This is a genomic window from Pseudomonadaceae bacterium SI-3 (assembly GCA_004010935.1).
In the GTDB taxonomy this organism is placed as follows: domain Bacteria; phylum Pseudomonadota; class Gammaproteobacteria; order Pseudomonadales; family Pseudomonadaceae; genus Stutzerimonas.
In genome coordinates this window covers 1,550,217-1,665,559 of record CP026511.1, presented here as the reverse complement: position 1 = coordinate 1,665,559, position 115,343 = coordinate 1,550,217, and the positions used below count along the sequence as shown (strand labels likewise).

Genomic DNA, 115,343 nt, shown 5'->3' with positions numbered 1-115,343 from the left:
TCAGCATGCCCTTGAGAATCGGACTCTTGCCACCGAAGCGCAGCCGCGCAAAGGCATAGGCGCTGGTGGTCGAAAGCATGAGGATCAGCAGCGAGCTGATCAGCGCGATCTTCATCGAGTTCCACAGCCAGGTCAGCACGGGGAACGGCGGGTTGCTGACTTCGCCATTTTCATGGACGTAAGGGATGCCCAGCGCCAGCGACCAATGCTCCAGCGTTGGGTTGTCGGGCAGCAGACTGCCAGTGGCGAAGTTGCCCTCCCGGAAGGAGATCGACACCACCATCAGCAGTGGGAACACGATCAGCGCGACAAAAGCGAGCAAGCCTGCGTGCGTCAGCCAGAGGCGGTATTTGACGGATTTTGGTTGAACCATGGCCATGTGCGTAATCCTCAGACCTTCACTTTCGAGAGCTTCAGGTTCAGCCAGGCCATGGCGCCGACGACGATGAAGATCAGCGTGGCGATGGCGGCGGCCAGGGCAAAGTTCTGCCCTGAATCCTGGAAGGCGATGCGGTAGGTGTAACTGACCAGCAGATCGGTAGTGCCCGCCGGGGTTGTGGTGCCGAGGATGTCGGGGCCGCCACGGGTCAGCAGCGTGATCAGCACAAAGTTGTTGAAGTTGAAGGCGAAGCTTGCGATCAGCAGCGGCGCCAGCGGTTTGATCAGCAGCGGCAGCGTGATCTTCAACAGGTTGTCGAGTGGCGTCGCGCCGTCCATGGCCGAGGCCTCATAGAGGTCGCGCGGAATCGCCTGCAGCAGCCCCATGCACAGCAACAACATGTAGGGATAACCGAGCCAGGTGTTGACCATCAGGATCATGCTGCGCGCCAGGGTCGGGTCACTGAACCAGTCCGGCCGCACCCCGAACAGGCTGTCGAGCATCAGATTGATCTCACCGAAGCTCTGGTTGAACAGGCCTTTGAACACGAGGATCGAGATGAACGCCGGCACCGCGTACGGAAGAATCAGCATCAGCCGGTAGAACGCCTTGCCGCGAACCATCTCCCACTGCAGCAGACTGGCCAACACCAGGCCGACCGCGAGGGTGAAGACCACCGTCAGCGCAGCGAAGCACACCGTCCAGACGAAGATCTGCAGAAACGGGCCGCGAATCTTCGGATCGGTCAGCACCTTGGCGAAATTGCTCCAGCCGGCATAGACCGTGTAACCCGGCGCGACCTTCTGCCCTTCGGCGTCGACGTAGAAACCGATCTCATCGTTGGCCGTAAGGCGTTCACCGGTCTGGTTGTTGACCAGCGAGCCGTCGTCGCGCAACCGGTACAGCGGCTCCACCGCGGCGACTTCGCGCAGCCCATAAAGGCGCAGCAGCTGACCTTCATGACCGCGCATGACCCACTGTTCCAGTTGCTTGCGCTGGCGGATCACATCACGCAACGGCAAGGCCGCACCCAGGTTTTCGACCTCAGCCTCCCGGCTCATGCCAAGCGGCTCGCCCTCAACCGGCTCACCTGCCAGCGGAGCGGAAACCCAGACGCCCTGCTCGCCACGATCGACCCGCAGGCGCATCTCACCGGCATCGTTCTGGTGCAGGCTGAAGCCGAAGCGTTCGCCTGCAAGGTAGGTCTGATTGAGGTGGTAACGCTGCGCCTGCTCGAAGCTCAGCAGGTTGGTGCCGCTGTAATTGGTGAAGCCGATGCCCACGGTGTAGAGCAGCGGGAAGATCACGAACACCAGCATCCCCGCTACCGCCGGGAATATGTAACGGTGGGCGTAGGCACGGCGATTGATGAACACGAAACTGGCGATTCCGGCGACCACCAGCCCGAGCAGAGCGAACACGGTTTGCCCCTGCGCATAGAGCGCGATGATCAGGTACAGGGCAAAGGCGTTGCACAGCAGCCAAAGGCCCCAACGCATCGCAGCTGGCAGCTTGGGTATCGACAGTTTCGGCACGGCGCGGCCGGGCATTTCGGCAGGAACATTCACGGCGGACATCGGAATCTGGGCCTCAGGGCGCGCAGCCGAAGACGCAGGCGTCTCCAACTGCGGCTGTGGGTTGTCGTTATTTGACGATGCGTTTGGCGGCGTCATCCAGGGCGGCATCCACAGTTTGACGACCGGAAGTGATGTTCGTCAGGGCAGGTTCCATGGCTGACCAGAACACGCCCATCTGCGGAATGTTCGGCATCGGACGGCCCTGCTGAGCACTCTCGAAGGTGGCCTTGATCATCGGATCGTCGGACAACTCGGCCATGAACTCCTTGTTCACCACCGCGCCCAACGGCACGTCGGCGTTCACAGCCTTCAGGCCCTCGACCTCGAGCAAGTAGTTTTCGAGAAACTCGACGGCGAGCGCCTGGTTCGGGCTGGCAGCGTTGAGCGTTGCGGCCATCACGCCGGAGAACGGCTTGCTCGGGCTATCGCCTACTGCCGGGATCGGCGCCACGCCAAAGTCGATGCCGCTCTTCTTGATGTTCGACCAGGCCCAGGGGCCGCTGATGAACATCGCCGTATCGCCTTTATTGAAGGCGGCCTCTGCGGCGCTGTAGTCGGCGCCCTTGGGCATCACGCCCTCGTCGATCAAGCGCTTGAGGACGGCTGCGCCCTGCTTGGCGCCCTCGTTATTGACGCCGGTTTTGCTGACGTCATAGCCCGAGCCGGTATCTTCGAAGGCATAACCGCCGTTGGCGGCCAGCAAGGCCCAGGTGAAATAGGTGTTGTTGTAGTCCCAGAGGATTGCGCGCTTGCCGTCGGCGGCGAGCTCCTTGTTCATCGCCAGGACTTCTTCGAAGGTCTTGGGCGGGGCCGACACCAGGGCCTTGTTGTAGATCAGCGCAGGCGCTTCGACCGCCATCGGATAGCCCCACAGCTTGCCGTTGTAGCTGACGGCGTCCCAGGCGAAGTCCGCGACTTCCTGCTTGGTCTCGGCGCTGGGTGTGACGGGGGTGATCAGACCGCTCTGAGCCCACTCACCGAGGCGATCGTGCGCCCAGATGAAGATGTCCGGGCCATTGCCGGTGGCGGCGGCCTGCTGGAATTTGTCCGTGGCTGCATCGGGGTGTGCCACCTCGACGGGAATGCCGGTTTCTTCGGTGAACTTCTTGCCCACCTCGGCCAGTCCCTTATGGCCTTTGTCGCCATTGATCCAGACAACCAGCTTGCCTTCTTCGATGGCGGCCTGGACAGACAGCGGCAGGCTCAGAGTTGCGGAGAGACCGATCGCGGCCGCTGCAAACAGCTTTTTATTCATGTAGGTATTTCCTCGTGGCTTCTTATTTTTGATCCACAACGTTCTGCGTGCCGTCTGACGGTCTCGCAGTGCATCCATACTCGCCCCGCCAGTGGGCGAAGACATCCTCCCCGAAGGGAGGATGAGGGGCGTAGAAGCAGGGCGTAGTTTTGCATTCGCACTGCACCCGCAGAGCCCTCGAATCGCCCTTTCTCAGCCTGCACGGGCCGACGAAAACAGGCTTGAATACCGCCTCTTCCCCGCCAAACCGGAGCCGGACATGCGCCCTCTGCCGCCCCTTAGTCCATCTATCCTAGCCCTTTGTTTCGGACTGCTCGCACCCGTTATACAAGCGGAACCGCAAGTCCCTATCAGACTGAACGGTCAGCCTCTGCAACCAGCCTGGGAAACGCTAGCCCAGGATCGCTTCGCGGCGGAGCTGGAGCTAACCAAAGGCACCCTCGAACTGGGTACTGGCGAGGCCGAACAGAAGCCGCTCAAGCCGTTTCAACGCCACGCGCTGAGCGCTGGCGATCGCTTCGATTTCGATGTAGTGAAACCGGGGCGCTACCGCCTGCTGGTGCAGACGGGCGATGACGCCAACCTGCGGTTGTTGCCCAGTCGCCAATCGCAGGAGCCAGTCGAGCAGGCCTGCCAACCATGGAATGGCGAAGCCGTACAGGTTCCGGTCGCTGGGGTATTCGAGGATGGCCAGCGATTGCGCGACGCTTACAGCGGCAACACGACCATCGTGAAGGACGGCAAGGTCGAACTGACCCCGGCACCCGGCAGCAACGGCTTACTGCTGATCGAAGCTGCCGAGGCGCACCCGGAACGGGCGCGAGACTGGCGCAACGCGACCGTCTATTTCGCCCTGACCGACCGTTTCGCCAATGGCGACCCGAACAACGACCGCAGCTATGGCCGCGAGCCCGACGGCGCTCAGGAAATCGGCACCTTTCATGGCGGCGATCTCAAAGGGCTGACCAGCAAGCTCGATTACTTGGCCAAGCTGGGCGTGGACGCGCTGTGGATCAGCGCACCCTATGAACAGATCCACGGCTGGGTCGGTGGCGGCGATAAAGGCGACTTTCGCCATTACGCCTACCACGGCTATTACGCATTGGATTACACCCAGCTGGACGCCAACATGGGCACCGAAGCCGACCTGCGCGAGCTGATCAGGGAGGCACATGCCCGCGGCATCCGCGTGTTGTTCGACGTCGTGCTCAACCACGCTGGCTACTCCACCCTGGCGGACATGCAGCAGTTTGGCTTTGGTGGCCTGCGAGACGGGATGGCGCAATACCTGCCCGAACGCTGGACCGCCTGGCAGCCGGAGCCCTACGAGCACCTGCACGCCTACCACAATTTGGTCGATTACGATCACCCGGCCTGGTCTCGCTGGTGGGGCAAGGACTGGGTGCGCGCCGGTATTGCCGACTACCCGGTGCCACCGAGCGTTCTGGTGGACCCGCTCAAAGGGTCGCTGGCGTTCTTGCCTGACTTTCGCACCGAATCAGAAACACCAGTTCGCCTGCCTGAATTTCTTCGTCACAAGCAACCCACCCGCGCCGTCGAACGCGACGGTTACCGCGTGCGCGATTACCTCAACGAGTGGCTGACGACTTGGGTGCGCGAATTCGGCGTCGACGGTTTTCGCGCCGACACTGTCATGCACGTCGAGCCGACCGCGTGGGCGCAGCTGCGCCAGCAGGCGGACCAGGCCCGGCGCGATTGGTCTGAAGCCAATCCAGACGATCCGCTCGCGGGCGAGCCGTTCTGGATGGTGGGCGAAGTCTTTGGCCACGGGCCGGAAATCAGCGATTACCAGAGCAACGGCTTCGATGCGCTGATCAACTTTGCCTTCCAGCAGGAGGTCGCCGGAGCTGCCAGCGATTGCCTGGTCCGGGCCGACAAGAGCTACGGGCATTACGCCAGCCTGCTGGCGGACAATCCCGGCCATAACTTCATGAGCTATGCCTCATCCCATGACACCTCGCTGTTCAGCGCGCAGCACGACCTGGAGCGCCAACGCGGCCTTGCCAGCGCGCTTCTGCTGAGCCCCGGCGCCGTGCAGATCTACTACGGCGACGAGAGCGCCCGCGCTTTCGGCCCCACCGGCTCCGACCCTTACCAGGGCACACGGTCCGATATGAACTGGAGCGAGCACACCAAACCCGAGATCGCTGCGCTAATTGATCACTGGCAACGAATCGGTCAGTTCCGCGCACGGCATCCAGCCATTGGCGCCGGCCGGCACCAACAGCTTTCAGATCAGCCCTATGCGTTCTCGCGGGTACAGGGCATCGACAAGGTCGTCGTGGTGCAGTCGGGGGCTCTGGTCAATCGCTGAGCGGGTTGGTGGCATGGGCAGCGGCATCGCCGACCACCTTGGCGTCGGTCGGCCGCACCACTCGGGCCAGCTCCTGACCGAGACGCACGAAGATCAGGGTTGGCCAGAGCTTGACGCGATACCTGCGCCCAAGTGGGCGTCCCGGACCGTCCTCGACCTTGATGTGGTTGATCTGCGGATACTCGGCCAGTGCCCGCTCGATGTGCGGCTCGGCAGAGCGGCAATGTCCGCACCAGTTGGTGCCGAAGTCGAGCACCGTTACCCCGTCGAGCGAGTCGACCTCGGCGCGCGTGATGGTTTCAGTCTTGTACACATCGGCCATGTTCACCTCCACGTCTGTTCTCCTATCGACCCCGACACGCCGCGACCGATCCATGCAATCTCATCCATAGCGCACCCTGTGCGGAGACCTCGCCATGAACACCTTGAACACGCGCCAGCAAGCGCAGCTGGCTTTCATTGCCAGCAATGCCGAACTGGAAGTCGGGCACCCGGACGATTGTCCGCTACCGCTGGCAACTCTGGCGATCACCGATGGCAGCGAAGACTACGTCAGCCGCGTAATCTCCGGCGGGCTCACAGCGCATGTCTACCGGATCGAGGCGCAGGGCCGGAGCTGGACGCTCAAACGCGCCCGCGAGAGGTGCCTGGTGCAGAACACTGATGGCCAGACGTCTTTTCTCAATGAGGTGCAACGCCGTGCGGACTTGCGCGAGCTCAAGCGCGACCCGATTCTCGACGAGCGGCTGGTCGGCATCGTCGACACCTGTTATGGCAGCTTTCGCCAAGGCGTACTGCTTTCGCCCTGGATTGAGGGCGACCCTATCGCGGTCTGGAACGAGCGACAGCTGACGCAGCTGTTCGAGATGCTGGTGGCGCTGTTGCTCGGCGGGCTGTTCGAATGGGATCTATGTCCCGGCAATACACTGGATGACGGCCACGTGCGGCTGTTCGACTTCGGCTATATGTACCGCTTCGACCCGCTGCGCAAGTTCAACAGCAACGGCACCGAAATGCCTCAATTTCACGCCGCCGAACGCTTCGAGACGCGCCAATACTTCGCACATCTTTTAACACTGGAGCAACGCGAGGAACCGCTCGCGCTGGCCGCGTTTGCGCTGGAGAAACGCATTGCCCTGGACGCATATGGGCGGCTGCACATGGAGCTTGAGACGCGCGGCGCCAGTTCGACAGTACTCGACTGGTTGGCCGGCATCATTGGTGAATGGAAGCACGCGATGCGCGGCGATCTCGAAGCGCTGTACCTGAAGGAAGCCTGGCGTTCGCATTGGCTCGATCTGCACGATGACCTCAGCGGCCAGACCTGCACCGCCTCGACTCTTGCGCGCATTGGCTGGCTGGAGCGCACCACGCGCGAGCGGCATGGCGACCTGCAGCGATTGCTACCCGTCGAGCCACAACGACAGCTGGTAGAGGAGCTGCGGCGGGCACGACAGCTGGCCGAGCGCTGGCAGATCGCCTAGTCAAACTGCGGCCGGCATGGGGTACCGAATAGGGAGCCGGGCCCGAGCGGGCCCGGCAGGCAAGCGTTATAAACGCCCTACGGTTGTTGCGCCTTCGGCACTGGTCACCCGGTTATTGGCACCCGGCTGCCAGCTTTTCACCTGAGTCGGGCTGGCATCGCTGCGCACGATGCATTTCCACTCGACCGCTTGTTGCGCGGGCAGGCTGATGCTGCCCTTCCAGACGGGATAGCTGCTGACGTCCATGAGGCGCACCGCGCTGGCCGGTGCCCAGTTACCAAGCTGAGCCAGGTTACCGACCGCATAGATGCTGTCACCCGGCTGGGCTATGCCGTTCTCGCAGCGGAAATTGACGCTAACCAGGCCGCCATTACCGCCACCGACCCCACCACCGGTCGTCCAGACTTTCAGCTGACCGCTGTCCTCGTTCAGCGCCGGACTGAAGGTGCCGCTGCTGACCAGGGATGGATCGCTCAGGTTCGAGCCCAGGGCGATCACGAGTGTCTGTGTCGTGCCGCGAACGGTTGCCACCAGGCCGGAATAGCCGCCGTGGAATTCAATCGCCGAATCAGCCCGAACTCCCGCAGCACGACGGATCTTGATCAGTTGACGGATCAGCGGGGCATGCCCCCAGTCGTACATGTGCGACCAGTACACAACCGGCGTGCCCGGGCTCGTGAGGATATAGGCGTAGGCCTGGCGTACCAGCTCGTCACGCAGCGCCCAGTGGTGCTGCCCGCCGTTCTGCCCAGGCGAATAACCGGTGTCGTGGTTATCGACGAAGGTTACCGCCACTTCACGCCAGCGCGGATCGGGGTTGCCGTTGAGGCCGTTCTTCCAGTCGGCGATGGTGCCGTTCTGCATACGCTCCTTGAGTGCGAAGTCGAATACCGGGCACTTGGCGCGATCCGACCAATCCTTGATCACCTGCTGCCAGCTGGCCGTGTTGCGCCAGTCCCAGCTCGGGTATTCGCCCGGTGCCTTCCACAGTTCGCCCACGCAGAACGCATTGTCGTGCGCCGCGGTCATCCAGGCGTCCACCCGCTCAGCGGCATACCCGCGCACGAAGTCGAAACGCAAGCCACCGGCGCCGTAATTGCTGCGCAGATTGGCGAACTCGTCGCGGAACATCCCGTATACCTGCGGGTTGGAAGTATTCAGGTCGGCATCGCCACCGACGAAACGGTCGCCATCGTCGCAATCATTGGGGTAGTTGCCGGGATCGGAACAATCGTTGCGCCAGAAGCCCTGGCCAGCCGGCAGGTTGATTTCCTTGTTCGGGTAACCGCGATTCATGTGGTTGGGAACCGCGTCGTAGAGCACCTTCACCTGCGCACCGTTAAGTGCAGCAGCCGCCTGCTTGAGCTGAGCATCGCTGCCGTAGCGGCCATTCTTGTTGAAGTCATGCCAGAAGTAGCCCTCGCCACCGCCGGAGTTGGCACCATCGCTCCAGCTGGAAAAATCGCGCCACGGCACTGGCATCCAGATCGCGCTGAAGCCATCAGCTGCAATGGTTGGCGCCATGTCGCGCAGAGTGTTGTACCAGTTGTTGGGAGACTCCCGGACTACGTTCCAGTGGAACCCTTGAAGGATGATTTCGTCACCACCGTGGTAACGAACCCCGGCCGGGCTCTTGCTGGCGAGATCAGCGGCATGAGCGCTACCCAGTGTCAGCAGCAAGGAGGTGGCCGCCAAGGCCAGACGGGTGGAAAGCAAGGAATATTTCATCGAAGTAGCCCCAGTTTTGTAGTTGTTGTGAGCACCCGACAGCGATTACCGGCAACCCGGAAACCGGATGCAACGGCCAACGCAAACCTCATTGGCCGACCCAGACTGCGCCGGTGATTGCGCTGACCATACCTCCCCCCACGGTTTTTCCCGGGCTTAGTGGCCAGGCGTAATGGGCACTGCTGCGCGTGCTCGTCTCCCTCCTCCCCCGCTACGCCCCACCGCTCCGCCTCAAAAAAGATCGGTCGGGAGGATGTCGCGAATGTCGCCGATCCGCAGGCTTTCGGTCGCCACCAGCCCAATTCGGCGCAGCAACCCGGGCAGTGGCAAACACCGACAGCTGCCGTGGACCAGCCGGCCGCAGCTCGCCGGCCGCACAGACCAACAACAAAAACAAAGGACTTCGCGATGAACCCCCAACGATCCGTACGTCTTCTGCAACCGACCCTGCTTTGCACAGCCCTCATAGCGGCAATGCCCTCGCATGCGGTGGACTTCCACGGCTATTTGCGCTCAGGCGTCGGCACCACCGTTGGCGGTGGCGACCAGGCTTGCTTCCAGGCAGCCGGCGCTCCCGCCAAGTACCGCCTGGGCAACGAGTGCGAGACCTATGCCGAGATCGGTCTCGGCCAGGAGGTCTGGAAGGAAGGCGAACAGAGCTTCTACGTCGACACCATGATCGCCTACAACTCGCGGCAGGCGAATGACTGGGAAGCGACCCGCACCGACACCGATGGCGATGCCAATAACCCCTTTGATGAGAGCGGCGACGTCGCGATCCGCCAGTTCAACGTGGTCGGTCACAACCTGATCGAGAGTCTGCCCGGCGCCGACATCTGGGCTGGCAAGCGCTATTACAAGCGCCACGACGTGCACATCAACGACTACTACTACTGGGACGTATCCGGCCCCGGCGCCGGCATCGAAGACATTGATCTGGGCTTCGGCAAGGCCAGCATCGCCTGGATGCGCAATACCGACGGTGAGTGGACTTATCAGGGTTCGGGCACCGGCACCAACCTGGCCAACGACACCCTGGACTTCCGCATCGGCGAGATCGACGTCAACCCCAACGGCAAGCTGGAGATCGGTTACGACTACGGCAAGGCCAACCTGACCGATTTCCAGGAACGTGACGACGGCTACCAGGACCAGAAAGGTCACCTGGTTACGCTCGAACACACCCAGGCGGGGTGGTTCGGTGGCTACAACAAGCTCGCCGTTCAATACGGCACCGACGGCATCATCGCCACCAGCGGCCGCAACAACACCGGCAACAGCGACGGCGACATGCTGCGCCTGGTCAACCAGGGCGTGGTCGGCATTACCGATGACATCGAGATGATGTACGTCCAGATTTATGAAGACCGCGACTTCAACAATGAGTCCGGCCAGCAATGGCTCTCCTTCGGTGTACGCCCCGTCTACAAGTGGACCGACGTCATGAGCACCGCGCTGGAATTCGGCTATGACCGAATCGACCCGCAGGCCGATGGCGAGCGCAGCCGCGATCTGAAAAAACTCACCCTCGCCCAGCAGTGGTCAGCTGGCCGCAGCTTCTGGGCACGTCCGCAGATTCGCGTGTTTGCCACCTATGCCCAGTGGGACGGCGGCCGCTATCAGGCCGCTAGCGAATCCATCGACGCGGGTGAAGATGACGGTTTGACCTTTGGCGTCCAGGCCGAAGCCTGGTGGTAATCGCCTGAGGGCGGCGAGGCGTAGCGGTCTTCTCCTTCCGTATCGCCCGCTGCTATCGGCAGCACTGCATGTTCCGCTCCCACCGTTTTGGCGGTGTTTTACCCCGACCGTGGCTGGTCGGGGTCTTTTTTCGATTGGCGACTGGAGTTGCCCTTATGAGCTATCTGAGAACTTCCCTGCTTGGCTTCGCCATTACGCTGGCTGCCGGATGCGGTAGCGAACCCCTGCGCCGAGTGGACGCGCTGACCCATACACCCGCGCCGCTGGAACAGCCTGCGAGCACTGCCCGTCAGGCGCTGGCTAAGGCATCGATCTGCTGCGACACGATCGCTGATTTTCCCTTCCAGCCACTTCCCACGAGCTTCAACGGGAACGCGACGCTCGACGCCTCGGCGCCGGCGTATCGCTTTGACAGTGGCAAGAGTTTCTTTCGCGCCTTTGCATTGCCCAAAGACAGCAAGTCCTTCGAGATCCGCCTCTACAGCCAAGCCGGCAAGAGCGTTTTGGCCCCTAGCGTGATGCTGCTCGACAGCCGCTTGCGGCCCACCCGCATTCTGGATGCGGATGACTTCACCTATGCCCCCGCTTCCGGCCTTAAAGGCGACAGCCTGGACGCGCGGCTGCGCATTGATCGCACCTACCTGGACAACCCGGGCAACGAGTACTACCTGGTTTTGTATGCAGACGGCGCCCAGCTAGACGCCCAAACGGCGCTTGAGCACCCGGCCAAAGCCTACGCCAGGGCGCTGGGTAATGAGCCACCGAGCCTGCCCGACCCGGTTGCGCAGCATTCACCTACTGGCGTCGTGAAGATGGTGCTGATCGAGGACAAGGTCGCCGGTCAGCAGGCCAATACCTATGTGCCTTCCTATAGCATCGGCCGCGAAATGGGTAACGATTTACCGTCAGTGCCCGCACCGGCAGTTCTGCCGGAAACCCAGGCGTACTACCGACAGGGCATCGACGCAGCGCTAGCGAGCAAGGATCTGGAGCGCGCGCTGCGCCTGGCCGACGAGGCTGCGCGGGTCGGCGATGCCAGCGCCAAGGCCTATCTGCTGGAACGCATCGAGATCAAATAGACCACACGACACGGCGACCTGCGCTCAACGCCGGTCGCCGCGTAACAGATTGACCTGCGCCTGTAACTGCTGACGGCTGGCTTCGCTCGCGGCGACAGGCGAACTGGCGATCAGGTCCACTCGCGACCAGATCCGTCGGAAGAAGCCCTTGTCTGGATCGCGACTGAAAAAACTACCCCACAGCCCACGCAGCGCCATCGGCACCACGGGCACCGGGTTCGCCTCAAGGATGCGCTCGACACCCGCCTTGAACTCGTTGATCTCGCCGTCGGTGGTGAGTTTGCCTTCGGGAAAGATGCACACCACTTCGCCATTGCTGAGGTAGTGGCTGACGCGCTCGAACGCCTCGGTATAGATCGCCTCGTCTTCATGACGCGCAGCGATGGGCACCGCGCCCGCCGTGCGAAAGATGAAGTTCAATACCGGAATGCGGAAGATCTTGTAGTACATGACAAAGCGTACGGGGCGGCGCACCGCTCCAGCGATCAGCAGCGCATCGACATAGGACACGTGGTTGCAGACCAGCACTGCCGGACCCTCCTCGGGAATCGCGTCCAGTCCCTGATGGCGAACCCGGTACATGGAGTGGCCGAGCAGCCACACCAGAAAGCGCATGCTGAATTCCGGCACGATGCTGAAGATGTAGGCGCTGACCGCCACGTTCATCAACGACACCACGAGAAACAGCTGCGGAATCGACAGCTCCGCGACACTCAACAGCAGGATGGCGACCAGCGCCGACGCGACCATCAACAGCGCATTGAGGATGTTGTTTGCGGCCACCACCCTCGCCCGCTCATGCTCCGGCGTGCGCGCCTGGATCAACGCGTACAGCGGCACGATATAGAAGCCGCCGAACACACCGATGCCAAGCACCGAGGCAAGAACCCACCAGGCCTGACCGATGCTCAGCAACGCCAGCCAGTCGTGAGGCATCGCAGCCTGCGGAAAGCCGCCCGACCACCACCACAGCAGCAAGCCGAACAGCGTCAGACCAAAGGAGCCGAACGGCACCAGCCCGATCTCCACCTTGTGGCCGGATAGCCGCTCGCAGAGCAGCGAGCCGAGAGCGATGCCGACCGAGAAGACCGTCAGGATCAGCGTGACGACAGTTTCGTCGCCATGCAGCAGATCCTTCGAATAGGCCGGGATCTGGGTCAGGTACGTCGCGCCAAGAAACCAGAACCACGAGTTGCCAATCAGCGAGCGCGACACCGAGAGGCGCTGCCCCAGCCCCATCCGCAGGATCGCGCCGGTCTGACGAAACAGATTCCAGTCCATCTCAAGCGACGGCAAGGACGCACCGGTCGCAGGCACTGCTCGACTGGCGAGGTAACCGGCGACCGCCACCAGTACGACGCTGCCAGCGACCAGTTGAGCGTAGCCTTCGCTGGCCATCATCACGCCAGCGGTGATGGTGCCGGCGAGGATGGCCAAAAAGGTGCCCATCTCCACCAGCGCGTTGCCGCCGACCAGTTCGTGGTTCTCAAGCAGCTTCGGCAGCACCGAGTATTTGACCGGCCCGAACAGCGCGGACTGAGTCCCCATGCAGAACAGCACGGTCAGCAGCAACGGCAGGTTGCCCAACAACAAACCGGCCGCACCGCCGAGCATGATGAAAATCTCGCCAGCTTTGATCGCCCGGATCAGCCGCTCCTTGGCGTACTTCTCGCCCAGCTGGCCGCCCAGCGCCGAGAACAGAAAGAACGGCAGGATGAACAGCAGCGCGCACAGATTGATCAGCAAACTAGTGTCGGCGTTCGAGCCGATCTTGTAGAGGATCGCCAGAATCAGCGACTGCTTGAACAGGTTGTCGTTGAAAGCGCCCGATAGTTGCGTCAGAAAGAACGGCAGGAAGCGCCGCTTGCCGAACAAGGTGAATTGCGAGTGAGGCTTGGTCATCGATCCGCTTCCATGGATAAGACGTCGGCTATTTGAGTCTTAAGGGTCCGGTAAAGGCACAGCACTGCCATGCCCGTATCGCGGACTGGGCAGCCCGTCACAGGGGTAACTGCCCGAACGCCCAGCGCAACAGAAAAAAGAACAGCAACCCGCCCGCGATGGTCGCCAGCAGGTTTCGGGTCAAGGCCGCAATCAGGATCGACAGCACACCCGCCAGCAGGTAGGCGTTGTGCCAGTCCAGCGCCCATTCGCCGGCTGGCATCAACATCCCTGGCACTACGATGGCGGTCAGCACCGCGACGGGTACGTAATGCAGCCCCTGCTCCACCAGGCGAGGAAAGCGCAGGTTGGGCCAGGCGAAGAAGCTGTATCGAGTCAGAAAGGTGATCGCCAGCATTCCCAGGATCAGCAACCAGATCTGCATCAGCACGCCTCCGCTTGAAGCTGGCGCTCGGCCCGTCGCTCGAGCCAGACGCCAACGACAATGCCGGCCAGCGCTGCGGCGATCAGGCCGAGCTTGTAGGGCAGCTCCCAAGTCAGCAGCGCGACGCCCGCTGCCACCAGCGCTGATGCCACCTGCGGGCGGGTGCGCATCATGGGTACGGCAATGCCGATAAAGGTGGCAATCATGGCGAAGTCCAGGCCCCAGCTGGCAACGTTGGGCACTGCCTGGCCAAAGGCGATACCGGCAAGCGTCGCCAGCTGCCAGCTCAGGTACATGGTCAGGCCAGCGCCGAGGAAGAACCAGTGTTTGTACGGCGAAGTGTCATCGCGAGCATAACGATGCTGGATGACGGCAAAGGCTTCATCGGTAAGCCAGAACGCCAGCGGCACGCGCCAGCGGCTCGGCAAATGCCGGACGAAAGGCTGCATCGAAGCGCTATAAAGCGCATGCCGCAGGTTGACCACGAAGGTCGTGAGTAAAACCACCGCTGCACCCACGCCACCGGTAATCAAGGTAATGGCGATGAATTGCGCCGAGCCGGCGAACACCAGTGCGGACATACCCATGGCCTGCCAGCTAGACAACCCTGCACCAATAGCCAGCGTTCCGAAAATGATGCCAAAGGGAATGGCGCCGACGATAAGCGGCAGGATATCGCGGCAGCCATGCAAGAACTCTTGCGAGCGGGACATCGGGGCTCCTTAGATATGCACCGCAAACGATGATGAGCTACGCACCGCCGTCTTGGCCGGAGCATAGGGAAAGGTTGAAGACAAGCTGATGAACGCTGACGCAGCGTTCCTGAAGGGGCCCAACATTACCCCAAGTCGAGCCCCGAGGGCGATGGCCGGCACACGGGGTTTTGGTTGCCCAGGCCGAAATCAAAAGGCCGAACAGGGCCTGACCGGCCCATGCGGTTTCAGCGCGTGGCGGGCTCGAGCAAGCGCTTGACTGCCGGCCATTCGCGGTCGGTGATGCTGTACAGCACGGTGTCATCCAGGCGGCCATCGGCGAGTCGCCGGTGATTGCGCAAGAGTCCTTCACGCTGTGCACCCAGCTTTTCGATCGCGCGCTGGGAGCGCATGTTGCTTGCCGCCGTCTTCAGCTGCAGGCGCACCAGGTGCCAGTCTTCGAAAGCATGTTTGAGCAGTAGGTGCTTGATCGAGCCGTTGAGGCCGCTGCCATGCTCGGCCTTGTCGATCCAGGTCCAACCCAGTTCTGCGGCAGGCAATGCCGGGTTGAAGTCGGCGAAGCGGGTCGTACCCACGATGCGCTCGGCCATGCGCAGGGTGAACACTACGGCGCGACCCTGGCGTTGTTCGGTCACGGCCAGGCGATACCAATCGGGGCGCAAGGGCCCGTTCAGGTAGATCAGTTCGTCGCGGTTGTGCTCGGCCAGTTCAACCAAGGCCGGAATGTCGGCTTCTACCAGCGGCTCCAACCGTAGGGCGCCCCGCTGCAAGGTGACCGGACCCGGCGTGAACATCAGTTTTTTCTCCAGACTTGAACGGAGTGAGGCCCTGTTGTGATCGCAGAGGCAGCAGTAAGTGCCCCGGTCATGAATGGGCCAGCGCGACGCGGCCAATCGGTCGTCAGTCTAGTGGCTCGCTTCGGATCAACGGCACCCGGACCGCGCGGAACCTGCAAATCACCAGACCCGGCATGCAGATTGTCTAGCGCAGTGCTTTGCGGCGGATTCAGTCGTGTTTGCCCAGCTCATGCGACCATGGTCGCAGCCGCAACACGCCGCCCCGTTTTACTGCGAAACTTTACCCTTTCAAGTCTTCAACGAGCGGTAGCTTCCGGCCATCGAAACCTGCTTAGCCTGGGCAGCCCCAAGCACCATCCCGGTAGTCACCATTCATTGGCTATCCCTGACTCGCAGCTTCAGTGGTCAGGCTACCTACCGGCGACGGTGAACGCTGCCCGGCCTGGCATGGATCGACCACTCTGTGGAAACGGCCAGGCTGGAGCCCGCTTACTTATGTACATCTGGAGTTCGCATGTCGTTGTCCGGTGGGCTGATTGCGCTGGTCGCCCTCACTTATATGGCCGTGCTGTTTGCCATTGCCTTTTACGGGGATCGCAACCGCAGCCAGTTGTCGCCGCGGGTTCGTGCCTGGGTTTATAGCCTGTCGCTGGCGGTCTACTGCACCAGCTGGACCTTCTTCGGCGCGGTCGGCCAGGCGGCTGAACAACTCTGGGCCTTCTTGCCGATCTACCTTGGTCCGATTCTGCTGATGCTGCTGGCGCCGCAGGTCATCCAGAAGATGATCATGATCAGCAAGCAGGAAAATATCACTTCGATTGCGGACTTCATCGCCGCGCGCTATGGCAAATCGCAACCGCTGGCGGTCGTGGTGACGCTCATCTGCCTGGTCGGCGTGCTGCCCTACATCGCACTTCAGCTTAAGGGCATCGTCCTCGGCGTGAACCTGCTGGTGGGCAATGAGGGCGAGGCCGCGGCCGGCTCCGGCGCGCAGGACACCGCGCTGATCGTATCGATGGTGCTGGCGCTGTTCACCATTCTGTTCGGCACCCGAAACCTGGACGTGACCGAGCACCACCGCGGCATGGTCCTGGCCATCGCTTTCGAGTCGTTGGTCAAGCTGTTTGCCTTCCTCGCGATCGGTGCCTTCGTCACCTTTGGGCTTTTTGATGGTTTTGGCGACCTGTTCAATCGGGCCCACGACGCCCCCGAGCTCTCGGAGTTCTGGCAGGAAACGGTGAACTGGCCAGCCATGATGGTGCAGACCACCGTCGCGCTGATGGCCATCGTTTGCCTGCCACGCCAGTTCCACGTGACGGTGGTGGAAAACATCGAACCGCACGATTTTCGCCTGGCCCGCTGGGTGTTCCCGTTGTACCTGGTACTGGCCGCCGTGTTCGTCATTCCGATCGCCCTGGCTGGCCAGCTGCTGTTACCCAGCGGCGTCAGCCCGGACTCCTTCGTGATCAGCCTGCCACTGGCCGAGTCCCATCCTGCCCTAGCGCTGCTGGCGTTCATTGGCGGGGCGTCGGCCGCGACCGGCATGGTGATCGTGGCCAGCGTGGCGCTGTCGACCATGGTGTCCAACGACATGCTGCTGCCCTGGTTGTTGCGTCGCAAGGAAGCCGAGCAACCTTTCGAAGTGTTCCGCCACTGGATGCTCTCGGTGCGCCGGATCAGCATCGTCGCGATCCTGCTGCTGGCCTATGTCAGCTATCGCCTGCTGGGCTCCAGCGCGAGCCTGGCGACCATCGGCCAGATCGCCTTTGCCGCGCTCACGCAGTTGGCCCCGGCCATGGTCGGCGCGCTGTATTGGAAGCAGGCTAACCGCCGCGGTGTGTTTGCTGGCCTCACCGCAGGCGGACTGATCTGGCTTTACACGCTGATTCTGCCGCTGCTCGGCTGGCCGCTGGAAATGTTTCCTGGCCTGCAGTGGATGTACACAACCGATCTGCCATTCAATACCAGCGCGTTGACGCTTGGCGTCACCCTGTCGCTGGTGGGCAACGCGACGCTGTTCTTCTGGGTGTCAATCCTGTCGCAGACACGTGTCGCCGAACACTGGCAGGCCAGCCGTTTCATCGGACAGGAAATTCACCCCACGGCCAGCAGCCGCCGGCTGCTGGCCGTGCAGGTCGAGGATCTGCTTCTGCTGGCCTCACGTTTCGTCGGCGCCGAGCGCGCCGAACTCAGCTTCCAGCGCTTTGCCCGACGCCACGGCCATGATTACTCACCCCGACAGCAGGCCGACGGTCAATGGATCGCCCATACCGAGCGCTTGCTTGCCGGTGTGCTGGGCGCCTCCTCCACCCGCGCCGTAGTCAAGGCCGCGCTGGAAGGCCGCGACATGCAGGTCGATGACGTGGTGCGCATTGTCGGCGAAGCTTCGGAAGTACTGCAGTTCAACCGCGCACTGCTGCAGGGCGCGATCGAGAACATCACCCAGGGCATCAGCGTGGTCGACCAGTCGCTACGACTGGTGGCCTGGAACCACCGCTACTTGGAAATGTTCGAGTACCCGGACGGGCTGGTCTACATTGGCCGGCCCATTGCCGACATCATCCGCTACAACGCCGAACGTGGCCTCTGCGGACCTGGCGACCCGGACACCCACGTGGCCAAGCGGCTGTACTGGATGCGCCAGGGGCGCGCGCACACCTCGGAGCGCACCTTCCCTAACGGCCGGGTGGTCGAACTGATCGGCAATCCCATGCCCGGCGGCGGCTTCGTCATGAGTTTCAGTGACATCACCGCCTACCGCGACGCCGAACGCGCCCTCAAGGACGCCAACGAAGGCCTCGAACAGCGCGTCAGCGAGCGCACCCATGAATTGTCCAAACTGAACAAGGCGCTGACGGCCGCCAAGAGCGCGGCCGAGGCGGCCAGCCAATCGAAGACGCGTTTCCTTGCTGCGGTCAGCCATGACCTGATGCAGCCGCTGAATGCGGCGCGACTGTTTTCCGCCGCCCTGTCACACCAACACGATGCGCTGCCAGCGGAAGCGCGGGATCTGGTTCGGCATCTGGACAGCTCTTTGCGCTCGGCCGAAGACCTGATCTCCGACCTGCTCGATATCTCGCGCCTGGAAAATGGTCGCATCACCCCCGACCGCAACCCCTTCCCGCTTGCGACCCTGTTCGACACGCTGACCACGGAGTTCACCATGCTCGCCGCCGAGCAAGGCGTCGATTTCAGGGTGCATGGCAGCCGACTGCGGGTCGACAGTGACATCCGCCTGCTGCGCCGGGTGCTGCAGAACTTCCTCACCAATGCCTTCCGCTACGCCAAAGGTCGCGTGGTGCTAGGAGTGCGTCGCCAGGGTACTTCCTTGCGTCTCGAGGTCTGGGACCATGGCCCGGGCATCGCCGAAGACAAGCTGCGAGTGATCTTCGAGGAGTTCAAACGTCTGGACAGCCATCAGACCCGCGCCGAGAAAGGCCTGGGACTGGGTCTGGCGATTGCGGACGGCTTCTGCCAGGTCCTCAACCATCCGCTGGCGGTGCGCTCCTGGCCCGGCAAAGGAAGTGTATTCAGCGTGACGGTACCGATCGCCAGCCAGGTGCTCCGACAGGTCACCAGCAATGGCAATGGCGAAGCGCAGCAAACCGCTCTGACCGGCATCCAGGTGCTGTGCATCGACAACGAAGACAGCATTCTGGTGGGCATGAACAGCCTGTTGTCGCGCTGGGGTTGCCAGGTCTGGACGGCCAGTAACCGGGCCGAATGCGAGGCACTGCTGCGTGAGGACGTGCGCCCACAACTGGTGCTGGTTGACTACCACCTGGATCACGGTGAGACCGGCTCGGAACTGATGGCCTGGCTGCGCACCCGCCTCGGCGAACCGGTGCCCGGAGTGGTAATCAGTGCAGACGGTCGTCCGGAGCTGATCGCGGCGATCCATGCGGCGGGGCTGGACTTTCTCGCCAAACCGGTCAAGCCGGCAGCGTTGCGCGCACTGATGAGCCGCCACGTTCCGCTGCATTGACGTTGCGTTGCGTCAACGCAAACCGCGGCCGCAGCGAGACGGCTAGACTGGACTCATTAGAAGTTGCCGACGGCCTTTGCCCATGACCCTCGAATTATTGTTGAACCTGGCAACCGCTCTCGGCGTGGGCCTACTGATCGGTACAGAACGCAGCTGGAGCGGCGGTGACAGAGACGGCCAGGAGATGGCCGGCATCCGCACCTTCGGCCTTGCCGGGCTGTTCGGCGGCCTGGCTGCGTTGAGCGCCAGTCATTTCGGTACGCCCGCCTGGATCGCGATGTTCATTGTGCTGGCCCTGCTGACGATCGCCGGCTACGTGATCGAGTCCCGCACCAATACCGATCGTGGTATGACCACCGAGATGGCGCTGCTACTGACCTTCCTGCTTGGCAGCCTGGCCGTGGCCGAAAGTCGCTTGCTGGCCGCCGCTGTGGCGGTCGTGGTGGCCTTGCTGTTGAGCCTGAAAGCGCGACTGCACGGTGCGCTGCACAAGCTAAACGAAGCGGAACTGAGCGGCGTGCTAAAGCTGTTGTTCATTTCCGTGGTGCTGCTGCCCGCACTGCCGAACCAGGGGTATGGGCCCTGGCAGGCGTTCAACCCCTATACCACCTGGTGGATGGTGGTGCTGATTGCCGGTATCGGCTTTGCTGCCTATGTCGCCATCCGTCTGCTGGGCACCCGCCACGGATTGATGATCACGGCACTGCTGGGCGGCATCGTTTCCTCCACGGCGATGACCATCACCCTCGCCCGCCTGGACTCGGAGAAAATGCGCCACGCCTTGGCCGCGGGCCTGCTGGCAACCTCGGCGCTGATGTTCCCGCGGGTACTGCTGGAAGTTGGGGTGATCAATAGGACGTTGTTGCCGGCCTTGCTCGCGCCCATGCTGACGGCCGGCCTGATCTACGCCGCCGGCGCCTTGTTCTACTACTTGCGCGCCGGTCAGCAGCCCGACAACGCCGCCGAGCCACCGTTGAAGAACCCGTTCGAACTGGGTCCGGCGCTGCGTTTTGCCGGCCTGCTCGTACTCATCCTGTTCCTTGTCGAAGCCGCGCAAAGGGGACTGGGCGACGCGGGGGTCTATCTGATTGCCCTGCTGTCCGGGCTGACCGATGTGGATGCAATCACCCTGTCGCTGGCCAACAGCGCCCGGACCGATCTGGCTGAACAGGTCGCGGTGCGGGGCATCTTTCTCGCGGCGCTGAGCAACAGTCTGGTCAAAGGGGGCCTGATCGTCTTTATCGGCGGCCGCGCTCTGGCGATGCTGACCCTACCGTTCATGTTCAGCGGCCTGCTCGCCGGGCTGGCGGTGTTGTGGCTGCTGTGACGCTGAATGCGCGCGCTACTCCTCAGCTTCTAGCGGCAGCTCGGCCCCGGCACGCTCGAGCCAATCGGCCGGCAGCCGCTTGCTCGCCCGCGCGCCCAACAGTTTGAGCTGTTCGGCGCGGCTTACCAGATTGCCGCGACCATCGGTGAGTTTGTTACGCGCGCCGAGGTAGGCCTTGTCCAGTTGCTGCAGACGACTGCCGATCTCGTCCAGATCCTGGATGAACGCGGCAAATTTGTCGTACAGCCCCCCTGCACGCTCGGCGATCTCACGAGCATTCTGGCTTTGCCGCTCTTGGCGCCAGAGGCTGTCGATCACCCTTAGCGTCGCTAGCAGGGTGGTCGGGCTGACGATCACAATGTGCTTGCTGTAGGCATCCTGAAACAGCTCGGGGTCGGCTTGTAGCGCCGCTGCGAACGCCGCTTCGATGGGCACGAAAAGCAGGACGAAATCCAGGCTCTGCAGCCCTTCGAGGCGTTGGTAGTCCTTGAGTGACAAGCCCTTCAGGTGATTGCGCAACGACAGGACGTGCTGCTTGAGGGCCAGCGCGCGGCTGCCCTCGTCTTCGGCGCAGATGAGCGCCTGGTAGGCGGTGAGGCTGACCTTGGCGTCCACCACCACTTGCTTGTCGCCGGGCAGCTGGATCAACACGTCAGGCTGGAAGCGCTCGCCATCGGCGCTCTTGAGACTGACCTGTGTGTGGTATTCGCGGCCCTTTTCAAGCCCGGCATGCTCGAGCACCCGCTCGAGGATCAGCTCGCCCCAGTTACCTTGGGTCTTCTGCCCCTGCAGGGCGCGGGTCAGGTTGGTCGCTTCGTCGCCGAGGCGCTGGTTGAGCTGTTGCAGTCGTTCAAGCTCCTTGGCCAGAGAAAAACGCTCGCGCGCCTCGTTCTGGTAGCTCTCCTCGACGCGCTTCTCGAACGACTGGATGCGTTCCTTAAGCGGATCAAGCAGCTGGCCAAGACGCTCGTTACTGGTCTCGGCAAAACGCTGCTCGCGCTCTTCGAAGATCTTGCCTGCCAGCTCGGCAAACTGCGCACGCAGCTCATCGCGGGCGCCCTGGAGATCTTCCAGACGCTGCTCATGGGTTTTCTGCTGTTCGTTCAGCTCGGCTGTGACCGCAGCGTGAGCGGCGCTCAGTGCACGCAGCTCCGCTTGCTGCGCATCGCGCTCGGCCTGCAGATCATCGAGCGCTTCTCGGCTTTCCAACCGTTGGGCCTGCAGCCATTCGGTTTCTCGTCGCAAGACAGCGGCTTCGGACTGAAGCGCTGCGCGGGCTTCATGAAGATCGGCCTGCTCCTGGCGACTGGTTTCCAGTTGCGCGCCGAGGCCTTCCTGCGCCATGACCGCCTGGCTCAGCCGCTCGTCGAGCAACGACAGCTCCGCCTGCTGCAGGGACAAGCGCCGTTGCAGCGACCACGTAACAATGGCGAGCAATAAACAGAGGGCACCGAGGCCGGCTGCTAGATAGAGAGGATCGAGGGGCATGAACGGCTCCGGCTGAACTGCGCGGCAGTATAGCCAGCCAGCCCGTACAGGTCAGGCCGGCCCGTCTGCGACGCCGAATCTAGCGCTTGGCCGGAAGCAGCAAGAGGATCCGCGAGGCTTCGGTCGAACCTTGTGCAGCCGCCTGTTCGAGCCAGTGGCGTGCTTTGGACAGCTCGCGGTGCTGAACCTGACAGTACAGCTGACCAAGCTCGAGCTGAGCCTGACGGTCGCCGGCTCGTGCTGCCTGGCGCAGCAGTTCGAAACCGATGCGACGATCACGCTGGCTGTCGCAGTCGTGGCAGAGCAACCGTCCCAGGCGGCTCTGCGCTTCAACCACACCTTCGAGTGCCGGCTGCTTGAGCATCCGACCGGCGATGCGTTTGACACTCTTGGTCTGTCCTAGACGCTGGCTGTCCAGCAGCCACAACGCCATGCGCATCGGCAGGCGTGGAGAAGATGAAGTGCTCTCGAGCGAGCTCGAGGCGAGTGGACGCGTTCTCATGGTCACCGAATGGTTCGGGGGGACAAGGGCGCGCACTCTACTCCTTTTTTCACAGAGTTAAAGTCTTGCAAAAATCCAAAATACACGATCTGGTTCACACAATTATTTAATCCACAGAAGCTGTGGATAACTCTGTGGGCAAACAGGTTACAAATTCCCCTAGCGCCTATGGTTAGCGGGTTGCAGTTAAACTGGCGGTTTTTTCGCCAATGTAAAAAACCTTTATTTTTCAGTAGGTTATTCCCGATATAAGCTTCCGCTTGATTTGCGACAGATTGTCATAAGCGCTTGACAAGGCTCGACAGCGAATGTGCACAAGTTTGGCGCAACCTTCTCGAAACGCCCGCCTGGGCGCATCCCTCCAGCGTTTCGCGGCATGGCAAGGAACTTTCCGCTCCCAGCTCGGTCTCGACGACTTACGCTTCGTAAGCCGGTCGCAAGCGCGCAGCGACCGGCCTATGCTTACGCATCGATTTTCAGCGGAACGGGTCATGACGAAGCGGCGGACAATCCTTGCCTGGGCGGTTGCCGGCCTGGCTCTGCTCGTTCTGGGGTTTGGGTTTTACGGTGGCTTCCGCTGGCAGCAACTCAAGCGCGACCTCGGAATCGTCACGCTCGACGTGAGCGGAATGCGCCTGACGTTCGGCCATTTTGCCGTGCGGCAAATGGTCCTCGTCCGGCAGCCATCAGCCGACGAACGGCTCGAAGTGGCACTCGACAATCTGCGCCTCGACTTTGCAGACGGTTGGCGACTGCTGCCGCTTCGGTCACTGAGCATCGAGCGCCTCGACGCCCAATGGCAGCCCGCTGCCAGCAAGAACGACGACAACCAGCCCCTCTCTTTACCCTACCCTGAGCAACTGAACGACTGGTCGTCGTGGCTGCCCCGACGAGGACAGATCGCTTCGCTAGATCTGAAAGTGCCCTGCGCAAGCGGAACCTGCCGGGCCCAGGGGCAACTTGGCTGGCAGCTTGGCGAGCAGGAGCTGCTTCCCGCCACCCTCGATCTGCAGCTGGACCACCAGCCGCATCGCCTGGCCTTGGCGCTGCACGCGTACGAACAAGACAGCGACACCCATCTGGACCTCGGTTTGCAGCTGGACGGCCAGCAGCGCTTGAGCATGCAAAACCAACTGATTGCCCAGACCGGTTCGACGCTCTGGCGCGGTACCTTGGCCATGAACGAGTTGCCGGAAGCGCCGTGGCTACTGGCCTGGTTGGATGAATGGCTGGCCTATACGCCGCCGGCGTTACCGACACTACCCGAGCAGATGCGGATCGGCGCCGGCTGGGCGCTGCAACTCGACACGCAAACCCTGGCGAAGGATTGGCAGGCACTGAATGGCGAACTGCGATTATCGGCGAATCTACCGGCGCCCTGGCCCGTGGTCGGGCTTGGCCAGCTACAGGGTCAGCTGGACTTGAGCCTTCTCGCCGATAACGGCCTGTGGATACCAACCGAACTGGTCGGCGATGTCACCCTGCAGCCGGCCGCGGACCTGTTCGCGGCACTGCCGGCACAGCTGCGCCCCAGTGCCGTGAGTCTCAAAATCATACCGACAGAGACTGACGAGGCGACTCAGGCCCTGCCCTTGAGCGTGCATCTGTCTGCCAGCGGCCCCTCGCCTGTGACGCTGGATACGCGTCTCGTACTGGCAACCGCTGCGCCCTACGCGGCGACCTTCGACCAAACCCGGCTCAAGCTGCGCAGCCCGACGATGACAGAGGCGGACTTCAGCTTGCAGGGGCTCGACGCAGACCTGCGGCTGAGCGGGCGGGTTTCGCAGCAGGACGCCACCATTCGCTTCGACAAAAACTCAAGGCTGCGAGTAGATAGCCTGTCAGTCGCGTCAGACCTGACCGTCAGCCAGCTGATGCTGCAGCTGGCGGGGGCCAAGGTGGAGGCTGGTTTTGCCGAGGGTGAGCTTCGACGCCTGGCGATCACCGGCAAGCCCGCTGTAGCGGCCAGTGAAGTAAAGCAGCCGGCCTTGCGTCCACAGGGCTGGCGCTGGAGCGGCACACTCAATGCGGACCTATCGCAGGTCTCCCTCGACGGCCCGCTGGGCAACGATGGCGGCCTCAGCCTGCCAGTGGCGCTGAGCCACACCTGGGCTAACAGCGCGACTCGCCTCAACGTCACCCTGCCTGAGCTGTTCCTGCGCGCCGGCAACCCACTGGCCGCGACTTTCGCCGATTGGCCGCCTTTGCTGGAGCTGAACAACGGACGCCTGCAAGGGCAGGCGCAACTCAACCTACCAGGCAGCGGCCCACTCGCAGCGTCGGCCAAGCTCAGCGCCAACGGGCTCGGCGGCATTTACGATCGCACCGAATTGAGCGGGCTCGACGTAGAGATTTCGGCCGCGTTACGGCGCGATCAGCTGCGGGTGGACGTGACGGAACTGACCCTGCGCGAGGCCAATCCGGGCTTCACGTTCGGCCCCTTGCGCTTCGCCGGTGAATACGCGGGCCCGCTCGACAACCTCGATCAGGGCCGCCTGGCCTGGAGTATCGCCGAGGTGCGGCTGCTGGGCGGACGGCTATGGCTGGAACCGGGCATGGCTGACCTTGGGTCGGGCACGCAGCAGTTGAAAGCGCACCTGCGCGGGCTGCAATTGCCGTTATTGCTCGAAGCCTATCCCGCCGAAGGGCTATCCGGCACAGGCGTGATCGATGGCGAGCTGCAGCTGCAGCGCAGTGAAGCCGGAATCAGTATCGAACAGGGCTCGCTGCAGGCACGCGAGCCTGGCGGCGCGCTGCAATTCCGCTCGCCGAAAATCCAGGCATTGGGCCAAGCCAACCCGACGATGCGCCTGGTCACCGAGGCGCTGGATGACTTCCACTACGATCTGCTCGCCAGCGATGTGCAGTATGCCGCCGACGGCACACTCAACCTGGGCCTCAAGCTGCACGGTCGCAGCCCCGCGCTGGAAGGCGGCCGCCCTATCAATTTTTCAATCAACCTCGAGGAAGACATTCCCGCCCTGCTAACCAGCCTCCAATTGTCTGATCGTGTCAGCGAAACCATTCAACGGCGCGTGCAGGAGCGCCTCAGATGAGGCAATGTAGCGGCGACTTCGATCTGGAGAACACCGTCATGCGGTTGTGCCATCCCATCAGCATTCTGGCGCTGGCCCTGCTGGCCACTGCCTGTACCCCACGCGTTGAGCTGGCCGTGCCCAACGAGCCGATCAACATCAACCTCAACGTCAAGATCGAGCACGAGATCTACATCAAGGTCGACAAGCAACTCGATTCGATCATCAACGAAGACAGCGGTCTGTTCTGAGGAGCCTTATGAAGACCTATCTGAAACTCGGAACCCTGCTTGTGGCGCTGTGCCTTGCGCTGCCGGCTGCCGCCATGTCGCTCAACGAGGCCATGTCCGCGCTCGGCCAGGCCAAGGCCAGCGGTCAGCTCGGCGAGAAACCCGACGGCTACCTCGGCATCGTGCAGAGCGGCGGGCAAGCCGAAGAAATCGCCAGTCAGATCAACCAGGCACGACGCGCCGAGTATTATCGCTTGGCGCAGAAGAACGGCATCGGCGTCGCTGACGTGGAAGCCATTGCCGGTAAGAAGGCCATCGAAAAAACCCCGCCCGGCCAGATCATCCTGCTAAACGGCAGCTGGGTTAAGAAGTAAGTGAAGCCTTCGCGGGGGCACTCGCTCCCCGCTTGATCCTCAAAACCAGGTCGAGACCGTCAGCGAGCCGAACTGGTCATGATTGGCCTGGCCATTGAATTCACGCGTTCGCCAGACCCTGGCAAAGGCCAGCTGCCAGCTATTCCAGGTGAGCGCGATACCGGCCTTGGCATCGCCCACCCACTCGTTCGGGTCCACTGAGTGACTGCTTTTCCAGGTGTTACCCTCAAGCAGCATGTTCTGCGCCATATAGCGCCCTTCGACATCGGCGAAAAGACTCCAGGCGAAGCCGCCGCCCTGATCGAAGAACATGCTGCCGCTCTGTGCCGGCGCCACTGCCGGAATGCTGAAACTGCGCTCTAGTCGCTGCCCGATGCGCAACCCGAACCCCGCAGAGCCGTAGGTGTAGAGATTGCCTAGCGCAAAGCCGGCGCTCGGACCGTACTCGAACTCCAGACCGCCAAGGCGCTGCTGACCCCACCAGCGGTAGTGGTACGCAAGGTTGACGAAGGGTTCGTTGCGCAATTGGTTGTCCCAGCCGCGCGGCTCGTCACTGTTGGTGATTTCGTGGACCCGGCGCTGAATCTTTTTGCCCCCAGCTGCCGGGCCGACGATCCCAACATCCAGATGCAGACCGCTGGTGCCGCGCCAACCTTCATGCTGATCATTCGAGAAAATCGACATGCCAGCAAACAACAGCGCGGCGTAGGGACGGTCGTCCTCGATCAGCTGAGCTCGAGTTATATCGTCCGGCGTGTAAAGCTGATGTCCCAGCCGATAGGCGACGTTATCAACCTGATCGGCACTCCAGCCCGGCATCGCCTCGGCGAAACGCCGCGACCAGTGATCAACGCCAGGCTCGAACGAACGCATCAACTCGAAACCGTTGGTGTAGTGCCCATCGTCAGAAGCAAAAATATCGTTTTCGATTTTCAGCGAGTAGAGGTCCGCCTGGCTCACCAGCGGTGTACAGGAAATGACGACGGCGAGGGACACGCGAGTGCGCAGCTGCGAAATGGCCATAGCCCGACTCCTTGGTTACATTCAGAGAAGTATGTATCGGGATGTTAGAGCCGGGTTCCGGTGCAAACGTTCAGCGTAACTGCGGCGCACAAACATGAGCGCGCCGGCAGGCCTGCCCATCGCTAACAGCCATCAGGTCCCAATGATGCCGCCATCGTCCTTGGTAATAAGCACTGTCGAGGCCCGGGGACGCGTCTTGCCATCGCTGGCCGGGAAGCTCAGCTCGGGGTGCTGCACGTTGATCCACATGGCGCGGTAGTCCGGGCTCCAGGTGATACCCGTGATTTCGCAGCCGCGAGGGCCGACCAGAAAGCGCCGCACCTCGCGGGTGCGCGGGTCAGCACAGAGCAGCTGATTGGTGCCCATGGCCTGCATCGCGGCCTCGTCGTCGCCGTAGTCGGTCTCAATCCACAGCCGGCCAGCGTTATCGAAGGCCAGCCCATCGGGTGAGGAAAAGATATCCCCGTTGATGGTGCCGGTGAGGTTGGCCGGTACTGGCTCACCCTCTGCGCCCTTGGCGCCGGGCTGCTCGCCAGCCAGCAGGAAGACTTCCCACGTGAAGGCGGTCGCGGTGGGGTCGGCGCCCTCTTCACTCCAGCGCAGAATTTGGCCGTGCAGATTCACGGGACGCGGATTGGCCTTGTCGGTGGGCCACTTGATGCCGCGGTTGTCGTTGTTGGTCAGGGTTACATAGACCTCGCGACTGCGCGGGTGCACGGCCACCCACTCCGGCCGGTCCATGGGCGTCGCGCCCACGTGGTCGCCAGCGGCGCGGGCGTTGAGCAACACTTCAGCCTGGTCGGCGAAACCGTTCTCGGCGGTCAGGCCGCTCTGTCCGTGGACCAGCGCCAGCCACTCGCCGCTGCCATCGGCGTTGAACCGCGCCACGTACAAGGTGCCATCGTCCAGTAGTCGCCGGTTGGCCTGATCATCACCCGCTACATAACGGCCGCTTGGAACGAATTTGTAGACGTATTCGCCCTTGGTGTCGTCGCCGGAATAGAAGGCCATGCGGCCGTCGTCACCCAGCGAAAGAACGGAACACTCGCGGCAGTAGCGACCGAACGCGGTGCGCTTGACCGGCTTGCTCGCTGGGTCGAAGGGATCGACCTCGACCACCCAACCGAAACGGTTCGGCTCATGTACATGGCCGCCGTGCGGTTGCGTCGGGTCCGGTGTGGCGTTGAAGCGGGCGTCGGCGGTTTCCCAACCGTAGAGTTTGCTCAAGCCCTTGCCTTCGATGCCATAGCGCTTATGCGACACGCGCTTGGCCATGTCTTCGGCGTCATGGTTGACGAAGTAGTTGTGCCAGTTCTCCTCGCACACCAGATAGGTGCCCCAGGGCGTGAAGCCGCTGGAACAGTTGTTCAGCGTGCCGATGATTTCGCGGCCGCTGGGGTCGGAAGCGGTCTTTAGCGCGTCGTTGCCGGCCAGCGGGCCGCCCACCGCCATCGGCGTCATGCCCGAGATGCGCCGGTTGTAGCGCGACGGCATGACCCGTTGCCATTGGCCCTGTGCATCCTTTTTCACTTCGATGACGCTGACGCCATGAGCTGCCTGCTCTTTGCGCACCTCATCCAGCGGGCGCTTGCCGTCGGTAAACGTCATGCCGTTAGGATGCAGCGGCGGGTTGACGTACTCGTGGTTCATCACCAGCAGGCCGTGGCTGTCCGGATTTTCCGGGAAGGGAAAGAAATGCATGCCGTCATGGTTGTCGCCCGCCTGCTTGAGCTGGGCCTGCCAATCATCAGTGGCGTCCGGATTCCACTCGGGGGCGTCCGCCATGACGGCATCACCCCAGGAAAAGAACGTCCGTGCGCTGTAGCCCGGTGCAACCTGCACGCTATCGAACGCTGGGTCTAGCTGCGTGGGGATGCCCTTGAAGCCGATCAGCGACTCAGACTGCACGGCGCTACGACAGGCGCCCAGACTGCCGCCAAGAAAGCCCAGTGCGGCAAGGCCCATGCCGCCCTTGAGCAGGTTGCGTCGGCTGCGATCGACAAGCTGCTCCAACGAGACGTTGGCGCTCGGGTTGATCGCCTGATCATCGAGCGCGGAAAGGTTGGCGTGAAAGCTTTGGAAATCCTGTTTCATCATTAACTCGTTAAGCAAATGGGTCCGGTCCGCATCACTGGATGCGGTAGTGAAAGGTGTTTTTGACCTCGGGAACGGTCACGGCGCGACCGTCGACGATCCGAGGTTGGTAGCGAAAGCTTTTAGCAGCCGTAAGTGACGGTCGGATAAACAACGGATGGCAGTCTTCCAGCGCTTTCGGGTTCTCGATCCGCCCCTGTGGGTTGACCGAATAACTGACGGTGCAGGTGCCTTCGATGCCCTTGTCCAGCGCACGCGATGGGTAGTCAGGTGCGTCCTTGGCGATGGGCAGGTACTGGCGACTGGCAGCCGCTGCGGCTTCGGCTTGGCGCGCGCGTTCTGCAGCGGCCGCCGCTTCGGCACGTGCCGCCTGTTGGCGCTGTTGTTCCTCACGAGCCAGCTGCTCGCGGCGCTGGGCTTCGCGCTGCTGCCGCTCGACTTCGATGCGTTCCTGCCGTTCGCGCTCCAGCTGCTCTTTGCGCTGCTGCTTGGCTCGTTGCTGCTCTTTGACGCGCGCCTCCTCTGCCTGTCGCTCCTGCTCGGCGCGCTTGTAGGCCAGATCGGCCTGTTCCAGGCGCTGCTGTTCGATCTGCGGATCGACCTGCGGTTCCTCGATGACCGTCTCCACCAGCGGCTCCGGGACGGGTGTCGGCTCGGGCTCAATCACAGCCTCCGCCGCCGGCTTGGGAGTCGGCAGGCTGATCAGTTGGGTCTTGAGCACTTGAGTCTGGCTCGGAGCACTCAGCTCGGGCGTCCAGCCATGCAGCAACAGACCGAACACGCCAGCGTGCAGCGCCAGGGTGACCGCCGCAGCACCGGCATGGCTGCGCCACTGCGGACGCGCTACCGGGAAGCTCGTTGGTAGCGTCATGGTCAGGCTGCTCATGGCGTAGGCTGCCCAGGTGGCGCCTCGGTAATCAGACCGAGGTTCACCACCCCGCCGCGCTGCAGCTCGGCGATCCCGGCCACCACGCGGCCATAGTCCGCAGCATCATCAGCGCGTACGTAGACCTGGGTATCGCCGCGCTCGGCGATGATCGCGGCGACCTTCTCGCGCATTTCCCCGAGGTCGATGGCGCTGTCCGTCTGGTCCTCGGCATTCAGCTCGGTGCCCAGCTGCCAGTAGAAGCCGCCGTCGGCCTTCACCGAGAGGGTCAGAATCTGCCGCTCATTCTCGATGGGCAGCGCCTCAGCAGCGACCTTGGGCAATTCAATCTTCACACCCTGCACCAGCATCGGCGCGGTGACCATGAAGATCACCAGCAGCACCAGCATCACATCGATGTAGGGCACCACATTCATTTCGGCTTTGGGGCCGTGTTTACGCTGCGGTTTGACCAGCATGACGAAGCTCCTTCAGGCGGCAGCGGCGACGCTGGGCGAGCCGGCATGCAGGCGACGATGCAGGCGCGCCTGCAGCTCGTTGGCGAAGCTGTAATAACGCCCGCTCAGGGTCTGGCCGCGGGCGGAAAAGCGGTTGTAGGCCATCACCGCGGGGATAGCCGCAAACAGGCCGATGGCCGTGGCGATCAGCGCTTCCGCAATGCCCGGAGCAACGGTGGAGAGAGTCGCCTGCTGCACCATGGACAGACCAAGGAAGGAATTCATGATCCCCCACACCGTACCGAACAGCCCGATATAAGGGCTGACCGAACCGACCGTGGCGAGGAACTGCAAACCGCCTTCCAAACGCTCTTCCTGCTCGGAAATGGCGACATACAGGCTGCGCTCCACCCCCTCGATCACCGCATCCGGCGCAATGCCCGGCTGGCGCTGCAGCTGGCTGAATTCCTGATATCCAGCGAGAAAGATGCGCTGCAGGGCCGCCTCCCCGGGCAGCGGCTGATCACTGCCCTCGCGATACAACTGGGTCAGTTCCGCGCCGCTACGAAAGCGCTGCAGAAAGGTTTTCAAAAGGCGTTCGCTGCGGCGCAAGGCCGCGCCTCGCTGGATGATGAGGTACCAACTGGCAATCGAGGCCAGCACCAGAATCACCATCACCAGTTGCACCACCAGGCTGGCCTCGCTGACCAGACCCCAGACCGACATATGTTCACTTTGCATCTGTATTTCCTCCGGCCGCCCTGTGGGACGGCACTCGTTTATTACTTTCAGGGAACGTTGCGGGCGTCGCCTGATGCATTCATGCGACCGAGGTCAGTCCAGCCCTAGCGCGTCAGCAACCGCTGCCCACGGCAGGTATTTGTAGTTCTGAGCGCCTTCGGGCATGCGTTTGCGGCCGTCCTGCACCACCAGCATGCCGCGACTCCAAATACCGCCGAGGTTGGCCGAAGTGACCTCCAGCCCATCGGTCTCCGATGCGCCATCGATGCCGCGCTCGGCATTCAAACCAACGCGGAATGCGCCGCGAACGGCGTAAGGCGCGGCGGCATCCAGGACCAGATAGCTGTCGTTACCCTGGCTCGAGATGACCAAATAATCGGCCTTCGCACCTTGGTAGAGCGCCAGCCCCTCGACGTCGTCATGCAACGGGCCGCCGACACCGATCACCTTCTCCAGCTTCGCCGGTGCATCACCACGGGCATCCAGCGTCCAGACCGCCTCGTCTTCCTCGCCGACGAAGAGCCGCTGGGTGCGGTCATCGGCCACGCATCCCTCGGGTTGACTGGCGACCTTGAACTGCCGCACCAGCTCACCACGCGGCGAGCCGCTGGAACCATCCAGGCGGTACTGCAGAAAGGTGCCGTCCTTGTCGTTGGCGATCGCATGGATAGCGCCCTGGCGATCCTTGAACATGCACAGGCCATAGATTTCGGAGATCGGCGTGGCGATCTGGCCGATGTCGCTCAACTGCCCGCTCGTTGGATCGATGGCGAACAGGTGCAGGCTGTTGTGATCCCGATTGCTGGCCACGGCGAGGTCAACCTGCTTGCCGCCGAGAACAAAGCCGGTGCGCACGTCCAGGTTGTTCAACCGCCCGACGGGCAGGTACTGGAGCTGCTTGCCGGTCAGGTCGTACACGCCGAGCCCGCCCTTCTTGTCGGTGCCCAGCACACGGCTTCTGGTCCGGTCGCTGGCGTTGACCCAGATCGCCGGGTCATCGGCAGCATCCCCCAGGTGCGGCACCGGATCGGTCTGGACCTGAGCCGGCAGCATCGGGATGACAGCCGTCACGGTCGGCGACGGTGGCTGCCAGTCCAGACGGGCCGCGTGGGCGCCACGCTCATCGGTCAGCAGCAGCTCGATGCCTCGCTCGGTCAATCGGGCGCTGATCTGCTCAGGCTCGTCGAAGCCTTCGAGCGGCAGTACCGAATGGCTACGCCAGCTGTCGGCGTCTCGCCCATAGAGGTGCAGCGCGCCGGCTTCCGGGTCTAGCGCCAGCAATCCGCCGGGCACCAATGCCATGCCGGCAGTTGCTTCGGCGATACCCCCGAACGGCTGAACCATATCCACCGGATCGCGCACAAGCGGTGCTTCGGCATCCGCCGCGTAACGCCAGAGGCCCACGCCTTCTTCGTTGACGATCAGCTCGCCGGTTTGATCATTCACCTGGCAGTAGCCGCTTTCCGGCGGCAGGCTCAGGCCGCGTACGCGCTGCGGCGTCGCAAGTGGGCGCATGTCGGCGGCGACCAGCCATTGCTCACCGATACCTTCTTCACCGACCAAAAACAGGAAGCTGTTGCGCGCCGCGTCGCGGAACAAGCACAGCCCTTCGATGGCGAAGTCGGTTCGCGGGATGTACAGCGGCTGGCTCCAGCGATGCTCGCGGTCAAGCCCTAGCAACACGGCCTGCTGGCGCTTGCGGTCGAGGGTGGCGATCAGCATGCCCTGCCTGCCTACGCGATAATCCAGGCCTTCAAAGCGGCCTTTGAAATCGCTGATTACCGCGCCCTTGGCGTCGAGTATCTGCAGCCCGCGAGAATCCGGGCGAACAATCAGCTGGGAAGCATCGGGCCATAAGTCCGCATCTGAAATCAGCTGAGCGCTCACGGCTTCCAGCGGTGCGGCATCCACGATGCTCAGGTTCGCCGCCGGCTGCTTGTCGGAGTCGACGCCCGCTCCGGACTGACAGGCCGCAAGCGCAATGCAGAGGCTCAGCAGCATGGGTTTATGCAAAGTCATGTACATGGTTTTTCCAATCAGCAGCCGCTGACCGCCACCATTCCGAAAAGGGGAACAGAGCAGAGGCGGGGCGGCGAATAAGTCGAAGTTGGTCAGAAGTGCGTCAGGGTCAGGCCAAGCTTGTAGGTCGGGCCGTATTCCTCGTACTGGGCGTTGAAGTTGCTGCGCCCGGTGTAGACGAAGTAGGACTCGTCCGTGAGGTTCAACGCCTCGAGCGTCACCTGCAGGTTCGGCGTGATGAAGTAGCCTGCCTTGAAGTCCACGAACAGCTGATCGTCTGCGTAGAGATCGTGGGCTGCGTCATCGATACCGGCCACTTCGGCCAGATACTCGGATTTGTAGTTGGCCGCCAGACGCATGTTGAACACGTCATTCTCCCAACCGACCATGAGGTTGCCGACGCTATCGGAGTGGTTTGGCAGGTCGATGCTGCGACTGCTGCCCTGCCCTTCGATCTCTGCATCGGATTTGCTGAAGGTGGCGTTGGCGCCCAGCAGCACGCCATTCCAAGGTGCCGGTAGCCAGTTCAGCTTCTGCGAATAGGCCAACTCGACACCATAGAGCTTGGCGCTGCTGCCGTTCTCGAAGCTCAGCGCTTCGTCGAATCCAGTCCATTGGCCCGTGCCGGCCAGATCGGTGTTGTAGATGAAGTTGTCGATGTCCTTGTAGAACAGATAGGCCGACACGGCGCCCGCGCGGCCCATGTAGTGCTCGATGCCGAGGTCGTAGTTCATCGACTCCAGTGGCTTGAGGTCCGGGTTGCCAAACTCCGCATCTTCGCCATCGATGACGAAGCCAGGCGCCAGCTGTTCGAACGTCGGGCGCACCACTGTATTGGTCCAGGCCGCCCGAACGAAGGTATCGGGCGTCAGCTCATAGCGCGCATGCAAGCCCGGCAGCCAATGTTCATAACGGTTGTCGCTGGATACGGCTTCGAACTCACCGTCGCGCAGGCCGGTGCCCTTGGCACTGAACTCGGTGCCCTCATAGCGCAGGCCGGCGATGATGCGCCACTTGTCCAAGTCGAGGGTGTTCATGAAATACGCAGCGTTGATGTCTTCGCTCATGTCGAAGTCGCCGATGCGCGACTCCTCTTGATCGTAGTACTCGCTCGCATCGAGGCCGCCAATCAGGCCTTCCAGGCCGCCGGCACTTATGCCCGAACCGAAGCGGTCCAGCGCGTAGTCGACCTTGCCGCTCTGGAAGTCGGCCAGGGTCAGGTCGTCGAAATCGTCGTAGGCCCAGATCTCGGCGTCGTTGGTCTTGTCGCGCCGGCTGAGCTTGCCACCGAACTTGAGCTGGGAGGCGTAGCCCTGGATGTCGTAATCACGGGCCAGATCCAGACGGATGTTTTTCTCTTTGTCGCGCGCATCGGTCTTCTCCCACTCCACCTCGTCCAGCTCGAAGCTCGCAGGATCGTAGAAAGACGGGTCGACGGTCAGGCGCGGTTTGTTCGTGCTGGAGAAACCGACGTCAGCGAAGTCACCCTCGAACGTCGCGCTGGAAATGCCGCCCGGGTTGCGCTCGCGGGCCTCGCTGTAGCCGACCTGACCGCTGAGGGTCCAGAAGCCCATCATCCGCTCGCCACCGAACACGTAGGACTGGATGGTCTGGGTTTCCTCGCGGGACTTCAGCTCACGCCAGCCCTCGGCATCGCCCAGCTCGCCGGCCCGTTGCGCATCTTCGAACTCGACCCCGGCTGCGTTGCGGGTCTCAGTGTCCTTGAAGCGGCTGTATAGCGTGCGCAGGTAATAGCTGCTGAAGTCGTCTGGCTGGTAATCGAAGTTCAGACCAAAGCCGGTGCGCTCGCGGGTGATCTCGTAGTCGCGCTGCTCGAACTCCCGCAGCCGGGCCCCATCGTCTTCGAAATCCCACTTGCCGCCGGTCTCGACGTTGTCCGAGCCAAAGTCGCGATCCTGCCAGCTCAGTGCCGCGGCCACACCGAAGTTGTCGACGCCATCGCCCAGGCTGAAGCGGTTGCTGATGGCACCGGAGAATTTCGGGCTGGTCTCGCCGACGTTCTCGTCGTAGCTGGCTTCGGTACTGAGGCTGTAGAACAGGCCGTCGTGGTCGAACGCGGAGAGGCTCTCCACCTCGATGGTGCCGCCCAGGGAGTTGGCGTCCATGTCCGGCGTGAGGGTCTTGACCACTGAAAGCGACTGCACCAGTTCCGAAGGCAGCACATCCAGTGCCACGGCGCGGCGGCCGCTTTCCGGCGAGGGCACCAGGGTGCCGTTGATAGTGACGCTGTTCAGGTCCGGCGCGATGCCGCGCACGCTGACGAAGCGACCTTCACCCTGATCGCGCTCAACGGACAGGCCGGGGATCCGCTGCAAGGCTTCGGCGGCGCTGTCATCGGGCAACTGGCCGATGCCATCGGCATGGACGACGCTTTTCACGCTGTCGGAGTTGCGCTGGTCCCTCAATGCTTCGTCGATGCTGACGGCCTGACCGATCACCTCGACGTGCTCCATGACAAGCGGCTCCTCGGCCCAGGCCGAACCGGCGCTGATGGCCAGGGCCAGCAGGCTGATGCGGAAACCTGCATGACGGATGCCGCTGCGGTATGTGCTCATGAACAATCCCCCGAACGCTGTTTACCGGGTCCATCCCGGAACTGGAGCGGACGGTAGGGTCGGGATATGGCGGTTCTGTGACAGGGTTTTTTGCTGGTGCGCCAGAGAGGGATTATTGGGGTGGTTTGGGGTATGAGGTGAGCCGATATGACCCGCCTCCGGCTCGGGCGCAACGCTCAACCCGTAGGGTGGGCTTTAGCCCACCACAAGCACATCGCGACTCCGTCACGGTGGGCTGAAGCCCACCCTACGCCGCTACGAGACGCGGGGGCGCGTTGCTTCTTTGCTGGCAGACGAACCATCAGACGCCGCCGAACGCCCCTTTCAGCAGGCCGAATGGAATCGCTACGTAGAGGGGCGAGCGGCATGGATGCCGCGAGAGCCGTGAAGGGCCATGGATGGCCCTTGCGCGGCGACCCACGGAGCAGCGATGGAATGAGGGAAGTCGAGCGCAGCGAACCGGGGACGCCTAGTTCGGATGCAGGGGCAAGACCTTTTGGTTCCTTTTGGGGCGACTGCCAAAAGGGACTCGCCCAGCAGGGCGAAACCAAGCCATCAAGCAACTCCCTAATCCGCTTACACTCAAAAAAGAGCAACATCGAAAAAAACCATTGAGCCAATTCAACCCCCACCCCATTCATCCAACCGTCACATCCATCTGTTTCCGTGCCCTCACGCACTGGCGCGGCTCGCCACGGAGACCTGATGAAATCCCTGCTCAAACTCCACACCCTCACCCTGCTCGGCCTCGCTTTCGTCGCCAATCTTGGTCTGCAGGTCTACCTGGCGACCGGCCAGATCAAAACCTGGGCGGAGATCAACTGGACGGACGTCGCCGGCGAAGGCGGCTCTGCCGTGCTGGCGCTCGCCTGGCTGATCATGCTGCTGCACAGCCGTCCAGCCGGTCGTGTGACACGGCTGCTCGCCCTGGGCCTGGCCTGCGTGTTCTTTTCCTGGTGGATGGACACGCTGGACGAGTTCATCCAGCTGCCGGAGCTGGCCGTCTGGGACAACTGGCTGGAGACCGCGCCAATGCCCATCGGTTTGCTGCTGTTGACGCTGGGCATTTATCACCTCAACCAGGAACAGCGTGCCATCAGCCAGCAGATGAGCAAGCGTGAGAAAGGATTCCGCGAGCACCGCCTGTTCGACAAGCTGACCCCATTGGGCGCCGCGGAATACTTGCGCCAGCAGGTGCAGCTGGCGCTCGGTCACGCCCAGGCGGAACAGCAGCCACTGTCACTGGTGGTCGTGGACCTGGACGATTTCAACACAATCAATCAGCGCTACGGCCAGGCAGAGGGGGATGCGGTTTTGCAGGCCATGGCGCAGCTACTGCTGCTCAATCTGCGCCGTCAGGATCTACTCTGCCGCTTGGCCGGGGATCGCTTCGTGGCGGTGTTGCCAAACACGGGTGAGACCCAGGCCCGAATGATCGCAGATGAACTGCAACAGGCCGTGGCCAGCCTGGCGCACAAAACAACACAGCACGGCGAACGGGTACACCTCCGTGCAAGCACAGGGACCGTGATGGCGTTCGACGAGGATGCTGAACAGCTGCTCAAACGCCTCAATTTGAACCTGGCCAAAACCAAGCAGCAGCTGCCGCGCTGCGCCTGAGGAAACGGCCATGCCCCCTGGTTACGATTGCGACACGCGTTTCATCACCGCTCATCACCAGCCGGCCGTGCTGATCGATCTGGCGCTGTCACGCGGGATCGACAACCACCAGCTACTGCGTGGTAGTGGGCTGTTCTATGAAGACGTCATCAGTGGCCAGGCGCGGATCAGTCCCCTGCAGTTCCTGACCTTAATCGGAAACGCGCAGCGCTTGCTTGAGGCTGACGACAGCAGCTTTCTGTTCGGCCAGCGCCTGTTACCCGGCCACTACGGCGAGGTCAGCCACGCGCTGACCCATGCCTGCACCTTGCAACAGGCGCTGGAACAGCTGCAGCAATTCCGCGTCCTGCTCAGTCCGCTACTGACGCCCCGGCTGTTCCTCGACGAGCGGAGGGCATACCTGTACTGGACCGACAACTGTGGTATCGGTAACCAGCAGCGGTTCCTCACCGAAGCCAGCCTGACCGCCGTGGTGGCGATGAGCAGACGGCTATCCGGCGAGCGCCTCCCTTGGCGCTTCCACCTCGCCTACCCGCAGCCGCGGCATGTCGAGCAGTACTGGGTGCACCTGAGCGAGCAGCTGACCTTCGCCAGTCAGATGACCATGATGAGCCTGCCGCTGGAATATCTGCACAAGCCCTGGCCAGGCGCCTCGGCGACCGCCGGGCAGGTCGCGCAGCAGGCGAGTTGCGCGCAGCTGGAGAGCCTTGGCTGGCCTGGCAGCTTTATCGATCAGCTGTACGACCATCTCTACGCGAACATCCGAGAGCCGCTGAATCTGGAGCGTGTCGCCCAGTCCTTCGAGATGAGTCCCGCCTCGCTCAAGCGCAAACTGCACAAGCATGGCACCGGCTTTCAGGAACAGCTGGATCAGGTACGCAAGCATGTAGCGCTGTACCTGTACCAAATGAAGGGCTACAGCAATGATGAAGTGGCGAGCTACCTGCGCTTCAACGACACCACCAATTTCCGCCGTTCGTTCAAACGCTGGACCGGGCTAGCGCCGAGTAGCCTGCGCCAGCTATTCCAGAGCTGACCCGGTCGGGCGTATCGCCGCGCCGTGCCTGTCGATGGGACTATTGGTCGGCTCGGAGTTGAGACGAGTAACCTTCGCTTGGGTTGGTTGTGCTTCCTTCGCGTTGCGCTGAAGACTCGAGAGGGTCAACGCTCGACGCAGCAACAGCGCGGCGATACCGGCAACGGCGAGAAATGTGATTAGCACCGGTATGGCTTGTTCGTTCATGCGTCTAGCTCACCCTTAGTAAAGCGTCGCGGCAGCGATAGCCTTTTGATACTACCGGCGATAATGGGCGAATACCATCGCTGCATTAAGCGGTCGCAGCCAGGCTTTGCCCGTCCACTCTCCGACGAACGGAGGGACAAATCGACTTCTAGCGAGTCGTAACTGGGTCGCTACGCCTAATAACTCGAGATGGCTGAGAGGGCTGACTTAGATGCATCGGGAATACACCAGGCAATACCATCAACTGCGTACCCACATCGAACGGATGCTAGACAGCGGCGCGGTGATTGCTGAACGAGCGCCACTGACGATCAGACGTGGGAATCAGGTTTATCAGGTGGCATGCGGGATGCTGATCAGCGAGCAGAGCCCACGCTGATCCGGCTAGGGCTCCGCCTGGCAATCCAGGCGCCAAAGCGAACCGTGATGGCTACACCAGCTTGTCGGCGGTCACCCGATGCAGGGCACCGCTACCCTGCTCGAAGGCGCTGATATTCGCCAGCGTAGTCTCGGCGATATTAGTCAGCGCTTCCGCAGTGAAAAATGCCTGATGCCCAGTTATCAACACGTTGGGAAAGGTCGTCAGGCGCATGAACAAATCGTCACTGATGACCTGCTGTGAAAGGTCCTGGAAGAAAAGGTTTTCTTCCTCCTCGTAAACATCCAGCCCCAGCCGACCGATCCTTCCGCTCTTGAGACCCTCGATGACTGCGCGCGTATCGACCACACGGCCTCGGCCGGTGTTGACCAACATTACGCCCGGTTTCATCTGAGCAATCGCGTCGGCATCGATCAGGTGGTTGGTTTCCGGGGTCAGCGGGCAGTGCAGCGAAATGATGTCCGCTTCGCCGAACAGTTTTTCCAGCGGCACATAGCTGACGAATTCCTTCGCATCGGCGCTGGGAAACGGATCGCTAGCCAGCACCCTGCAACCGAAGCCATGCATGATGTCGGCGAAGATAAGGCCGATCTTGCCGGTCCCAATCACGCCCACCGTCTTACCGTACAGGTCGAAACCGAGCAGGCCATCGAGGGAGAAATTTCCTTCACGCACGCGGTTATAGGCGCGATGGGTCATCCTGTTGAGCCCGAGCACCAGTGCCACTGCATGCTCTGCCACCGCGTGGGGCGAATATGCCGGCACTCGCGCCACCGTCATGCCCAGCCGCTCCGCCTCGGCGAGGTCGACGTTATTGAAACCGGCCGACCGCAGGGCGATGAGCTCCGTACCGCTGGAATGCAAGCGCTGCAGCACCTCGCGGTCGAGCTTGTCGTTAACGAAGGCACAGATGCCAGCGAAACCCGCCGCTAGCGGCGCGGTTTCCGCGGTCAGCCGGGCGTCCAGATAGACCAGGTGGTGCTGGTGCGCCTGGTTGGCCTGGTCGAGAAATGTGCGATCGTAGGGCTTGGTACTGAAGACGGCGATGCGCATGAACAGGCCTCCGGAAAGACGGATTGAGGGGGCCACCCAGCCTGTCACTTGATCCATCGAATGACACTGCAAAGGCCATTGACCGACGGGCTCAACGAGGCAGGCGGATACCGTATGACCTCACGCCAGCCCGTCGAACCGGGCGTAAGGGTTGCTGCAGGGCAACCGGTAGCCAAGAAAGCTAACCTTGGGATTGGTCTTGTTCTGCTGCCGCAAAAAATCAGTCGAAACCATGAAATCCGTTAACAAGCGGCGCTCGAAGTTGTCGACCCGAAGATCAGTGTAGGCTGTTCCCACTCCGGTTTGCTGGCGGATCTTGTAGAGCCCCATCAATGCGGCCAGCTTCTCCGAGCCGTAGTGGTCAGCCATCGCATCGACGAATTTGCGCTGATCGTCAGGATCCATCTGGAAGTTTCCCACCAGCCGTTGCAGCAGCTGAGGAATGAAGACCTGGCGGTCCTCGTAGACCCAGGCGCCAGATCCGATTGCCACCAGACCCAGTGTGGCGGCGGACGAAATCAACAACGTACGACGTTTCATGGGCAATCCTTAGCTATAAAGCAGGTCGGCAGCACGGATGGACAAGGCGGCAGCCGTCAGGCTGGGATTCGCCGGCGAGCAGCTCGGGTAAGTAGCAGTACCGACGACAACAAGATTGCGCATCTTGTGATGCACCATATGCCCATCGACGACCGAACCGTCATCCACCTGCCCCATGCGCAACGTGCCCTGCACGTGCGATTCCGTCAGACGCCATTCCCTGAAGTTGATCGACTCAACCGGCAGCGGCGCGAGCAATTTTTCCAGGCTATCGAGGCCGTACTGAACCCCCTTCATGCCGTAGTCGGACTCGCCGCGGTAGTCGATGATCGCCTGCCCTGTCTGCGGGTCGATGACGACCCGGTTCTCGACGTTGGGCAGGTCTTCGCTCACCAGCATCAACGGCAGCGTCTGGTTCCAGCGTCCGATTTCTGGGCGTAGCCCATACGGCCAGCGATTTTCAAAGTAGACCAGGCACGCCGAGTGCTCCTTACGGAAGTCACCGTCGTATAGCGAGTAATTAAGGCCAGTGGTAATCGTGCTGCCATCGAAGTTGCCCAGCCCATCGAGATACACCTCGACGTTGGCCCCCACTTGCTCGTGCAGACCCATACCGGTTTCGCCAAAGTTGATATCCGAACGCAGCAGGATCGCCGGGCTCTGAATGGCATTGGCGCCCAGCACGAACAGATCACCGAATACTTTGAACTCCTGTCCATCGGAGCGGATTGTGACGCCCTTAATGATGTTGCCTTGGTATTCGAGTGTGCGCACTTCGGTCTTCAGGCACACATCTACCTTGGGATGGCTGTACAGCTCGGCCAAGCCATTCTGCGCGGTGAACTTGGCGTTCATCGGGCAGAGATTGCAGGTGGCATTGGCACAGCAGACGCCTCGGGTGCCGGTCGCGACCCGAGCACGCCCGGTCGGCATGATGAAATGATGGTCGGGCATGGCCTCCTTCATCAACATGTCAATGGAGGAGCCTTTATGTGGAGGCTGGGGGAAGGGTTGGCTGCGAGGCAACACTCGGGTCATGTCTGGGTCGCCCGCGATCGACATGATCTGCTCGGCCTGGCAATAGTAGGGTTCGAGCTCGGCATAGCTCAGCGGCCAATCGTTGCCGACACCGTAGCGCGTCCGAATGGCGAAATCGCTGGGATGCAAACGAGGCGTCTGTGAATACCAGCAATTCATTCCACCGCCCAAGGCGATGGTGGTATTCCAGGGCTTTTCGCCGCGGTTGTCGTAGGTGGAGTCCGGCTTGATGGCAGAACTGCTCTGGGTCTGGATCTGCCAATCCCAGGGATGGAAGTCACCCCACTCTAGGATCAATGCGCGCCCGGTGAGGTGTTTCAAGGCTTCGGTCAAAAAGAAGCTCGAACCAAAACCAGACCCGACTACAACCAACTCATAGTGCTCTTCGTTGATGTCCTTTGCGCTTACCCGGTTGATCTCCACGACCGATTCCCTTAGTGCTGCAGCCTCGCCGAAACCAAGCTGTCCAATCGTTTACACGTCAGCAATGTCCTGCTGCGCAGCGCATGTCACGGCTTAAACCCGGCGTATCGCTACGACACGCGCTGAGAAGCCAGTTCTACGTGACCTTTGAAACGAAGCGGAGTTCCAGCCTGCTTAAGCCCATGCGTGCGAAGGGCTAGTCATCCAGCCCTTCCGATAGCCATCGCCTTACCCGGCGACGGTCACGCCAGGAGGTCAGCTGGTGGGTGAACGGGCTCTCCGGCACCAGACGGCATTCCGGATCGGTGAGGTCGCCCAGCTTGAAGCGGCGCAACACACCCAGCGGGTGGCGCTCTGGCCCGTAAAACGCCACCGCGCGGATTTCCATGCAGTGGAACTGCCAGTCACCCACGGGCTGATGGCCTTGAAGCTCGATGCCATTGAGCTCGGCAACTCGCCGCAACATACCCTGAAAGGTCCCGACGTGAATGAAATCACCACTGCTTAACGGCCCCTGGTGGGTGGTCTGGTGGATGGCGAGGTCGGGGGACACGTCATCTTCCATGCTCTGGCGAATGTCGGTGATGTCCACTTCCAAGGGCCCACGTGACGTCACCACCGAGACCACGAGCTGATTGATGAACATCGGCTCGGCACTCATGTTGGAGATGATGCAAAGCGAGCCAAGCCCTTTGCCTGCGCCTCGATTGATAAGCAGGCTCGGCTGACGCTGCCGTCTGAAGTTTCGCAGGAGCAAATGCGCATAGAACATCCACACCAGAAGCGTGCTCAAGGAGATCAGCAACGAAACGAGCTGCTGGTTCTTCATTAACCAATCGATCATGTAGCGTCTCGGTAAGTGATTCCCAGCTGAGACAGTCCAAATACGACTGGGTGCCCCACCCCTGTCGGGAAGCACCGCTCTATGCGCGGCCCGTCCAGCAGCAGACACGAACGAACGTCAGCCGCTGCAGGTCCGAAACATGGAGCCCGCAAACAGTCGAGGGATATCAAATGAAGAGCTTGAGCATCGCTTCATCAGTGTTACTAGCCCTGCTAGCAACCGCCGCATCGGCCAATCAGGAGCCGACCGAGCCTGAGCCGGCCGACACCAACAGCCAGGCCCAGCAGGACCTCAACAACGAGGCAAGCGCACATGGCTACCAGAACCCTACCGGCGAAGACCCGCAACCACGTTTAACCGAGGACACGATCGAAAACGCTCACGGAGACGACGAGCGCGTAGATGACGAAGAGGATTCGCAGAAACGATGATTGGCTGACCATCGCGCTGGCGACGACCTGAGTTGCCGTCTGCGACTGTGGACGGCATCAGCCTTGTTACACCCGGCGTCTGGACTGGCCAGCGTGGCAGGACGCATCGGCGCATGAGCAAAGCGGCGGGATGCTACAGCTTGTATGTGGAGACGCTGTCCGAATGCATGACTACATTCTCCGTGCGCCGCAGCCGGGCGGCCACGGGCAGGTCAGTAAAGCAGACGGCTAGTCGACAGCGCGCCTGAGGGTGAAAGCGCCCCGCAGCTCCGCAAGCTTGAAGCCCCGAGCTTCGTCCTCGGGATAATACTGGTCAATCAGCGCCGCCAGCTCGGGTTTGATCGAACCACCATGACAGGCCAGACACGCCTCGCCAGTGGGAATGGCCTTCATCATTCGAAACTCACCGTCCACCATTTCGGCATGCGACATGTTTTGCAGCGGCTCCCCCTCCGCAGCGCGCTGCTGAAACTGCTCCAGCACAGCGCGCTCCCAGGGATCGGGGGCATTGTCCTGGTTGCGCAGCTTCAGTGCCGTGCGACCCACCCGCCAAGGCGCCTCGCTATGCTCGGCAGTGATCTGCGGCGCCATTTGCTGGCAGGCCTGCACCGCCTGTTGCGGTCCGCCACTTTCCACAGCGGACTTCACCGTGGCCATCAGCTGCTGCTGAAATGGAGGAATGAGTGCCATCCCCTCACTGATCAATGGACCCAGTGGCTCTGCTTGGGCAGACAAGCTCAACGCCAAACAGCTCAAGGGCAACAGATAGCGCATAAAAACTCCTTGGGGGCCTAGCGGCCGAATGCGATGAATGGAATCGAAAATCAACAGGGCCGGCGATCATCGAACCGTCCTGCGACCAGGCAGCTACGGCGCTGCCGCGGATTACCTATGTGCTGCCGCACGGGGCGCGCACGCCAGCGCCGAAAAAACCAATTTATCTAACCGTCCAGCCCACTACGCCAAAGCGCTTCAGCGCCCTCCGCGCCCTCCGCGCCCAGCTGCCCTTTGCTTTAGCGGGTGTTCGGCTTCAGCTCTCAGCCTGCCAACTCGCTGTGCAGACGCGTGCCACGCAGCAGGTTGTCTGCCAACGGACACCGGCGCTCTACCTCGGCGAGGAATTCCTGTTTTTGCTCCAGCGTCATGTCAGCATCGATATCCACCCGAAGACGCACTTCCTCGAAGCCCGGCCGCACGCTGGTGTCCCGCCCGAGCAACCCGGCCGGATCGTAGTCCGCCTCGACTTCGAAGCGCATGCCACGCAGCTCCACCTTGCGCTGGTGGGCGAGGAAACGACCGATCGTTCCGAAGCACCCCGCAAGCGCCGCCAAGACCAGCTCCAAAGGGCTCGGCCCGGTATCAGTACCGAACGCGGCGCGCGGCTGATCAATGAGTACTCGGTGATTGCCGCAAGCCACTTCGATTGCAAAGCCGTTACCCATGCTGCCTTGAACACTGATGGTCTTCACGTGGTTATGTCCCTGAGAAAAGAGCTTTGAGCGCCTGGCGTGCGGCTGATGATGAACCGCGAACCCACCGAACGCGTGCCTGACAACGCTTTTCGTATCCCGCCGATAACGTGCACGAACTATATTATATGTATTTATATTTTGTATAGAAACAAATAGTTCTGCCGCCAGAACTTCTCTGGCAAGCCAATCTGAACAGACTGGGACATCTCGGAAGAAAGGCGCGCGTAGCTCTGGTCCGACTCTAGCACCGGCCACGGAAAAGGATGAGGCGACGCAGGGTGAGGTGGCGGTCGCGGAGCGATGGCTCCACCAGACCAAACCAAATCGCAGAAACGAAGAAGCCCCGTAATCATGAAATTACGGGGCTTCTAGAAGAATGGCGGAGAGATAGGGACTCTAAAATCTCTCCCCTGCAAGCCAGAAACGACGCTATTCCGGGCCTTCCAGCGCCAATAGTAGTAGAATTGAGTAGTAGAACCCACTCTATCACTCAGCCCCGGCGTGGATCATGGCAGACCATATTTTTCAGAAAAAGAAAGAATCGACATGGTACGTGCGCTTGGATATTCCCGAGGGAGTGCGTCCCGCTTTTGGTGGTAGCCGAGTATTTCTACGCTCGTTGAAAACCGCTCGCCGCTCAGAAGCAATGGAACGCCGCCTGCCGTGGCTGGCGAAATGGAAAGCGGAGATACGGGACGCTAAAGAACGGAAAGCCCTGTTAGGGGACGCATGGCGTGAGGAGCTGCACGCACAGTCGGTTGAGCAACAGAAGAATAAAGAACGGCGAATCCTCAACCTGTTCAGCAAGGCTCAAACCAGCGCTACCGGACCTGTAGATTTATCGTGGATCGAAGGATTGCGGGAAGTGGTTGAAGGCTTTATCGAAGCTGGTAGGCCCGACTTGGCTGAAAAGGTTGTCGTAACGTTCCAGCACTATCTTGATGAGCTGCCAAATCTGAACCCCGGCAGCGGTGCCCAGCTAGTCGAAAAGATGGTGGCGTTCTTCGGGGAGATTGAAGCCTCAGTGACAGCAGATGAGTACGAGCTATCTCAGGAAGAGACCGAGGAAGCCATGCGCATCATGGCGGACCACACCGTATACAAGCCCCGCTCCCCCATCACTCAGAAAAGAATCGAAGCCTTCCGCCTATATCAAGAGCGCAAAGGCATCGAGCCAAAGACCATCGACCAGATGTCCCGTCGAGTGGATCAGTTTTCAAAGTATCTGAACGAGACGGGCAAGCCGGTGAGCTTCGACACGGTGTCGGCCTACCTCGATCAGCTAACAGACAAGGCCGGGAACGCTCTCAGCTCAAAAACTAAGAAGCAACACGCATGGTCATGCAGCAGCTTTTGGAAATGGGCTTGTAAGCACGATGTTGATTGGCGGGAACAATACAAAGGCCAGCCCAATCCTTTTGCCGATCACGACTATCCAACGATCAAAGGCGAGGCTGTGAGCTGGGATGCATTCAGTAAGGGGGACGTTGAACACCTGCACGCTCTGGCAGTTGAAAAGAAAGACCAACCTTTAGCTGACCTGATTGCGCTGGGTGCGTACACAGGCGCTCGGCTTGAAGAGATTGGCAGGATTCACCGCGACAACCTTACCTTTAAAGACGGTGTGCCCATCAGCTTCTCGATCACAGAAGCCAAGAGTGCCGCTGGTATCCGAGAGGTACCTATCCATCCTCAGATTGCTGATCTTGTGTCGTCGCTGCTTGAAGCTTCCCCAGATGGCTACCTGTTGCCCGGTGGCAATAATAAATATGGGAATCGCCTGGACTCGCTCAGCAAACGCTTCGGGCGGCTGAAGACAGCAGCAGGGTTCGGAAAAGAGCATGTGTTCCACAGCATCAGGAAGACCGCTATCACTCTCGTGCATCAAGCAGGTGCGGACGTGGCAGTGATGCCGGGATTGTTCGGACACGAGACGGGAATGATTACGTTCGATCTTTACTCAAAGGGTCCGAGTTTGGAACAGAAAGCCAAGGTGATTGGTTTACTGTCCTTCGCCTTCCCCTGAACATCGAACGAAGTAGCCTTTTTCGTGGGGAAAATCGTAGTTAAAAACGACGATAGGCTTTTCAGTCGTGCGGCGACTCAGCTACAGCCAAATAAGGCGATTTAATGCGCTATAGCGCGGGACAATCATAGTTGATAAATATATGCAAGTTTTGTTTGTCAGTATTTAATATTTAGTTTAAAATAGATGCCTTCCTTGAAATTGGTGGGTAAAGCGTGGTGGCGTAAGCTTCCTGCGTCCGACCGCGACTGTTTCTCGTACTAGATCGGCTATCGTGGTGTGGGCACAGCCGATACGTTTCCCCTAACGTCCTGTTAGCCTTTCTGGGCTATGTGAAATGCACGGGGGTAATCATAGGCGCAGCATACGTCCTATGACTTGGCAGAGCGGCTTAGCCGACCGACTCTGGAGAATTTATTCTCACTAACGACGACTCACTTGGATGGCGTAGCAATACGCACTCGGCTCAGGTCTCGGAAGGTTTCAAGCATAAGAATCTTAATTCAGTCTAAGCACTTGTATCTGAGAAGATGCTACCCACTAAACAATGGGGAACGGTGTATGGCTGGGTATTGATTTCTTTTACTTGGTTTCCTTCTCTGATCTACTTGGATGTATAAGCTGATAAAAGTAAATACATAAATTTAATAGCATCTAATACTAAACACTCACCACATACCGACTACCGCTTGTCGGAACAATGGTTGGAGTGAAAATAATTATAATCAGCCAATACGGCTACAAGCCTTATTACATCAGGCTTTCAGCCTTACCACTATGCTCAACAACAACTAAGTGAAACCCTAACTACTTGACATTAACCAGTATAATATGAGATAATTTACATATAGCTAGAGAACTAACTGAACACTTTATTTTTCTACGCAAAACTTTCGCTTTAAACACCCCGACTCCCAATTAAAAATTACCTCATTTATGTTTTGCTGTGCCCGGCATTCAAGTTTTTGAAAAGAGTTTAGAATGCTACAAAGGGCTTTGCAGCACCTCCTTAACAGGAGGTTTTTACCTACTGAGCAGCGTGAAAACGGTGCTCCACAAATACTAACGAGCAACCAGTTCATTTTTCGAATGGGCCGGACTGCTTTCAAGTATAGACATCACTCCTCACTTCTTCTTGCAGTGGTGTCTGAAAGATTCAAGCTGGTCCCTTGAGTCTTTCACCCTTACCTTGAAGCCCAGCATTTAAAACTGTTGGGCTTCTTTATGCGTCAAAGAAACTCCGTCCGTACTCGATCCAAACTAACTGTTAATTATCCTAACCACTGGAGGAAAACCATGTCCGAAGAAAAACAAATCAGCTGCGCGTGGTGCAACGAGCTATTTACACCACATCGCAAAAACCACGTCACTTGCAGCAACAACTGTTGTGTCAAGCGCTACCAACAAAAGCAAGCTATTCGCTCTCTGCTCTTTAAGATCAAAGACCCTACTCAACTGGCAGCGATGGAAGTGTTCGCGGTGGCTCTGATTGATGACTGACGATAATGAAAGACGCACCTAAGTCTACGAAGAAGATCACTACCACATACAACGAGTCACTGCTGGATCGTTTCAGGGAAGTAGCTAACGGACGAAGCCTTACATCGGTCGTCCTGTCGCAGCTACAGGCCTGGATTGTGGAGCAAGAATTGAAGGAGGAGTTCAAAACATTGAAAATAGAACAGTAGTAATTACGCATAACAACACATATGCCTGTAAGCCAGTAACCACAAGCCATCCAGCCTTTTAACAAAGAGTAAATCTAATGAAAGTTAAGCTCAGTGACCAAGCGGCATCAGTGCTTCTCGATCTGTATCAACGTAGTGGAGAGACAGGCAACGTCACTCACTTCCTGAATAAACTGATTTGCAAACAAGAACATCAATTCCCATATCTTGAGGATAATAAAAATGCCAGTAGTACGAACCCGAGTCTGCCAACACTGCAACACTGAATTCAGCACCAGCCAATACGCCGCTAAATTCTGTTCTGTCTCCTGCCGCACTAAAGCACGTAACACCAAAACAGCATCTAAGCGCATTGCCAATCTTCCAGCATGTGATGAATGGCTGTGGGTAAGTCGTGAATGCAAGCGAGCTGGCACAGTAGAGATTCTACAAGATGTTGATCTGATCGAATTGTTTTCGGTGTATCGCCGTCGCTTCAAATGCTACGGTTGGAATGCAGACAAACAAAAATCGAAATTCCATCTTTGCCACATAAACCCTTCCCAAGGTAAAGACACTGTAGGGCTTTTACATCATCAGAATCTTTTCATAGGCGGCAGCCTTGCCAATCAGGTATACGGCGCTACGGAGGTACAGGGTGCTGGCCTGTGCATCAAGCGCAGTAGCTTGAAAACCAAGTGGCTTGTAGATAAGGACGCATCTGACAAGGCCGTACTGACGAAGGTGCAAAAGTATCTAGGCACCAAGCTCGTAGAGTATGCAAAGCAACACCCTATTCGTAAGAGTCAGCGTTTCGGACTAGCGAAGAAGATCAAGACGGAGTTTCCCAAATGCGAGGTTCCGCTACTTGAGCTTGAACGTATGGGTATGACAGCCCTTAGAAAGCTCTACGCCTCACTGCAAGAGCAAGAGCTATTCACCTTGAGTCTGACAGCACGCCGAACGCTTGTCGTGTACCTCGAAGAGCTGGAGCGGTTTGCAGAGCAGTGCCAAGACCCTGCCAAAAGTAGCGATTACAGGTTCACAGCTGACGCTGTTCGGTGCGTATCTCTTTGGTTGATGAGCCAGAAAGATCAAGGTGGTTTTGATGCCATTGGTGGTTTTGTGTACGGCTCTTATTTTTACCCTGTACGCCTGAAGCCTGAACAAGATGGTAGTGATCTTCGAGACTTTGCCGCTTTCACTGCATTCAACGTCCTGCAAGGTGCCAAGCCTGATCGCAAGCTAATCAGCAATACGCTTCGTAAGTATCTGGAGCTGACGACTTTAGACCATCACGATTCAAGAAACGATCACGGTTCTGACTGGCTAACTCACGCATCTTGGATTCAAGAAGACTTAGAAATCTTCACAATGCAAACCGAACTTAACAAACAAGCTCTACATAACGCTGGTCTGGTAGATGCAGAGTTCTTGTACTGGTGGATTGAGAGTAAGAAGGAATCCCTACAGGTAGCCAGCTTCTATGATGATGCTCACTTCACTGAGTGCAGAGGGCTGAACGACTACCCCGACCATTATTATCAGGTCGGAGATGATTATGTTCCTTCTCCTCCTGCAAGCCCCTGGGACGACGAACCGGATTTCGTACCATTTTAAAGTAAAACGCATCACAGCTACAGTAGTAATTGCACGTTACAACACTTCTGCCTCAACACTTAGTGCCACGGGGCTTTCAGCAGTTTAAACGATATACATAACCAGATTTTGCTCTTCCTAACGAAGTGCATTCAATAGGGCACTGTTGCCCATTCAAAAACCAAAGAGGTAATGCAAGATGACTAACACCACAACTCAAAACATCAACTCAAAACACGTACAACGCCCGATGGTATTCGATGCTCAACAGCTTGCAGAGCGCGTAGCGAAAGCGAAGGCTGAATATCTCGAAGGTAAGTATGAGCACGGCGCTTGGCGCTATCAAGCAGCAGTGATCGAAAGCACTCCAACATTGCAGATGTTGTTGGAGCTTACGCTAAAGCTTGAGAAGGAAGGCCGTCCTCTGTTCCCCCACGCATATGAAGCCTCGGCATCGCCGGGATACTATCGTGCTTACTTCTATCGCCCACAAGGAGAGATTGACGCTGACATTGCCGCTCTAACCGTAAAGATCGAAGAAGAGTATCGAGCAGAAATCGAATCTTGGAACGCTTCTCAAGTCGAGCTTCTTGCTTCCCAGCTGTACGAAGCTGAGAAAAAGAAAGCCGCAGATGCTGAGAACAAAAAGGAAGAGAAAGCTAAAGCCAAGGCTCTTGAAGAAGCTCAAACCTACTTTGCCTCTATCACAAAGGAGGGCAAATAGTATGTCGCTCAACAAAGAGGAGCTATACCTTCGTTTACTGAAGAAAAAAGAACGTCCTCCTTCTACTACCCCTATGCCATCAACTAAACCTGATCGTTCAATTGAGTTGCAAGAATCTGCTGTAAAGGAGGCTATCGAAGCCATTCCTGAACGGCCTTCTGAGGTACTTGTAGAAGAGCAAGAAGTAAAGCAGGAGTACAGCGAAGAAACGAAGAGGTTAGGCCGTGAGCTTGGAAACTGGATCAGGGAATGCCGTAGTCGTTAGACATTTACAAACACATAGGAAACAGCAGCCGGGGGGTTTGCCCTCCCCTGCATTTCTATCACTGCCACCTCAGAACGCTGATGTTCTCTGGGGCTTTATCCTATATGGCTAAGCCTGATGGCTTCCCCGCCAGCTTTCTGCAACAACATAACAAGAAGAGGATATAAAAATTGTACAGAACAACAGTCTTGACACTTCAACTCGTGTGTCTGGCCTACATCGCCATTCACTTGCAACCAACAACACCACCAAGCATTCAAGGTCAGACGCTTTTGTACCTTGAGAATCGTATCGGTCATATCGAATCAAAGGTTGATGACAACGCCCGGCAGGTGACTGCACTTAAACAGTTGAGTGCGAGGGGTCATCTATGAGTCATTACTATTGGCTGGTCTTGCAACCGACGCCAGAAACGAGCGAGGCAATACAATCCGTATTCAGCCCTAAGCGCTCAGTCGTGCAACAGCTTCCAGGCGAACGAATCAACGTACTGATACAAAGCGACGTATCACTATCGAGCGTCAGCCTGTGCGAGCTACTGAAGGCTCACGCGTGCCTTTGGGTTAATGAGTCACTGACGATAGGGTCTACGATTGTCGGTGGCCATACCGACCCGAATAGCTTTGCCAGCTTTCTCGATCTGCATGCCGCAACCTATGCGCATGCTTCGTTAACGGGCTTTACTGCCAACAGGTGAGCCATTATTCAGGAATGTGCACCAGAGCTTTTTACCGTCTGGGTTTCTTCCCGGTTCCCAAAGCACCTCCCCAGTAATGTCATCAGGGATGCGGAAAACGAGCTTGGTCGGCATCGTGATAAACGGGTTCACCGACTTGAACCCAATACCGTAGCCTTCAGCCATGATCGTTTCCGAGCTGTCATAGCGAAGCTTCTTTCCGTCTGTTTGCTTTATCACTAGCGCGCCCTCAAAGGGCAACCTACCCTCGGTATCCTCGTTCTTGAACGAGACATCCAATACTACAAACTGGCTTCCCTGCCATCGCTCTGGCTCTAAATATTGACTTCCAGTCCCTACAGACTTCGCGACAGTACAAGTGTTGATAGCTGTGCGAAAGTGACCAAAGCGGCCAGACCGGTATGACGAGCTTGCAAGCCCCCTAAAGGTTGCTGCGTCGGGATCAGGATCAAGGTACACGGCTTTCAGCCCGCAAGTTATGAGGCTCCGGACTTCTTGCTGATAAACATATTCTTTCGATAGATACTTCTTTCTTAAATCTCGATCAAGCGCTTCCTTGTAGTCAACATAGGCACTCCAATACCTCTTTTGCTCGACGTCTAAGGCGTCATGAGTCTCCAACGCTATCCTGTTGAACTCTGAATCTCCCAGTTCCTGCCGGAAATCAGCAAGCAAGCTGTCTCTTCCTAGGATTAAGCGGAAAACACTGTAAATGCCTCCTGAAGTCACCATTCGCTCAATGTCAGCTTTTTCTTCATTAGATACGTTATTAGTCAGCGTTTGCATGCTCGTCTTACATGTTTCGTCTGGAACGTACGGCTCCGATGTTTTGGACTGGGCGCTAGCGACCACCGTGATGAAGAATAAAGACGCAGGACCTAAAAGCAGTGGAAATTTCTTCATGACATTGCCCTTCCTTGGATGAGATTGCAGATAGCCATCATGGTACAGGACAGAATCCCTTGCAAACCGACAAGCGAAGGCAGGCCGTTAGCGTGTACCCAACAGACCATAGGCTGCTGAACACGAATTGCTGAACACAGCCAATCCCGTCTCGCCTGCTATATGTGTATTCAAATAGGTTGTGTTCATTGGCTTTTGCCTCTACACTGCAAACATCTAAGACGTAGATGAACACAGCAAGGGGCAACATCATGGCTACAGTCGGATATGTTCGAGTCAGCACGGTGGACCAGAACACAGAGCGTCAGCTTGATGGTCTTCAGCTCGACAAAGAGTTCAAGGACAAGTGCAGCGGTAAGGACTCCAACCGCCCCGCTCTGCAAGCTCTCATCGAATACGTTCGGGAAGGTGACACGGTAGTTGTCCACGACATCAGCCGCATGGCCCGTAACCTTGAAGATCTCCTCGCCCTGGTGAAGATGTTCAACAATAAAGGCGTAGCGGTTCGATTCAACAAAGAAGGTTTGAGCTTCACAGGTGAGCAGTCACCCATGCAAGACCTGATGCTTTCTATGCTTGGTGCGGTGTACCAGTTTGAAAGGTCGATGATGCTTGAACGCCAGCGGGAAGGCATTCAGGTAGCCAAGGCCGCAGGCAAATACAAAGGTGGCAAGCCAAGGGTAGATGCCGATTCGATCAAGGCAGCACTTGATAGCGGTCTGTCGATCCGTAGGGCAGCAGAGTCACTTGGTGTCGGTATCAGCACTGTGCAGCGGGTCAAAGCAACGATGTAAACCCAAGCTCAGCCACACAAAAGCCCTGCCGTCATGGTGGGGCTTCTTTATGCCTGCCAAACACCCCTCAAACGCAGCCGAAAAGCCCTATAAGAGTGGTCAAACAGCACCATAGAACGACGTTCTCTATGATGTCCGCACTCCCCCACAGGCACGCCAATGAGCAGCCTTACAGCACGCCTAGCAGTAGATATTTCTACCGTTTGGCGGTGATATTTGCCCGGCATTCTGGGGCAGCTTAAAAGGTCTCCAGCCTCGCCATATTCTCAGGAATGGAAGCGCTGCATATTAGGCAAGAGTAGTGCTGTCCTGACGGCGGATTGGTTCGGTGAGTTTTTATAATGCTAGCTAGACATTGCCGCCAAGTACGGCTCCAAATCATCATGATGCAGCAACGTAATATTTAGCTTGCCTGCCGCCTGTTTCGCAGCGGGTGTAAATACTGAATTTGTTATTACGCAAGCGTCGGTACAATCGTAATAACCTTTAGCAGAATACGCTTCCTGTACGCTTTTGTTTCCCACTGCATTTGAGTACAACTTGCACTGTATGGCTAGCCGCCTGTTTCCTCTGGTTGCAATGATATCAGCACCATGGTCACCAGACCCAGGCGTGACTTGTGCGTCCCACCCCAGTTTCGTCATTAACTCGGCCAGATACCTCTCATAATCATGACCAGACATAGAAGAGTCAAAGCACGGCTGCTCTTCGTCCCGCCATTCATCAGCAATGCTGTCTATCCATAGCAGCCATTCGTCGATGATTCCACTCGCGCCACTGAGAAGCTTTGCATACGCCCGAGATGTTTCAAGGTCTGTCTGAAATGATCCCCCATGCTCCATAAACTCGTGAAGTATCACTTGCTTTATGAAGTAGTCTTTCTCTTTATTCCACTTCTTGTTTACTACATAGCCATAGTCATCCTTTTGGACCGCTTGCAACTTCTTTCGGCCTAAGACAGATTGATACTCATAGATCACTTCAAGCCCGCAAAGCACCAATAGTCTCCAAATTATCATCTCTTTCTTTTCGATGTAATCGGGAACAGAATACAAGGCAGGGTCATACCACCTAAATCTAAATTCAGGATACTCCGTATTCGAGCCCAGAATGTTGGCGAATAGAGAAAGCCTACGCAGCGACTTCTTTTGAGACTTGTAGGTGAGAAGAAAGTAAATCCCAGCTACAGCTACTACGACTCCCAAAAAATGATTCGAGTAACTTGCTATTAATCCGGAGAGTGTCAGCAATACTATTAAATAGGAAACTACTCCTGCCTGCTTTTTTAGAGAAGCTAGAAAAAGTATCCCTACACGGTTTAGGATCGTTAACTGCTCACTGCCTAGACTCATCGTTTCATTCCGTTGGTTGCCCCAGGCATTTTAGTATCAAAAAGACATCATGGGATACAGTCGGAAAGCCATCGATGCTACTGAGCGTGTCCCGTAGCGGAAAAATTAACTCTATTGCTCAGAGCCACGTATTCCACGTAAACCCGGTTCTTCTCCCGGCCTAACGCCTCATGCGCAACCTTCAGCCGTGCAAGCTCATCCGCTACCCCCTGGTACAAGTCTGCAAGCTGTTTAAGGTCACGGCGGGCCTTGCTCAACTCCGTTTGCACGATGCAAAGCTCGGCTTCGACTAGTCGGCTGTGCTGCTTCCACATCTGTGCCTCTGAGGGTGAGCCGAGTAGCAACGCCAGCTCTTCTAAATCGTCGTCCCGCATGACTGCCACCTACACTGTATATGCGTACAGTATAAGCGAGACACCCTTACGCTCAATGCAGGCTGTCGGGTGATTTGTTTACACGCAAAGAAAAGGGGCAGATTGCTCCGCCCCTCACGATGTAGCCAGCTAGCCATAAAGCAGGACCGGCTCAACCCACGTCGGCATCTGCCAGATTGGCTTTCTTTTTTCGCTCTGTGCGAGCGGATAACCAAAAGAGCACAAAGGACACGGGTGTTAGCACCGCAATGTTGATTAGGAACATCTTGAAAGAATGGCCAAAAAAATAAGTTAGTAGTAGCGCTACTAAGAGAACATGCGACGAGGCAAAGCAGGCCATACCAAGCCCCGCCTTGAGATCCCTTTCTCCAAGTCCCGCAAAGACCCCAGAAGCAGCCATTTGTGACGCATGGATCAGAAGGTACGGAACGGTAAAAGACATCGAAAACAGCAGAAGCTTGAAGAAATCGTATTTTTCGACCAGCTCTGGCTTGAAATGGAAAATTATGAGGAAGCCGGGTGCAAGAGTTGCAGCAAAGAACAAGCCTGCTAGCAGGTAATGTTGATGCTCAAGGCTCTTAATGTCCTGGATGTAGCTCATCCCTTCACCTCCATGTGAGTAGTAGAAACGAGTAGTAGAACCAGAAAAGAAAAAGCCCCGTAACTCATTGAATTACAGGGCTTTTTTGATAGTGGCGGAGAGATAGTCCGCCTATCCATAGTCCGTCCGATTTCGCCCGAGTCCTGAATCTCTAGATTTTATGGGGCTTCCAGCCTATTATCCGTCCGTGAATGTACGTCCCGTCTCGCTCCTTTCCACAGTTCAGTGGGGGAACAAGTGGGGGAACGCGATTAGGGAGATGGAACACAGCATGGGCAAGCTGAACCCCAAGCAAGTCGAGAACCTGGCCGAACCAGGAACTTATGAAGATGGCGACGGCCTGCGCCTCGTCGTGAAAGCCACCGGGCGAAAGTCGTGGGTATTGCGCTACCAGCTCAACGGCAAGCGCCGAGAAATGGGATTGGGCAGCTTTCCTGATGTGGGATTGAAGGCCGCCCGCCTGGCAGCTGCCGACCAGCGCAAACTGCTGACCACGGGTACGGACCCTATGGCGGCACGGGATGCCGGCCGTGAAGCCTTGCGAGCGAACGAGCGGGCCGCTGCCGCCAAAGCCATTACCTTCAAGAAAGCGGCTTCCGACTACATAGCCGCGCACCGTACTGGATGGAAAAACGCAAAGCACGCCCAGCAGTGGGGAAACACACTCGCGACGTATGCCGAGCCGATCATCGGCCACCTGCCTGTGTCTGAAGTCGCAACTACGCACGTGCTGGAGATCCTGCAACCGATCTGGAACACCAAGACGGAAACGGCCAGCAGGGTGCGAAACCGTATCGAATTGGTCCTTGATGCAGCCAAGGCGCGAGGCCTGCGCGACGGAGAAAACCCGGCACGCTGGCGCGGACACTTAGACAAACTACTGCCGAAACGGGCTAAGGTGCGCGCCGTCGAGCATCACACCGCCCTACCCTGGCCGGAACTTCCGGCCTTCATGGAAGAGCTAGCCAAGCACGAGGCTCTAAGCTATGCCGCCATACGGCTGACGATCCTGACTGCTTGCCGTACATCTGAGGTATTGGGCGCGACTTGGGATGAAGTTGACATGGAATCGCATACTTGGACGATTCCTGCAGCTCGAATGAAGGCAGGCAAAGATCACCGCGTCCCGCTGTCCGGTGCTGCCCAAAAGGTGCTTGAAGGCTTACCTCGCATCGACAACAGTCCCTATCTGTTCCCTGGCGCAAGGCAAGGGCGTCCCCTCTCTAATTTGGCGATGTTGATGGGACTGCGCCGGATGGGACGCGGCAATCTAACTATGCATGGATTCCGCAGCACCTTCCGCGACTGGGCAGCCGAGCGCACCCAGTACCCGCGCGAAGTTTGCGAGATGGCACTTGCACACAAAATTGCAGAAGGAGCTGAAGCAGCCTACTGGCGAGGGGACATCTTTGAGAAGCGCCGAGCCCTGATGGCCGACTGGGCTAAATACGCGACCCAAGCGCCGGCTGCGATCGTTGCGCTTCGGAGAACTGCCCATGACTAAGCCTACTCGAGCTGGCTTAACTCGGGAGCAATCAGTGCCCAGGTGGGCAGATACGACTTCTGATGAGCTCGAAGAGGGGCTTTTAAATGCTCTGGATGGTGAGCGTTACGCAGAGCGATGCCTAATCGAGTACTTCTCTGAGCGAATGGCGGCAGCTCAGCCATACGATCTGAGGGTGCTCGAACGCTACCTAACGGTGGTTTTCGAACAAGCTCTGAAACGTAGTGCGGGAAAAGATGATGCAGAGTTGCTATTGCGCCGAAACCGGGGGCGCCCAGCAGATGACAGCATAGTTGATCGTGATCGCTGCTTAGCAGCGGCTGCGTTAATCCGCATACGGAAAGGAATCGCTTGGGAAACCGCCTGTGAAGACGCCGCCGCCCTTTACGATGGAGCTTCAGACCGCCAAGCACAGCGCGCGCTAACGAAGCATGAAAGCAACATTGAGATGCTTAGCGATCTCGAACTTCAGCTCCTCATGGACAGCTTTGGAGATTCACTACCACTAAAAGGCCCCATTTAGTGGTTTAGTGGGCTCCATTTCATCCACATAGATTACGCATCGTCCGCCGCACAACGCGACGCTCCTTGAGAATCCGACGATGACCGTAGCTGTACAAAACTTACGCTGTATCTGGCGCCTGCCAACCGTTAAGGCCCGGACTGGCCTTGGACGCACCACAATTTACGACCTGATGAAGGACGGCCGTTTTCCGAAATCTCATCGGATCGCCGGAGCGCATGCTGTGGGCTGGAACTCTGTCGAGGTTGAGTTATGGATCGCTGAGCAACTGGGCGAGGCGTTTTGACATGGGAAAGACGGCAAGCTACCAAAGCTGCGTGCTACATAGCCCGTCGGGCATCGACGCCACTTCTGAGATCGCCCGGATCTTAGCGCCTTTGTTGACCGGGGACGACATCAGCCTAGCGCAGGCCAAGCGTTTTACATGGTGCGTACACAGCCGTGTCGAGCGGTTCACCCCGCTGAAGGGGGCCGCGTGAACGATCCGATAAATCTGTTCCGTGATGCCCTGCAAGGAATCTTTGGGCCGTTTGATTGGTTACCAGATGGCGCAACTCATCACTTGAGGGTGCCAGACGACAAGCCCGGAACCCCTAATGGGTGGTACGCCCTACGCCCGGACGGCGTCGCGTCGAGTAGCCAAGAGTCTTCGTACTTTCAGCCACGCCACCGGCCGAAAAAAATCGAACTGAACCCTCCTGAAGCCGAGGTCCTGAGCGACCACTGCTACCCACTGCGGGAGGTTGGCAAAGAGCAGACTGATAGCGCCACCCAATTGCTTGGGCGCACACCCCCAAGTCAGCTGTAGATGCTGCTATGGCGAAGAAGCAATTACTGCCATTTGATAGGCAGGGCGGCGTTGTAGCCATCCAGCGCCGCCTTCTTAGCTCCAAGACCTACCTAGCCCTGACTCCGCAAGCCAAGGTCTTGATTACACTGCTTCAACGACATTGGTCGCCGAATGGACCAGTCGCCTTTGGAGTGAGGCAAGCAGAGCAAGAGATACCTTGTTCAAGGGCGTTGGCAATGCGCTCGTTTAACGAACTAGTCAAAGCGGGGTTCATCGAGATGATCGACGAGTCGTTATTTTGCAGTCGGACGCAGTCCAAATCGCGCACTTGGCGGCTGACGTGGATGCCTTGTTGGAGAAACAGGGCACCTAGCAATGATTGGGAAAAGAGGTCGCCTTAACATTTGACCGGTTTAAAAACGATACTTCTAGCATTGCCACATGTATCGAATATGAACCATAGATGGAGTTGGCGAATGCTACAGGTAGCGTTTTTGATACCTGTGGGAGGCTTTTTTGTCCCTCACAGGTATCGTTTATAAACCACTCCTACATTTACCACCCACATAGCATGTCTTTTTCTTGCACCGCACCAGCCACAGCTGATTAACCCGCGTAGTGAAACTGACTCATCATGTCCCGCCGCATGCCCCAGTCGGGCGCTGTGGGCACGCGGCCTGGCCTGAGGGTGTTACGCCCCCACCTGGCGTTGATCGCGGCCAGCACGCCCATTACCCGCTCTGAGGCGGCGGGCTGGGTTTCGGTAAAGAGATCGTCGATGTATTCGCCCCGCTGCCTGAAATCCATCAGCAGCACCTCAGCCTTGCTGAATGAAAAGCCCTCTCGATAGACGTGCTCGAGGCCAGCGATGGCACGAGCAGAACCCGAAAATCATGCAGCCCTACTTCATCAGGCTGCGCAGCGGTGAGCCGATGTTCTTCGCGGCGCTCGGTCAGTTTCAGCGGGACGGCATGCTGAATCACGAGACGGCGATGGTTTCGTGATCATCACCTCGCCCAGCGATGCCGGAATGCTCGACATACATGATCGAAGACCGTTAGTTCTAACGGCGGAGTGTGATGCTCACTGGATGAGCCCAGGGCTGGCGTCTGACGAGGCTGAAGGGCTTGTGCTTTAGCATGGGGTTGGGGTCGAAGAGTTCGAGTGGTTTGCGGTAGGATGAGATGTCGGAAACGTGCGCAATGAGGGGGCTCAGCTCATTGCACCGGTCAGTGATCCGCGGATCTGATCCGACCGACGAGCCAAGCCTCCTACTTTATACTGGCTAGGCGCCGTAGCAGTGACACAAGCAGGGGCACGTACAAACCAGAGCCGCAGGTGCGTAATGTTAAAAATGAACTCGCCTCGCCAGTAGCATGCCTGCGTACATTGCCCACGACTCAACGTCATGAGTTACCGAACCCCTACCCGTTTCCTTCATGTTGCGCCGAGTTCTGAGAGCAATACGCGCGGCGTGCGCGAGGGCATTAACGAGGTGAATACCGGGCAGACTGTCTCCATTACGGCGCATCGCCCCAGATCAGCGCCGGGCAGGCATCAGCTTGGAATAGCCGCTGCCACAGGTAACAGGTGGCGTACTGGCTATCCTTCGTGCAGCTTCCGGTAGGGCGTGCCGATCACGTGGCTACAGCCCCATCGAGTAAATCATCTCGCTCTCACTAACCGCTTCTGGTGTCACCACAGCATCCTTGAGCATTAACTTGCCGCGCAGCAGGCGATCCAGATGAACATCGAATGAATCGAACTGTGGATGCGTTACGGCAGGCAGATGGATGAAGACCTCCTTCTGCTGCCCAATTCGATACACGCGGTCGGAGGCCTGCGCTTCTTTCGCGGGGTTCCAGTGCCGTTCCAGGTGAACTACGTGGTTAGCGCCAACAACTGTTAATCCCACACCCGCTGCGACGGGAGACATGATCAGCAGGTTGAAGCCCGACTTCGCTTCAAATTCAGCAATGAGCTTCTTGCGAGTCATATCTTCCGCTTTGGTAGCTACAGCCTTCGTATCGCCGTTGATAACCGCAATGTCCAGTCCGTAGATCTGGTCCAGCCACAGCTTCAAGACCCTCTGCAGGCGCTTAGTCATCATGAACAGAATGACCTTTTCGCCCTTATCCCGAATTTCATCCAGCAGTTGAAGCATGACGGCTAACTTGCCGGACTCGGACATCAACTGGCGCGCATGACGGCCATCACGGCTATACAGCGATGACTCGTCGTCCAGACGAGGATGCAGCGAGACGGAGCGCAACTGCGTAAGCGCCGCAAGAGCCGAACCACGCATGTCCTCTGCGCTGGCGCGTCGAGCACGGTATCCGTCTAGCACATCGTCGTACACCTGCAGTTGAATTCCGCGCATGGATACGCCCAGCTCAGGCGCGTAACGCTGTATGCCTCGATCCACCTGCTCTACGCCACTGCGGATGGTTTTGCTGGGCAGGCCTTTGAGCTGATCCTCCTTGACGCGGCGTAGCATGAACGGCCCGACCGCCTTGCGCAGTTGCTCACCCAGACGAACACGGACCTCGTCGCGCTCCTTCTCGCCGGCCGAGAGAATCGGCTTGATCCAAGTGTCTCGGTAGTTCTCCCAACTGCCAAACAATCCCGGCTGGGCCGTATCCATCAAGCACCAAAAGTCACCGAGGCTGTTCTCCACAGGCGTGCCAGTGGCCAGCAGCTTGAAGTCGGCCTTCAACCCCTTTGCCGCACGGGTTTGCAGTGCGTTAGGGTTCTTGATGTTCTGCGCTTCGTCGAAAATGACCATGCCCCAGTCGATCCTGCATAACGAAAACTGGTAGTCACGCAGCGTCTGGTACGTTGTTAAAACCAAACGACGATCCATATCCAGGCGTTGAGCACCCGCCTCTGGCCCAATGGTCAACGCATAACGAATGCTCTGGGCATCCATCATGCCGTCATCATCAGCCAGGGCAGCAAGCTGAACCGACTCCCGCTCGGCGCCTTTGACGCGGTAACTGTTCAAATCTCTTCCAGATTGCAGCACCACCAGATCACGGAACGGAATGCCGTGGAAAGTCTTCCCTACTTCGTCTTCCCAGTTTTCCAACAGACTAAGCGGTGCGACTACCAAGACTGGTTTCTGCGGCTCCTCGCTACGGCGCTGGGCCGCCAGGTATTCGCCGATTGCGACCAGCGACATATATGTCTTGCCCAAACCCATGTCATCGGCAAGAAGGCTGCCCTGTAAGCGATAGAGGTCATCATGATCGTCGGATAACGCGGCACTCATCAGCCTGAGCATCCACTCAACACCTTCGACCTGATGCGGGAATGGCTGCCGCGCATAAGCGGACCAGTTTGGCGAGTCCAGCAAGCGAGCATTACTGGCTTTTGCCAGCAGCGTTGAATTGATCTCGCCGGCATCTTTAAGAATGACGGCAACCTTTTCATTGATCTCGTCAAAGTCGTCTTCAAGTGCGCCGGATTGGTCCGTCCGCTCGGGCTTGTCGAACGCCCCCTTCACCCGTTCCAGTTGACGCGCAACAAGTGGCACGTCCGAGATGTCGATGACCTCACCGGCAAAACTCAGACTCGTTGCACCCTGTTCCAACGCGGCCTGTAACACTTCCTCGAAGCGCTGTAGTTCTTCCGGCGTCTGAACCACCTTCGGGATGATTTCAGCTGGTGCGGGGCGCTTATCCAGGGCAAACCAGTCATTCTTGGCCGCATCCAACGCGCCAAAGTCCATGTGCTGTAGCTTGCCAATACCAGCGACGCGGACCGAGAAACCGACCTCGAGATTTATCAGTGCAGCATCCAGAAAGGCCGTAGGCGAGGCAATGAACTCGGCAACCTTATCCGGCGGGATTCGTTTGTTGGCCAGCACATTGCGAACGCCATCCATCTTCACCTGATCGAGCAACACCACGCGATTGTCGATCCGCAGCACGCCACCGTCAGCGCTCATGTCGAGCTGCGACCAGCGCTTCTCCAGCTGATCGGGCGTCGATCCATCACCCAGACTCGGGCACAGCATTAGGCTGCCGTCAGGCAGTCGGGTAGCGATTACGCCAACGTTTTCCGGAACAACCACATCGAGTCGATCGAAATGGCTTAGATCGATGCGCATACCGCTTCGGGCAGCTGTCTGTAGCTCGGCCATCAAACGAAGGTTAGCCGCCTCGCCTCGTTGTGCTGGTTCGAGCGACTCATGCTTTTCCCAAGCCATCAGCCCCATCAGCTCAGCTGGCGTAAGCCAATAGCTTTCGGTACTCGTCAGGTATAAATATGGTCCTTTGCGCGAGAAAGGTGTGACACCTTCAGCCACTTCCACAGCTATCCCAACGCGGAAGCTGCTGTTGCCTGTTCGGCCGCTGATAGTGGCCTGAAAGCGACCCGTGAATCGCCGAGGTAGCCGCAGGATATCGGCCTGCTCAATGTCCATACCGGCAACATCTTCAGCGCCGACATGGAAGCCGTTGGCCGTATGCTCTGCGATGCCTTGCTCTGCGAGCATGTTCAGAACAATCAGCTGAATTTTCTGCAATGCGTTGCCTTTGCCACCTTGCAACGCCTTGAACGTCTGGACGGGGAGATAAAAATTGACCCCATTGGAGTCTGCACTCGACGCAAACCCCTCCTGACTACCGACCGCCACATCACGCTCGCCAATCAGCGACTTCAGCATATCTATAAGGCGCATTACGACTTCTCCGCCTGTGTCTCGAACGCTTCCAGCTCCCGTTGAGCGGCGTCTGTCAGGTGCCATCCGTATTTATCATCCTGCGTACAGATCCCTTTTAATGGCCCGAATAGAGCCTGGTTGACCAATCTCGTGTCGACCTCCAGCACATTCGCTGCATAACGAACCTTATCGCCCGGGTTGGCAGCGAAGTAATGCAACACGGCAAGCGCAAACGGCTCGAGCTTAGCGAGCCTTGAGCCTGCGGCTGCAGTTGCCGTTGCCGTTGCCGTTGCCGTTGCCGTTGCCGTTGCCGTTGCCGTTGCCGCTTCAGGCACGCTCCGAGTTGCATTTGTAGGAGCCGCGGCGGTCCGTTCCGCTAACAGTTGCACGCCGGACGATGACAGCAGCCAAGCTCCATCCTCGTCCTGCTTAACGTATTGGGAGAGACTGCCTTCCAGCATCGTCCTCACGTTCAATACATTGCCGCCCTGGCCGCTTACGGCTTCGAGCAATGCATGGAACTCGCAATGCGGATGAGCATTGAGATGGCGCAGGGCTGCCAGCTGAAGCGAGCTGAATGATGGCTTGGCTGTCTGCTGCGATACCGGCTTACCGTCTCCCGGAACAACGGCTCTCGCTTTGACCGCACCGTTTGCAGACTCTGATGCAACATCATCTGGACGCCGTGCTCGCGAGAGAACGTCGACATTACGCGACGTCGGCGCCGCGGCGTCTTCAGTTCCTTGTTTTGAGACGGTAGCCGATCGCGTTGCCGTCTTGGCTTCCTCTTTTGCCGAAGGAGGAACCACCGTACGCCTGGAACTTACCGCAGGGATTCCGAATTTACGTAGCTGGAGGCGATAGTCTTCCGGGCTGAGAAGCTGCTCGATATCAACAGCAATGCCATTCTCTGCCAGGAAAGTGAAGACCTTGTTTTGCCACGTGTAAGGGGTATGCACGAAAGCGTCGTAGGGCAGGCCAGGGTAGAGCTTTTTGTAAATCCCGGGAACCGTAGTAGTCAGGTCATAGTGACTGAAGGTATTGCGCTCATAGGTTCTGAGGGCCTCGCCAGGCGCTGCCAGGTAGACCCAAATCTTGAAACTATGTGAGCCCTCAACCAGATGGAAATCGCCGCAGTCGAGATAGATAACGGCCTTGTCATTCATCGGCCCATCCATCCGCGCGAAGCTAGTCTTAACGTCCTTTCCAAGGATCCGCTTGACCGACTGCTGAGCCTTGCCGCCCAGTAAAAGCCTTGTGTTGCGAATTAACTTGAGCTTAAAGAGCCCTTCGAGGAATCGCTTGCGAGCGGGAAACATCCGCTGCATTTCCGTGTTGGCCGTTTCTAGGGCGTACTGTTCTACTGCTTGGAGGAACAGCCGCAAGTCCTCTTTCGATAACCAGCCCCGTACCTTCTGAATCCGCTCATGCCCCAACGGCTGCCACCACTCCCGAAAATTGACTGCGGAGCTGGATATACGTGGGTCCCCTGCCAGGTTAAGGATGAAGTTCTGCCAGACATAGCCAGGTTCCTGGCCGGCACGGTCGATGAGGATCTCGAGCGCAACATGGCCGATACGCCGTGCGCCTTCGAAGGGTGCCTTAGCAACGGACGGCTTGAGCAACTCATCCAGCACCGGATCAGACTCGCCAGGGGGCAAGTGTCGCAACGTCTCGAGATAAAAGTGTGCCCGGCAGATATCGCCATAACGGCCATCATCAAAGCCGTGCAAGCCGAGCTCTTGAAACGTCTCGCCAAGCTCACGCCCGCCTTGACGCACTCGTTCAGCAAGGTGTCGCGGACCATCAATGCTAAGCAACCAATGCCCCTCGCGTTTGAGCGTTACCAGAGGATCGGCCTGCGAGGTCTGGATCTTGGACGGCGGAATCAGGTCAAGCTGCTGTAACAGGCTCCGCTCCAGAATCTCGCGGAACCCTTCCTTTTCGTCCAACCTATCGAATCGCCGGAAATACAGCTGTGCCAACTGCTGCAGCGTCATACGGGTGAGACGTGGTTGCTGGGCGTCCAGCAAGGCAGTCAACAGCTGAGGATTGAGCAGGCGGCTGGCAATCACCTCATCATTTAGCCACAGCCAGCTCAGCGCCCGAGCCGTTAGGCGCCGCTGTAGCAGCTCAGGCAGACGATCGAACCTTCCAGAGCTGGCCATGCCACGCAGCAGCGCGAGCATCTGCTCGAACGCGTCATTGTTTCCGGCCTTCGCCCCCATAGAGGCAGATTTTCTTTCCAATACCGTCCAGCGCTCGAGTAGCTGAGCGTCCCAGCTGACCGAAGGAAACTCTACTGGAGGCAGCCTCATGGCTTGGCCACCTCCAGCCGCTCCTTAACTTGTTCGTACTGCGCACTATCCGGTCGGCGGATGGTGAAACGGATGTCGATGCGACGATTGCGTTTGAAGTCGTCCTCGGTAACCTGTTGAACCAGAACAGGGCGCGTTTCGCCATATCCGCTCACTGAAAAGAGCGGGTTGCCGTCCTTGTTATCCAGGCGCGAAAGTTGCTCCTCGCTTGGCAACGCCTCACCCCAGAACTGCCAGAGTGAGATCGCACGGAAAGTCGAAAGCCCCCAGTTGCCCTTGCCCATAAAACCCTGCAGCGGGCGATTGTCCGTGTGCCCCTCGATAAAAATCGTATCCAGGAAATCCACTCGATCGTCACGTGAAATCACTTCATTGATGACCTTGCCGATCTCAAGCGCACGCGCCTGATAGGCCGGATGGATGTCATAGGCACCGGTATCGAAGCCAAGAAGATCGTTGGGAATGCTCAGCACCGTATGATTTTCGCTTACTTCAACCTTGATGCCGCGCTTGCGTAAAGCCTCAACAGCCTCATCGAGGATGGTGCGGCGCACTTCCTCAGCTTTCTTCAGCTCGACGATCTCCTGCTCAAACTGAACTTGCCGCTCCTTCAGCTCCTGCTGAATTTCCATCAGCTGCAACATCAGGATGACCGATGCCAGGATGAAGATGACCAGCAACGCCGACATGATGTCCGAGAAGGACATCCAGTACGGGTTCTCCTCATCAACGGGGGCGCCAAGCGACTTGCGAAAGCGCATCAGCGTGCCTCCAGCTCATCCAGAATGCCGCTAACCGCCTGAACGTTGCGGTGCATCTGGTCGGCATAGGCAAGCGATACTTCGTTCCACTTATTCATGCGATCGTCAGTCTGCGTGCGCACCTCGCTGGCGTAGCTACGCAGCCACTCTTCGGCCTGCTTCTCGATGGTCTCTACCTGGGCGCGCAGAGTCTCGCCCAGCGTGGTGAACTCATGCCTTACTCCAGACAGGAATTCCTGCTGAGTCTGTTTCATGTCACCGAAGCCGTTGCGTGCTTCGCTCGCGGCTTGCTCGAACCGTTGAGCGCCCTCTAGCAGCGCCGCCTGCAACTGCGACAGCGAATTTGCCTGGCCCTGTAGTTGCGCAGCCAGTGCGGCGTTCTGGGTGCCCGCGGCTTCCACGCTTTGGGTAACCGCTTCGAGACGCTGTCCCAACACATCAGAGGCCTGGCGCAAATTGGTAGAAAGCAGGCCCAACTGATTAGCGCTGCTGTCCATATGCTTGCTGCTGATTGCGGAAGCTTCGGTTGCCTGCTGCAAGCGCATCATCAACTGCTGATGTTGCTCAGCCATCTGGCGACTTTGCTGTTGAGTAACCTGCACAGCGGATGCGATGCCCGCCAGCAGCTCCTGTTGCTGCGCAGCCATGTTTTCCAACTGTTCATTGAAGCGCTGCTGGCGGCTCTGCTCACGCTGCTCCGCCTGCATACCGTGTCCGCTTACTTGCTCATTGAAACTGCCGAGCAACTTGCTAACCGTTTCTTCGAGATTGCGCTGTTGCATCGCAGCGGCTTCGGCTATCGCGCCAATCTGCTGCTGGCTGGTCTGGCCGAAGCTGCCAATGAGCTGCTGCTGTTGCGCCAGGGCTGCCGCTTGCTGCTGCTCATGGCGCTGTGCCCTGGCCTGCTCACGCTGCTCTGAGGCACCCATCTGCGTATCGAGCTGTGTGTTCAGGTTCATCATCAGACGAGAGAAAACTTTCTCGAGATTGTTATGACGCTCGTTACCTGCCTCTGCCATCACCCGCATCTGGTCCTGTGTGGAGCTGGAGAACTTCTCCAGAAGCACCGTTTGATTCGCGCTGGACTCACTCAGCAAGCGCTCGAACATGGCTTGACGTTCTTCATCTCGGCGCTGCGCCGAACCCAACTGCCCCTGCAACTGGCTGGATAGGCCAGCCATCAGCTCGCTGAAACGCTGCTCCATCTGTTCCTGTCGCTGATCTGCAGAGCTTGTGATGCGTTGTAATTGGGTCTCAAACTGACCGCTCTGCTGCTGCGCCACCTCCATCTGCCGGCTCTGTTGCTCGCTCAGGCTCGTGAACACTTGGCCCAAACGTTCGCTCATGCCACTCACGGCGGCGTTTACGTCAGCAGCCGCCTGCTGCATCTGGTTGCCCTGCTCGCGGCCGACCGACGTCATGCCCTCCATGAAGCTTCCAACCAGGGTCTCCAGCACCTGCGTCGATTGCTGACTGGTGGTGCTGACCAAAGTCTGTATTGCAGGAGCCATGATGTTGTTCAACGCATCGGTCAGCGCTGTCTGCATAGCCTCATTCATGCCGTTGAGGGTTTCCTGCAGCCGATCGCCAATTCGCTCGTGCAACTCCTGCAGCGCTTCCTTGCTTTCTTTGCCGTATTCCGCGATATGCACCAGCGACTGCTCGGCAGGAATTCGCGGATAGAGAAAGTCGATATCGTGCTGCAGCCGCTGAATATCATTCAGCGCACTACGCTCGAACATCTTCTCGATGATGTTCAGCAGCAGGCTGAAGGCAACGCCCCAGACAGATGTCATGAACGCCACAGCAGCGCCGGAGATCAGCTTGTTGATGCCGCCCTTTAGCGCCTCGATCTCGTCGGACGTGCCCACCAGCCCCTCAAGCCCGACGGTCAAACCAACGAAGGTACCCAACACACCGACCGCCACCAGGAAACTGGGTGCTGCGGCCAGCAGGCGGCTGGCCGTCAGACCACTGGCCAGCGTGCGCGCATTGAAGAAATGCTCGGCATCCAGAGTGTTGAACAGCTTTTGCTGGTCGGACGACTGCACGAGACTTTCATCGAACTCGCGCCAGAGCATGCCGACATTGGATGCCTTCAGTTCCTGTGCCTTGTGCAGCGTTTCTCTTCGGCTGGCAGCCAGGGTGTCCTTGCTCTGCCCGTCCAGCAGCGAGCGCAGTGCACGCATGCGCGCTTTGAAATGCCGGAAATGCAGCATCAAGAAGAACAGCGAAAACCCGAAGATCAGTGCGGTGACCAGCCAGAACCAGGCGCTGATGCCGTTAGGGTTGGCACTGAACATATGGGCGAAATCGGGGATCAGGTGTTGCAGCAAATCCATCATGACCAAAGCGTCCGTTTAAAGCAGAGGGATCAAAGCAATTCGCGAATCAGGCTTTCACGCCGAAGCGTTCTTTCAATCGGTCCACCGTCCAGCGCCACTTCGGGGTGGTTGGGCGGCAGATAGTGTTCTGGTTGCCGAACAGGCCGACTTCCTTGATGGCTTCGTTCAGCGGCAGGCTGAACAGCCACTCCACCGACAAGAAGTACTCACAACGTTCCGGGTCATCGGCCAGATCGCGGTGATAATTAGCGCCGTTGAGCAGCTCCAGTGCCGGTACCTCGTTGCCCTGATAGGGAATACGAAACTCAAGGGCCGGGGTGGCATGGCCGGTAACCTGCGCAACGCCGACATATCCGGCACCGGGTACGTTGACCCAGATACGGTCGCCAGGGCTGAGCACCTTCAGGCTGTTGCTGTACCAGCTGCCGCCACCACCGCAGATGAAGCCAAACTGCCGTGCCTCGGGCCAAGAGCGGCTCGGGCCGTGGCCGAAGGAGCAGTAGAACTCGCCGTTCCAGGGTTCGCTGGTCGTGCCGGGCTTGGCGACTGCGGTGGGTTGTGGCGTTTCGGCAGGGTCGAGCAGCCAGGCGCGGCTGATCAGTTGCTGCTCGCCCAGCTGGAACACCTGGAAGCACAGCACATTGATCGCGATATCACGCTCGCTGAGGTAGCTGACGATGCGCTCGCTGCTGGCATCCAGCTCGGCGGCAACGATGACGATCTGATGGCTTTGATTGAGCGACTCGATATCCAGCGGCGCCCCGAAACGCGCCTGGAAATCAGCAGCCAGATCGCCCTGCGGCTTGAAGCGCTGATAAATGGCGGCAATCTCGTCCGCCTCAAGATGCTCGACCCAGGCGGCATAGTCCAGCGCCTGTGCCACCACCTCGCGAGGGGTGCGGTCGCGTTTGAGTTCGATCAGCACGAGCGAGGCATCCGGCGCCAGCGCCAGCAGGTCGATGCGACCACCATAGCCGGTGCTTTCCTGCTGACCGATCAGCAGCCAGTCCTCCGAAACCAATGCCGGTGCTGCGACGATCATATTCTCGAGCAACTGCTCGCTGACTAACCGCGCCGCCTTGAGGGCTACGGGCTGCGCGCCGACAGTCCAGACTTGCGTGCGAATAGGCATCCCTGCACTCCTTCGTTTAGGCCACGGCCTGCTCGACCAATGCGGTGGCCAGCTGTTCGTTGAGTCGACGAGCCTGGGTCAGGCGGGTTTTTAACTGGTCGCAGAGGACCATAAGTTGGTTGAGCTTGGCGACAATCCGGCGTTGTTCCGCGAGTGGGGGAATGGCTAACACGATGGGGTATATCTTTCGACCAGAAATTACAGGTTGCGCAGTAGCATTTTCTTGCTCTTTAAGGTTCGTCCCTTTAAGGAGCCAAAAGAGAAAACTCTTATCGATATTTCTCTCTGAAAATCTAACAATCAGAGCATTATCCGTAACCCAAGCACTCGCCGGCGTTAGATGTATGGATCCGCAGTAGTAACCTACGCGACCGATAACTAGGGTTTCCTTTTCAACGTTCTGTCTATCATGGTGACCAGTAACTCCATTACCGCCATAGACAGGGACACTGCCCTCGGTATTCATTTTTGCAGATACAAGACCATCTCCAGAGGAGACTGAAACTATCTGTTGAAGTCGAACCCACTCCCAGCCTGCAGGAAGCTCGAACTTTTTTTCCGAACCGTCGATTTCTCTAAGTTCGACCTGACTTTTCGATCTGCGCGAGCCTTCCCTGTCCAGCCGCTCCACGGCTATGCGCTGAAGCAATTCACTGGCTGGCTCATCATTGGGGTCTTGCGGTACCAGTTTGCCCATCACGGCCAGTTGCAGCAGGGTTTGCTTCAGGGCGTCGATGCTGGATTCGGTGGTGAACAGGGTGTGGAAATGCGCGGCCAGGCGCTGCCAGCTGGCGGCGAAGTCTTCGGCATCGGCGGCCTGAGTCAGGCTGTGCAGCAGCGCCTGCATGAGAAGGGCGTGGGCGCTTTTGGCATCGACCTGCTGGGCTTCCAAACGGTCGCAGAGGGCCATCAGCTCATCGACTTTGGCGACGATGCGGTGTTGTTCGGCGAGTGGGGGAAGCGGAATTAGTCCACTGAAAAACTGACCGTCATTGATGGCTGGGTACGCAATGCCCATTTGTACAGACTCAACGTACCTCACAAAAACCGGGCTTCTTAAATACCAGAGAAAATATCTTGCAGGCATCTCCAAGTAGGGGTGGATGATGGCGAACGCAGTGCTGGCAATTGGTTCCTGCTCGTATGCTTCGTCAATCACAGCAACGTTCAGAAGGTATGGTCGAATAGTTGAGTAAATCACTGTTCCTGGCTGAACTACTTTACGCGCTCGCGATGGCGCACCCTCAGCCATTAGAACTTGGGGGGTACTGATCCTTCCAGCGGCATTATCAACAGCACCAACGTCGATATATGTGAATGATTTGTCCGGGGTTTTCTGGCCCCAATCATGGCCAACAGCGGCTATGCGAACCCACTCCCAGTTGGTAGGTAAGTCAAACGGCTTCTCCTCTTCGCCAATTTCAGCCAGTGGCTTCTGCTTCTTGATCTTCCCCTCAGCCACCAAGCGCGCTTTTTCCTCGGCAATCCGCTTTAGTAACTCACTGGCCGGCTCATCATTCGGGTCTTGTGGTACCAACTTGCCGCGCACCGCCAGCTCCAGAATCAGCTCACGCAGCTTTTTGATGCCATTAGGTGCACCGGCCAGCAGCGGCAGGTTGTCGGTCAGCAGAGCGGTCATGGGCGATTTTCCGGGGCAAGCATGTTCATGATCAGGCGGATCAGGGTGTCTTTCTGTGGGGGGGCGGATTCGGCGACGAGCAGGGTCAGGGCTGCCAGACCGGTGTCATTGATCACGGCATTGCCCTCAGCATCGAGCAGGCGGCCGTTGCGGTGCAGGAAGTCGACGAAGAGATAGGCGCCGCTGCGTTTGTTGCCATCGGCGAAGGGATGATTCTTGACCACGAAATACAGCAGGTGCGCCGCTTTGCTCTCCAGGCTCGGGTAGGCCGGCTCGCCGAAAACGCTTTGTTCGAGGTTACCGAGCAATGCAGCCAGGCCATCGCCGCGTTCGCGGGCGAACAGGTCGCTGGCTTCACCACGGGCCATCAGCTGTGCTTTGAGTTCGGCCAGCTGTCGGCGCGCCTGGGTTGCATCGGGCAATTCACCGCCGGGGCTGCCGGTGGGCTCGGTGAGCAGGCCTTCGTCGTAGCGCTGCAGCCAGAGGAAGGTCTGAGTGTAGCGGCTGACGATTTCCACCAGCCCACGCCCGCCGGCTTCGCCCAGTTCGGGCGTGCGAGCGGCCTTGCGCACCAGTTCCAGCGCCGCTTCCAGTTCGCGGGCGTTGGCCTCGAAACGTTCGCGGTTGAGACTGTAGCCGCGGGTCAGGTGCTGCTTGAGTACCTGATTGGCCCACTGGCGAAAGCGTGTACCTTCACGAGACTTCACCCGGTAGCCGAGGGAGATGATCACGTCGAGGTTGTAAAAGGCCACCGGCTTGTCGGAGCCAGCAATGTGCAGATTTTGCACATTGCTTTCACGCTCCAGCTCACCCTCTTCAAAGATGTTGCGGATATGCCGGCCGATCACGGTGCGGTCACGGCCGAACAGCTCGGCCAGTTGCTCCTGGCGCAACCATACGCTGTCGTGCTCGACGGTGACGGCGATCTGGCCGCTGGCACTTTCGTAGATGGCGACGTCGCTCATGGCCGCTCCAGCGCCTCGGCCAGCACGGCCTTGAGCTGGTCGCGCAGCTGGCTGATTTCGCCTTGCAGCTGCGCGTAATCACGCAGCAGCTGTTCCGGGTCGTGGCTGATCTGCTCGCCGACATGGGGGTTCTTGCAGTCGAGGTTCCAGTTGCGAGCTTTCAGTTCATCCAGGCTGACCTTCCAGGCGAACTCGTTTTCCACGCGTGCGGCAAAGCCATCGGCCTCACTGCCCCACCACGCCTCTTCCACGGCGAACTCTTCTATGCGCATGGGGCGCGTCTTGGAGTAGTTCTTCACGCCGGCTGGGTACTGGTGCTCGTAGAACCACACCTCTTTGGTCGGTGTGCCTTTGGTGAAGAACAGCAGGTTGGTCTTGATGCCGGTGTAGGGGTTGAATACGCCGTTGGGCAGGCGAACGATGGTGTGCAGGTTGCACTCGGTGAGCAGCTTTTCCTTGATGCGGCTTTTGATGCCTTCGCCGAACAGGAAGCCATCGGGCAGCACCACCGCAGCGCGGCCGCCATCTTTCAGCAGGTGCATGATCAGTACGAGGAACAGGTCAGCGGTTTCACGGGTACGGAAGGCGGCCGGGAAATTGGTTTCGATACCGTCCTCTTCCATGCCGCCGAACGGCGGGTTGGCGACGATGCAGTCGACACGCTCCTTCGGCCCCCAGCTGATCAGCGGACGCGCCAGGGTGTTGTCGTGGCGGATCTGGTTCGGCACTTCGATGCCGTGGAGGATCATGTTGGTGGTGGCCAGCAGGTGCGGCAGCGGCTTCTTCTCCACACCGTAGATGCTTGCCTGCAGGGTGCGCTCGTCCTCTGCGGTTTTTACATAGCGGCTGCGCTTGTGCTCGATGGTGCAGGTGAGAAAGCCGCCGGTGCCGCAGGCCGGGTCCATGACCTTCTCGTCGAGCTTGGGGTCGACCATGCGCACCATGAACTCGGTGACCGGGCGCGGGGTGTAGAACTCCCCGGCGTTGCCGGCGTTCTGCAGGTCACGCAGCAGCTGTTCGTAGAGATTGCCGAACTCGTGGCGTTCCTGAGCCTTGTTGAAGTCCACGCCCTGCTGGATCTTGTTGATCACCTGGCGCAGCAGCTGGCCGGATTTCATGTAGTTGTAGGCATCTTCGAACACGCTGCGCACCACGAACGCCGACGGCGTGTTGCTGTACTCATGCAGGTTCTGTAGCTGGGGGAACAGGTTGTTGTCGATGAAGTCCTTCAGCGCGTCGCCCGTCATGCCTTCCGGGTCGGAAGCCCAGGTGCGCCAGCGGCAGCTTTCAGGAATGGGCGAGCGGTAGTTGTCGTCCATCAACTCCCATTCCAGCTCGCGGTCATCGAAGATCTTGAGAAACAGCAGCCAGACCAGCTGGCCGATGCGCTGGGCGTCGCCGTCGACACCCACGTCTTTGCGCATGATGTCCTGGATGGATTTGATGGTGGAGCTGATGGACATGCTTACTTCCTAAACAGATTGTCACGATGCCAGGCCAGGTATTCACGATGACGCGCATCGATCTGGCGCAGGCGAAGGTCGGAGGTGATATTCAGCGCTCGAGCGCTGTCTGGGTCCAGGTCCTCGCCAAGGAGAATCTGCCCGAAGTCGTCGAAACTGATCAGGCCCTGGTCGAAAGCCAGGTCGAGGTTTGGTGTCAGCAGGAGCCCGTTGAACGGGTCGAGCCGCTCTGCCCCACTGGCGACGCGCCAAGGTTTAATGTGTGACGCGCGCAACAGCATCGGTACGCAGCAGTCGGTGACGGCACAGCCGCCCCAATACCCAAGCAGTTCATCGCGATAGCCGCTTTGACCGACACGCGCCTTGATCAAGGCGTCGCGTTCGGTGTCTGTCAGCGCGATGTCTTCTGGTAGAACCTGAGCTAACTCAGCGAAGTGCTCCGTATTCGAAACCAGCGTCCGCGGCTCGCCTAGTAACTGGTCCACCAGCACCAGCAAGGCCGCGCTGCTGTGGAACCCTACATCCACACCATAGGCAATGTCGCTTGCCCCTCCGTTGCGCCGCTTTGGAAAGCCGCGCAGATTGCTGTTGTGGTAGTAGCGGGTATGCCCCCTTGCGATACCGGGCTGCGATATCAGGTTTAGTACGACAGCCTCGTATTGTGGATGAAGCACGAGAGGCGCTTGCAGGCGAGCGTGGATACTGCTGCTTTGCTTGACGTACACAGGGGACGCCAAGCCTGGATGATCCAGGCGGATCACTTTGAGACCCGATTGGGCAGGTTTCGTGAACCCTCGCTGCTGCAAAGTCGTAATGACTTCGTTAATGCTAAGCATGCCGACATCCGGGGTCGGTACTGCTTGCTTTGCTACTGACTGCAGCTCGCTTAAACGCGGTGCTTCGTTGGACGCTTCGCCCGATATCCATCCCATTTGCTGCAGTGCTGCCTTAACCTCTGGGTACATGCAGGCTCTGCTTTCCCCTGTTTCGGGATCATCATCAAATCCAGCAATGGCATAAACCTTCCACTTCGGGCTTGGAATACCCAGTGCCGCGATGAGCTTGCCACCTAATCGTCCATATTGATTATTCGCTACCTGAAAGCTGGTTTTTCCTACCAAGGTAGCCAATTGCGTCATCGTGCATGCGTGCCCGGGAAAGCGAGCGTGCGCGATGAGCATGTCACGCTGTAGTGCTGTTATTTCTTGCTCGATAGAACGCAACGCACGGACATATTCGTCCGTGCCGGGAGGTGAAATTCCACGTAGTGAGGAACCTCTGGGCGCTGATGCCATTTGTATTTCCAAAGAAGGCTGCAAGTCGGTTACGTTTTAAGTGGGCTGTCGCTTACCCACAGCACGGCTGACTGAAGGCATCAAGAGCCATACAACTCAGCCTCTAGATCGTGAATGGCTTGCTGATAGCCAGGCTTTCCGCCAAAGGCCCTCACCAGCTCGACAGGCGCACCTAACTGACTGAAAGGATCAAGCTGCAAGATCTTTATGTCTTCAATGTGCTCAATACCCGTATCGGCGTACTTGTCGAGCAACGCCTCGAGCACCTGACGCGCAGCGCCGGAGTATTTGGCGAAGTAGTTGCGCTTCTTTACCTGGTCGGCTCGCTCGCGACGAGACAGGGCAGGCTGGTCGAAAGCGACGTGGCAGATCAGATCGAACGGATCCAACAGCTTGCCCTGTTTCTTTTCCACTTCTTCGGCCAGGGCTTCCCACATCACGCCCTGAGCAGCCAGCTCGTCAATGATCGCCTTCTTCTGCTCCGCGTCGCTCCAGCGCCGGAGAAAATCATCCAGCGAGGCAAACTGCTTGTGCACACAGGTGCGGGTGTAGTCGTTCAGCGACTCGGTGATGAGCCGGCCGTCCGGGCCGTAGTACTGCACGCGCTCGGCAATGACGTAGATCGGGATGCTGTCGATGACGTACTTGATGCGTTTCTTACCGCCATCATCACCTGTGAATTCCAGATCGCCAGCCTCGGCTTCGCCGCCTGCGGTAATCCCGTCACCTTCCAGCAGGTCATTAGGCGGGACCGGAGGCTCATCGCCTGAGGGGGCGTAGATCACAACGGGATCGCCATCGAATGCCGGATCGGCAAACAGCTCAGTGGCCTTCTTGAAGTCCATGATGGTGAACCAGTATTTGCCAAAATCCTCGTTGATGCGGGTGCCGCGGCCGATGATCTGCTTGAACTCGGTCATGGATTTTATGTGCTGATCGAGCACCACCAGCTTGCACGTTTGGGCATCGACGCCGGTTGTCATCAGCTTGCTGGTGGTGGCGATGACTGGGTAGCGCGACTCTGGGTCGATGAAGTTATCCAGTTCGGCCTTGCCTTCCTGATCATCCCCGGTAATGCGCATAACGTACTTGCGGTTTTCGGCAACGCGCTCCGGATTCAGATTTACCAACGCCTGACGCATGCGCTCGGCGTGATTGATGTCGTCACAGAAAATTATGGTCTTCTGGAATGGATCTGTGGCTTTCAGGAACTGGGTGACCTTCTGGGCTACCAGCTGGGTGCGCGCCTCGATCACCAGGGTGCGATCCATATCCTTGAGGTTGTAGATGCGGTCTTCGATCAGCTCGCCGTTCTTGTCGAGCATGCCCTTGGGCGGCCGCCAGCCTTGCAGGTCCTTGTCGAAGTCGATGCGCACCACTTTGTAGGGCGCGAGGAAGCCGTCGTCGATACCTTGCTTCAAGGTGTAGCTGTACACCGGGTCACCGAAGTAGGTGATGCTGGAAACCTCTTTGGTCTCCTTCGGCGTCGCCGTAAGGCCGATGTGAGTAGCCCCGGAGAAGTATTCGAAGATCTCGCGCCAGGCCGAATCCTCCGCTGCGCTGCCGCGGTGGCATTCGTCGATCACGATCAGGTCGAAGAAGTCGCGGGAGAACTGCTTGTAGACGTTCTGCTCTTCCTCGGCGCCGGTCACGGCCTGATACAGCGATAGGTAGATCTCGTAGGACGTATCAATCTGCCGCTTGGCGATCTTGGTCATCGCTGCGCCAAAGGGCTTGAAATCGTTGTTTTTGGTCTGGTCGACGAGGATATTGCGGTCGGCCAGAAAGAGGATGCGTTTCTTCTGCTTCGACTTCCACAGCCGCCAGATAATCTGGAAGGCGGTGTAGGTCTTGCCGGTACCGGTAGCCATGACCAACAGAATGCGATCCTGCCCGCGAGCGACGGCCTCAACGGTGCGGTTGATGGCGTTGGTCTGGTAGTAACGCGGCATCCGCCCTGAGCCGTCGTCGTAATACGGCGCCTCGGCCTTCTGACGGGCATCGCCTTCCAGCCCCTTCCAGCGGCAATAGCGCTGCCATAGTTCGGCGGGACTTGGGAACTGGCCGAGCTTCAGCTCCGTTTCGACCTGATCCCCCGTGCCGCTGCGGTCATGGAACAAAAAGCCATCGCCGTTACTGGAGAACACGAAGGGCACGTCCAGCGCTTCGGCATATCCCAGCGCCTGCTGCATACCCGAGCCCAGGGAGTGCTTGTTGTCCTTCGCCTCAATAACCGCGATCGGCAGGTTGGTCTGGTGGTAAAGAATATAGTCAGCTCGGCGTGATTCTCCGCGGCTATGCAGCTTGCCGCGCACGATGATGCGCCCTTTGGTGAAGCTGACTTCCTCACGGACTTGTTTCTGCATGTCCCATCCCGCCATCGCAACGGCCGGGGAGATGAATTTGCTGCAGATGTCCCGTTCGGATAAAGACTTCTTGTCCATGCACCAGTCCTAAAACGATACCAATACGGATGCCCTAGCTAAGGCAATTCACAGCGAGCCGGACCGCAGCTAACGTCCTTGAAAAACGCGCCGAAGGTCGTCCTTGAGAGGTTATGCAGCACCGCCAGGGTGTCAGCGATGGCCACAATATCTTTGTGCTATCACCGGGTAAAGCTACAACCTGCACCGTCCGCCAAACGGAGCCATCCAGCGCTGCCCTGATGCCAGCGTCGACCGAAGCTCAGGGGGCTTTCTGCATCAGCTAGTTCGATCACGCCAAGCTGGCTAACCAAGGGCGAATGATAGCCTTACGCTCATCCAGCCTGAGCGTGGCGACACCCTCCTTAACCAACGCCTTCTTGTCTCCGGTATGAGGGTTGACCACATAAGTATTTATGTTCGGCAGCGTGTTCGGATTGCCGGTCCACCGCAAGTTGAACGCCGCCATTTTTGGAAACCAGAACTGACTAGCGTAAGGCAAGTTGTCGTGAATCCACCAAGCCAACGGCGTCCAATCCTGGTGTTCCTCATACCACGGTAACAAGGCCGGGACGACGAGACAGGCTGTGGCACCAAGGTAGCCATCAGCGTCCAGGTAGTCCCAAATATGTCCGCCATAGTTGCTCTCATTCGAGGCGCACCTATATTGGTTTCCCTTATCAGCCCCTCTCGCATTCACTGCTGGAGCGCGATAAGCGGAGCGAATGCAAATCCGACCGAAACGATCCTGGAGGGGCTCGAGCAACTGCTCGCAAAGCTGGCGGCCAGCCTCGACGGCGCGGTCTGGGTAATCAGGAACGTTAGCTATTCCTTCGATCTGAGAGATTTCCGAGTACAAAAAGTCTCGCATGAAGAAGTGTTTGGAGAGCCTGACGCGTCCGAGATCCTCTAAGGCGGCCACCGTAGACGGCTTTTTCATCTGCGTTCGCTCCTTGCTACCTAGTTAGTGTGCGCCTCGACGGTCTGACGCTGTCTTCGGTCCAATCAGATGGGGGTGAGCTGCTAATACGATATGTCCACCGAGAAGACACATCCAGTCTGGCTACGCATACAGGTAAAGTTTTCGAACGGCACCATCAGGGCTGCCTGCTGAGACAACAACCAAAATATGTTCATGTCAGGCAGACCAGGCGACTGTATAAACTTAAATCTTACGAGCCTTCCAAAATCAAAAAGCGGCTTGTCTGCCATAGCACTTGGCGGGCCGCATTCTTAGGAGGATGTAGCGAATGGAATGGAGTCTCGAGCGATTCGAGGGATGTTTGTTGGGCCTTGCCTGTGGTGACGCAGTCGGGGCTGCGGTGGAGTTTTTGCCCCGCGGTAAATTTGCACCAGTTACCGGGCTAACCGGCGGCGGAAAGTTTCGCCTGAATAAAGGCGAGTGGACTGACGACACGGCTATGGCCCTGTGCTTGGGTGAAAGCCTAATCGAGTGCAATGGATTCGATCCAATTGACCAGATGCAGCGCTACTGGCGCTGGGCTAATGAGGGCCATAATTCATGCCGCTCTCATGCATTTGGCATCGGCAAGACGGTCGCCGCCGCTCTTGTTCGGTTCCAAAAAACGGGAGAGCCCTACAGTGGTGCGACCGACTCTGCGTCCTCCGGCAATGGATCCCTGATGCGCCTGGCGCCTATCCCAATGTATTTCGCACGCCGACCTAAAGACGCTATTGATTTCGCCGCGCTGAGCTCAAGGACTACGCATGCCTCCGCAGAGTGCTTGGCGTGCTGCCAGTACTTCACTCTGGTATTACTCAGGGCTTTAGCTGGTGAGCAGGACAAGGCAAGCCTGTTCCCAGGCGAAGTTGACTTCGAGATGCCCGACTCCACGTCGCGGATCATGGCCCAGCGATTCAAAAACCTGAACGTGGACGAAATCGTTGGATCCGGCTATGTCGTGGAAAGTTTAGAAGCTGCCCTGTGGTGTTTCTGGCACACCGAGTCATGCGAAGCGGCCATCCTGGCTGCGGCTAATCTGGGTGATGACGCAGACACGACCGCAGCTATCTGCGGCCAACTGGCGGGAGCCTACTACGGCACCAGCGGCATACCTCATGATTGGATCAGTAGCCTGTACCGGGGACCCCACCTTCGCATGGTGGCACAGAGGCTGGCTGGCCTCGCACGACATAGAACGGATGGGCGCCAAGGACCGGGACTTACCGTTGGCCGTATTTGAGTATCGACGTTTGCGTTCGGAGGTCCGCAATCGGATCAAATGAATCCGACTGTGACAATAGCGACGACCTACGTAAACCATCGCTCGAGCCCCTGCGACCCGCCTGCGGCAGAAATACCATTAGTGGAAATCCGTCGCGGTTGTCGCAAGAACGAACTTAACCTAATCAGAGTCACGGGCGCCGCCAGTATAGGCAACTACCGTAGCGCTTACAAAGCCAGCTTGGTTAACAATACAGTTACAGCTGAAACGCTAAGCACCAGCGCAAAGGCAATACCAAACGGGATAATGACCTTCCGCCAAGGATGCTTAGCATCAGCGTGCCGTCGCCTTATCTCCAATAGCTCCGCTTCGGCTAGCAACTTCGAGCTTTCAAGGCTTAGCCGGTTCACCTCTTCCATCAAGTTCAAATTTTCATTTGGCAATGCCTCTCCCCGACCACGCTCCGACTCGCACGTATCTAGGCTTGCGCTCATGGATGTCTCCTTTTGTACTGTTCATCGCGCCGCGGTGAGGTGGCAACCAGCGATAGCAGATTGCTCTGTGGAAAGCCTAGCGACAAGCGACCTGACATCGCCGATGCCCCATAGGTCGCAAACAAGCTGTAAACAATGCAGCACCGCTGCGGTAGCGTGCAATGAAGAAGCATCGGCCCCTGGCGTCCGGCTTGGTTGTACGGCTGAGTCTGCATTTGATGACTGTAACCGCTGAAGATAGATACATCGTCCGCACCGCCAACTTCAACCATTTTGCGACCAATACGCGCGCGAGGCGTCAGCTTGGGCGCGCAGGCTAGCGGAATGAGCCTGTCTTACCAATATAATCAGCTAAAAGGCGCGCACCATGCCTGCTGTCGATTTCACTAATAGAACAAACCACGCGAATTACCGCTGATCAAACACTAGGGGGAGATATGAACGCTTCAGACGAGCCGGCAGCATCGATGGTTAAAAACCCTTTAAATTCGCCAGTCGCCCCTGATCAAGATTATTTGCCCTTACCGCCGATCATTTGCCGGATACCGCCAATTGAACGAGCCCCCTGAAAGACAGGACACCGTTTCCCCCTTACGATAAGGGATAGGCAAACGGTTATGTTTATGACTAATAGCAACGATAAGAGTGGGGAGCTTTTGGGTCGGGAGCGGCGGCGCCGCTGGAGCCCTGAGCAAAAGCTGACCATGGTTCGAGAGAGCCTTGAGCCCGGGCAGAGCGTTTCGTTGGTGGCTCGGCGTAACGGCATCAATGCCAACCAACTATTCCTGTGGCGCAAGCTTTACCAAGACGGCAGTTTGTCGGCGGTCAGTGCTGGCGAAGCCGTGGTACCTGCCTCCGAGCTGAGCGATGCGCTCAAGCAGATCCGTGAACTGCAACGGATGCTGGGCAAGAAAACGATGGAAGCAGAAATCCTCAAAGAGGCCGTGGAGATCGCCCGGTCGCGAAAATGGATTGCGCACTCACCCTTGTTGCCGGGGGACGACCAGTGAAGCTGGTCAGCGAATGTCTCGGTGTGGCGCGCTCGCAATTAACGGTTCGAATCAAGCAATCGGCATCCCCCAAAGTACGGCGGAGCAGGCCTGTGAACGATGCTGATCTGGTAGTTGAAATCCAGCAACAGGTCAGCGAACTGAATCGCCCCTGGTTTCGTAGACACCTCCAGGCCTCATAATACGGCCCACTAGGAGGTGCCATGAGCAACCCGCGTTATCCCGAAGAATTCAAAATCGAAGCAGTCAAACAGGTGACCGAACGAGGTCTGCCAGTGGCGGAGGTAGCTGCTCGTTTGGGCATGTCGACCCACAGCCTGTATGCCTGGGTGAAGCGCTACAGCAAGCCCCAAGAGCAGCGAGCGCAAGAAGACGATCAACACGCTGAGTTACGTCGCCTGCGTGCCGAACTCAAGCGCGTGACCGAAGAGCGAGACATCCTAAAAAAGGCCGCCGCGTACTTTGCCAAGGAGTGCGGCTGAAGTACGCCTTCATCAATCAGTTATCCGCAGACTATTCGGTTCGCCGCCTGTGCCTGACCCTGAAAGTACATGCCAGCGGTTACTACGCGTGGCTGGCTGAACCGAAGTCGGCACGAGCCAAGGATGATCAACGCCTGCTTGGACTAATCAAGCACGCGTGGCTAGAGAGCGGCGGTGTGTACGGCTACCGCAAAATCCACGACGACCTGCGTGAGCTTGGAGAAGCATGCGGCAAGCATCGTGTTGCTCGACTGATGCGCTTGGAAGGGCTGCGCTCACAGACAGGGTATCGCCGCCGACCGGGCCGCTATGGTGGTAAGCCTCCAGCGGCTTCACCGAATCATCTTGAGCGTCGATTCAATGTCACCGAGCCCAACAAAGTCTGGGTTACGGACATCACCTACATCCGCACCTATGAGGGTTGGTTATTTTTGGCGGTGGTGCTCGATCTGTTTTCGCGGCAGGTAATCGGTTGGTCGATGAAGCCACAGATGACCAGCGATTTGGCTATTGATGCATTGCTGATGGCGGTTTGGCGGCGTAAGCCAAACCAAGAGGTGATGATTCACTCAGACCAAGGTAGTCAGTTCAGCAGCGGTGACTGGCAGAGTTTCCTGAAAGCCAACAACTTGCTTGGCAGCATGAGTCGACGTGGCAACTGCCATGACAATGCGGTGGCGGAAAGCTTTTTCCAGCTGCTGAAGCGGGAGCGGATCAGGCGAAAGATCTACAGCACCAGACAGGATGCTCGCGCTGATGTTTTCGATTACATCGAGATGTTCTACAACCCAAAACGCCGGCACGGTTTCAACAATCAGCTGTCGCCGGTAGAGTTTGAAAAGCGCTATTTCCAGAGCCTGGAGAGTGTCTAGAAAACCTGGGGCGATTCAAACTTCCCAGCTACGGCTACCGCCGCGTCTGGGGATTGCTGCGTCGCGCCCGTGAAACCCAGTCGCTACCGGCGATCAATGTGAAGCGGGTTTACCGGGTCATGCGTGATCACAACTTGCTGCTTGAGCGCCGCATCAAACAGCCCGGTGTGCCGCGTCGGCACGAAGGCCGTATTGCGGTGGAAGCCAGCGATACGCGTTGGTGCTCGGACGGCTTTGAGTTCCGTTGCGAGGACGGCGCCAAACTGAGCGTGACCTTCGCCCTGGATTGCTGTGATCGCGAAGCCATCGGCTGGGTCGCGAGCCCGACCGGGTACAGCGGCGATGATATCCGCGATTTGATGCTGGAAAGCGTGGAGAAGCGCTTTGGTGATCAACTGCCCGCCACGCCGGTGCAATGGCTAAGCGACAACGGCTCGGCGTACACCGCCGAACAGACACGCCTGTTTGCTCGACAGATCGGCTTGCAGCCGGTGACCACCCCAGTTCGCAGCCCGCAAAGCAACGGCATGGCTGAGAGCTTCGTGAAGACGATCAAGCGTGACTACGTGGCGCACATGCCCAAACCGGATCGAGAAACGGCGCTGCGCAACCTGGCAATTGCCTTCGAGCATTACAACGAGCAGCATCCGCACAGCGCTTTGAAATACCGCTCGCCGAGGGAGTTCAGGCGCTTGGCAGCAGCATCAATTTAACGGGGAGTTGGTGTCCGGTTTTGTAGGGGCAAGTCCACCAATGCACGAGAAGCCCTACTCCACAGAATCTAGGGCCGTTGCCGCCTGGGTACGTCTAGAGCGTCGGATATGCAGCCTATCCTTCAGAAGGTCCTAGCCAGCAGAAACCAGCTCAGCGTGAATGGGCTTTAGGTAGGAGCCGATTACGCTCAATGCCGAATCCGCCACCTATCTGCGCTAAGGGACTCAGAATAAGTGACTGGGGAGGCGTTCATGCGTTTTTGATATAGAGGCGTCGGATAGCTTGGGTAGCACATCATGAAAGGTCGTAACTCCAAGTATGGCGTTTGGACTCGCTTGATGACGTGACGCTTAACTGGGGGAACAAATGGGGGAACAAAATTGCCCAGAAACGAAAAAGCCCCGTATTACGGGGCTTCGCGTAGCAATAATGGCGGAGAGATAGGGATTTGAACCCTAGGAACTGTTGCCAGTTCAACGGATTTCGAATCCGTCCCGTTCGGCCACTCCGGCATCTCTCCAGCGGCGCGCATCATAGCAGCTCGGTATATTTTGTCTAACCCCAACTGTTCAGATTTTTTAGCGGCGCCGTATCGTGATAGCCAGGCTGGCCGCAGTGATCAGCCCCGCCCGGTTGCCTCCAATCAGCTGGTCAGGCGCGTCAGCGCTTCACGGTATTTGTCGGCAGTCTTCTGCGCGACATCAGCAGGGACAGGCGGGGCTGGCGGCTCCTTGTTCCAGCCGGTGGATTCCAACCAGTCGCGGACAAACTGTTTGTCGAAGCTCGGCGGGTTGCTCCCTTCAGCGTAACTGTCTGCAGGCCAGAAGCGGCTGGAGTCGGGCGTAAGCACTTCATCCATCAGTGTCAGCTCGCCGTTTTCATCAAGGCCGAACTCGAATTTGGTATCGGCGATGATGATGCCCCGCGTTGCTGCGTACGCGACTGCTGCACTGTACAGCGCGATGGAGGTATCGCGCACCTTCGCCGCAAGCTCTTTACCGATAATGGCTTCGCACTGCTCGAAGGAGATGTTCTCGTCGTGATCGCCCACGGCCGCCTTGGTCGACGGCGTAAAGATCGGCTGCGGCAGCTTGGCCGCCTCTTTCAGGCCGGCTGGCAGCTTGATGCCGCAGACGGTTCCGTTTTGCTGGTACTCCTTCCAGCCTGAGCCAACGATATAGCCCCGCACGATGGCCTCGACTGCCACAGGCTTCAGACGCTTAGCCACAACTGCCCGCCCCTCTACCAGAGGCAGCTCCGCGGCAGATACAACGTCCTCGACCTTGTCGCCGGTGAAATGGTTAGGGACCAGCTGCGCAAGCTTGTCGAACCAGAAGTTGGAAATGGCGGTCAGGATCTTGCCTTTCTCCGGGATCGGTTCGGCTAGGATCACATCAAACGCGGAAAGCCGGTCGGTGGCGACCATCAGCATGCGCTTGTCGTCGATCTCGTACAGATCACGCACCTTGCCGGAATAGATTTTCTTCAGGCTGAGGGAATTGGGAGTGGTCATGGCGATTCTCGCGGTTGCCGAACCTACGCCGGCTTGCGCAACAGCGCAGCCGCAACGATTGGATCAGTCATCAAACGAAACAGGCGAAACCGAAAGGTTTCGCCTGACTTGATCGAAGCGGACTGTTTTGCAGAATCAGTCCAGGTTGTCCTTGAGCATATTCAGCACGCGTCGCGAGGTTTCAGCCGGAGCAACGGTGTCGAGATCCTTGTCGAGGGTGACCTGTACCTTGTCTCCCACGGCGGTCACTCGTACCTGATAACGTTCGGCGCGGGCTTCGATTTCTTCGCGGTCAGGGGCTCCACCGAACAAGCGCGAGAAGAAACCTGGCTTCTCGTCTGGATTAGCCGCGCCTTCCGCCAGATTGACGTAGTAAACGCCAAGGCTTCTATCCAAATCCTCGACGAGGATATCGCTCGCAGCTAGAGCACGACCGACGCTCGACCAACCACGGTTGAAATCGGTATCAAGCTGCAACACTGGCTCGCCGCTGCCGGCTTCACTGAGTGTGACACGGCTTGGCGCGTCGAACTCGCGCTCAGCCAGCAGCGAGGCGGATCCACCTTGTGCGGTGCTGTTGTTCAGCCCCGCCTGCAGTTCGTCGAGCAATACACGATCACGCTCCGCATTTGCCGGTGTGTCGGGCCAGGCAACATCGGCGCTGCTGTCTGCGGGGCGCTGAACGCTGACCAAGAAGACCTCGCTGGTATCACGCTGCACACCGGGCTCGACGCGAACCCTTACACGGGTTTCGCCTTCACCCAGACCAAGGTTGCGCACCAATGCTGGCGAGAGCTGATCGCGGGTCTGCCAGGCGGTTACGAACTCACCGGTTTGAGGCCGCTCTTCAGCAATCTGGAAGCCGTTATCGGTGAAGAACTGACGGGCAGCTGCCCACACTTGCGAAGGAGCACGCATAGCAACAAGCCAGCGCGCATCTTCAGATGTTTGCAGGGTGTATTCGCTCGCCTCTTCGGCGGCGACAAGACGCTGTGGACGGGGCACTTCGTACTCGCCTGTCGCACGGCTGTCGGCTACTTGCTGGGGGATTGGCAGTAGCGGCTCGATCGGGCGCAGCTCGACATCGCCAGGCACCTGCATCGGCGGCACCTGCTGTGCCTGCAGGTAGTCGCTGCCACGGTCGCGGAAGTATCCGTCTTCACCCCACAACCAGCCACAACCGCTGGTTCCAGAGATGATCAAGGCTAGGGTCGAGAGGCCGGCCAATCGCTTCATGCATGTTCCTTCATTATTAAACCAGTACGCCTGAGACTATCAGGCCAGCACACCGGACTGACGCATCGCGTCGCGAAGCGGCTCGTGGCAACGCTGGCTAAGCCAGGTGAGCGGCAGGCGAATGCCGTCCGGTATAAGACCCATCTCGTGCAGAGCCCATTTCACCGGAATCGGATTGGCCTCAAGGAACAGTGTCTGGTGCAACGGCATCAACAGCGCATTGATGGCGCGCGCCTTGTCGGCATCGCCAGCGATAGCAGCGGTACACAGCTCGCTCATCGCGCGCGGCGCAACGTTCGCGGTAACGGAGATGTTGCCCTTGCCACCCATCAGCATCAGTTCCACGGCAGTCGCGTCATCACCGGAATAGACAAGGAAGTCCTTGGCGACGCGATCGAGCACCTCCTGCCCGCGCTTGAGATCACCGGTTGCTTCTTTAACGCCGATGATATTCGACACCTTGGCCAAGCGTTCGATGGTTTCTGGCAGCATGTCGCAGGCAGTACGCCCGGGAACGTTGTAAAGAATCTGGGGAATCGCTACAGCTTCGGCGATGTGGCGGAAGTGAAGATACATACCTTCCTGCGTCGGCTTGTTGTAGTACGGCGTCACCAGAAGACAGGCGTCAGCGCCGGCCTGCTTGGCGTTTTCAGTCAGCTCGACGGCTTCACGCGTTGAGTTGGCCCCGGTACCGGCGATCACTGGGATTCGACCGTTGACCTGGTCGACTACTCGACGGATCACCTCGATATGCTCAGCCACTTCGAGGGTAGACGCTTCGCCAGTAGTACCGACCGCAACGATTGCATGAGTGCCTTCCTGGAGATGGAAGTCGACCAGCTTGCTCAGGCTATCCCAATCAAGACCACCCTGCGCGTCCATGGGAGTGACCAACGCCACCATACTGCCCGCAATCATGCAACCCACTCCTGCCGGAAAAAGAGAGGCGTAATGGTACAAGGCTCCCGAGCGCTTTGCGAGTACGCTGGAGGCATCGTCCGCCGGAACGACTGAGCATCGGTGCGACAGTCAACTGGCTTACTCGGCCGACGCATTCCCTCTGACGACGCTTTTCGCTACCCTTAGCCATTTTCGGCTTGGCTGGCCGACCGATTCATCACCGCCAGGAATCTGCATGTCCACCCCCCCAGTACCCCGAGAACAGTTTCTCGTCATCAGCGCCATGGGCCGGAGCCCGATGGCGCTCACCAATGTGCTTTGCCGAGCCAGCAACGAGAATCGCTGCGCCGTTGTCAGTACGCGCCTGACCCGACACGGCGAATGCTGTGCCCTGGTTCTGGAGATCACCGGAAGCTGGGACGCGCTTGCTCGAATGGAGACGGCCCTGCCCGGCCTGGCCAAGAAGCACGAGTTCACCACTAATGTGGTGCGCAGCGAAGCACTGGAGACTCGACCGCAGGCGCTGCCCTATGTGGCGTATGTCAGCTCGGCCTATCGTCCAGACATCCTCAACGAGTTGTGCCAGTTCTTTATCGACCATCGTGTCGAGCTCGAAGCCCTTACATGCGATACCTATGAGGCACCGCAAACTGGCGGCACCATGCTCAACGCGACGATGACCGTCACATTGCCGGCTGGCACGCAGATCAGCTGGCTACGGGACCAGTTCCTCGATTTCGCCGACGCACTGAACCTGGATGCGTTGATCGAACCCTGGCGCCCTCAGAACCCTTAATTTAGGAAAAGACCACCATGTCCGTAGCCGTTGACCAACCCGTGCCGGCCTTCCAGGCACAGGCGACCAGCAACACGCAGGTCAGCCTCGATGCGTTGAAGGGCAAGCAGGTGGTCCTGTACTTCTACCCGAAGGACAATACTCCGGGCTGCACGACCCAAGGCCAGGGCTTTCGCGATCAGCACGATGCCTTCATTGCGGCCGACACGATCGTTTTCGGCGTGTCGCGGGACAGTCTGAAGACCCATGAGAACTTCAAGACCAAGCAGGGCTTCCCCTTCGAGCTGATCTGCGACAAAGACGAGCAGCTTTGCCAGCTATTCGACGTGATCAAGCTGAAAAAGCTTTACGGCAAGGAGTATCTGGGCATAGACCGAAGCACCTTCCTCATCGACGCTGACGGCGTGCTGCGACAGGAATGGCGCGGGGTGAAGGTGCCAGGGCATGTAGACGCCGTACTGCAGGCCGCCCAAGCATTGCACCAGGGCTGATCCGAGCGACCTACCAAGCTCCATCGCAGCAAACCGGGAATGCTGAGGCTACGGCTTGCAGCTTGCCGTGGCCTCGCCTGCTGCGCTCCCCACCGACTCACCCTTCCGGCGCGCCGTCTTTGGAACTATCCGACGTGTTCCACCACCGGCAGGGTGGCCGGCCGGCGCGGCCAAGCGTAAAGCACGGCCTTGAACAGGGTCGCCAAGGGAATCGCGAAGAACACGCCCCAGAAGCCCCACAAGCCACCGAACAGCAGCACGGCGCAGATAATCGCAACAGGGTGCAGATTCACCGCCTCGGAAAACAACAGCGGTACTAAAACGTTGCCATCCAACGCCTGGATAATGGCGTAGGCCACCATCAAGTAGATGAACTGGTCGCCCAGCCCCCACTGAAAGAGCCCGATCAATGCGATCGGAATGGTAACGACAGTGGCCCCGATATAGGGCACCACCACCGAAATCCCGACGAGCATGGCCAGTAACGCCGCATAGTTCAGCTCAAGCGCGGCGAACACTGCATACGAGACCACACCACAGATCAGAATCTCGATCGCTTTGCCGCGTATGTAGTTAGCGATCTGCACATTCATTTCCTGCGCGACCTGGGTGATCAGCCCTCGCTCGTGCGGCAGGTAACCACTGAGCCAATCGTTAATCTGTTGGCGATCTTTGAGAAAAAAGAACACCAGGATCGGCACCAGGATCAGATAGATCATCAAGCTCAGCAGCAGCGGCAGGCTCGACAACGAAGACGTGAGCATGATTTGGCCATAACGACCGACCTCGCCGCGGATGAAATCGATACCCCGCAGCACCTGTACTTCAGTGAGCAATTGGGGGTAGCGCTCGGGCAGAAGAAGCAGCAGCGACTGCCATTCCACTAGCATTCGCGGGAGCTCGTTGAACAGCGTCAGCACCTGCTGCCACATCAACGGCGCCAAGAACAGTATGCAGACGGTCAGCAGACCGATGAACATCAAAAACACCAGCCAAACCGCTATCAGATGCGGCAGCTTGATTCGCTCCAGCGCACCGACCAACCCCTGCATCAGATACGCCAGCACCAAGCCGGCGATGACCGGGGCCAGCATGTGACCGAGGGTCAACACTGTCGCAAAGGCGACTACCAGCAGAACCCCAAGGACCACCGCCTCCTCATCCGAGAAATAGCGATGTATCCAACTCCGTAACACGTTGAGCATATGCCTTCCTTAACAGCCGTCAGGCCTTGCGCAGCCAGTAACGGTAAAGCCCTTCGTTCGCATCTTCGTGCAGCAGCGTATGGCCGGCCAGATTGGCGAAACTGCGAAAGTCGCGTTGCGATCCCGGGTCGGTCGCGGTGACCTTCAACACTTGCCCGCTGGCCAGTCGATTGAGTTCCAGCTTGGCCTTTAACAGCGGCATCGGGCAGGCCAGCCCGACCGCATCCAGCTCGGCGTCACAGGCCATGCCGGGGGCACCCTGTTGAATCATGTTCATCTCCTCGAAAGGGCTGCAGGATACCGAGCTGCGCCCGGCTCTGGCCAGCGACCCGAGCACAAGGCTACAGTAGCGCTCCCGCCTTCAAGAGCCAGTCTGGATGAAATTGCTGCGCCCTACCCTGCTGACACTTGCCTGCCTGATCGGCCAGCCGGTACTAGCCAACGACCTTCCCTCGCTCGGCGACTCCAGCTCCGGCATCGTCTCGCCAGAGCAGGAGCATCAGCTGGGCAGAGCCTGGCTCAGCCTGTTGCGTGGCCAGGTCCCTCAGCTGTCCGATCCGCTGCTGAAGGACTATCTGGAGCGCAGCGTTTATCGCCTGGCCGAAACCAGCCAGCTACAGGATCGTCGCCTGGAATTCGTGCTGCTCGACAGTCCACAGCTGAACGCCTTTGCCGCGCCCGGCGGCATCATTGGGGTCAATGGCGGATTGTTCCTTCATGCGCAGACTGAAGCCGAGTACGCCTCGGTACTCGCGCACGAACTGGCCCACCTGTCGCAACGCCATTTCGCTCGCGGGCTGGAAGCGCAAAAACGTATGCAGCTACCGCTGATGGCGGCCATGCTCGCCGGCGTCGTCGCAGCTGCGGCTGGTGCAGGCGATGCCGGCATCGCAGCCATTATTTCGACCCAAGCGGCTGCAATTCAGTCTCAGCGTCGTTTCTCCAGACAGAATGAGCAAGAAGCCGATCGGATTGGCATCATCAACCTCGAACGAGCCGGCTACGACCCGCGCGCCATGCCTGAGATGTTCGGCCGCCTGATGCGCCAGTATCGTTACGACCAGAAGCCACCGGAATTCCTTCTCACCCACCCGGTCACCGAATCACGTATTGCCGACACCAAGAACCGCGCCGAGCAATACCCCGATACAGGCGTCGAAGACAGTCTGAAGTATCAGTTGCTACGCGCCCGCATGGACCTGAAATTCGAAAGCACGCCCGGGGTCAGCGCCAAGCGCTTCCGCGCGATGCTAGCGGACGATCCGAACCTCGACGCGGCTCGCTACGGGCTGGCGCTGGCGCAGATGAAAAGTGGCCAACTGAAGGAAGCCGCGTTGAACCTTGAGCCATTGCTGGCAAAGGAACCGGACGATGCCACCTACAACCTTGCCCAGATCGAGCTGGACATCACAGCCAACCGCCTTGCCGCCGCGCGCGCGCGGATGCAGAGCTTGCTTGACCTTTACCCAGGAAATTATCCGGTTCGCCAGGCGAACATTGATCTGCTGATCAAGGAAAACAAACTGCAGGATGCCGAGCAGGAGCTTGACGCTCTAGTGGACGCCCGGCCACAGGACCCGGACATCTGGTATCAGGTTGCAGAAATCCGTGGCCTCACCGGCAACATCATCGGCCTGCATCAGGCCCGCGCGGAATATTTCGCACTTGTTGGTGATTATGATCAGGCAATCGAGCAGTTGGACTTCGCCAAACGTCGCTCGAACAACTTCCAGAGCGCGGCACGAATTGATGCCCGGCAGAAACAGCTGATCGAAGAAAAACGTATGGTGGAGGACATGTTGCGTTGAGTCTGCAGCAGCCTCAGGCTGCCGCAGGACTCAGGTTCACAACCCGCCCAAGCTCTTGCGTCAGGCGTTGCCAGCCTGCCTGATGCGAGCGGCCTGAGTGAATTCGAGCATGCGTTTGAGCGGCTTGACCGCTCGCGGAATCAAAGCCGGATCGACCCGTATCTCGTTGCTGCCAGTGCGCAGGCAATCAAGCGTGCGCTCGAGTGTATTCATCGCCATCCACGGGCAATGAGCGCAACTCCGACAGGTGGCGCCACTGCCGGCCGTCGGCGCCTCGATGAACTGCTTGTCCGGGCAAAGCTGCTGCATCTTGTAAAAGATCCCCCGGTCCGTAGCGACGATGAACATCGGGTTGGACAGGGTCTGAGCAGCTTTGATCAGTTGACTCGTCGACCCTACAGCGTCGGCAAGCGCGATCACCGATTCAGGCGACTCCGGATGGACTAGCACTGCTGCGTCCGGATAGAGCGCTTTCATGTCCTCCAACTGCTTCGACTTGAACTCCTCGTGAACGATACAAGCGCCGTCCCACAACAGCATGTCGGCACCGGTTTCACGCTGCACATAGTTTCCGAGGTGCTTGTCGGGAGCCCAAATGATCTTTTCGCCGTTGTCCATCAGGCTCTCAACGATTTCAAGGGCGCAACTGGAGGTGACGACCCAATCGGCACGCGCCTTCACCGCGGCCGACGTATTGGCGTAAACAACGACTGTACGCTCTGGATGCTGGTCGCAAAATGCCGAGAACTCCTCGACCGGGCAACCCAGATCCAACGAGCAGGTGGCCTCCAGCGTCGGCATCAGGACGCGCTTCTCGGGATTAAGAATCTTTGCAGTTTCACCCATGAACTTGACGCCTGCGACAACCACGGTCTGCGCGCTATGTTCATTGCCGAATCTTGCCATCTCCAGCGAATCCGAAACGCAGCCGCCGGTCTCCTCGGCTAACGCCTGGATCACCGGGTCGGTGTAATAGTGGGCAACCAGCACCGCATTCTGCCGCTTCAGCTCGGCGGCGATATCGCTGCGCAACTGCGCCTCCTGCTCAGGCGTCAGCGGCTTGGGCTGCTTGGCCGCCAGATGAGCCTGCACAAGAATACGTTCGGGGATATGCGTCATGTTCGCTGGTTCCTGCAAGCACGGCGGTGTACGAGCCGCCGATTATAGCCATCGAGGCCGAGAATACGGACGTAGCGAAGGAAGAGATGAAGCGAGGACTGGCCGAGCCTTTCACCCCTGCCGTTACCAAGGGGGCGGAATACTAGCCGAAGCTTTCAGAAAAGTGAAAGCGGATGGGGAAACAACAAAAGATCAGCCTGAACTGAAAAGCCCGCCGACTTTCGTCGGCGGGCACTGCATCACTTGCCCTTGAGCATGTGTCCACGTTCTTCGAGATTGGTATGCCAATCCATCGCTTCGTGCAGCAGGTGCGGCGTCTGCCCACCCTTCTTGCAAGCCGCATCGAAGTAAGCATTCAACGCATCGCGGTAGGACGGATGCACGCAGTTGTCGATGATCGCACGCGCACGCTCACGAGGCGCCAAGCCACGCAGGTCAGCCAGGCCCTGTTCGGTTACTAGGATGCTGACATCGTGCTCAGTGTGGTCGACGTGCGCGACCATCGGAACCACGCTGGAGATATCGCCGCCCTTGGCGATCGACTTGGTGACGAAGATGGCCATATGGGCATTACGGGCGAAGTCACCCGAACCGCCGATGCCGTTCATCATCTTGGTACCGCCAACGTGGGTTGAGTTGACGTTGCCGTAGATATCGAATTCGAGCGCAGTATTGATGCCGATGATGCCGATGCGACGCACCAGCTCCGGATGGTTGGAAATCTCCTGGGGACGCAGAACTAGCTTGTCCTTGTATTTTTCCAGATTGCCGAACACGCGGTTGTTGCAGCGCTCGGACAGGGTGATCGAGCAACCGGAAGCAAAAACCATCTTGCCCGCGTCGATCAGATCAAAGGTGGAGTCCTGCAGCACCTCGGAGTACATCACCAGATTTTCGAACGGCGAATCGATCAGGCCGCACATCACGGCATTGGCGATGTTGCCGATACCGGCCTGCAGCGGGCCGAGACTGTTGCTCAGACGACCTGCATCAACTTCCTTCTTGAAGAAGTGGATCAGGTGGTTGGCGATGGCCTGAGTCTCGTCGTCCGGCGGCGTGACCGTGGAATAGGAATCAGGCTGGTTCGTCACAACGATAGCGGCGATCTTCGCCGGGTCGATCGGGATGGCGCCAGTGCCGATGCGATCATCGACTTTCAGCAGTGGAATCGGCTGGCGATTCGGGCGCTCACCCGGGATGTAGATGTCGTGCAGACCTTCCAGGTTGGGGTTGTGCGCCATGTTCAGCTCGATGATCACCTTGTCGGCAAACAGAGCCAGGTTGGCGGAGTTACCCACCGACGTGGTCGGCACGATGTGACCATCTTCTGTAATAGCAACGGCCTCGATGATCGCGAGATCGGGTTTCTTGATCTGGTGGTTACGCATCTGCTCGACGGTATGCGACAGGTGCTGATCGATGAACATGACCTCGCCGGCGTTGATCGCCTTGCGCAGCGCTGCGTCTGCCTGGAACGGCATACGACGGGCCAGCAGGCCAGCCTCAGCCATCAGGCCGTCCAGATCATTTCCAAGGCTGGCGCCGGTGATCAGGCTGATTTTCAGCGGATTTTCCTTGGCGCGCTTGATCAGCGCCATGGGAACGGCCTTGGCTTCACCGGCACGGGTAAAACCGCTCATGCCGACAGTCATACCGTCGAGCACATGAGTAGCGGCCTCGTCGGCGCTCATGACCTTGCTATGCAGGGAGGACAAGCGGATGCGATCAGAATACATTTGAGCCTCGAACCACTGAGAAATCGGAAGATGGCAGTCTAGTACGTTTAAAGACGCTCGGGTCACATACCAAGGTCGTAGAGGAATTGACCTTAATAACCGTGTCGCACGCTCGTTCTTATAGCTATATAAACTGCGGATATAAAAAAGCCGGATGACCTTACGGCCTCCGGCTTTTTCGTTCCCTAGGGAATTTGGTGGGTCGTGTGGGATTCGAACCTACGACCAATTGGTTAAAAGCCAACTGCTCTACCAACTGAGCTAACGACCCGATGCGGAGCGCATGATACTGATTTGATTGAGTAAATCAAGTTTTTTTGAATCACTTGTAGCGTGTAGGGTCAAGGACACCAGCTTCGCTGAAGCCGGCTGCACGTAATCGGCAGCTGTCGCACTTGCCACACGCGCGCCCATCTTCGTCTGCCTGATAGCAGGAAACGGTCATGCCGTAGTCGACACCTAAACGCTCGCCAGCTTGGATGATCTCCCCTTTGCTTAGGTCCTGCAGCGGGGCATGAATGGAAAACCCGCGCCCTTCTACACCCGCCTTGGTGGCGAGATTGGCCAGCCGCTCAAAAGCCTCGACAAACTCCGGGCGACAATCTGGATAGCCTGAGTAGTCGACTGCATTCACACCAATGAAAATGTCCCGGGCGCCCAGCACCTCAGCCCAACCCAATGCCAGGGAAAGAAACAGGGTGTTGCGTGCCGGCACGTAGGTGACAGGTATTCCTTCTCCTAGCTCTTCAGGCACGGCGATACTGCTATCGGTCAAAGCCGATCCGCCGATCCCGTTAAGATTCATACCAATCACCTTGTGCTCAACTACGCCCAAGTGCTGAGCCACCCGCTCCGCAGCCTGCAGCTCTGCGCGATGACGCTGGCCATAATCGAAGCTCATGCTGTAGCAGGCATAACCGTCAGCTTTGGCCATCGCGACCACGGTCGCCGAATCGAGCCCGCCGGACAAGAGGATTACAGCTTTCTTGGAAGTCATAATTAAAGCCCGTCGAAAACCGCTGCGACCAGTCAATGTCCAGGCGCATCGTTCCAGAGAATTTTGTGCAGCTGCAACTGCAGTCGCACCGGAAGGTTGTCGGCGACAATCCAGTCGGCCAGCGCCCGCGCCTCTACCTGCCCATGGCTGGGTGAAAAAAGCACTTCACCCGCCCGAGCTTCTAGCCTGTACTCAATCAGCTTGGTCACTGCCCAGTCGTAGTCTTCACGCGAGCAGATCACGAACTTGACCTGGTCATTGCGCGTTAGATGACCGATGTTCTCGTAGCGGTTGCGTGCCACTTCTGCCGAGCCTGGCGTTTTCAGGTCTACCACCCGACTTACCCGCACGTCAGTCGCCGAGATATCCAAAGCGCCACTGGTTTCCAGAGAAACTTCGTAGCCGGCGTCACATAAATGCCTAAGCAATGGTATGCAGTTCGGCTGGGCCAGTGGTTCACCACCCGTGACGCAAACGTACCGCGGTCGATACGCGGCGACGCGTGCCAAAACAGTATCGAGCGACATGACCTCGCCGCCACCGAAGGCATAGGCAGTATCGCAGTACTGACAGCGCAGCGGGCAGCCGGTCAGGCGGACGAACACAGTGGGCAGGCCAGTGGAGCGCGTCTCGCCCTGCAGCGAATGGAAGATCTCGGTAATTCGCAAGATATGGTGCATATCAGCCACGGGCGTAACGGCTAAACAGGCCATCCGCCTCCGTTGCGGGAAGGGGCCGCGATTCTAACGAAAAAACCCGCCGGAGGGGCGGGTTTGAAGCAGAAGCAAGGGATGGCCTATCGATTCAGCTGACGCTGAGCCAACTGCGCAGCTGAGCTGTTCGGATAATCGGCAATGACCTGCCGAAGAATCCCGTTGGCCTTGTCACGGTTACCCATACGCAACTCGACATCCGCAAGCTTGTACAACGAATCGGGCACCTTGTTGTGCTGAGGATACGCCTGGCTGACGTTGGCAAATGCCTGTCCGGCACCTTGCAGATCACCCTTGGCGAGATTCACTTCACCCAACCAATATTGGGCATTACCCGCGTAGGGACTACTGGGGTACTTGCGCAGGAAAGCGGCAAATGCCTGACTGGCTTTGTCGAAATCCTTTGCTTTGATCAGATCGAATGCAGCGTCGTAATAAAGCTTTTCCTTTTCAGGATCGGCTGACTGGCTGCTCGCCGTTTGCGCTGTTGAGGTGCCTGTGGGCGCCTGCGCGGCCCCGCTAGCGTCAATTGCACCAGCGGTCGAAGAATTCTGGCTGGTCGATCCACCCGAAGAGGCAGCCGACAAGCGACGGTCTAAATCTTGATAACGCTCCAGCCCTTCCTGCTTCAGGCGCTGGATCTCGTTCTGCTGCACTTCGAGCATACCGCGCAATTGCGCGATCTCTTCCTGCATTTGTTGCAACTGCACGAAGAGCATGCCCTGCGCCGAAGACGGAGCTGACGCTCCGCCCCCGACATAGGCACCGCCAGTATCCGCCTCGGTTGAATAACCCGACCCAGCCGCACCACTTTGGTTTTGCGAGTCGTAGTCCACTACCGGAACCTGGGCCGCCGCAAACAGCGGCAGTCCAAGTGCAAAAAGCGTCAGAGCATAACGGTGCTTGAGCATGGCTTATTACTTACGCAGTTCAACGCGACGGTTCTGAGCCCAGGACTGCTCGTCGTTGCCCATGGCAACCGGACGCTCCTCACCGTAGGAAACCAATTCCAGCTGTGCAGGCGATACGCCCTGCAGAACCAGGTAACGCTGAACAGCCTTGGAGCGACGCTCGCCCAGAGCCATGTTGTACTCACGAGTACCACGCTCGTCAGTGTGGCCTTCCAGAACAACGCGGTTGCCAGCGGACTTCAGATCCTTGGCATGAACGTCCAGAGCGCGCATGGCTTCCGGCTTCAGGTCCGAGCTGTCGTATTCGAAATAGAAAGTAGTGATAGCGCGCAGAGCAGCTTCTTCGCTCATGCTGCCGTCAACGGCACCACTATCGGCACCATAACCAGCGTTCGGATCAATGGCAGAGGAACCTTCGCCAGAATCGTCGCCGCCCTTAGACGAACAACCAACAGCTACGGCCATAGCCAGAGCCAGCGCAGCGAACTTACCGAATTTCAGCATTTCCATGTGTAACAACCCCAGGTGTGTTTTGGTTAGATAAAGCGTTGATACCGCATCAGTTCAGGTAAGGGGACCACGATGGCTCACGGACTTCGCCTTGAGCAGTAGGAAGCGGGAGCCTAACTCGACCATTGATTGATACGAGCATCAAGACTCCCCGGCCCTGCTGGCGGGTCGCGTAGATTAGCATGGTGCCATTAGGCGCAACAGTGGGCGACTCATCTAAACTTGTCTCGGAGAGGATGCGCAGATTGCCACGCTGCAGGTCTTGCGCCGCGACCTTGAAATTCGTGTAACCCTCCTGACGATGGATCATGACCAGCGTCTTCTCATCGGCCGACAACTTAGGGTTAGCGTTGTAGTTGCCCACAAAGGTAACGCGCTCGGCGTTATTGGTGCCAAGACGCTGCTTGTAGATCTGCGGCTTGCCGGCGCGGTCTGAGGTGAAATAGATGGTTTGGCCATCAGCACCCCAGAATGGCTCCGTGTCGATCGCATAATGGTCAGTGAGACGCTGCAACTGACGCGAGCCGAGGTCCATCACATAGATCTCTGGATTGCCGTCCTTGGACAACACGAATGCCAAGCGATTGCCGTCCGGCGAGAATGCCGGAGCACCGTTGAGCCCCTCGAAATTGGTGATCTGTTCGCGACGACCGGTATCGATGTGCTGCATGAAGATGCGCGGACGCTTCTGCTCAAATGAAACGTAGGCGATACGGCGTCCGTCCGGCGAATAACGCGGGGAAAGGATGGGCTCTCGGGATTGCAGCAAGGTCACCGCCCGAGCACCGTCGTAGTCGGAGCGTTGCAGGGTATAGCGAGTATTGGCCCCACCAAGACGCTCGACTGTGACATACAGCAGACGGGTCGAGAACGCGCCTTTGATGCCCGTGAGCTTTTCGAACGCCTGATCGGACGCGTAGTGCGCCATGTCCCGCAGTTGGTCTTGAGAACCACCGACAGTGCCAGTCAAAATCTGCTGTTCGGTGGCTACGTTGTACACCTCGTAGCGGATCTGCAGCTTGCTGGCAGCCGGAGTGATACTACCGACCATGACGTATTGCGCGCCGAGCGCCTTCCAGTCACGAAAGATGATCTCAGTGCCACGAGTGGGCAGACTGATCATGTTCTGCTTGGGAATCGGCTGGAAGATTCCGGAATTGCGCATGTCATTGCCGATTATCTCGGCCATGTCTTCAGGCAGGACAGTGCCACCCTGCCAGCCGAACGGCACCACTGCGATCGGGATCGCCCGGTCCGCGCCGCTGGTAACAACGATGTTCTTCTCCTGGGCTGTGGCATTACCCAGCACAAACAAGAGAAGAACGATGAAACCTCGAAGGTAATTGATCACAACGCAAGATCCTCAGGCGTAAACGTCATCGTGAACGAACGATACGGCTGAAAATCCTGAGCAGAGAGCCCCTGCATCTCGGTCAGCCGACCGATATTCTTTACTGCCGCTACTGCGGAGCTGTCGAACGGTGCATCGCCACTGGAACGTGAAACAGTCGCAGCGGTGATGGTGCCGTCCGGCAGCATGTTGACTCGTAGCGTTACCGACATGTTATTTCGCGCCGACGGTGGCCGAGTCCAGTTTTCAGCAGCCCTCATGCGAATCAGATCATCAAAATTGCCCGCGGTCTGGTCGCCCTGTGTATCGGCCATCGCCTGCTGCCGTTCCGTATCATCCGAAAGTAGCTCGGCCAATGCTTGTGCCTTTTTGTCTTCAGCAGCCTTACGGGCAGCCTCGGCTGCGGCTTTTTTCTTAGCCTCCTCGGCGGTCTTCTTCTTTGCTGCCTCAGCAGCCGCTTTTTTCTTCGCCTCTTCTGCAGCTTTCTTTTTCGCCGCTTCGGCAGCGGCCTTCTTTTTCGCTTCCTCGGCAGTTTTTTTCTTCTGCGCTTCTTCAGCCGCTTTTTTCTTGGCTATCTCCGCCTGCTTCAGCTGCTCGGCTTTTTTTGCTTCACCGGCTTTGTTGGCTTCGGCGGCTTTCTTCACTGCATCAGCCTTGGCTGCCTCGGCCTTTCGAGCCTCATCAGCCTTTTTTTGTTCCGCAGCTTTTGCGGCCGCCTGCTTTTGCTGTTCGACCTTACGCTGCTCCAGCTGCTCGGCTTCATACTGCTTAGCAGCGGTCTTCTGCGCTTCGCCCGCAATTTTCTGGTTCGTTTGTACTTTGGCCTGGCTCTGGGATTTGAGCTGATACAGGGTGGCCTGGACGATAGGCTTGGACGGCGGAAGCTCCGGCGTCATAGCGAAGCTAACGAAGAGCATCCCAAAAATTATGACATGCAGGCCCACCGCCAAAATGGTGGGCCAGTAGAGACTCTCAGAGCGCGAACGATCCGGCTTTTGCATCAAGGCGCCTCGGTAATCAGGCCGACGTTACCCACGCCCGCTTCCTGCAGCCCGCCCATCGCCGCCATTACCGAACCGTAATCCACGGCTTTATCGCCTCGCACGAAGACCTGGATCTGCTTACCCTGACTGCGGTTCTGGTTCATGATCGCGGTGACCGCCTTGGTCATTTCCTCGAGCGTCAACGCCTTGTCCTGAACGGTATCGGTGTCGACCTCGCTGCCAATGTTCCAGTAATAGGTCTTATCGGCTTTGATCGAGATTGTCAGCACCTGCGCATCGTTATCCTGAGGCAGCACTTCGCTGCTGACCTTTGGCAGGTCCACCTTCACACCCTGGTTGAGCATTGGGGCGGTCACCATAAAGATCACTAGCAGTACCAACATCACGTCGATGTACGGCACCACGTTCATCTCGGCAACGGGTTTGCGTCTGTTGCGAATTCTTGCCATGGCCAGCGGGCCTCAATCTTCGGAGGTATGAACTTTGCGATGGAGGATCGCCTGGAACTCGTCGGCAAAGGTGTAGTAACGACCGATGAGCATCTCGCTACGCGCGGCGAAGCGGTTGTAAGCGATGACGGCTGGAATTGCCGCAAAAAGGCCGATCGCCGTGGCGATCAATGCTTCGGCGATGCCTGGGGCAACGGTCGCTAGGGTGGCTTGCTGAACCTGCGCCAGCCCGCGGAAGGAGTTCATGATGCCCCACACGGTACCGAACAGGCCGATATAAGGGCTGGTCGAACCGACGGTTGCGAGGAACGGCAGGCCCTGGTCGAGCTTTTCTTCTTCGCGGGAGATGGCCACTCGCATCGCACGATTCACACCATCCATAACCGCGTCCGGATCGACGCCCTGCTGCTGACGCAGGCGGGAAAACTCTTTGAAACCTGCCCGAAAAATCTGCTCGACGCCCGAGTCCGGGTCCGGATTGCTTCCGGCCTGCCGGTAGAGCTTGGACAGGTCGATACCCGACCAGAAACGCTCCTCAAAAGCGTCCAGCGCACGCTTGGCGGCTCGGATCATATTGCCGCGCTGAAAAATCAAGATCCATGAAGTCACCGAGGCGCCTACCAGGATCAGCATGACCAGCTGAACCACAAAGCTGGCGTTGCTGATCAGGCTCCACATGGACATATGATCGACGTTGGATTCCACGCTTACTCTCCTGCTGGGGGTAGACCCGACCCGACGAAAGCGACACGAAGCAGCTCGGGAATGGGACGGGGTTTCAAACTCTCGGTGCGCACACAGGCCACCACGAACTGCCCTTCACAGAGCAGTACATCATCGTCAGCTCGCCGCACCTGCTGCTTAAAACGCAGGCTTGCACGCTTCACCTCGACCACTTCGGCTGTTACCAGCAGCTCATCGTCCAGACGCGCCGGAGCGTGGTAACGCGCTTCACTCGAATGCACGACGAAAAGCAGGTCTTCACCAACCAGCTGCGACTGGGCAAAACCCAGGCTACGCAACCGCTCGGTACGGGCCCGCTCCATGAACTTTAGGTAATTGACGTAGTAAACGATGCCACCCGCATCGGTATCTTCGTAATACACGCGACACCGATGGGAGAACAATTGAGCTTGTGATTCCGCGCGCATACTAGTGCCAGGCCCTGCAATTGCCAATCGGGTAAAACAAAGAAATTTTCGTCACTCTGTGTCGCCACTGAAAAGGTCGGGAGTCGGTGTATCGCCCAAGCGTTTTGGCAAATTCAAACCAAAATGCAGATAGGCGTGACGCGTGACGACGCGCCCCCTCGGGGTGCGCATGATGTAACCCTGCTGGATCAGATAGGGCTCAAGCACATCCTCGATGGTGTGACGTTCCTCGCTGATAGCAGCTGCAAGGCTGTCGATGCCAACCGGACCGCCATCGAACTTCTCGATCAGCGTCAGCAGCAAACGGCGATCCTGATGATCCAGACCGCGCTCATCGACATCGAGCATGTTCAGCGCAAGGTTTGCAGTACTGCGGCTGATTTCGCCATTACCACGCACTTCGGCGAAGTCACGCACCCGACGGAGCAGACGATTGGCAATACGCGGCGTACCACGGGCGCGACGGGCGATCTCAACAGCCCCTTCCGCCTCGATAATTAGACCGAGGATTCCGGCTGATCGAGTTACGATCGTTGCCAGGTCAGCCGTCGAGTAGAACTCGAGACGCTGGACGATACCGAAACGATCGCGTAGAGGATTGGTGAGCATGCCGGCCCGCGTGGTCGCGCCAACCAGGGTGAACGGCGGTAAGTCGAGTTTGATCGAGCGTGCCGCGGGGCCCTCACCGATCATGATATCGAGCTGAAAATCCTCCATCGCGGGATAAAGCACTTCCTCCACGATTGGCGACAGTCGATGGATCTCGTCGACGAACAGGACATCACCCTCTTCCAAGTTCGTCAGCAACGCCGCAAGATCACCCGGCCGTTCAAGCACAGGGCCTGAGGTGCTTTTGATCGAGACACCCATTTCCTGGGCGATGATGTTGGCCAGCGTGGTCTTACCCAGCCCTGGCGGACCAAAGATAAGCGTGTGATCCAGCGATTCTTTGCGTCCACGCGCCGCACGGATGAAGAGATCCATCTGCTCGCGCACCACCGGCTGACCAATATATTCAGCAAGGCTCAACGGGCGGATGGCGCGGTCGAACTGCTCCTCGCGGTCCCGACCGGTGGCAGCTATCAGACGATCAGCTTCGATCATAACCGCTCACCCTTGCTGCACGCCGAATCAGGCAGAGCGCAGATGGATTGCGAGATCAGACACCACACGGGCAACTCGCCGCGGTCGCAGGGAAGCGAATAACGCTGCGCCCCCAACGCGGCGAGCGACCCAGCAAAAAAAGCTCGAGCAACCACGTTAGACCATTCCCTTCAGTGCACGGCGGATTAGGTCTTCACTGCTCAAATCGTCTTCCTGTACGGAGGCTACGGCACGGCTCGCCTCTTGGGGCTTGAAGCCAAGGGAGATCAGCGCGCTGACGGCATCACTCTCGGCGCTTGAGACTGCCACAGCCCCCCGAGGTTCCGCCACCAAGGTAGCGATGGACGGCATGGTCTCCCAGGCCTTGAAGCGATCCTTCAGCTCGACCAACAGCCGCTCAGCGGTCTTCTTGCCAACACCGGGGATTTTGACCAGAACCGAGGTGTCCTGCGCCTGGACACAACGCACCAGCTCATCCACCTCAAGGCCGGACATAAGGGCCAAGGCAAGCTTAGGCCCGACACCATTCAGCCGAATCAGCTCCCGAAACAGTTCGCGATCGCGCTTTTCGGCAAAACCGTAGAGCAGATGCGCATCTTCACGCACCACCAGATGGGTGTGAAGCATGACTGGCTCACCCACCGAAGGCAGGCGATAAAGTGTAGTCATGGGCACTTCGAGCTCGTAGCCGATGCCGTTGACATCGAGAATCAGATGAGGCGGCTGCTTTTCCGCCAAGGTACCGCGCAAGCGTCCAATCACGTTGATACATCCTCGTTCGATCGATCTTTAGCCGATCGGATTGCTCATACAACCTTCAAACAACACCGGTGAACTTGCCTACAGCCGCAGGCGCCCGCCTCTTCGCTTAGCACCAGCAAGACCGTGTGGAATCAGGCTCTGACGATGATGTGCATGACACAAGGCAATGGCCAGAGCGTCAGATGCGTCGATTTGCGGTTTCTGCGTCAGTTTCAGCAGATGCATCACCATCATCTGCACCTGCTGCTTATCCGCCCCGCCAGTTCCTGCAATCGCCTGTTTAACCTGCGTGGCGGTGTACTCCGATATCTCCAGCCCCTGCTCAGCGGCCGCTACGATTGCAGCCCCTCGCGCCTGACCCAGCTTCAATGCGGAGTCGGCGTTGCGCGCCATGAACACCTGCTCGATGCCCATCGTCACAGGACCATGAAGCCTAATGACTTCGCTGACGCCGCAGAATACCGCCTGCAAGCGCGCCGAAAGCTCACCGCTGCCGGTCCGAATGCAGCCCGACGCTACATATTCGCAGCTGCGACCGTTATCCCGCACTACGCCGTAGCCGGTGATCCGTGAACCGGGGTCAATCCCCAGAATAAGCGTCATGCAGTCGCCATACTGTCTATTTATCCAGCCACCAGTATAAGGACGCCCCGTCGCGGCGACCAGCGACATAACGGGACGCCAGGCTCGGCGCCAACAAAAAAGCCGGAAGCACTCAGTGACTTCCGGCCCTCTGCTCAACGCAACGGATCAGTCCAGCTGTTCCATGATTTCATCGGGAATTTCGGCGTTATGGTAGACGTTCTGCACGTCATCGAGATCCTCCAGCGCATCGATCAGGCGCAGTACCTTCTGAGCGGTCTCCAGGTCAGTGAGCGGCGCGGAGATCGAGGGGATCATCGCAATATCCGCCTCCTCACCCTTGAAGCCGGCGGCACCCAGTGCCTCATTGACGGCATGAAAATCCGTGAAACTGGTTGATACTAGAGCTGAGCCGTCGTCGCCCATTTCCACGTCATCGGCGCCGGCTTCGAGTGCGGCCTCCATCAGAGAATCCTCCTCTATACCCGCCGCAAAGCTGATTTGCCCTTTGCGGTCGAACATGTAGGCGACCGAGCCATCCGTACCGAGATTGCCGCCATGCTTGCTGAAGGCATGACGCACTTCTGCAGCTGTACGGTTACGGTTATCAGTCATGGCCTCGACAATGATGGCGACCCCGCTAGGCGCATAGCCTTCATAGGTCAACTCGACGACGTTGTCGGCCTCGTTGTTGCCAGCGCCGCGCGCAATGGCACGGTCGATGACGTCCCGCGACATATTCGCCACCAAGGCTTTATCCACTGCCAAACGCAGGCGTGGATTGTCTGCAGGAATAGGCCCGCTCTTTGCGGCAACCGTCAGCTCGCGAATAAGCTTGGTGAAGATCTTGCCGCGCTTGGCGTCCTGACGCCCCTTGCGGTGCTTGATGTTGGCCCATTTGGAATGACCAGCCATTAACTGCCTCCCTTTCCGATCAACTTTTCATCTTGCTGAAACCAAGAGCCCAGGTTTCCCTGGGCTCTTGTGCCGTCATTCGGCTTTCGGCTGCTCACGCAGGCGAATGTGCAACTCACGCAACGCCTTGCCATCCACCGCACCCGGTGCCTGGGTCATAACGTCTGCGGCGCTCTGTGTTTTCGGGAAAGCTATGACTTCACGAATCGACTGCGCGCCAGTCATCAGCATCACCAGGCGATCGAGGCCGAACGCCAGGCCGCCATGCGGCGGCGCGCCGAATTTGAGCGCATCGAGCAGGAAGCCAAACTTTTCGTCCTGCTCTGCCTCGTCGATACCCAGAATGCGGAACACCGTCTGCTGCATTTCCTTACGGTGAATACGGATCGAACCACCACCCAACTCGGTTCCGTTAAGAACCATGTCATACGCACGCGACAGCGCACCCGCCGGGTTGGCCTCCAGCTCCTTCGGCGTGCACTTGGGCGCGGTGAACGGATGATGCAGCGCGCTGAGCGAGCCGTCATCGTTCTCCTCGAACATCGGGAAGTCGACAACCCACATCGGCGCCCACTCGCAGGTCAACAGCTTCAGATCGTGGCCAAGCTTGATGCGCAGTGCACCCAGCGCCTCGGATACGATCTTGGCCTTATCAGCACCAAAGAAGACGATGTCCCCGTCAACAGCACCAACGCGATCAAGGATCACGTTTAGCTTGTCTTCCGGAATGTTCTTCACGATGGGAGACTGCAGGCCCTCAACGCCTTTAGCGCGTTCGTTAACCTTAATGTACGCCAGACCCTTGGCACCGTAGATGCCGACGAACTTGGTGTAGTCGTCGATCTGCTTGCGCGGCATGCTTGCACCGCCCGGGACCCGCAGCGCGGCAACACGGCACTTAGGATCGTTCGCCGGCCCGCTGAATACCTTGAATTCGACCTGCTGCAGCTGATCGGCAACGTCGACCAGCTCCAGCGGAATACGCAAGTCCGGCTTGTCGGAGCCATAACGACGCATGGCTTCTTCGAACGGCATATGCGGGAACTCACCGAACTCGACGTCCAGTACTTCCTTGAACAGTTTGCGCACCATTCCCTCGGTGATTCCGATGATGTCGGACTCATTGAGGAAGCTGGTTTCAATGTCGATCTGGGTGAATTCCGGCTGACGATCGGCGCGAAGGTCCTCGTCACGGAAACACTTGGCGATCTGGTAGTAACGGTCAAAACCCGCAACCATCAACAGCTGCTTGAAGAGCTGTGGCGACTGGGGCAGCGCGAAGAAGTTACCGGCATGGGTACGGCTAGGCACCAGGTAATCACGTGCGCCCTCAGGGGTCGGGCGCCCGAGAATAGGCGTTTCGACGTCGAGAAAACCATTCTCATCGAGGTAGCGGCGGATGCTGGCGGTGATTCTCGAGCGCAGCTTGAGCTTCTCAGCCATCTCGGGACGGCGCAGGTCGATGAAGCGATAGCGCAGGCGCGTTTCCTCGCCTACGTCGCTGTATTCATTGAGCGGGAATGGCGGGGTTTCCGCCTCGTTCAGAACTTCGAGCTCGTAACCCAGCACTTCGATGGCGCCGGACGTCATGTTCGGGTTGACCGCACCGGCCGGGCGCAGGCGCACCTTGCCGGTAATCCTGATCACGTATTCGCTGCGCACCTTGTCTGCGGCGGCGAAAGTTTCGGCACGGTCGGGATCGAACACGACCTGAGCCAGGCCCTCACGGTCACGCACATCGAGGAAGATGACCCCGCCGTGGTCACGGCGACGGTGCACCCAGCCGCAAAGAGTGATTTCCTGGCCGTCCAGGCTTTCGTTCAACTGGCCGCAATAGTGGCTGCGCATCATGGTGAGGTTCGCTTCTCGCATCTTGGAAATTCGTTGGGTCGCTTGAATCGCGACTGTGCAGACGGCTGCCTAGTGGCGCCCCGCCCGGAATATCAATCGTCGGCAATGGAGGATCAAGCACCAGCACCGCAGCGCTTCCTCGCACGGCAAAACGAGCCGCCCGACACAAGCGCGGGATTATATCTGCATAATCATCTCAACGCAGCCGGCTGCCGATAGGGTCAGGCAATCATGCCAATAACCATCCAATTTGAACCGAAGCCGTCTTTGAGCCTTCGAACCCATACACCGCCGCTGCCATCGCAGCACTTCACCAAAGACACTCTTTTTCTGGCATAAATGTCAGCGAATTCACCAAACGGGAGAAAACCATGGAAATCGACATTGGTATTGCCGAACAGGATCGCGCCGCTATTGCGGAGGGTTTGTCCCGCCTGCTGGCCGACACCTACACGCTGTACCTGAAGACCCACAACTTCCACTGGAACGTGACAGGGCCGATGTTCAATACCCTCCACACGATGTTCGAGACTCAGTACACCGAGCTGGCACTGGCTGTGGATGACATTGCCGAGCGGATCCGCGCACTGGGCTTTCCGGCTCCTGGCACTTACGCGGCCTATTCGAAGCTCTCTTCAATCAAGGAGCAAGAGGGCATACCGGCTGCTGAAGAGATGATCAAACTCCTGGTTGAAGGCCAGGAAGCCGTAGTCCGCACGGCACGTGGCATTTTCCCGCTACTGGAAAAGGTAAGCGACGAGCCTACTGCTGACCTACTGACTCAGCGCATGCAGATTCACGAAAAAACCGCCTGGATGCTGCGCAGCCTGCTGGCTGCCTGATCGCTAGCAAGCGTACCCGCTTGCAACCGGGATAGCCGCATGAGCGGTTATCCCGCCGAAACCCCTCCAAGGCAAACCGAACGCTGGAAAGCTCAACACGACCCATCTCACCCTCGCTCAATCGCCAACCTCAACCTTATCGAATTGAGCGACGCCACTCTTTACTGTTAAATTCGCGCGCGCCGTAGGCCGGGCACCATCAAATATGAGCGATCGCCGAACTTACGCTCAGCGTCTCCACTTGCCCGAAAGCCTGCCGTTTTCTGTCGTGCTATTTAACTGCGAGTCATAAGAATGCTTAAGATCCTTCATGTATTAACGGGCGTAGCCGCCCTGTTGTTATCCTTCGTACCCAGCTTGACCGGCGCCATGCCTCTGCTGATTCAGCCAGCAGCGTTGTGCCTGCTGCTTCTGGGCTTGCTGAACGTGCAGTTCGCCGCCTCAACTCAACTGAACACCAACGGTCATGCCCGTCCGCTTTTATTCGGCGCATCCGCACTGCTAATCGCTTCAGTCGCCATCCAGACTGCCATCGTATTGATTCCAGTCGCCAGCGTCGCGGGCCAGCCGGCAACCCTGGCCAGTCTCATGCTCGCCTTTATCGCCGTACTGCTGCAATTGGCAACAAGCCAAACCAAAGCCCCAAGCGTGAGCAGTTCCAACCGCGGCTCTGGCAAAATCCGCAAAGCCCAGCCCAGTCACGCCACTGCTCCGACAGCAGGACGCGAGACTGGCACCGTCAAGTGGTTCAATACTTCAAAGGGTTTCGGTTTCATTTCCCGTGACAGTGGCGACGACGTCTTTGTCCACTTCCGGGCAATTCGAGGCGAAGGCCACCGGATACTGGTCGAAGGCCAACGCGTCGAATTCACAATCATGATGCGCGACAAAGGCCTTCAGGCTGAAGACGTAGTCGCCGACCAGCCGGGCCACTGACAGCTCAGGAAGGGCGCCAGCGCACGCTGCTGTTATAACGCCGCCGCCCTGTCAATAATGGGGCGGGGGCGCTTCGTCTCCCTCCCCCTCCACCCTGCTTTGCAGATCTTCCTGCCGCCTTGCGAGCATACCTAGCTGCGCCTGCAGTCTGTCGACTGTGCGCTGTTGTGCGACCAGCACATCATTGAGGGTCTGGATAGTGTCGTCCTGAAAAGCCAGGCGCGCTTCCAAATCGGTGATGCGTTGCTCCAGGTCCATTAGTTACCCCCCTCGAACTGAAAGCCATCGGTGAGCACGAGCTTCAACTTCTGCTTGATTGCGGCTAGCTGCGCTTCGCTGTAAGGCTTGGCGGCCTGAAAGCCCCAGACCGGAGCCGGCCAGGCCGTGTCGCCCCGACGCCGAGCGATCACATGCACATGCAGCTGGCTCACGACATTGCCCAGTGTTGCCACATTCATCTTGTCCGCGCCAAAGGTGTCTTTGACTATTTCCGCCAGGGCCGTCGCCTCTCGCCACAACAGTTGCTGATCGGCCGGATCCAGCTGGAACAGCTCACTCACCTCCTCCCGACGGGGCACCAGGATGAACCATGGATAACTGGCATCATTCATTAACAGCAACCTGCATAACGGAAAATCACCCAGCGTCACCGAGTCCTGCTGCAAGCGTTCATCGAGAACGAACATAACGGTCTCCTTTGCCTAATTAGATGTCGGCGCCAGCTAAGCTTTGTCTGATCGTTTGCGGCAGGATACTCCAGCGCTCGAAAGCGATCAGCAAGGCAACGCGCCCCAGCGAGGTGCAATCAGGTCAGAAACCAGCCCTGCTTTAGCGCAAGCGGCAACATGCCTCGGCTCGAATCGGCGCCAAAAATCAGTGAATGAATTTTGTGCACGGTTATTGCTTTGAACAAAAAAGCTGCTTGAACGGGGGAAGAAAATCGCGGATAGCTGAGTTAAGCTTGCTCGCGCCAGTTTACCCAGCTACACAGTAATTCTCGGAAATACATTCCAGACTTGCTGCAGGTCACGACCAGCTAGGCAAACGAAGGACTCAATTGAGCTTGTATACCGAAAATAAAGATGCCTCTTTCCGGCGCACGCAGGAAAGCAAGCACCAATTTGAAACCAAAGGAGCAATCACAATGCAAGTGATGAAGTGGAGCGTTATTGCAATGGCCGTTGCGGCCGGCACGTCGCAAATGGCGCTGGCGTCCAGCCAGTCCGAATCGGAAGGCTTTGTGGAAGGCAGCAGCCTGACCATTCTGAATCGCAACCTGTATATGAACCGTGATTTCCGCGGCGACGCAGCTCAAAGCTATCGCGAAGCTTGGGGCCACGGCTTCATTGGCACCTTCGAGTCCGGTTTCACTCAAGGCACCATCGGGGTAGGTGTTGACGCGATTGGCCTGCTGGGCGTCAAGCTTGACAGCGGCGAAGGTCGTGCCTGGCCGGACATTTTCCCGAAGGACAGCGAAGGCAAGCCGCAAGATGACTATTCCTCGGCCGGCGTAGCAGTCAAATTCCGCGTTTCAGATACCGTACTGAAGTACGGCACTCAGTTCGTGGCCCTGCCGGTCTTTTCCACCGACGACGCCCGCCTGCTGCCAGAAACTGCACGCGGCGGTCTGATCACCAGCAGTGAGATCGACGGACTAGAATTGAACGTCGGTCGCTTTACCGCACTGAGCGCCAAGTCTGAAACAGACCATGACTCCGTAGGCCTAGAAGAGATCAACCTCGTCGGCGGCACCTACGCGTTCAGTGACAACCTCAGCACCTCGCTGTATTACTCGGATGTAAAAGACGCGTTCGAGAAAGTCTACGGCAATGTCAACTATAACTTGGGCCTTGGTGCAGACCAGTCGCTGGCTTTTGACTTCAATATCTACCAGACAGAGTACGAATCGGAATTCACCGGCACCGGTAGCGACGAAGACAACACTATCTGGAGCCTTGCTTCTACCTACGCCCTTGGCGCTCATAGCTTTACGGTCGCTTATCAGAAATCCCACGGTGGCTACGATACAACCGGCTACACGTACGGCATCGATGGCGGCGGCACTGTATGGCTGAGCAACTCTGTCCAGTATTCCGACTTCTATTACGAAGACGAACAGTCCTGGCAGGTTCGTTACGACCTGGACATGACCACTTATGGCGTTTCCGGGCTGAGCTTCATGACTCGCTATGTTGATGGCAGCAACATCAACATGGGTGCTGGCAACCCAGACGCAGAAGAATCCGAGTGGGATATCGAAGCTAAGTACGTATTCCAGGAAGGCCCAGCTAAGGATCTATCCCTGCGAGTCCGCCAAGCGTTTTATCAGGCCACTAACGGCTTGGATAACGATTTGAGCGACACCCGCCTGATCGTCGAGTACCCGCTGAGCATCCTGTAATACAGACCTATCAGCTGTAGCTTGAGCTAAAAAGGAAGCCCGGCCCTGCGCCGGGCTTCTTCGTTTATGCATGCGCACGCCATCGGAACGATTCTGTACGCCAGAGTATCGCCACCGTACAATGCCGAGCCAAATTCTCCGCTCTGCAAGGACACAACGGCCCACATGCGCACCAGTCAGTTCCTGCTCTCGACCCTTAAAGAAACCCCTTCCGACGCGGTTGTTATCAGCCATCAGCTGATGCTGCGTGCCGGGATGATCCGCAAGCTGGCGTCCGGCCTCTATACCTGGATGCCGATGGGGCTGCGCGCGCTACGCAAGGCCGAGGCTATCGTTCGCGAAGAAATGAACAAGACCGGCGCGCTAGAAGTGTTGATGCCTGGGATACAGCCTGCCGAACTCTGGCAGGAAACCGGTCGTTGGGAGCAGTACGGTCCAGAGCTACTGCGCCTGAAAGATCGTCATGACCGTGAATTCTGTGTAGGCCCGACTCATGAAGAGATCATCACCGACTTGGCGCGCAACGAGCTGAACAGCTACAAGCAACTGCCGATCAACTTCTACCAAATACAGACCAAGTTTCGCGATGAAATCCGTCCTCGCTTCGGCCTGATGCGCGGGCGCGAATTCATCATGAAGGACGCCTATTCGTTCCATGCTGACCAACAGTCACTGCAGGAAACGTATGACCGCATGCATCAGGCGTACTGCAATATCTTCACGCGTCTAGGATTGAATTTCCGTCCCGTTCAGGCGGATACCGGCTCTATTGGCGGCACGGGTTCGCATGAGTTTCATGTACTGGCCGAGTCCGGTGAAGACGATATCGCATTCAGCGACAGTTCCGATTACGCGGCCAACATCGAGAAGGCCGAGGCGATCCCCCGCGAGACTGAGCGCAGCTCTGCGACCAAAGAGCTCCGTCTTGTGGATACCCCAAACTGCAAGACGATTGCTGCACTTGTCGAGCAGTTTCAACTGCCTATTGAAAAAACGATCAAGACCCTGCTTGTACGGAGCATCGAGAAGGACCAACTGATCGCACTGATCGTTCGTGGCGATCATGAGCTGAACGAGATCAAGGCGGCGAACCTGCCTCAGGTCGCACAACCGCTGGTATTCGCGACCGAAGCGGAAATCCGCGCCACCATGGGTGCCGGCCCTGGCTCGCTAGGCCCGCTGAACTTGCCGATCAGCTGCGTCATTGATCGTTCTGTGGCGCTAATGAGCGATTTCGTGGCGGGAGCCAACCAGGAGGACAAGCACTACTTCGGCGTCAATTGGGAGCGTGACCTGCCGCTACCTGAGGTGGCGGACCTGCGCAACGTAGTTGCAGGCGACCCAAGCCCAGATGGCGTCGGCACGCTGATCATCAAGCGCGGCATCGAAGTCGGGCACATCTTCCAGCTGGGTACCAAGTACAGCCAGGCGATGAATTGCAGCGTGATGGGTGAAAACGGCAAGCCTGTCATCTTGACCATGGGCTGCTACGGCATCGGCGTGTCTCGTGTCGTCGCGGCCGCCATCGAGCAGAACTACGATGAGCGCGGAATTATCTGGCCCGAGGCCCTCGCCCCGTTCCAGATCGCGCTGGTCCCAATGAAGTACGAAAACCAGGCCGTCCGCGAAGCAACCGATAAGCTCTACGCGGAACTCACCGCTGCTGGCTATGACGTTCTCCTCGACGACCGTGACAAAAAGACCAGTCCAGGCGTCAAATTTGCCGATATGGAGTTGGTGGGAATACCGCATCGCATCGTTGTAGGCGACCGCGGGCTTGCTGATGGCACTCTGGAATACAAGCATCGCCGCGATGCCGAAAGCCAGGCCATCCCTGCTGCCGACATCCTCGAATTCATCAATTCCCGCGCCAGCCGCTGACGGAAATCATGCTCAACCGAAGTGCTTCAACTTGCGCCATGCTCTGCATGGCGCTTTTTGTGGGTGGCTGCGCCAATCAGCTGCCTCAACGTAGCGAACAAGAAGCCCGTACCGAACGCAGACTGCTCGACCACAGTCTGCGCATTGAGGTGGGAGCGCCATTGCTCGAGCTGCCACAGCGACGTATCCGAATACTCGACCAGAAGACCTTCGAAGTCACCGACTTCGAGGTGACACGCCGCTATGATCGCTATACACCCTATCAGCCCTGGCGCGAGCTATACGAGATTCCGCTGGGCGCTGTTGCGGTGGTCGCAGGTATTAGCGCCAATGTGCTCAACGTCGTGTTGCTCGGCAACCTACCGGAAAGCGCCACTCGCGACTGGATCAGCTACGGTTTTGCGGGCCTCAATCCGTTCGTCAATGTTGAGTCCAACGGCCGTTCGCAGCAGAACCTTGCAAGCCTTGACGAGCAGCGACGCGACGCCCGGCTCGAGTACTCCAGCCTGCCTTGGGCTGAGCGCCCGGTGGAGGTCGTTGCGGCCAACGAGACACACGAACTGAGCACTGATCGCAACGGCGTGCTGCGCCTGAATCTACTTGATGGCCCCTTCGCCGATCAGGACATCAGCCAGGTAGGCAAGCTTCAGCTACGGGTCGAAGAACCGCAGGACGGTACCCGCGCTGACGCCACGCTTCTTGTCAGTCGCGCCCTGCGTGGCAAGCTTCTCGAAGCGCACGACCTGATCTTCGATGACCTCGAAGGTGACGATGTCAATCAATGGGTGCATCGCGTCAAGCGGCTTTCAGAGCTTGGTCTCGAGGAGGAAGCCAGCGAGCTTGAACAGAGCTTGATTGAGCTGACCCGCAACGATCCAGATTTGCAGCAGGAGTTTCTCCGGAGCCTGATGCAGGATGCTGGTCGCCAGGCACACGATCCAGGCGAAGGCGACTAGGCCGCGTCATGAAGCCGCTCCGACTCCTGTGGCTGATAATGCTGGTGGTTGCCTGGCCAGTCTCTGCGACTGTTCGCCAGGCACCCGAACCGGAGCTTCGCGAACTGATGCAGCGCACCGTGGCAGAAGCTGAGAGCTTTCAGGATCGTTTTGATGCGGAAGTCTGGCTGCTCGATATGTCGACTCGCCTGAAGCGCTACGTTCGTGATCCGCAGGAGCGTCTGACTTTGCTTCGGTTGGTGCATCAGGAGGCCAGCAAGGCGGGGCTCAAACCAGATATCGTTCTGGCACTGATCCATGCTGAAAGCCACTTCGACCGTTTCGCCATTTCCAGCGTCGGCGCGCAGGGCATGATGCAGGTGATGCCCTTCTGGAAAGCCGAGCTAGGACGACCGCAAGACAATCTGACCGACAACGCCACCAACCTCCGCTACGGCTGCACCATCCTCAGCTATTACCTGAAGAAGGAAAACGGTGATATCAACCGAGCGCTGGCACGCTATAACGGCAGCCTCGGCAAACATCACTATCCAGCAAAGGTCATCGGCTTCTGGCAGGATTTCTGGTACGTCAAGCCTTGACGACGGGCGCCAGCGCCCGAATAGCCACTACCCCTCGCTCCGTAGTTTATCCAACCTGGCGAGCAGCCCTTCCGCCGTTTGCTCACCCACCAGACTCTCGCGAACTTCCCCGCCAGCATCGACAATATAGGTGACCGGCAGCACTGCACTGCGTGGCAGGCCCAACCGCTCCGCCGGATCGACGCTGAGCACTCTGAATTTGATGTTCAACTGTTTGGCCGCAGCGACCAGCTCGTCGCCTTGCAGCCCGTCGAAATTCACGCCCAGTACCGTGATGTCGTCCCGCGACTGGTCCAGTGCGTTCAGTTCGGGAATTTCGGTTCGGCAAGGGCCGCACCATTCGGCCCAGTAATTGATCAGCAGCCACTGCCCGTCGAGCTGCTGCGCAGTGACATTAGCGCCGTGCTGGTCCGCCCCCCAATCCTCACCACAGCCCACCAGCATCAAGCAGGCGAAGGCACCAAGCAATCCGCTGAGTCCTCTGTTCATGTTCGTTTTCCTTGCGCTGCTGAGTATCGGCTCGTTCAGACGCGCTGCGACTGCAGCCAATCCGCGACGCTACCACCAAACAGGCTGGCCTGCTCGCGCTGAAGCAGCTCCATGGATTGACGCAGCGTTGGGTACCAGGGCTCATCCAGATGCTCCGGTAGCGCCTGCTTACCCGAGAGAGGCCACGGGTTGGAACGCAACAGCTGATCGAAGCTGTAGCTGTTGAGATCGCGACAGAGCACCCAACCGGAAGAGCCGGTCCGACAAACAAGCTGCTCCCGCTCGAAGAACTCGAGGATCTCATCCCATTCGTCCTCCGGCAGCTTCCAGCCGCTTCGGTGGGCATCGCGTAAACGCACCTCTCGCCCGGCCTGCTGATTTTCGTAAAGCACGCGCAACAACCCGAGCATGACCAGCAGCCGCGGTACCGAGCGGCGT

At 58.5% G+C, this 115,343-nt stretch carries 104 protein-coding genes, 2 tRNA genes and 4 pseudogenes (2 of these 110 cut by a window edge); 39 read left to right on the top strand and 71 right to left on the bottom strand.

From position 1 onward, the window contains the following. From C1896_08030 to C1896_08020, 3 genes are all read right to left on the bottom strand, one after another. Positions 1-379: the 5' end (the start) of a maltose ABC transporter permease MalG gene (locus C1896_08030; protein AZZ44863.1), read on the bottom strand. 512 nt of this gene lie to the left of the window's left edge; only the first 379 of its 891 coding nucleotides appear in the window; its start codon is at positions 377-379; its stop codon lies off the left edge, out of view. An 11-nt stretch (positions 380-390) separates the two neighbouring features. After that, positions 391-1,956 carry a maltose ABC transporter permease MalF gene (locus C1896_08025; protein AZZ44862.1) on the bottom strand — a complete coding sequence of 522 codons (1,566 nt, stop codon included), beginning with the start codon at positions 1,954-1,956 and terminating at the stop codon, positions 391-393. Between the two features lie 67 nt (positions 1,957-2,023). After that, the gene (locus tag C1896_08020; protein AZZ44861.1) at positions 2,024-3,211 is read right to left on the bottom strand and encodes a maltose/maltodextrin ABC transporter substrate-binding protein MalE; all 1,188 of its coding nucleotides are present in this window, start codon (positions 3,209-3,211) and stop codon (positions 2,024-2,026) included. A gap of 259 nt (positions 3,212-3,470) precedes the next feature. Between C1896_08020 and C1896_08015 the strand changes: the two genes are divergently transcribed. Continuing rightward, a complete protein-coding gene (locus C1896_08015) occupies positions 3,471-5,546 on the top strand; it encodes an alpha-amylase (GenBank protein ID AZZ44860.1) in 2,076 nt (691 codons plus the stop codon). Here the strand turns inward: C1896_08015 and C1896_08010 are convergent. After that, a complete protein-coding gene (locus tag C1896_08010; protein ID AZZ47577.1) occupies positions 5,536-5,868 on the bottom strand; it encodes a thiol reductase thioredoxin in 333 nt (110 codons plus the stop codon). The two genes, C1896_08015 and C1896_08010, sit on opposite strands and share 11 nt — an antisense overlap. A 94-nt stretch (positions 5,869-5,962) precedes the next feature. Here C1896_08010 and C1896_08005 point away from each other — a divergent pair, with 94 nt between their 5' ends. Further along, complete coding sequence (locus C1896_08005) at positions 5,963-7,030, top strand: hypothetical protein (protein ID AZZ44859.1); 1,068 nt, start codon at positions 5,963-5,965, stop codon at positions 7,028-7,030. A gap of 66 nt (positions 7,031-7,096) precedes the next feature. Here the strand turns inward: C1896_08005 and C1896_08000 are convergent, their stop codons facing one another. After that, positions 7,097-8,758: a glucan 1,4-alpha-maltohexaosidase gene (locus tag C1896_08000; protein AZZ44858.1), complete on the bottom strand. Its 1,662-nt coding sequence runs from the start codon at positions 8,756-8,758 to the stop codon at positions 7,097-7,099. Between the two features lie 408 nt (positions 8,759-9,166). Here C1896_08000 and C1896_07995 point away from each other — a divergent pair, with 408 nt between their 5' ends. Further along, complete coding sequence (locus C1896_07995; GenBank protein AZZ44857.1) at positions 9,167-10,456, top strand: maltoporin; 1,290 nt, start codon at positions 9,167-9,169, stop codon at positions 10,454-10,456. 155 nt (positions 10,457-10,611) lie between these two features. Then, a complete protein-coding gene (locus C1896_07990; protein AZZ44856.1) occupies positions 10,612-11,535 on the top strand; it encodes a transcriptional regulator in 924 nt (307 codons plus the stop codon). 24 nt (positions 11,536-11,559) lie between these two features. Here C1896_07990 and C1896_07985 read toward each other — a convergent pair whose 3' ends face one another. The 4 genes from C1896_07985 to C1896_07970 all read right to left on the bottom strand — a co-directional run bounded on the left by C1896_07985 (position 11,560) and on the right by C1896_07970 (position 15,368). Next, complete coding sequence (locus C1896_07985) at positions 11,560-13,437, bottom strand: glycerol acyltransferase (GenBank protein ID AZZ44855.1); 1,878 nt, start codon at positions 13,435-13,437, stop codon at positions 11,560-11,562. Positions 13,438-13,534: 97 nt separating this feature from the next. Beyond that, on the bottom strand, positions 13,535-13,861 hold the full coding sequence (locus C1896_07980) for a branched-chain amino acid transport (GenBank protein AZZ44854.1): 327 nt from the start codon (positions 13,859-13,861) through the stop codon (positions 13,535-13,537). Further along, positions 13,861-14,574 (bottom strand): branched-chain amino acid ABC transporter permease, encoded by a 714-nt coding sequence (locus C1896_07975; GenBank protein ID AZZ44853.1) that lies wholly within the window; start codon positions 14,572-14,574, stop codon positions 13,861-13,863. The genes C1896_07980 and C1896_07975 overlap by 1 nt, the downstream gene beginning before the upstream one ends. A 227-nt stretch (positions 14,575-14,801) precedes the next feature. Next, a complete protein-coding gene (locus C1896_07970; protein AZZ44852.1) occupies positions 14,802-15,368 on the bottom strand; it encodes an N-acetyltransferase in 567 nt (188 codons plus the stop codon). A gap of 517 nt (positions 15,369-15,885) precedes the next feature. Here C1896_07970 and C1896_07965 point away from each other — a divergent pair. Next, entirely contained in the window at positions 15,886-19,356 is a 3,471-nt protein-coding gene (locus tag C1896_07965) for a hybrid sensor histidine kinase/response regulator (protein ID AZZ44851.1), read from the top strand. 82 nt (positions 19,357-19,438) lie between these two features. Then, positions 19,439-20,683, top strand: coding sequence for a hypothetical protein (locus C1896_07960; GenBank protein ID AZZ44850.1), 1,245 nt, complete (start codon positions 19,439-19,441; stop codon positions 20,681-20,683). Between the two features lie 15 nt (positions 20,684-20,698). Here the strand turns inward: C1896_07960 and C1896_07955 are convergent, their stop codons facing one another. After that, the gene (locus tag C1896_07955; protein ID AZZ44849.1) at positions 20,699-22,171 is read right to left on the bottom strand and encodes a DNA recombination protein RmuC; all 1,473 of its coding nucleotides are present in this window, start codon (positions 22,169-22,171) and stop codon (positions 20,699-20,701) included. Between the two features lie 79 nt (positions 22,172-22,250). Next, on the bottom strand, positions 22,251-22,604 hold the full coding sequence (locus tag C1896_07950) for a sel1 repeat family protein (protein ID AZZ47576.1): 354 nt from the start codon (positions 22,602-22,604) through the stop codon (positions 22,251-22,253). A gap of 560 nt (positions 22,605-23,164) precedes the next feature. Here C1896_07950 and C1896_07945 point away from each other — a divergent pair. From C1896_07945 to C1896_07935, 3 genes are read left to right on the top strand one after another with little or no spacing between them, the layout of a single operon-like run. Continuing rightward, positions 23,165-25,729 carry a hypothetical protein gene (locus C1896_07945; protein ID AZZ44848.1) on the top strand — a complete coding sequence of 855 codons (2,565 nt, stop codon included), beginning with the start codon at positions 23,165-23,167 and terminating at the stop codon, positions 25,727-25,729. A 38-nt stretch (positions 25,730-25,767) separates the two neighbouring features. Then, a complete protein-coding gene (locus C1896_07940; protein ID AZZ47575.1) occupies positions 25,768-25,959 on the top strand; it encodes a YnbE family lipoprotein in 192 nt (63 codons plus the stop codon). Positions 25,960-25,967: 8 nt separating this feature from the next. After that, entirely contained in the window at positions 25,968-26,312 is a 345-nt protein-coding gene (locus C1896_07935) for a DUF1318 domain-containing protein (protein AZZ44847.1), read from the top strand. Between the two features lie 39 nt (positions 26,313-26,351). On the opposite strand, the gene C1896_07930 is transcribed toward C1896_07935, so the two are convergent. From C1896_07930 to C1896_07900, 7 genes are all read right to left on the bottom strand, one after another. Further along, positions 26,352-27,335 carry a DUF2219 domain-containing protein gene (locus C1896_07930; GenBank protein AZZ44846.1) on the bottom strand — a complete coding sequence of 328 codons (984 nt, stop codon included), beginning with the start codon at positions 27,333-27,335 and terminating at the stop codon, positions 26,352-26,354. 132 nt (positions 27,336-27,467) lie between these two features. Continuing rightward, on the bottom strand, positions 27,468-29,429 hold the full coding sequence (locus C1896_07925; GenBank protein ID AZZ44845.1) for a Tat pathway signal protein: 1,962 nt from the start codon (positions 29,427-29,429) through the stop codon (positions 27,468-27,470). A 34-nt stretch (positions 29,430-29,463) separates the two neighbouring features. Then, entirely contained in the window at positions 29,464-30,315 is an 852-nt protein-coding gene (locus C1896_07920; GenBank protein ID AZZ44844.1) for an energy transducer TonB, read from the bottom strand. Then, positions 30,312-30,773, bottom strand: a complete 462-nt coding sequence (tolR, locus tag C1896_07915; protein ID AZZ44843.1) for a protein TolR — start codon at positions 30,771-30,773, stop codon at positions 30,312-30,314. The genes C1896_07920 and tolR (C1896_07915) overlap by 4 nt, the downstream gene beginning before the upstream one ends. 12 nt (positions 30,774-30,785) lie before the next feature. Then, positions 30,786-31,499 carry a protein TolQ gene (gene tolQ, locus C1896_07910; protein AZZ44842.1) on the bottom strand — a complete coding sequence of 238 codons (714 nt, stop codon included), beginning with the start codon at positions 31,497-31,499 and terminating at the stop codon, positions 30,786-30,788. Between the two features lie 87 nt (positions 31,500-31,586). Next, positions 31,587-33,518 (bottom strand): 3-phytase, encoded by a 1,932-nt coding sequence (locus tag C1896_07905; GenBank protein AZZ44841.1) that lies wholly within the window; start codon positions 33,516-33,518, stop codon positions 31,587-31,589. Positions 33,519-33,604: 86 nt separating this feature from the next. Further along, a complete protein-coding gene (locus tag C1896_07900; protein ID AZZ44840.1) occupies positions 33,605-36,088 on the bottom strand; it encodes a TonB-dependent receptor in 2,484 nt (827 codons plus the stop codon). A 705-nt stretch (positions 36,089-36,793) separates the two neighbouring features. Between C1896_07900 and C1896_07895 the strand changes: the two genes are divergently transcribed. Both C1896_07895 and C1896_07890 read left to right on the top strand, forming a co-directional pair. Then, on the top strand, positions 36,794-37,708 hold the full coding sequence (locus tag C1896_07895; GenBank protein ID AZZ44839.1) for a GGDEF domain-containing protein: 915 nt from the start codon (positions 36,794-36,796) through the stop codon (positions 37,706-37,708). 10 nt (positions 37,709-37,718) lie between these two features. Further along, positions 37,719-38,744: an AraC family transcriptional regulator gene (locus C1896_07890; protein ID AZZ44838.1), complete on the top strand. Its 1,026-nt coding sequence runs from the start codon at positions 37,719-37,721 to the stop codon at positions 38,742-38,744. Between the two features lie 637 nt (positions 38,745-39,381). Here C1896_07890 and C1896_07885 read toward each other — a convergent pair. From C1896_07885 to C1896_07870, 4 genes are all read right to left on the bottom strand, one after another. Then, a complete protein-coding gene (locus C1896_07885) occupies positions 39,382-40,383 on the bottom strand; it encodes a hydroxyacid dehydrogenase (GenBank protein AZZ44837.1) in 1,002 nt (333 codons plus the stop codon). Between the two features lie 120 nt (positions 40,384-40,503). Next, positions 40,504-40,923 carry a hypothetical protein gene (locus C1896_07880; GenBank protein AZZ44836.1) on the bottom strand — a complete coding sequence of 140 codons (420 nt, stop codon included), beginning with the start codon at positions 40,921-40,923 and terminating at the stop codon, positions 40,504-40,506. Positions 40,924-40,932: 9 nt separating this feature from the next. Next, entirely contained in the window at positions 40,933-42,384 is a 1,452-nt protein-coding gene (locus C1896_07875) for a GMC family oxidoreductase (protein AZZ44835.1), read from the bottom strand. Between the two features lie 196 nt (positions 42,385-42,580). Next, entirely contained in the window at positions 42,581-43,228 is a 648-nt protein-coding gene (locus C1896_07870; GenBank protein ID AZZ44834.1) for a hypothetical protein, read from the bottom strand. 170 nt (positions 43,229-43,398) lie between these two features. Here C1896_07870 and C1896_07865 point away from each other — a divergent pair, with 170 nt between their 5' ends. Then, the gene (locus C1896_07865) at positions 43,399-43,659 is read left to right on the top strand and encodes a hypothetical protein (GenBank protein AZZ44833.1); all 261 of its coding nucleotides are present in this window, start codon (positions 43,399-43,401) and stop codon (positions 43,657-43,659) included. Positions 43,660-43,887: 228 nt separating this feature from the next. Here the strand turns inward: C1896_07865 and C1896_07860 are convergent, their stop codons facing one another. Together C1896_07860 and C1896_07855 are read right to left on the bottom strand one after the other, a co-directional pair. Beyond that, positions 43,888-44,424 (bottom strand): glutamate synthase, encoded by a 537-nt coding sequence (locus C1896_07860; protein ID AZZ47574.1) that lies wholly within the window; start codon positions 44,422-44,424, stop codon positions 43,888-43,890. A gap of 272 nt (positions 44,425-44,696) precedes the next feature. Further along, positions 44,697-45,101: an osmotically inducible protein C gene (locus C1896_07855; GenBank protein ID AZZ47573.1), complete on the bottom strand. Its 405-nt coding sequence runs from the start codon at positions 45,099-45,101 to the stop codon at positions 44,697-44,699. A 538-nt stretch (positions 45,102-45,639) separates the two neighbouring features. Here C1896_07855 and C1896_07850 point away from each other — a divergent pair. The 3 genes from C1896_07850 to C1896_07840 all read left to right on the top strand — a co-directional run bounded on the left by C1896_07850 (position 45,640) and on the right by C1896_07840 (position 48,845). Continuing rightward, positions 45,640-47,157 carry an integrase gene (locus tag C1896_07850; protein ID AZZ44832.1) on the top strand — a complete coding sequence of 506 codons (1,518 nt, stop codon included), beginning with the start codon at positions 45,640-45,642 and terminating at the stop codon, positions 47,155-47,157. A gap of 1,296 nt (positions 47,158-48,453) precedes the next feature. Next, the gene (locus C1896_07845) at positions 48,454-48,657 is read left to right on the top strand and encodes a hypothetical protein (protein ID AZZ44831.1); all 204 of its coding nucleotides are present in this window, start codon (positions 48,454-48,456) and stop codon (positions 48,655-48,657) included. A gap of 5 nt (positions 48,658-48,662) precedes the next feature. Beyond that, positions 48,663-48,845 carry a hypothetical protein gene (locus C1896_07840; GenBank protein AZZ44830.1) on the top strand — a complete coding sequence of 61 codons (183 nt, stop codon included), beginning with the start codon at positions 48,663-48,665 and terminating at the stop codon, positions 48,843-48,845. A gap of 107 nt (positions 48,846-48,952) precedes the next feature. Here C1896_07840 and C1896_07835 read toward each other — a convergent pair whose 3' ends face one another. After that, the gene (locus C1896_07835) at positions 48,953-49,198 is read right to left on the bottom strand and encodes a hypothetical protein (protein AZZ44829.1); all 246 of its coding nucleotides are present in this window, start codon (positions 49,196-49,198) and stop codon (positions 48,953-48,955) included. Positions 49,199-49,304: 106 nt separating this feature from the next. Here C1896_07835 and C1896_07830 point away from each other — a divergent pair, with 106 nt between their 5' ends. The 3 genes from C1896_07830 (at position 49,305) to C1896_07820 (ending at position 51,412) form a co-directional block, all read left to right on the top strand. Beyond that, entirely contained in the window at positions 49,305-50,444 is a 1,140-nt protein-coding gene (locus tag C1896_07830; GenBank protein AZZ44828.1) for a hypothetical protein, read from the top strand. A 178-nt stretch (positions 50,445-50,622) separates the two neighbouring features. Beyond that, positions 50,623-51,147 (top strand): hypothetical protein, encoded by a 525-nt coding sequence (locus C1896_07825; GenBank protein AZZ44827.1) that lies wholly within the window; start codon positions 50,623-50,625, stop codon positions 51,145-51,147. A 1-nt stretch (position 51,148) separates the two neighbouring features. Further along, complete coding sequence (locus C1896_07820) at positions 51,149-51,412, top strand: hypothetical protein (GenBank protein ID AZZ44826.1); 264 nt, start codon at positions 51,149-51,151, stop codon at positions 51,410-51,412. 670 nt (positions 51,413-52,082) lie between these two features. Here C1896_07820 and C1896_07815 read toward each other — a convergent pair. Continuing rightward, on the bottom strand, positions 52,083-53,012 hold the full coding sequence (locus tag C1896_07815; protein ID AZZ44825.1) for a hypothetical protein: 930 nt from the start codon (positions 53,010-53,012) through the stop codon (positions 52,083-52,085). A 251-nt stretch (positions 53,013-53,263) separates the two neighbouring features. Between C1896_07815 and C1896_07810 the strand changes: the two genes are divergently transcribed. Next, the gene (locus C1896_07810; protein ID AZZ47572.1) at positions 53,264-53,806 is read left to right on the top strand and encodes a resolvase; all 543 of its coding nucleotides are present in this window, start codon (positions 53,264-53,266) and stop codon (positions 53,804-53,806) included. Positions 53,807-54,150: 344 nt separating this feature from the next. Here the strand turns inward: C1896_07810 and C1896_07805 are convergent, their stop codons facing one another. The 3 genes from C1896_07805 to C1896_07795 all read right to left on the bottom strand — a co-directional run bounded on the left by C1896_07805 (position 54,151) and on the right by C1896_07795 (position 56,133). Next, a complete protein-coding gene (locus C1896_07805) occupies positions 54,151-55,158 on the bottom strand; it encodes a hypothetical protein (GenBank protein AZZ44824.1) in 1,008 nt (335 codons plus the stop codon). A gap of 77 nt (positions 55,159-55,235) precedes the next feature. Continuing rightward, positions 55,236-55,532, bottom strand: a complete 297-nt coding sequence (locus C1896_07800; GenBank protein ID AZZ44823.1) for a hypothetical protein — start codon at positions 55,530-55,532, stop codon at positions 55,236-55,238. Positions 55,533-55,683: 151 nt separating this feature from the next. After that, on the bottom strand, positions 55,684-56,133 hold the full coding sequence (locus C1896_07795) for a hypothetical protein (GenBank protein ID AZZ44822.1): 450 nt from the start codon (positions 56,131-56,133) through the stop codon (positions 55,684-55,686). A 259-nt stretch (positions 56,134-56,392) separates the two neighbouring features. Here C1896_07795 and C1896_07790 point away from each other — a divergent pair, with 259 nt between their 5' ends. The 6 genes and pseudogenes from C1896_07790 (at position 56,393) to C1896_07765 (ending at position 59,351) form a co-directional block, all read left to right on the top strand. After that, positions 56,393-57,637 (top strand): integrase, encoded by a 1,245-nt coding sequence (locus tag C1896_07790; protein ID AZZ44821.1) that lies wholly within the window; start codon positions 56,393-56,395, stop codon positions 57,635-57,637. Then, entirely contained in the window at positions 57,630-58,160 is a 531-nt protein-coding gene (locus C1896_07785; GenBank protein ID AZZ44820.1) for a hypothetical protein, read from the top strand. The genes C1896_07790 and C1896_07785 overlap by 8 nt, the downstream gene beginning before the upstream one ends. 79 nt (positions 58,161-58,239) lie before the next feature. Beyond that, entirely contained in the window at positions 58,240-58,446 is a 207-nt protein-coding gene (locus tag C1896_07780) for a transcriptional regulator (GenBank protein ID AZZ44819.1), read from the top strand. Position 58,447: 1 nt separating this feature from the next. After that, entirely contained in the window at positions 58,448-58,639 is a 192-nt protein-coding gene (locus tag C1896_07775) for a hypothetical protein (GenBank protein ID AZZ44818.1), read from the top strand. Continuing rightward, positions 58,636-58,800: pseudogene (locus C1896_07770) on the top strand (topoisomerase). Before C1896_07775 ends, C1896_07770 begins: the two are co-directional and overlap by 4 nt. Before the next feature lie 266 nt (positions 58,801-59,066). Beyond that, entirely contained in the window at positions 59,067-59,351 is a 285-nt protein-coding gene (locus C1896_07765; GenBank protein AZZ47571.1) for a hypothetical protein, read from the top strand. Positions 59,352-59,486: 135 nt separating this feature from the next. Here C1896_07765 and C1896_07760 read toward each other — a convergent pair. Next, positions 59,487-59,757: pseudogene (locus C1896_07760) on the bottom strand (ultraviolet light resistance protein B). A gap of 71 nt (positions 59,758-59,828) precedes the next feature. Here C1896_07760 and C1896_07755 point away from each other — a divergent pair. Further along, positions 59,829-60,130: pseudogene (locus C1896_07755) on the top strand (hypothetical protein). 465 nt (positions 60,131-60,595) lie between these two features. Here C1896_07755 and C1896_07750 read toward each other — a convergent pair. From C1896_07750 to C1896_07695, 12 genes are all read right to left on the bottom strand, one after another. Beyond that, the gene (locus tag C1896_07750; protein ID AZZ44817.1) at positions 60,596-63,634 is read right to left on the bottom strand and encodes an ATP-dependent helicase; all 3,039 of its coding nucleotides are present in this window, start codon (positions 63,632-63,634) and stop codon (positions 60,596-60,598) included. Further along, entirely contained in the window at positions 63,634-65,934 is a 2,301-nt protein-coding gene (locus C1896_07745) for a hypothetical protein (GenBank protein ID AZZ44816.1), read from the bottom strand. The genes C1896_07750 and C1896_07745 overlap by 1 nt, the downstream gene beginning before the upstream one ends. Next, positions 65,931-66,695, bottom strand: coding sequence for a chemotaxis protein MotB (locus C1896_07740; protein AZZ44815.1), 765 nt, complete (start codon positions 66,693-66,695; stop codon positions 65,931-65,933). The genes C1896_07745 and C1896_07740 overlap by 4 nt, the downstream gene beginning before the upstream one ends. After that, positions 66,695-69,040, bottom strand: a complete 2,346-nt coding sequence (locus tag C1896_07735; protein AZZ44814.1) for a chemotaxis protein — start codon at positions 69,038-69,040, stop codon at positions 66,695-66,697. Before C1896_07735 ends, C1896_07740 begins: the two co-directional genes overlap by 1 nt. Positions 69,041-69,086: 46 nt before the next feature. Continuing rightward, positions 69,087-70,172, bottom strand: a complete 1,086-nt coding sequence (locus tag C1896_07730; protein ID AZZ44813.1) for a nuclease — start codon at positions 70,170-70,172, stop codon at positions 69,087-69,089. A gap of 16 nt (positions 70,173-70,188) precedes the next feature. Beyond that, positions 70,189-71,811 carry a restriction endonuclease subunit S gene (locus C1896_07725; GenBank protein ID AZZ44812.1) on the bottom strand — a complete coding sequence of 541 codons (1,623 nt, stop codon included), beginning with the start codon at positions 71,809-71,811 and terminating at the stop codon, positions 70,189-70,191. Further along, positions 71,808-72,776: a hypothetical protein gene (locus C1896_07720; protein ID AZZ44811.1), complete on the bottom strand. Its 969-nt coding sequence runs from the start codon at positions 72,774-72,776 to the stop codon at positions 71,808-71,810. Before C1896_07720 ends, C1896_07725 begins: the two co-directional genes overlap by 4 nt. Further along, complete coding sequence (locus C1896_07715) at positions 72,773-74,239, bottom strand: DNA methyltransferase (GenBank protein ID AZZ44810.1); 1,467 nt, start codon at positions 74,237-74,239, stop codon at positions 72,773-72,775. Before C1896_07715 ends, C1896_07720 begins: the two co-directional genes overlap by 4 nt. A gap of 2 nt (positions 74,240-74,241) precedes the next feature. Next, positions 74,242-75,204 (bottom strand): HNH endonuclease, encoded by a 963-nt coding sequence (locus tag C1896_07710; protein ID AZZ44809.1) that lies wholly within the window; start codon positions 75,202-75,204, stop codon positions 74,242-74,244. 410 nt (positions 75,205-75,614) lie between these two features. Continuing rightward, on the bottom strand, positions 75,615-77,978 hold the full coding sequence (locus C1896_07705) for a restriction endonuclease (GenBank protein AZZ44808.1): 2,364 nt from the start codon (positions 77,976-77,978) through the stop codon (positions 75,615-75,617). A 271-nt stretch (positions 77,979-78,249) separates the two neighbouring features. Further along, positions 78,250-78,897: a peptidase M15 gene (locus C1896_07700; GenBank protein ID AZZ44807.1), complete on the bottom strand. Its 648-nt coding sequence runs from the start codon at positions 78,895-78,897 to the stop codon at positions 78,250-78,252. 83 nt (positions 78,898-78,980) lie between these two features. Beyond that, the gene (locus C1896_07695) at positions 78,981-79,169 is read right to left on the bottom strand and encodes a hypothetical protein (protein AZZ44806.1); all 189 of its coding nucleotides are present in this window, start codon (positions 79,167-79,169) and stop codon (positions 78,981-78,983) included. Between the two features lie 38 nt (positions 79,170-79,207). On the opposite strand from C1896_07695, the gene C1896_07690 reads away from it, so the two are divergent. Further along, the gene (locus tag C1896_07690; protein ID AZZ44805.1) at positions 79,208-80,161 is read left to right on the top strand and encodes an ADP-ribosylglycohydrolase; all 954 of its coding nucleotides are present in this window, start codon (positions 79,208-79,210) and stop codon (positions 80,159-80,161) included. Between the two features lie 209 nt (positions 80,162-80,370). Here the strand turns inward: C1896_07690 and C1896_07685 are convergent, their stop codons facing one another. Then, positions 80,371-80,637: a hypothetical protein gene (locus C1896_07685; protein ID AZZ44804.1), complete on the bottom strand. Its 267-nt coding sequence runs from the start codon at positions 80,635-80,637 to the stop codon at positions 80,371-80,373. Positions 80,638-81,254: 617 nt separating this feature from the next. Between C1896_07685 and C1896_07680 the strand changes: the two genes are divergently transcribed. Continuing rightward, complete coding sequence (locus C1896_07680; GenBank protein AZZ44803.1) at positions 81,255-81,647, top strand: hypothetical protein; 393 nt, start codon at positions 81,255-81,257, stop codon at positions 81,645-81,647. On the opposite strand, the gene C1896_07675 is transcribed toward C1896_07680, so the two are convergent. Continuing rightward, positions 81,571-81,852: a hypothetical protein gene (locus C1896_07675; protein AZZ44802.1), complete on the bottom strand. Its 282-nt coding sequence runs from the start codon at positions 81,850-81,852 to the stop codon at positions 81,571-81,573. The genes C1896_07680 and C1896_07675 overlap by 77 nt on opposite strands. Between C1896_07675 and C1896_07670 the strand changes: the two genes are divergently transcribed. Together C1896_07670 and C1896_07665 are read left to right on the top strand one after the other, a co-directional pair. Beyond that, positions 81,851-83,001, top strand: a protein-coding gene (locus C1896_07670; protein AZZ44801.1) for an IS3 family transposase whose coding sequence is annotated in 2 segments (ribosomal slippage) — positions 81,851-82,094 and positions 82,094-83,001 — 1,152 coding nt in all. Because the reading frame shifts where the segments join, the coding sequence is not laid out codon by codon here. The genes C1896_07675 and C1896_07670 overlap by 2 nt on opposite strands. Before the next feature lie 20 nt (positions 83,002-83,021). Then, positions 83,022-83,714: pseudogene (locus C1896_07665) on the top strand (IS3 family transposase). A gap of 431 nt (positions 83,715-84,145) precedes the next feature. Here C1896_07665 and C1896_07660 read toward each other — a convergent pair. The 4 genes from C1896_07660 to C1896_07645 form a co-directional block, all read right to left on the bottom strand. After that, positions 84,146-84,235: transfer RNA gene (locus tag C1896_07660), tRNA-Ser, on the bottom strand. A 123-nt stretch (positions 84,236-84,358) separates the two neighbouring features. Then, positions 84,359-85,228, bottom strand: coding sequence for a phosphoribosylaminoimidazolesuccinocarboxamide synthase (locus C1896_07655; protein AZZ44800.1), 870 nt, complete (start codon positions 85,226-85,228; stop codon positions 84,359-84,361). Between the two features lie 135 nt (positions 85,229-85,363). Continuing rightward, positions 85,364-86,464, bottom strand: a complete 1,101-nt coding sequence (locus tag C1896_07650) for a hypothetical protein (protein AZZ44799.1) — start codon at positions 86,462-86,464, stop codon at positions 85,364-85,366. 39 nt (positions 86,465-86,503) lie between these two features. Continuing rightward, positions 86,504-87,382, bottom strand: a complete 879-nt coding sequence (locus tag C1896_07645) for a 4-hydroxy-tetrahydrodipicolinate synthase (protein AZZ44798.1) — start codon at positions 87,380-87,382, stop codon at positions 86,504-86,506. Between the two features lie 217 nt (positions 87,383-87,599). Here C1896_07645 and C1896_07640 point away from each other — a divergent pair, with 217 nt between their 5' ends. Both C1896_07640 and C1896_07635 read left to right on the top strand, forming a co-directional pair. After that, positions 87,600-88,160, top strand: coding sequence for a glycine cleavage system protein R (locus tag C1896_07640; GenBank protein ID AZZ44797.1), 561 nt, complete (start codon positions 87,600-87,602; stop codon positions 88,158-88,160). A 17-nt stretch (positions 88,161-88,177) separates the two neighbouring features. Continuing rightward, positions 88,178-88,651, top strand: a complete 474-nt coding sequence (locus C1896_07635; GenBank protein ID AZZ44796.1) for a peroxiredoxin — start codon at positions 88,178-88,180, stop codon at positions 88,649-88,651. 125 nt (positions 88,652-88,776) lie between these two features. On the opposite strand, the gene C1896_07630 is transcribed toward C1896_07635, so the two are convergent. Further along, complete coding sequence (locus C1896_07630) at positions 88,777-89,856, bottom strand: AI-2E family transporter (GenBank protein ID AZZ44795.1); 1,080 nt, start codon at positions 89,854-89,856, stop codon at positions 88,777-88,779. Positions 89,857-89,875: 19 nt separating this feature from the next. After that, a complete protein-coding gene (locus tag C1896_07625; GenBank protein ID AZZ44794.1) occupies positions 89,876-90,127 on the bottom strand; it encodes a sulfurtransferase TusA family protein in 252 nt (83 codons plus the stop codon). Positions 90,128-90,233: 106 nt separating this feature from the next. Here C1896_07625 and C1896_07620 point away from each other — a divergent pair, with 106 nt between their 5' ends. Further along, positions 90,234-91,664 carry a peptidase M48 gene (locus C1896_07620; protein AZZ44793.1) on the top strand — a complete coding sequence of 477 codons (1,431 nt, stop codon included), beginning with the start codon at positions 90,234-90,236 and terminating at the stop codon, positions 91,662-91,664. Between the two features lie 60 nt (positions 91,665-91,724). Here C1896_07620 and C1896_07615 read toward each other — a convergent pair whose 3' ends face one another. From C1896_07615 to C1896_07535, 17 genes are all read right to left on the bottom strand, one after another. Beyond that, on the bottom strand, positions 91,725-92,783 hold the full coding sequence (locus tag C1896_07615) for a quinolinate synthase NadA (GenBank protein ID AZZ44792.1): 1,059 nt from the start codon (positions 92,781-92,783) through the stop codon (positions 91,725-91,727). Between the two features lie 239 nt (positions 92,784-93,022). Further along, positions 93,023-94,519: a propionyl-CoA--succinate CoA transferase gene (locus C1896_07610; protein ID AZZ44791.1), complete on the bottom strand. Its 1,497-nt coding sequence runs from the start codon at positions 94,517-94,519 to the stop codon at positions 93,023-93,025. Positions 94,520-94,714: 195 nt separating this feature from the next. Beyond that, positions 94,715-94,790, bottom strand: a tRNA-Lys gene (locus C1896_07605). Between the two features lie 51 nt (positions 94,791-94,841). Then, positions 94,842-95,516: a 7-cyano-7-deazaguanine synthase QueC gene (gene queC / locus C1896_07600; GenBank protein AZZ44790.1), complete on the bottom strand. Its 675-nt coding sequence runs from the start codon at positions 95,514-95,516 to the stop codon at positions 94,842-94,844. A gap of 32 nt (positions 95,517-95,548) precedes the next feature. After that, positions 95,549-96,196 (bottom strand): 7-carboxy-7-deazaguanine synthase QueE, encoded by a 648-nt coding sequence (locus C1896_07595; GenBank protein AZZ47570.1) that lies wholly within the window; start codon positions 96,194-96,196, stop codon positions 95,549-95,551. 116 nt (positions 96,197-96,312) lie between these two features. Next, positions 96,313-97,140 carry a tol-pal system protein YbgF gene (gene ygbF / locus C1896_07590; protein AZZ44789.1) on the bottom strand — a complete coding sequence of 276 codons (828 nt, stop codon included), beginning with the start codon at positions 97,138-97,140 and terminating at the stop codon, positions 96,313-96,315. Between the two features lie 6 nt (positions 97,141-97,146). Continuing rightward, positions 97,147-97,650 carry a peptidoglycan-associated lipoprotein Pal gene (gene pal, locus C1896_07585; GenBank protein AZZ44788.1) on the bottom strand — a complete coding sequence of 168 codons (504 nt, stop codon included), beginning with the start codon at positions 97,648-97,650 and terminating at the stop codon, positions 97,147-97,149. A gap of 49 nt (positions 97,651-97,699) precedes the next feature. After that, positions 97,700-99,001: a Tol-Pal system beta propeller repeat protein TolB gene (tolB, locus tag C1896_07580; protein ID AZZ44787.1), complete on the bottom strand. Its 1,302-nt coding sequence runs from the start codon at positions 98,999-99,001 to the stop codon at positions 97,700-97,702. Then, positions 98,998-100,002 (bottom strand): cell envelope integrity protein TolA, encoded by a 1,005-nt coding sequence (gene tolA / locus C1896_07575; GenBank protein AZZ44786.1) that lies wholly within the window; start codon positions 100,000-100,002, stop codon positions 98,998-99,000. The genes tolB and tolA overlap by 4 nt, the downstream gene beginning before the upstream one ends. After that, positions 100,002-100,454 (bottom strand): protein TolR, encoded by a 453-nt coding sequence (gene tolR / locus C1896_07570; GenBank protein AZZ44785.1) that lies wholly within the window; start codon positions 100,452-100,454, stop codon positions 100,002-100,004. The genes tolA and tolR (C1896_07570) overlap by 1 nt, the downstream gene beginning before the upstream one ends. Before the next feature lie 12 nt (positions 100,455-100,466). Then, the gene (gene tolQ, locus C1896_07565) at positions 100,467-101,159 is read right to left on the bottom strand and encodes a protein TolQ (protein ID AZZ44784.1); all 693 of its coding nucleotides are present in this window, start codon (positions 101,157-101,159) and stop codon (positions 100,467-100,469) included. A gap of 2 nt (positions 101,160-101,161) precedes the next feature. Further along, complete coding sequence (ybgC, locus tag C1896_07560; protein ID AZZ44783.1) at positions 101,162-101,605, bottom strand: tol-pal system-associated acyl-CoA thioesterase; 444 nt, start codon at positions 101,603-101,605, stop codon at positions 101,162-101,164. A 51-nt stretch (positions 101,606-101,656) separates the two neighbouring features. Further along, on the bottom strand, positions 101,657-102,709 hold the full coding sequence (locus C1896_07555) for a Holliday junction branch migration DNA helicase RuvB (GenBank protein ID AZZ44782.1): 1,053 nt from the start codon (positions 102,707-102,709) through the stop codon (positions 101,657-101,659). Positions 102,710-102,865: 156 nt separating this feature from the next. Then, positions 102,866-103,471, bottom strand: a complete 606-nt coding sequence (locus C1896_07550) for a Holliday junction branch migration protein RuvA (protein ID AZZ44781.1) — start codon at positions 103,469-103,471, stop codon at positions 102,866-102,868. 78 nt (positions 103,472-103,549) lie between these two features. After that, positions 103,550-104,074: a crossover junction endodeoxyribonuclease RuvC gene (locus C1896_07545; GenBank protein AZZ44780.1), complete on the bottom strand. Its 525-nt coding sequence runs from the start codon at positions 104,072-104,074 to the stop codon at positions 103,550-103,552. Between the two features lie 147 nt (positions 104,075-104,221). After that, positions 104,222-104,968 carry a YebC/PmpR family DNA-binding transcriptional regulator gene (locus C1896_07540; GenBank protein ID AZZ44779.1) on the bottom strand — a complete coding sequence of 249 codons (747 nt, stop codon included), beginning with the start codon at positions 104,966-104,968 and terminating at the stop codon, positions 104,222-104,224. A gap of 75 nt (positions 104,969-105,043) precedes the next feature. Then, entirely contained in the window at positions 105,044-106,819 is a 1,776-nt protein-coding gene (locus tag C1896_07535) for an aspartate--tRNA ligase (GenBank protein AZZ47569.1), read from the bottom strand. Between the two features lie 371 nt (positions 106,820-107,190). On the opposite strand from C1896_07535, the gene C1896_07530 reads away from it, so the two are divergent. Beyond that, entirely contained in the window at positions 107,191-107,661 is a 471-nt protein-coding gene (locus C1896_07530) for a DNA starvation/stationary phase protection protein (protein ID AZZ44778.1), read from the top strand. 294 nt (positions 107,662-107,955) lie between these two features. Beyond that, positions 107,956-108,597 carry a cold-shock protein gene (locus tag C1896_07525; GenBank protein AZZ44777.1) on the top strand — a complete coding sequence of 214 codons (642 nt, stop codon included), beginning with the start codon at positions 107,956-107,958 and terminating at the stop codon, positions 108,595-108,597. Positions 108,598-108,648: 51 nt separating this feature from the next. Here C1896_07525 and C1896_07520 read toward each other — a convergent pair whose 3' ends face one another. Then, complete coding sequence (locus C1896_07520; protein AZZ44776.1) at positions 108,649-108,855, bottom strand: hypothetical protein; 207 nt, start codon at positions 108,853-108,855, stop codon at positions 108,649-108,651. Continuing rightward, complete coding sequence (locus C1896_07515) at positions 108,855-109,283, bottom strand: HIT domain-containing protein (protein ID AZZ44775.1); 429 nt, start codon at positions 109,281-109,283, stop codon at positions 108,855-108,857. Before C1896_07515 ends, C1896_07520 begins: the two co-directional genes overlap by 1 nt. A gap of 458 nt (positions 109,284-109,741) precedes the next feature. On the opposite strand from C1896_07515, the gene C1896_07510 reads away from it, so the two are divergent. From C1896_07510 to C1896_07495, 4 genes are all read left to right on the top strand, one after another. Beyond that, positions 109,742-110,998: an outer membrane porin, OprD family gene (locus tag C1896_07510; protein AZZ44774.1), complete on the top strand. Its 1,257-nt coding sequence runs from the start codon at positions 109,742-109,744 to the stop codon at positions 110,996-110,998. A 165-nt stretch (positions 110,999-111,163) separates the two neighbouring features. Continuing rightward, positions 111,164-112,879, top strand: a complete 1,716-nt coding sequence (locus tag C1896_07505) for a proline--tRNA ligase (protein ID AZZ47568.1) — start codon at positions 111,164-111,166, stop codon at positions 112,877-112,879. A gap of 8 nt (positions 112,880-112,887) precedes the next feature. After that, complete coding sequence (locus C1896_07500) at positions 112,888-113,835, top strand: hypothetical protein (GenBank protein AZZ44773.1); 948 nt, start codon at positions 112,888-112,890, stop codon at positions 113,833-113,835. An 8-nt stretch (positions 113,836-113,843) separates the two neighbouring features. Continuing rightward, on the top strand, positions 113,844-114,416 hold the full coding sequence (locus tag C1896_07495) for a transglycosylase (protein ID AZZ44772.1): 573 nt from the start codon (positions 113,844-113,846) through the stop codon (positions 114,414-114,416). A 27-nt stretch (positions 114,417-114,443) separates the two neighbouring features. Here the strand turns inward: C1896_07495 and C1896_07490 are convergent, their stop codons facing one another. Further along, complete coding sequence (locus C1896_07490; protein ID AZZ44771.1) at positions 114,444-114,905, bottom strand: TlpA family protein disulfide reductase; 462 nt, start codon at positions 114,903-114,905, stop codon at positions 114,444-114,446. Between the two features lie 35 nt (positions 114,906-114,940). After that, positions 114,941-115,343 carry the 3' portion of a hypothetical protein gene (locus C1896_07485; protein ID AZZ44770.1) on the bottom strand. Its footprint extends 818 nt past the window's final position, so the window shows 403 of its 1,221 coding nt (coding positions 819-1,221); its start codon lies beyond the right edge, outside the window; the stop codon is at positions 114,941-114,943.

Excerpts from the sequence above, each read along its gene's own strand:
- C1896_08025 (AZZ44862.1), bottom strand. The coding sequence starts at position 1,956 with ATGTCCGCCGTGAATGTTCCTGCCGAAATGCCCGGCCGCGCCGTGCCG.
- C1896_08020 (AZZ44861.1), bottom strand. The coding sequence starts at position 3,211 with ATGAATAAAAAGCTGTTTGCAGCGGCCGCGATCGGTCTCTCCGCAACT.
- C1896_08015 (AZZ44860.1), top strand. The coding sequence starts at position 3,471 with ATGCGCCCTCTGCCGCCCCTTAGTCCATCTATCCTAGCCCTTTGTTTC.
- C1896_08010 (AZZ47577.1), bottom strand. The coding sequence starts at position 5,868 with ATGGCCGATGTGTACAAGACTGAAACCATCACGCGCGCCGAGGTCGAC.
- C1896_08005 (AZZ44859.1), top strand. The coding sequence starts at position 5,963 with ATGAACACCTTGAACACGCGCCAGCAAGCGCAGCTGGCTTTCATTGCC.
- C1896_08000 (AZZ44858.1), bottom strand. The coding sequence starts at position 8,758 with ATGAAATATTCCTTGCTTTCCACCCGTCTGGCCTTGGCGGCCACCTCC.
- C1896_07995 (AZZ44857.1), top strand. The coding sequence starts at position 9,167 with ATGAACCCCCAACGATCCGTACGTCTTCTGCAACCGACCCTGCTTTGC.
- C1896_07990 (AZZ44856.1), top strand. The coding sequence starts at position 10,612 with ATGAGCTATCTGAGAACTTCCCTGCTTGGCTTCGCCATTACGCTGGCT.
- C1896_07985 (AZZ44855.1), bottom strand. The coding sequence starts at position 13,437 with ATGACCAAGCCTCACTCGCAATTCACCTTGTTCGGCAAGCGGCGCTTC.
- C1896_07980 (AZZ44854.1), bottom strand. The coding sequence starts at position 13,861 with ATGCAGATCTGGTTGCTGATCCTGGGAATGCTGGCGATCACCTTTCTG.
- C1896_07975 (AZZ44853.1), bottom strand. The coding sequence starts at position 14,574 with ATGTCCCGCTCGCAAGAGTTCTTGCATGGCTGCCGCGATATCCTGCCG.
- C1896_07970 (AZZ44852.1), bottom strand. The coding sequence starts at position 15,368 with ATGTTCACGCCGGGTCCGGTCACCTTGCAGCGGGGCGCCCTACGGTTG.
- C1896_07965 (AZZ44851.1), top strand. The coding sequence starts at position 15,886 with ATGTCGTTGTCCGGTGGGCTGATTGCGCTGGTCGCCCTCACTTATATG.
- C1896_07960 (AZZ44850.1), top strand. The coding sequence starts at position 19,439 with ATGACCCTCGAATTATTGTTGAACCTGGCAACCGCTCTCGGCGTGGGC.
- C1896_07955 (AZZ44849.1), bottom strand. The coding sequence starts at position 22,171 with ATGCCCCTCGATCCTCTCTATCTAGCAGCCGGCCTCGGTGCCCTCTGT.
- C1896_07950 (AZZ47576.1), bottom strand. The coding sequence starts at position 22,604 with ATGGCGTTGTGGCTGCTGGACAGCCAGCGTCTAGGACAGACCAAGAGT.
- C1896_07945 (AZZ44848.1), top strand. The coding sequence starts at position 23,165 with ATGACGAAGCGGCGGACAATCCTTGCCTGGGCGGTTGCCGGCCTGGCT.
- C1896_07940 (AZZ47575.1), top strand. The coding sequence starts at position 25,768 with ATGCGGTTGTGCCATCCCATCAGCATTCTGGCGCTGGCCCTGCTGGCC.
- C1896_07935 (AZZ44847.1), top strand. The coding sequence starts at position 25,968 with ATGAAGACCTATCTGAAACTCGGAACCCTGCTTGTGGCGCTGTGCCTT.
- C1896_07930 (AZZ44846.1), bottom strand. The coding sequence starts at position 27,335 with ATGGCCATTTCGCAGCTGCGCACTCGCGTGTCCCTCGCCGTCGTCATT.
- C1896_07925 (AZZ44845.1), bottom strand. The coding sequence starts at position 29,429 with ATGAAACAGGATTTCCAAAGCTTTCACGCCAACCTTTCCGCGCTCGAT.
- C1896_07920 (AZZ44844.1), bottom strand. The coding sequence starts at position 30,315 with ATGAGCAGCCTGACCATGACGCTACCAACGAGCTTCCCGGTAGCGCGT.
- tolR (AZZ44843.1), bottom strand. The coding sequence starts at position 30,773 with ATGCTGGTCAAACCGCAGCGTAAACACGGCCCCAAAGCCGAAATGAAT.
- C1896_07905 (AZZ44841.1), bottom strand. The coding sequence starts at position 33,518 with ATGTACATGACTTTGCATAAACCCATGCTGCTGAGCCTCTGCATTGCG.
- C1896_07900 (AZZ44840.1), bottom strand. The coding sequence starts at position 36,088 with ATGAGCACATACCGCAGCGGCATCCGTCATGCAGGTTTCCGCATCAGC.
- C1896_07895 (AZZ44839.1), top strand. The coding sequence starts at position 36,794 with ATGAAATCCCTGCTCAAACTCCACACCCTCACCCTGCTCGGCCTCGCT.
- C1896_07890 (AZZ44838.1), top strand. The coding sequence starts at position 37,719 with ATGCCCCCTGGTTACGATTGCGACACGCGTTTCATCACCGCTCATCAC.
- C1896_07885 (AZZ44837.1), bottom strand. The coding sequence starts at position 40,383 with ATGCGCATCGCCGTCTTCAGTACCAAGCCCTACGATCGCACATTTCTC.
- C1896_07880 (AZZ44836.1), bottom strand. The coding sequence starts at position 40,923 with ATGAAACGTCGTACGTTGTTGATTTCGTCCGCCGCCACACTGGGTCTG.
- C1896_07870 (AZZ44834.1), bottom strand. The coding sequence starts at position 43,228 with ATGATCGATTGGTTAATGAAGAACCAGCAGCTCGTTTCGTTGCTGATC.
- C1896_07865 (AZZ44833.1), top strand. The coding sequence starts at position 43,399 with ATGAAGAGCTTGAGCATCGCTTCATCAGTGTTACTAGCCCTGCTAGCA.
- C1896_07855 (AZZ47573.1), bottom strand. The coding sequence starts at position 45,101 with ATGGGTAACGGCTTTGCAATCGAAGTGGCTTGCGGCAATCACCGAGTA.
- C1896_07850 (AZZ44832.1), top strand. The coding sequence starts at position 45,640 with ATGGCAGACCATATTTTTCAGAAAAAGAAAGAATCGACATGGTACGTG.
- C1896_07845 (AZZ44831.1), top strand. The coding sequence starts at position 48,454 with ATGTCCGAAGAAAAACAAATCAGCTGCGCGTGGTGCAACGAGCTATTT.
- C1896_07840 (AZZ44830.1), top strand. The coding sequence starts at position 48,663 with ATGAAAGACGCACCTAAGTCTACGAAGAAGATCACTACCACATACAAC.
- C1896_07835 (AZZ44829.1), bottom strand. The coding sequence starts at position 49,198 with ATGCGCTTAGATGCTGTTTTGGTGTTACGTGCTTTAGTGCGGCAGGAG.
- C1896_07825 (AZZ44827.1), top strand. The coding sequence starts at position 50,623 with ATGACTAACACCACAACTCAAAACATCAACTCAAAACACGTACAACGC.
- C1896_07820 (AZZ44826.1), top strand. The coding sequence starts at position 51,149 with ATGTCGCTCAACAAAGAGGAGCTATACCTTCGTTTACTGAAGAAAAAA.
- C1896_07815 (AZZ44825.1), bottom strand. The coding sequence starts at position 53,012 with ATGAAGAAATTTCCACTGCTTTTAGGTCCTGCGTCTTTATTCTTCATC.
- C1896_07810 (AZZ47572.1), top strand. The coding sequence starts at position 53,264 with ATGGCTACAGTCGGATATGTTCGAGTCAGCACGGTGGACCAGAACACA.
- C1896_07805 (AZZ44824.1), bottom strand. The coding sequence starts at position 55,158 with ATGAGTCTAGGCAGTGAGCAGTTAACGATCCTAAACCGTGTAGGGATA.
- C1896_07800 (AZZ44823.1), bottom strand. The coding sequence starts at position 55,532 with ATGCGGGACGACGATTTAGAAGAGCTGGCGTTGCTACTCGGCTCACCC.
- C1896_07795 (AZZ44822.1), bottom strand. The coding sequence starts at position 56,133 with ATGAGCTACATCCAGGACATTAAGAGCCTTGAGCATCAACATTACCTG.
- C1896_07790 (AZZ44821.1), top strand. The coding sequence starts at position 56,393 with ATGGAACACAGCATGGGCAAGCTGAACCCCAAGCAAGTCGAGAACCTG.
- C1896_07785 (AZZ44820.1), top strand. The coding sequence starts at position 57,630 with ATGACTAAGCCTACTCGAGCTGGCTTAACTCGGGAGCAATCAGTGCCC.
- C1896_07780 (AZZ44819.1), top strand. The coding sequence starts at position 58,240 with ATGACCGTAGCTGTACAAAACTTACGCTGTATCTGGCGCCTGCCAACC.
- C1896_07775 (AZZ44818.1), top strand. The coding sequence starts at position 58,448 with ATGGGAAAGACGGCAAGCTACCAAAGCTGCGTGCTACATAGCCCGTCG.
- C1896_07750 (AZZ44817.1), bottom strand. The coding sequence starts at position 63,634 with ATGCGCCTTATAGATATGCTGAAGTCGCTGATTGGCGAGCGTGATGTG.
- C1896_07745 (AZZ44816.1), bottom strand. The coding sequence starts at position 65,934 with ATGAGGCTGCCTCCAGTAGAGTTTCCTTCGGTCAGCTGGGACGCTCAG.
- C1896_07740 (AZZ44815.1), bottom strand. The coding sequence starts at position 66,695 with ATGCGCTTTCGCAAGTCGCTTGGCGCCCCCGTTGATGAGGAGAACCCG.
- C1896_07735 (AZZ44814.1), bottom strand. The coding sequence starts at position 69,040 with ATGATGGATTTGCTGCAACACCTGATCCCCGATTTCGCCCATATGTTC.
- C1896_07730 (AZZ44813.1), bottom strand. The coding sequence starts at position 70,172 with ATGCCTATTCGCACGCAAGTCTGGACTGTCGGCGCGCAGCCCGTAGCC.
- C1896_07725 (AZZ44812.1), bottom strand. The coding sequence starts at position 71,811 with ATGACCGCTCTGCTGACCGACAACCTGCCGCTGCTGGCCGGTGCACCT.
- C1896_07720 (AZZ44811.1), bottom strand. The coding sequence starts at position 72,776 with ATGAGCGACGTCGCCATCTACGAAAGTGCCAGCGGCCAGATCGCCGTC.
- C1896_07715 (AZZ44810.1), bottom strand. The coding sequence starts at position 74,239 with ATGTCCATCAGCTCCACCATCAAATCCATCCAGGACATCATGCGCAAA.
- C1896_07710 (AZZ44809.1), bottom strand. The coding sequence starts at position 75,204 with ATGTACCCAGAGGTTAAGGCAGCACTGCAGCAAATGGGATGGATATCG.
- C1896_07705 (AZZ44808.1), bottom strand. The coding sequence starts at position 77,978 with ATGGACAAGAAGTCTTTATCCGAACGGGACATCTGCAGCAAATTCATC.
- C1896_07700 (AZZ44807.1), bottom strand. The coding sequence starts at position 78,897 with ATGAAAAAGCCGTCTACGGTGGCCGCCTTAGAGGATCTCGGACGCGTC.
- C1896_07695 (AZZ44806.1), bottom strand. The coding sequence starts at position 79,169 with ATGGCAGACAAGCCGCTTTTTGATTTTGGAAGGCTCGTAAGATTTAAG.
- C1896_07690 (AZZ44805.1), top strand. The coding sequence starts at position 79,208 with ATGGAATGGAGTCTCGAGCGATTCGAGGGATGTTTGTTGGGCCTTGCC.
- C1896_07685 (AZZ44804.1), bottom strand. The coding sequence starts at position 80,637 with ATGAGCGCAAGCCTAGATACGTGCGAGTCGGAGCGTGGTCGGGGAGAG.
- C1896_07680 (AZZ44803.1), top strand. The coding sequence starts at position 81,255 with ATGTTTATGACTAATAGCAACGATAAGAGTGGGGAGCTTTTGGGTCGG.
- C1896_07675 (AZZ44802.1), bottom strand. The coding sequence starts at position 81,852 with ATGGCACCTCCTAGTGGGCCGTATTATGAGGCCTGGAGGTGTCTACGA.
- C1896_07655 (AZZ44800.1), bottom strand. The coding sequence starts at position 85,228 with ATGACCACTCCCAATTCCCTCAGCCTGAAGAAAATCTATTCCGGCAAG.
- C1896_07650 (AZZ44799.1), bottom strand. The coding sequence starts at position 86,464 with ATGAAGCGATTGGCCGGCCTCTCGACCCTAGCCTTGATCATCTCTGGA.
- C1896_07645 (AZZ44798.1), bottom strand. The coding sequence starts at position 87,382 with ATGATTGCGGGCAGTATGGTGGCGTTGGTCACTCCCATGGACGCGCAG.
- C1896_07640 (AZZ44797.1), top strand. The coding sequence starts at position 87,600 with ATGTCCACCCCCCCAGTACCCCGAGAACAGTTTCTCGTCATCAGCGCC.
- C1896_07635 (AZZ44796.1), top strand. The coding sequence starts at position 88,178 with ATGTCCGTAGCCGTTGACCAACCCGTGCCGGCCTTCCAGGCACAGGCG.
- C1896_07630 (AZZ44795.1), bottom strand. The coding sequence starts at position 89,856 with ATGCTCAACGTGTTACGGAGTTGGATACATCGCTATTTCTCGGATGAG.
- C1896_07625 (AZZ44794.1), bottom strand. The coding sequence starts at position 90,127 with ATGATTCAACAGGGTGCCCCCGGCATGGCCTGTGACGCCGAGCTGGAT.
- C1896_07620 (AZZ44793.1), top strand. The coding sequence starts at position 90,234 with ATGAAATTGCTGCGCCCTACCCTGCTGACACTTGCCTGCCTGATCGGC.
- C1896_07615 (AZZ44792.1), bottom strand. The coding sequence starts at position 92,783 with ATGACGCATATCCCCGAACGTATTCTTGTGCAGGCTCATCTGGCGGCC.
- C1896_07610 (AZZ44791.1), bottom strand. The coding sequence starts at position 94,519 with ATGTATTCTGATCGCATCCGCTTGTCCTCCCTGCATAGCAAGGTCATG.
- queC (AZZ44790.1), bottom strand. The coding sequence starts at position 95,516 with ATGACTTCCAAGAAAGCTGTAATCCTCTTGTCCGGCGGGCTCGATTCG.
- C1896_07595 (AZZ47570.1), bottom strand. The coding sequence starts at position 96,196 with ATGCACCATATCTTGCGAATTACCGAGATCTTCCATTCGCTGCAGGGC.
- ygbF (AZZ44789.1), bottom strand. The coding sequence starts at position 97,140 with ATGCTCAAGCACCGTTATGCTCTGACGCTTTTTGCACTTGGACTGCCG.
- pal (AZZ44788.1), bottom strand. The coding sequence starts at position 97,650 with ATGGAAATGCTGAAATTCGGTAAGTTCGCTGCGCTGGCTCTGGCTATG.
- tolA (AZZ44786.1), bottom strand. The coding sequence starts at position 100,002 with ATGCAAAAGCCGGATCGTTCGCGCTCTGAGAGTCTCTACTGGCCCACC.
- tolR (AZZ44785.1), bottom strand. The coding sequence starts at position 100,454 with ATGGCAAGAATTCGCAACAGACGCAAACCCGTTGCCGAGATGAACGTG.
- ybgC (AZZ44783.1), bottom strand. The coding sequence starts at position 101,605 with ATGCGCGCGGAATCACAAGCTCAATTGTTCTCCCATCGGTGTCGCGTG.
- C1896_07555 (AZZ44782.1), bottom strand. The coding sequence starts at position 102,709 with ATGATCGAAGCTGATCGTCTGATAGCTGCCACCGGTCGGGACCGCGAG.
- C1896_07545 (AZZ44780.1), bottom strand. The coding sequence starts at position 104,074 with ATGACGCTTATTCTGGGGATTGACCCCGGTTCACGGATCACCGGCTAC.
- C1896_07540 (AZZ44779.1), bottom strand. The coding sequence starts at position 104,968 with ATGGCTGGTCATTCCAAATGGGCCAACATCAAGCACCGCAAGGGGCGT.
- C1896_07535 (AZZ47569.1), bottom strand. The coding sequence starts at position 106,819 with ATGATGCGCAGCCACTATTGCGGCCAGTTGAACGAAAGCCTGGACGGC.
- C1896_07530 (AZZ44778.1), top strand. The coding sequence starts at position 107,191 with ATGGAAATCGACATTGGTATTGCCGAACAGGATCGCGCCGCTATTGCG.
- C1896_07525 (AZZ44777.1), top strand. The coding sequence starts at position 107,956 with ATGCTTAAGATCCTTCATGTATTAACGGGCGTAGCCGCCCTGTTGTTA.
- C1896_07520 (AZZ44776.1), bottom strand. The coding sequence starts at position 108,855 with ATGGACCTGGAGCAACGCATCACCGATTTGGAAGCGCGCCTGGCTTTT.
- C1896_07515 (AZZ44775.1), bottom strand. The coding sequence starts at position 109,283 with ATGTTCGTTCTCGATGAACGCTTGCAGCAGGACTCGGTGACGCTGGGT.
- C1896_07510 (AZZ44774.1), top strand. The coding sequence starts at position 109,742 with ATGCAAGTGATGAAGTGGAGCGTTATTGCAATGGCCGTTGCGGCCGGC.
- C1896_07505 (AZZ47568.1), top strand. The coding sequence starts at position 111,164 with ATGCGCACCAGTCAGTTCCTGCTCTCGACCCTTAAAGAAACCCCTTCC.
- C1896_07500 (AZZ44773.1), top strand. The coding sequence starts at position 112,888 with ATGCTCAACCGAAGTGCTTCAACTTGCGCCATGCTCTGCATGGCGCTT.
- C1896_07495 (AZZ44772.1), top strand. The coding sequence starts at position 113,844 with ATGAAGCCGCTCCGACTCCTGTGGCTGATAATGCTGGTGGTTGCCTGG.
- C1896_07490 (AZZ44771.1), bottom strand. The coding sequence starts at position 114,905 with ATGAACAGAGGACTCAGCGGATTGCTTGGTGCCTTCGCCTGCTTGATG.